Annotated in this window: 108 protein-coding genes, 1 tRNA gene and 1 other RNA gene (2 of these 110 only partly in view); 46 read left to right on the top strand and 64 right to left on the bottom strand. The window is 71.6% G+C overall.

Annotated elements, in window-relative coordinates; all coding sequences use genetic code 11:
• The 8 genes from AB9M23_RS00540 to ftsE form a co-directional block, all read right to left on the bottom strand.
• Window positions 1-799, bottom strand: partial view of a PfkB family carbohydrate kinase gene (locus tag AB9M23_RS00540; protein WP_372421598.1) — the 5' portion only. Its footprint begins 20 nt before the window's first position; 799 of the gene's 819 nt are visible here — the first part of the coding sequence; its start codon is at window positions 797-799; the stop codon falls past the left edge of the window.
• 2 nt (window positions 800-801) lie between these two features.
• Window positions 802-1,644 (bottom strand): carbohydrate ABC transporter permease, encoded by an 843-nt coding sequence (locus tag AB9M23_RS00545; RefSeq protein WP_372421599.1) that lies wholly within the window; start codon window positions 1,642-1,644, stop codon window positions 802-804.
• On the bottom strand, window positions 1,637-2,524 hold the full coding sequence (locus AB9M23_RS00550) for a carbohydrate ABC transporter permease (RefSeq protein WP_372421601.1): 888 nt from the start codon (window positions 2,522-2,524) through the stop codon (window positions 1,637-1,639). Before AB9M23_RS00550 ends, AB9M23_RS00545 begins: the two co-directional genes overlap by 8 nt.
• Window positions 2,524-3,786 carry an extracellular solute-binding protein gene (locus tag AB9M23_RS00555; RefSeq protein WP_372421602.1) on the bottom strand — a complete coding sequence of 421 codons (1,263 nt, stop codon included), beginning with the start codon at window positions 3,784-3,786 and terminating at the stop codon, window positions 2,524-2,526. The genes AB9M23_RS00550 and AB9M23_RS00555 overlap by 1 nt, the downstream gene beginning before the upstream one ends.
• A gap of 131 nt (window positions 3,787-3,917) precedes the next feature.
• Window positions 3,918-4,709: a lysophospholipid acyltransferase family protein gene (locus AB9M23_RS00560; RefSeq protein WP_372421604.1), complete on the bottom strand. Its 792-nt coding sequence runs from the start codon at window positions 4,707-4,709 to the stop codon at window positions 3,918-3,920.
• A 66-nt stretch (window positions 4,710-4,775) separates the two neighbouring features.
• On the bottom strand, window positions 4,776-5,462 hold the full coding sequence (locus AB9M23_RS00565; RefSeq protein ID WP_372421606.1) for a YdcF family protein: 687 nt from the start codon (window positions 5,460-5,462) through the stop codon (window positions 4,776-4,778).
• Between the two features lie 136 nt (window positions 5,463-5,598).
• Window positions 5,599-6,684 (bottom strand): cell division protein FtsX, encoded by a 1,086-nt coding sequence (locus tag AB9M23_RS00570; protein ID WP_372421608.1) that lies wholly within the window; start codon window positions 6,682-6,684, stop codon window positions 5,599-5,601.
• A gap of 8 nt (window positions 6,685-6,692) precedes the next feature.
• Window positions 6,693-7,358, bottom strand: coding sequence for a cell division ATP-binding protein FtsE (gene ftsE / locus AB9M23_RS00575; protein WP_372422586.1), 666 nt, complete (start codon window positions 7,356-7,358; stop codon window positions 6,693-6,695).
• Window positions 7,359-7,511: 153 nt separating this feature from the next.
• Here ftsE and AB9M23_RS00580 point away from each other — a divergent pair, with 153 nt between their 5' ends.
• Genes AB9M23_RS00580 through AB9M23_RS00590 form a run of 3 tightly spaced genes read left to right on the top strand, consistent with a single transcriptional unit; the run spans window position 7,512 to window position 9,332 of the window.
• On the top strand, window positions 7,512-8,345 hold the full coding sequence (locus AB9M23_RS00580; RefSeq protein ID WP_372421610.1) for a zinc-ribbon domain-containing protein: 834 nt from the start codon (window positions 7,512-7,514) through the stop codon (window positions 8,343-8,345).
• A 45-nt stretch (window positions 8,346-8,390) separates the two neighbouring features.
• Window positions 8,391-8,954 (top strand): hypoxanthine phosphoribosyltransferase, encoded by a 564-nt coding sequence (gene hpt, locus AB9M23_RS00585; RefSeq protein WP_372421612.1) that lies wholly within the window; start codon window positions 8,391-8,393, stop codon window positions 8,952-8,954.
• Window positions 8,955-8,966: 12 nt separating this feature from the next.
• Complete coding sequence (locus AB9M23_RS00590; protein WP_372421614.1) at window positions 8,967-9,332, top strand: response regulator; 366 nt, start codon at window positions 8,967-8,969, stop codon at window positions 9,330-9,332.
• A 182-nt stretch (window positions 9,333-9,514) separates the two neighbouring features.
• Here AB9M23_RS00590 and AB9M23_RS00595 read toward each other — a convergent pair whose 3' ends face one another.
• Both AB9M23_RS00595 and AB9M23_RS00600 read right to left on the bottom strand, forming a co-directional pair.
• Window positions 9,515-9,772: a hypothetical protein gene (locus AB9M23_RS00595; protein WP_372421616.1), complete on the bottom strand. Its 258-nt coding sequence runs from the start codon at window positions 9,770-9,772 to the stop codon at window positions 9,515-9,517.
• 153 nt (window positions 9,773-9,925) lie between these two features.
• Window positions 9,926-11,311 (bottom strand): malonyl-CoA decarboxylase, encoded by a 1,386-nt coding sequence (locus AB9M23_RS00600; protein ID WP_372421618.1) that lies wholly within the window; start codon window positions 11,309-11,311, stop codon window positions 9,926-9,928.
• A gap of 235 nt (window positions 11,312-11,546) precedes the next feature.
• Here AB9M23_RS00600 and AB9M23_RS00605 point away from each other — a divergent pair, with 235 nt between their 5' ends.
• Window positions 11,547-12,593: a lysylphosphatidylglycerol synthase domain-containing protein gene (locus tag AB9M23_RS00605; protein WP_372421620.1), complete on the top strand. Its 1,047-nt coding sequence runs from the start codon at window positions 11,547-11,549 to the stop codon at window positions 12,591-12,593.
• A 47-nt stretch (window positions 12,594-12,640) separates the two neighbouring features.
• On the top strand, window positions 12,641-13,993 hold the full coding sequence (locus AB9M23_RS00610) for an ATP-binding protein (protein ID WP_372422588.1): 1,353 nt from the start codon (window positions 12,641-12,643) through the stop codon (window positions 13,991-13,993).
• Here the strand turns inward: AB9M23_RS00610 and AB9M23_RS00615 are convergent.
• From AB9M23_RS00615 to AB9M23_RS00655, 9 genes are all read right to left on the bottom strand, one after another.
• A complete protein-coding gene (locus AB9M23_RS00615) occupies window positions 13,982-15,091 on the bottom strand; it encodes a zinc-binding metallopeptidase family protein (RefSeq protein ID WP_372421621.1) in 1,110 nt (369 codons plus the stop codon). The genes AB9M23_RS00610 and AB9M23_RS00615 overlap by 12 nt on opposite strands.
• Window positions 15,092-15,146: 55 nt before the next feature.
• Entirely contained in the window at window positions 15,147-16,091 is a 945-nt protein-coding gene (locus AB9M23_RS00620; RefSeq protein ID WP_372421623.1) for a 2-hydroxyacid dehydrogenase, read from the bottom strand.
• A gap of 3 nt (window positions 16,092-16,094) precedes the next feature.
• On the bottom strand, window positions 16,095-17,426 hold the full coding sequence (gene deoA / locus AB9M23_RS00625) for a thymidine phosphorylase (protein ID WP_372421625.1): 1,332 nt from the start codon (window positions 17,424-17,426) through the stop codon (window positions 16,095-16,097).
• 1 nt (window position 17,427) lies between these two features.
• A complete protein-coding gene (gene deoC / locus AB9M23_RS00630; protein ID WP_372421627.1) occupies window positions 17,428-18,237 on the bottom strand; it encodes a deoxyribose-phosphate aldolase in 810 nt (269 codons plus the stop codon).
• Window positions 18,234-19,064, bottom strand: a complete 831-nt coding sequence (locus AB9M23_RS00635; RefSeq protein WP_372422590.1) for a purine-nucleoside phosphorylase — start codon at window positions 19,062-19,064, stop codon at window positions 18,234-18,236. Before AB9M23_RS00635 ends, deoC begins: the two co-directional genes overlap by 4 nt.
• A gap of 23 nt (window positions 19,065-19,087) precedes the next feature.
• Complete coding sequence (locus tag AB9M23_RS00640) at window positions 19,088-19,513, bottom strand: cytidine deaminase (protein ID WP_372421629.1); 426 nt, start codon at window positions 19,511-19,513, stop codon at window positions 19,088-19,090.
• Window positions 19,513-20,454, bottom strand: a complete 942-nt coding sequence (locus tag AB9M23_RS00645; RefSeq protein ID WP_372421632.1) for an ABC transporter permease — start codon at window positions 20,452-20,454, stop codon at window positions 19,513-19,515. The genes AB9M23_RS00640 and AB9M23_RS00645 overlap by 1 nt, the downstream gene beginning before the upstream one ends.
• A 3-nt stretch (window positions 20,455-20,457) precedes the next feature.
• Window positions 20,458-21,570, bottom strand: a complete 1,113-nt coding sequence (locus AB9M23_RS00650; protein WP_372421634.1) for an ABC transporter permease — start codon at window positions 21,568-21,570, stop codon at window positions 20,458-20,460.
• 159 nt (window positions 21,571-21,729) lie between these two features.
• The gene (locus AB9M23_RS00655) at window positions 21,730-23,121 is read right to left on the bottom strand and encodes a leucyl aminopeptidase family protein (RefSeq protein WP_372421636.1); all 1,392 of its coding nucleotides are present in this window, start codon (window positions 23,119-23,121) and stop codon (window positions 21,730-21,732) included.
• 186 nt (window positions 23,122-23,307) lie between these two features.
• On the opposite strand from AB9M23_RS00655, the gene AB9M23_RS00660 reads away from it, so the two are divergent.
• From AB9M23_RS00660 to AB9M23_RS00675, 4 genes are all read left to right on the top strand, one after another.
• A complete protein-coding gene (locus AB9M23_RS00660; protein WP_372421639.1) occupies window positions 23,308-24,123 on the top strand; it encodes a tetratricopeptide repeat protein in 816 nt (271 codons plus the stop codon).
• A gap of 98 nt (window positions 24,124-24,221) precedes the next feature.
• Window positions 24,222-25,415 carry a GNAT family N-acetyltransferase gene (locus AB9M23_RS00665; RefSeq protein WP_372421640.1) on the top strand — a complete coding sequence of 398 codons (1,194 nt, stop codon included), beginning with the start codon at window positions 24,222-24,224 and terminating at the stop codon, window positions 25,413-25,415.
• 149 nt (window positions 25,416-25,564) lie between these two features.
• Window positions 25,565-26,023 (top strand): hypothetical protein, encoded by a 459-nt coding sequence (locus AB9M23_RS00670; protein WP_372421642.1) that lies wholly within the window; start codon window positions 25,565-25,567, stop codon window positions 26,021-26,023.
• Window positions 26,024-26,065: 42 nt separating this feature from the next.
• Window positions 26,066-26,239 carry a DUF1328 domain-containing protein gene (locus tag AB9M23_RS00675; protein WP_372421644.1) on the top strand — a complete coding sequence of 58 codons (174 nt, stop codon included), beginning with the start codon at window positions 26,066-26,068 and terminating at the stop codon, window positions 26,237-26,239.
• 164 nt (window positions 26,240-26,403) lie between these two features.
• Here AB9M23_RS00675 and AB9M23_RS00680 read toward each other — a convergent pair whose 3' ends face one another.
• The 8 genes from AB9M23_RS00680 to AB9M23_RS00715 all read right to left on the bottom strand — a co-directional run bounded on the left by AB9M23_RS00680 (window position 26,404) and on the right by AB9M23_RS00715 (window position 35,831).
• Complete coding sequence (locus AB9M23_RS00680; protein WP_372421646.1) at window positions 26,404-27,405, bottom strand: Hsp33 family molecular chaperone; 1,002 nt, start codon at window positions 27,403-27,405, stop codon at window positions 26,404-26,406.
• The gene (gene argF, locus AB9M23_RS00685; RefSeq protein ID WP_372421647.1) at window positions 27,402-28,352 is read right to left on the bottom strand and encodes an ornithine carbamoyltransferase; all 951 of its coding nucleotides are present in this window, start codon (window positions 28,350-28,352) and stop codon (window positions 27,402-27,404) included. Before argF ends, AB9M23_RS00680 begins: the two co-directional genes overlap by 4 nt.
• Window positions 28,349-29,572 (bottom strand): aspartate aminotransferase family protein, encoded by a 1,224-nt coding sequence (locus AB9M23_RS00690; RefSeq protein WP_372421648.1) that lies wholly within the window; start codon window positions 29,570-29,572, stop codon window positions 28,349-28,351. Before AB9M23_RS00690 ends, argF begins: the two co-directional genes overlap by 4 nt.
• Window positions 29,573-29,861: 289 nt before the next feature.
• The gene (locus AB9M23_RS00695; protein ID WP_372421649.1) at window positions 29,862-30,458 is read right to left on the bottom strand and encodes an HD domain-containing protein; all 597 of its coding nucleotides are present in this window, start codon (window positions 30,456-30,458) and stop codon (window positions 29,862-29,864) included.
• A 60-nt stretch (window positions 30,459-30,518) separates the two neighbouring features.
• Window positions 30,519-32,174: a BCCT family transporter gene (locus AB9M23_RS00700; protein ID WP_372421651.1), complete on the bottom strand. Its 1,656-nt coding sequence runs from the start codon at window positions 32,172-32,174 to the stop codon at window positions 30,519-30,521.
• A 61-nt stretch (window positions 32,175-32,235) separates the two neighbouring features.
• Window positions 32,236-32,649, bottom strand: a complete 414-nt coding sequence (locus tag AB9M23_RS00705) for a universal stress protein (RefSeq protein ID WP_372421653.1) — start codon at window positions 32,647-32,649, stop codon at window positions 32,236-32,238.
• 338 nt (window positions 32,650-32,987) lie between these two features.
• On the bottom strand, window positions 32,988-33,929 hold the full coding sequence (locus AB9M23_RS00710) for a flagellin N-terminal helical domain-containing protein (protein WP_372421655.1): 942 nt from the start codon (window positions 33,927-33,929) through the stop codon (window positions 32,988-32,990).
• Window positions 33,930-34,106: 177 nt separating this feature from the next.
• Window positions 34,107-35,831, bottom strand: coding sequence for an AMP-binding protein (locus AB9M23_RS00715; protein ID WP_372421656.1), 1,725 nt, complete (start codon window positions 35,829-35,831; stop codon window positions 34,107-34,109).
• 193 nt (window positions 35,832-36,024) lie between these two features.
• Here AB9M23_RS00715 and rnr point away from each other — a divergent pair, with 193 nt between their 5' ends.
• Window positions 36,025-38,415 (top strand): ribonuclease R, encoded by a 2,391-nt coding sequence (rnr, locus tag AB9M23_RS00720; RefSeq protein WP_372421657.1) that lies wholly within the window; start codon window positions 36,025-36,027, stop codon window positions 38,413-38,415.
• 11 nt (window positions 38,416-38,426) lie between these two features.
• Here the strand turns inward: rnr and AB9M23_RS00725 are convergent, their stop codons facing one another.
• Window positions 38,427-40,313 (bottom strand): ABC-F family ATP-binding cassette domain-containing protein, encoded by a 1,887-nt coding sequence (locus AB9M23_RS00725; protein ID WP_372421659.1) that lies wholly within the window; start codon window positions 40,311-40,313, stop codon window positions 38,427-38,429.
• A gap of 167 nt (window positions 40,314-40,480) precedes the next feature.
• Between AB9M23_RS00725 and AB9M23_RS00730 the strand changes: the two genes are divergently transcribed.
• The gene (locus AB9M23_RS00730) at window positions 40,481-40,729 is read left to right on the top strand and encodes a hypothetical protein (protein WP_372421661.1); all 249 of its coding nucleotides are present in this window, start codon (window positions 40,481-40,483) and stop codon (window positions 40,727-40,729) included.
• Here the strand turns inward: AB9M23_RS00730 and AB9M23_RS00735 are convergent.
• Window positions 40,707-41,246: a DinB family protein gene (locus tag AB9M23_RS00735; RefSeq protein WP_372421663.1), complete on the bottom strand. Its 540-nt coding sequence runs from the start codon at window positions 41,244-41,246 to the stop codon at window positions 40,707-40,709. The two genes, AB9M23_RS00730 and AB9M23_RS00735, sit on opposite strands and share 23 nt — an antisense overlap.
• 194 nt (window positions 41,247-41,440) lie before the next feature.
• Between AB9M23_RS00735 and AB9M23_RS00740 the strand changes: the two genes are divergently transcribed.
• Together AB9M23_RS00740 and AB9M23_RS00745 are read left to right on the top strand one after the other, a co-directional pair.
• A complete protein-coding gene (locus tag AB9M23_RS00740; RefSeq protein WP_372421664.1) occupies window positions 41,441-42,451 on the top strand; it encodes a Gfo/Idh/MocA family protein in 1,011 nt (336 codons plus the stop codon).
• Window positions 42,452-42,493: 42 nt separating this feature from the next.
• Complete coding sequence (locus tag AB9M23_RS00745; protein WP_372421666.1) at window positions 42,494-43,621, top strand: DegT/DnrJ/EryC1/StrS family aminotransferase; 1,128 nt, start codon at window positions 42,494-42,496, stop codon at window positions 43,619-43,621.
• A 99-nt stretch (window positions 43,622-43,720) separates the two neighbouring features.
• On the opposite strand, the gene AB9M23_RS00750 is transcribed toward AB9M23_RS00745, so the two are convergent.
• The 5 genes from AB9M23_RS00750 to AB9M23_RS00770 all read right to left on the bottom strand — a co-directional run bounded on the left by AB9M23_RS00750 (window position 43,721) and on the right by AB9M23_RS00770 (window position 48,669).
• Window positions 43,721-44,431 (bottom strand): helix-turn-helix domain-containing protein, encoded by a 711-nt coding sequence (locus AB9M23_RS00750; RefSeq protein ID WP_372421668.1) that lies wholly within the window; start codon window positions 44,429-44,431, stop codon window positions 43,721-43,723.
• 201 nt (window positions 44,432-44,632) lie between these two features.
• Window positions 44,633-44,971 (bottom strand): response regulator, encoded by a 339-nt coding sequence (locus AB9M23_RS00755; RefSeq protein ID WP_372421670.1) that lies wholly within the window; start codon window positions 44,969-44,971, stop codon window positions 44,633-44,635.
• Window positions 44,972-45,470: 499 nt separating this feature from the next.
• On the bottom strand, window positions 45,471-46,088 hold the full coding sequence (locus tag AB9M23_RS00760; protein WP_372421672.1) for a response regulator transcription factor: 618 nt from the start codon (window positions 46,086-46,088) through the stop codon (window positions 45,471-45,473).
• 13 nt (window positions 46,089-46,101) lie between these two features.
• Entirely contained in the window at window positions 46,102-47,361 is a 1,260-nt protein-coding gene (locus tag AB9M23_RS00765) for a two-component system sensor histidine kinase NtrB (protein WP_372421674.1), read from the bottom strand.
• A gap of 132 nt (window positions 47,362-47,493) precedes the next feature.
• The gene (locus AB9M23_RS00770) at window positions 47,494-48,669 is read right to left on the bottom strand and encodes a pyridoxal phosphate-dependent aminotransferase (protein WP_372421676.1); all 1,176 of its coding nucleotides are present in this window, start codon (window positions 48,667-48,669) and stop codon (window positions 47,494-47,496) included.
• A 310-nt stretch (window positions 48,670-48,979) separates the two neighbouring features.
• Between AB9M23_RS00770 and AB9M23_RS00775 the strand changes: the two genes are divergently transcribed.
• From AB9M23_RS00775 to AB9M23_RS00805, 7 genes are all read left to right on the top strand, one after another.
• Window positions 48,980-50,011: a thiamine pyrophosphate-dependent dehydrogenase E1 component subunit alpha gene (locus tag AB9M23_RS00775; protein WP_372421677.1), complete on the top strand. Its 1,032-nt coding sequence runs from the start codon at window positions 48,980-48,982 to the stop codon at window positions 50,009-50,011.
• Between the two features lie 17 nt (window positions 50,012-50,028).
• Window positions 50,029-51,021: an alpha-ketoacid dehydrogenase subunit beta gene (locus tag AB9M23_RS00780; RefSeq protein WP_372421679.1), complete on the top strand. Its 993-nt coding sequence runs from the start codon at window positions 50,029-50,031 to the stop codon at window positions 51,019-51,021.
• A 25-nt stretch (window positions 51,022-51,046) separates the two neighbouring features.
• Complete coding sequence (locus tag AB9M23_RS00785) at window positions 51,047-52,075, top strand: DctP family TRAP transporter solute-binding subunit (RefSeq protein ID WP_372421681.1); 1,029 nt, start codon at window positions 51,047-51,049, stop codon at window positions 52,073-52,075.
• 368 nt (window positions 52,076-52,443) lie between these two features.
• Window positions 52,444-52,986 (top strand): TRAP transporter small permease, encoded by a 543-nt coding sequence (locus AB9M23_RS00790; protein WP_372421682.1) that lies wholly within the window; start codon window positions 52,444-52,446, stop codon window positions 52,984-52,986.
• Window positions 52,986-54,284, top strand: coding sequence for a TRAP transporter large permease (locus AB9M23_RS00795; RefSeq protein ID WP_372421684.1), 1,299 nt, complete (start codon window positions 52,986-52,988; stop codon window positions 54,282-54,284). The genes AB9M23_RS00790 and AB9M23_RS00795 overlap by 1 nt, the downstream gene beginning before the upstream one ends.
• A 206-nt stretch (window positions 54,285-54,490) precedes the next feature.
• The gene (locus tag AB9M23_RS00800; protein WP_372421686.1) at window positions 54,491-56,212 is read left to right on the top strand and encodes a thiamine pyrophosphate-binding protein; all 1,722 of its coding nucleotides are present in this window, start codon (window positions 54,491-54,493) and stop codon (window positions 56,210-56,212) included.
• Window positions 56,202-56,999 carry a hypothetical protein gene (locus tag AB9M23_RS00805; RefSeq protein ID WP_372421687.1) on the top strand — a complete coding sequence of 266 codons (798 nt, stop codon included), beginning with the start codon at window positions 56,202-56,204 and terminating at the stop codon, window positions 56,997-56,999. The genes AB9M23_RS00800 and AB9M23_RS00805 overlap by 11 nt, the downstream gene beginning before the upstream one ends.
• Before the next feature lie 21 nt (window positions 57,000-57,020).
• Here AB9M23_RS00805 and AB9M23_RS00810 read toward each other — a convergent pair whose 3' ends face one another.
• The gene (locus tag AB9M23_RS00810; protein WP_372421689.1) at window positions 57,021-57,959 is read right to left on the bottom strand and encodes a LysR family transcriptional regulator; all 939 of its coding nucleotides are present in this window, start codon (window positions 57,957-57,959) and stop codon (window positions 57,021-57,023) included.
• 208 nt (window positions 57,960-58,167) lie between these two features.
• Between AB9M23_RS00810 and AB9M23_RS00815 the strand changes: the two genes are divergently transcribed.
• From AB9M23_RS00815 to AB9M23_RS00845, 7 genes are all read left to right on the top strand, one after another.
• Window positions 58,168-58,524 carry a hypothetical protein gene (locus AB9M23_RS00815; protein ID WP_372421691.1) on the top strand — a complete coding sequence of 119 codons (357 nt, stop codon included), beginning with the start codon at window positions 58,168-58,170 and terminating at the stop codon, window positions 58,522-58,524.
• A gap of 318 nt (window positions 58,525-58,842) precedes the next feature.
• Entirely contained in the window at window positions 58,843-60,168 is a 1,326-nt protein-coding gene (gene proS / locus AB9M23_RS00820; RefSeq protein WP_372421693.1) for a proline--tRNA ligase, read from the top strand.
• A gap of 14 nt (window positions 60,169-60,182) precedes the next feature.
• Window positions 60,183-61,451, top strand: coding sequence for a lipoprotein-releasing ABC transporter permease subunit (locus AB9M23_RS00825; protein ID WP_372421694.1), 1,269 nt, complete (start codon window positions 60,183-60,185; stop codon window positions 61,449-61,451).
• Between the two features lie 5 nt (window positions 61,452-61,456).
• A complete protein-coding gene (locus AB9M23_RS00830) occupies window positions 61,457-62,218 on the top strand; it encodes an ABC transporter ATP-binding protein (RefSeq protein ID WP_372421696.1) in 762 nt (253 codons plus the stop codon).
• A gap of 185 nt (window positions 62,219-62,403) precedes the next feature.
• Window positions 62,404-62,535 carry a hypothetical protein gene (locus AB9M23_RS00835; protein WP_372421697.1) on the top strand — a complete coding sequence of 44 codons (132 nt, stop codon included), beginning with the start codon at window positions 62,404-62,406 and terminating at the stop codon, window positions 62,533-62,535.
• A 119-nt stretch (window positions 62,536-62,654) separates the two neighbouring features.
• Window positions 62,655-62,870, top strand: a complete 216-nt coding sequence (locus tag AB9M23_RS00840) for a hypothetical protein (protein WP_156917677.1) — start codon at window positions 62,655-62,657, stop codon at window positions 62,868-62,870.
• 123 nt (window positions 62,871-62,993) lie between these two features.
• Window positions 62,994-63,069: transfer RNA gene (locus tag AB9M23_RS00845), tRNA-Phe, on the top strand.
• 223 nt (window positions 63,070-63,292) lie between these two features.
• Here the strand turns inward: AB9M23_RS00845 and AB9M23_RS00850 are convergent.
• Entirely contained in the window at window positions 63,293-63,775 is a 483-nt protein-coding gene (locus tag AB9M23_RS00850; RefSeq protein WP_372421699.1) for a cupin domain-containing protein, read from the bottom strand.
• A 68-nt stretch (window positions 63,776-63,843) separates the two neighbouring features.
• Between AB9M23_RS00850 and AB9M23_RS00855 the strand changes: the two genes are divergently transcribed.
• Together AB9M23_RS00855 and ssrA are read left to right on the top strand one after the other, a co-directional pair.
• Window positions 63,844-64,497, top strand: coding sequence for a TetR/AcrR family transcriptional regulator (locus tag AB9M23_RS00855; RefSeq protein WP_372421700.1), 654 nt, complete (start codon window positions 63,844-63,846; stop codon window positions 64,495-64,497).
• Between the two features lie 52 nt (window positions 64,498-64,549).
• Window positions 64,550-64,877, top strand: a transfer-messenger RNA (tmRNA) gene (gene ssrA, locus AB9M23_RS00860).
• Window positions 64,878-64,957: 80 nt separating this feature from the next.
• On the opposite strand, the gene AB9M23_RS00865 is transcribed toward ssrA, so the two are convergent.
• Window positions 64,958-65,389 (bottom strand): organic hydroperoxide resistance protein, encoded by a 432-nt coding sequence (locus AB9M23_RS00865; RefSeq protein WP_372421702.1) that lies wholly within the window; start codon window positions 65,387-65,389, stop codon window positions 64,958-64,960.
• 120 nt (window positions 65,390-65,509) lie between these two features.
• On the opposite strand from AB9M23_RS00865, the gene AB9M23_RS00870 reads away from it, so the two are divergent.
• The gene (locus AB9M23_RS00870; RefSeq protein WP_372421704.1) at window positions 65,510-65,932 is read left to right on the top strand and encodes a MarR family winged helix-turn-helix transcriptional regulator; all 423 of its coding nucleotides are present in this window, start codon (window positions 65,510-65,512) and stop codon (window positions 65,930-65,932) included.
• 19 nt (window positions 65,933-65,951) lie between these two features.
• On the opposite strand, the gene AB9M23_RS00875 is transcribed toward AB9M23_RS00870, so the two are convergent.
• From AB9M23_RS00875 to AB9M23_RS00905, 7 genes are all read right to left on the bottom strand, one after another.
• Window positions 65,952-67,169 (bottom strand): CobW family GTP-binding protein, encoded by a 1,218-nt coding sequence (locus tag AB9M23_RS00875; protein WP_372421706.1) that lies wholly within the window; start codon window positions 67,167-67,169, stop codon window positions 65,952-65,954.
• Between the two features lie 26 nt (window positions 67,170-67,195).
• Window positions 67,196-68,137 carry a prephenate/arogenate dehydrogenase family protein gene (locus AB9M23_RS00880; protein ID WP_372421708.1) on the bottom strand — a complete coding sequence of 314 codons (942 nt, stop codon included), beginning with the start codon at window positions 68,135-68,137 and terminating at the stop codon, window positions 67,196-67,198.
• The gene (gene hisC, locus AB9M23_RS00885; protein ID WP_372421710.1) at window positions 68,130-69,305 is read right to left on the bottom strand and encodes a histidinol-phosphate transaminase; all 1,176 of its coding nucleotides are present in this window, start codon (window positions 69,303-69,305) and stop codon (window positions 68,130-68,132) included. Before hisC ends, AB9M23_RS00880 begins: the two co-directional genes overlap by 8 nt.
• Window positions 69,306-69,398: 93 nt before the next feature.
• The gene (locus tag AB9M23_RS00890) at window positions 69,399-70,277 is read right to left on the bottom strand and encodes a chorismate mutase (protein ID WP_372421712.1); all 879 of its coding nucleotides are present in this window, start codon (window positions 70,275-70,277) and stop codon (window positions 69,399-69,401) included.
• A 99-nt stretch (window positions 70,278-70,376) separates the two neighbouring features.
• Entirely contained in the window at window positions 70,377-71,837 is a 1,461-nt protein-coding gene (locus AB9M23_RS00895) for an ATP-binding protein (RefSeq protein ID WP_372421714.1), read from the bottom strand.
• 144 nt (window positions 71,838-71,981) lie between these two features.
• On the bottom strand, window positions 71,982-73,397 hold the full coding sequence (locus AB9M23_RS00900; RefSeq protein ID WP_372421716.1) for an MATE family efflux transporter: 1,416 nt from the start codon (window positions 73,395-73,397) through the stop codon (window positions 71,982-71,984).
• A gap of 134 nt (window positions 73,398-73,531) precedes the next feature.
• A complete protein-coding gene (locus AB9M23_RS00905) occupies window positions 73,532-74,389 on the bottom strand; it encodes a tetratricopeptide repeat protein (RefSeq protein WP_372421717.1) in 858 nt (285 codons plus the stop codon).
• Window positions 74,390-74,538: 149 nt separating this feature from the next.
• Here AB9M23_RS00905 and AB9M23_RS00910 point away from each other — a divergent pair, with 149 nt between their 5' ends.
• On the top strand, window positions 74,539-75,963 hold the full coding sequence (locus tag AB9M23_RS00910) for a M20 family metallopeptidase (protein ID WP_372421719.1): 1,425 nt from the start codon (window positions 74,539-74,541) through the stop codon (window positions 75,961-75,963).
• Window positions 75,964-76,000: 37 nt separating this feature from the next.
• On the opposite strand, the gene AB9M23_RS00915 is transcribed toward AB9M23_RS00910, so the two are convergent.
• Complete coding sequence (locus AB9M23_RS00915) at window positions 76,001-76,270, bottom strand: hypothetical protein (RefSeq protein WP_372421721.1); 270 nt, start codon at window positions 76,268-76,270, stop codon at window positions 76,001-76,003.
• A 133-nt stretch (window positions 76,271-76,403) separates the two neighbouring features.
• On the opposite strand from AB9M23_RS00915, the gene AB9M23_RS00920 reads away from it, so the two are divergent.
• From AB9M23_RS00920 to AB9M23_RS00935, 4 genes are all read left to right on the top strand, one after another.
• Entirely contained in the window at window positions 76,404-76,733 is a 330-nt protein-coding gene (locus AB9M23_RS00920; protein ID WP_372421723.1) for a helix-turn-helix domain-containing protein, read from the top strand.
• 136 nt (window positions 76,734-76,869) lie between these two features.
• Entirely contained in the window at window positions 76,870-78,495 is a 1,626-nt protein-coding gene (locus tag AB9M23_RS00925; protein ID WP_372421725.1) for a fumarate hydratase, read from the top strand.
• Window positions 78,496-78,506: 11 nt separating this feature from the next.
• Window positions 78,507-78,944 carry an acyl-CoA thioesterase gene (locus tag AB9M23_RS00930; RefSeq protein ID WP_372421727.1) on the top strand — a complete coding sequence of 146 codons (438 nt, stop codon included), beginning with the start codon at window positions 78,507-78,509 and terminating at the stop codon, window positions 78,942-78,944.
• 97 nt (window positions 78,945-79,041) lie between these two features.
• A complete protein-coding gene (locus AB9M23_RS00935; RefSeq protein ID WP_372421729.1) occupies window positions 79,042-79,245 on the top strand; it encodes a hypothetical protein in 204 nt (67 codons plus the stop codon).
• Window positions 79,246-79,296: 51 nt separating this feature from the next.
• Here AB9M23_RS00935 and AB9M23_RS00940 read toward each other — a convergent pair whose 3' ends face one another.
• From AB9M23_RS00940 to AB9M23_RS00950, 3 genes are all read right to left on the bottom strand, one after another.
• Window positions 79,297-80,997 carry an acyl-CoA dehydrogenase family protein gene (locus AB9M23_RS00940; protein ID WP_372422592.1) on the bottom strand — a complete coding sequence of 567 codons (1,701 nt, stop codon included), beginning with the start codon at window positions 80,995-80,997 and terminating at the stop codon, window positions 79,297-79,299.
• 184 nt (window positions 80,998-81,181) lie between these two features.
• Window positions 81,182-81,712, bottom strand: a complete 531-nt coding sequence (locus AB9M23_RS00945) for an L-2-amino-thiazoline-4-carboxylic acid hydrolase (RefSeq protein ID WP_372421731.1) — start codon at window positions 81,710-81,712, stop codon at window positions 81,182-81,184.
• A 131-nt stretch (window positions 81,713-81,843) separates the two neighbouring features.
• On the bottom strand, window positions 81,844-82,176 hold the full coding sequence (locus AB9M23_RS00950) for a phasin family protein (RefSeq protein ID WP_372421733.1): 333 nt from the start codon (window positions 82,174-82,176) through the stop codon (window positions 81,844-81,846).
• Between the two features lie 309 nt (window positions 82,177-82,485).
• Between AB9M23_RS00950 and AB9M23_RS00955 the strand changes: the two genes are divergently transcribed.
• Window positions 82,486-84,108, top strand: a complete 1,623-nt coding sequence (locus AB9M23_RS00955; protein WP_372421735.1) for a serine hydrolase — start codon at window positions 82,486-82,488, stop codon at window positions 84,106-84,108.
• A gap of 126 nt (window positions 84,109-84,234) precedes the next feature.
• Here AB9M23_RS00955 and AB9M23_RS00960 read toward each other — a convergent pair whose 3' ends face one another.
• Both AB9M23_RS00960 and AB9M23_RS00965 read right to left on the bottom strand, forming a co-directional pair.
• Complete coding sequence (locus AB9M23_RS00960) at window positions 84,235-84,960, bottom strand: DnaJ domain-containing protein (RefSeq protein WP_372421737.1); 726 nt, start codon at window positions 84,958-84,960, stop codon at window positions 84,235-84,237.
• 40 nt (window positions 84,961-85,000) lie between these two features.
• Window positions 85,001-85,798, bottom strand: a complete 798-nt coding sequence (locus AB9M23_RS00965; protein WP_372421739.1) for a VWA domain-containing protein — start codon at window positions 85,796-85,798, stop codon at window positions 85,001-85,003.
• A gap of 239 nt (window positions 85,799-86,037) precedes the next feature.
• On the opposite strand from AB9M23_RS00965, the gene AB9M23_RS00970 reads away from it, so the two are divergent.
• The 8 genes from AB9M23_RS00970 (at window position 86,038) to AB9M23_RS01005 (ending at window position 95,879) form a co-directional block, all read left to right on the top strand.
• Window positions 86,038-87,921, top strand: coding sequence for an extracellular solute-binding protein (locus AB9M23_RS00970; protein WP_372421741.1), 1,884 nt, complete (start codon window positions 86,038-86,040; stop codon window positions 87,919-87,921).
• Window positions 87,918-89,840 carry an extracellular solute-binding protein gene (locus tag AB9M23_RS00975; protein WP_372421743.1) on the top strand — a complete coding sequence of 641 codons (1,923 nt, stop codon included), beginning with the start codon at window positions 87,918-87,920 and terminating at the stop codon, window positions 89,838-89,840. The genes AB9M23_RS00970 and AB9M23_RS00975 overlap by 4 nt, the downstream gene beginning before the upstream one ends.
• 82 nt (window positions 89,841-89,922) lie before the next feature.
• Window positions 89,923-91,017, top strand: a complete 1,095-nt coding sequence (locus AB9M23_RS00980; RefSeq protein ID WP_372421745.1) for a microcin C ABC transporter permease YejB — start codon at window positions 89,923-89,925, stop codon at window positions 91,015-91,017.
• Between the two features lies 1 nt (window position 91,018).
• On the top strand, window positions 91,019-92,185 hold the full coding sequence (locus tag AB9M23_RS00985; protein WP_372421747.1) for an ABC transporter permease: 1,167 nt from the start codon (window positions 91,019-91,021) through the stop codon (window positions 92,183-92,185).
• Between the two features lie 34 nt (window positions 92,186-92,219).
• Window positions 92,220-92,441 carry a hypothetical protein gene (locus AB9M23_RS00990; RefSeq protein WP_372421749.1) on the top strand — a complete coding sequence of 74 codons (222 nt, stop codon included), beginning with the start codon at window positions 92,220-92,222 and terminating at the stop codon, window positions 92,439-92,441.
• Window positions 92,431-92,916 (top strand): type II toxin-antitoxin system VapC family toxin, encoded by a 486-nt coding sequence (locus AB9M23_RS00995; protein ID WP_372421751.1) that lies wholly within the window; start codon window positions 92,431-92,433, stop codon window positions 92,914-92,916. The genes AB9M23_RS00990 and AB9M23_RS00995 overlap by 11 nt, the downstream gene beginning before the upstream one ends.
• Window positions 92,913-94,541 carry an ABC transporter ATP-binding protein gene (locus AB9M23_RS01000; RefSeq protein ID WP_372421752.1) on the top strand — a complete coding sequence of 543 codons (1,629 nt, stop codon included), beginning with the start codon at window positions 92,913-92,915 and terminating at the stop codon, window positions 94,539-94,541. Before AB9M23_RS00995 ends, AB9M23_RS01000 begins: the two co-directional genes overlap by 4 nt.
• Window positions 94,542-94,634: 93 nt before the next feature.
• Window positions 94,635-95,879 (top strand): phosphopentomutase, encoded by a 1,245-nt coding sequence (locus tag AB9M23_RS01005; protein WP_372421754.1) that lies wholly within the window; start codon window positions 94,635-94,637, stop codon window positions 95,877-95,879.
• 94 nt (window positions 95,880-95,973) lie between these two features.
• On the opposite strand, the gene AB9M23_RS01010 is transcribed toward AB9M23_RS01005, so the two are convergent.
• From AB9M23_RS01010 to AB9M23_RS01055, 10 genes are all read right to left on the bottom strand, one after another.
• Complete coding sequence (locus tag AB9M23_RS01010) at window positions 95,974-97,026, bottom strand: formate dehydrogenase subunit gamma (RefSeq protein ID WP_372421756.1); 1,053 nt, start codon at window positions 97,024-97,026, stop codon at window positions 95,974-95,976.
• 77 nt (window positions 97,027-97,103) lie between these two features.
• Window positions 97,104-97,700 carry a formate dehydrogenase FDH3 subunit beta gene (gene fdh3B, locus AB9M23_RS01015; protein ID WP_372421758.1) on the bottom strand — a complete coding sequence of 199 codons (597 nt, stop codon included), beginning with the start codon at window positions 97,698-97,700 and terminating at the stop codon, window positions 97,104-97,106.
• 16 nt (window positions 97,701-97,716) lie between these two features.
• Window positions 97,717-100,680, bottom strand: a complete 2,964-nt coding sequence (locus tag AB9M23_RS01020; RefSeq protein ID WP_372421760.1) for a formate dehydrogenase subunit alpha — start codon at window positions 100,678-100,680, stop codon at window positions 97,717-97,719.
• A gap of 13 nt (window positions 100,681-100,693) precedes the next feature.
• Window positions 100,694-100,912, bottom strand: coding sequence for a twin-arginine translocation signal domain-containing protein (locus tag AB9M23_RS01025; RefSeq protein WP_372421762.1), 219 nt, complete (start codon window positions 100,910-100,912; stop codon window positions 100,694-100,696).
• A 47-nt stretch (window positions 100,913-100,959) separates the two neighbouring features.
• A complete protein-coding gene (locus tag AB9M23_RS01030; protein ID WP_372421764.1) occupies window positions 100,960-101,745 on the bottom strand; it encodes a Cro/CI family transcriptional regulator in 786 nt (261 codons plus the stop codon).
• Window positions 101,746-101,854: 109 nt separating this feature from the next.
• Window positions 101,855-102,565, bottom strand: coding sequence for a DUF3306 domain-containing protein (locus tag AB9M23_RS01035; RefSeq protein ID WP_372421766.1), 711 nt, complete (start codon window positions 102,563-102,565; stop codon window positions 101,855-101,857).
• Entirely contained in the window at window positions 102,562-103,074 is a 513-nt protein-coding gene (locus tag AB9M23_RS01040; RefSeq protein ID WP_372421767.1) for a DUF3305 domain-containing protein, read from the bottom strand. The genes AB9M23_RS01035 and AB9M23_RS01040 overlap by 4 nt, the downstream gene beginning before the upstream one ends.
• 517 nt (window positions 103,075-103,591) lie before the next feature.
• Window positions 103,592-104,590, bottom strand: a complete 999-nt coding sequence (locus tag AB9M23_RS01045; protein ID WP_372421768.1) for a DUF6352 family protein — start codon at window positions 104,588-104,590, stop codon at window positions 103,592-103,594.
• Window positions 104,587-105,150, bottom strand: coding sequence for a DUF6505 family protein (locus tag AB9M23_RS01050; RefSeq protein ID WP_372421770.1), 564 nt, complete (start codon window positions 105,148-105,150; stop codon window positions 104,587-104,589). Before AB9M23_RS01050 ends, AB9M23_RS01045 begins: the two co-directional genes overlap by 4 nt.
• Window positions 105,147-105,908 carry a biotin/lipoate--protein ligase family protein gene (locus AB9M23_RS01055; protein WP_372421771.1) on the bottom strand — a complete coding sequence of 254 codons (762 nt, stop codon included), beginning with the start codon at window positions 105,906-105,908 and terminating at the stop codon, window positions 105,147-105,149. The genes AB9M23_RS01050 and AB9M23_RS01055 overlap by 4 nt, the downstream gene beginning before the upstream one ends.
• Window positions 105,909-106,068: 160 nt before the next feature.
• On the opposite strand from AB9M23_RS01055, the gene AB9M23_RS01060 reads away from it, so the two are divergent.
• Window positions 106,069-108,051 (top strand): 4Fe-4S binding protein, encoded by a 1,983-nt coding sequence (locus AB9M23_RS01060; protein ID WP_372421773.1) that lies wholly within the window; start codon window positions 106,069-106,071, stop codon window positions 108,049-108,051.
• A 21-nt stretch (window positions 108,052-108,072) separates the two neighbouring features.
• On the opposite strand, the gene AB9M23_RS22565 is transcribed toward AB9M23_RS01060, so the two are convergent.
• On the bottom strand, window positions 108,073-108,159 hold the full coding sequence (locus AB9M23_RS22565; RefSeq protein WP_443726241.1) for a small membrane protein YohP: 87 nt from the start codon (window positions 108,157-108,159) through the stop codon (window positions 108,073-108,075).
• Between the two features lie 249 nt (window positions 108,160-108,408).
• Between AB9M23_RS22565 and AB9M23_RS01065 the strand changes: the two genes are divergently transcribed.
• A complete protein-coding gene (locus AB9M23_RS01065) occupies window positions 108,409-108,915 on the top strand; it encodes a MarR family winged helix-turn-helix transcriptional regulator (RefSeq protein ID WP_372421774.1) in 507 nt (168 codons plus the stop codon).
• Window positions 108,916-108,939: 24 nt separating this feature from the next.
• Here AB9M23_RS01065 and AB9M23_RS01070 read toward each other — a convergent pair whose 3' ends face one another.
• The 3 genes from AB9M23_RS01070 to AB9M23_RS01080 all read right to left on the bottom strand — a co-directional run.
• On the bottom strand, window positions 108,940-110,199 hold the full coding sequence (locus AB9M23_RS01070) for a TRAP transporter large permease (RefSeq protein ID WP_372421776.1): 1,260 nt from the start codon (window positions 110,197-110,199) through the stop codon (window positions 108,940-108,942).
• A 9-nt stretch (window positions 110,200-110,208) separates the two neighbouring features.
• Complete coding sequence (locus AB9M23_RS01075) at window positions 110,209-110,790, bottom strand: TRAP transporter small permease (RefSeq protein WP_372421778.1); 582 nt, start codon at window positions 110,788-110,790, stop codon at window positions 110,209-110,211.
• Window positions 110,791-110,858: 68 nt separating this feature from the next.
• Window positions 110,859-111,309, bottom strand: the final stretch of a protein-coding gene (locus tag AB9M23_RS01080; RefSeq protein WP_372421779.1) for a TRAP transporter substrate-binding protein. It continues 539 nt past the right edge of the window; 451 of the gene's 990 nt are visible here — the last part of the coding sequence; its start codon lies off the right edge, out of view; it ends in the stop codon at window positions 110,859-110,861.

Raw genomic sequence — 111,309 nt, forward strand, 5'->3', positions numbered from 1 at the left:
GCAGCAGCGACGCCGCGTCGCGGGCGGCTGCTGCGCAGGCGTCGGGCAGGGCGAGACCGGACGCGAGCCGCAGCGCGAGGGCTCCGGCGAAGAAGTCTCCCGCTCCGGTCGTGTCGAGGCCGTCGATCGGCGCGACGGCGATCGTCTCGCGCACCCGGCCGTCCCCCACGATTCGGATCGGGCGCGGCCCGTCCGTCAGGACGAGCCGCTGCGCCCGTCCCGCGGAGACCCGCACCGCGCGCGCCCAGACCTCCGCGAGCCCCAGGTCCGGACGCTCGTCCGCGGAGCAGACGAGCAGGGGCGCGGGATGGGTCCCCTCGCCGACGACCACGGGAACCTGCGCGAGGACCGGCGCGCCCTCGCCGACGAGCGCCGTCGCCCCGCCGGGCATCGCCGCGGCGGTGTTGACGTAGATCGCGTCGAACGGTGCCTGGCGTCCCGGTTCCGGCCAGATCGCCGGCGGCGCGGCCGCGGGCTGGTAGAGGATCGTGCGCTGCCCGTCGGGCTCGACCAGGATCTCGAGCGGCGTCGTCGCCGGATGGGCACGGACGACCGCCGTCGTCTCGATCCCGCGCGCGGCGACGTCCGCGACCAGGCGCGTGCCGCGCTCGTCCGCGGCGATACTCGTGGAGAGCCACGCGCGGCCGCCGAGCCGGGCGATCGCCGCCGCGGCATGGTAGCCGGCGCCGCCGGTGCGCTCTCGGGTCTCGCGGACCGCGAGCCGCCCGCCCGCGTGGAGCGGCTCGTCGAGGAGCCGGACGCGATCGCAATTGACGTTGGCGACGACGAGGATGCGCATGGTCAGCGGCTCGCGAAGGCGCGCTCGATCGAGCGGCGCGCCAGGAGGAAGGCCACGAGGACGGGAAGGATCGCGAGGCAGTTCACCGCCATCAGGGGCCCCCAGAGCGACTGCGCGCCCTCGATGTCCGAGAACAGCGCGACGCCCACCGTGAGCGTCTTCGTCTCGACGCTGCCGAGCGTGAGCTGGCCCCACAGGAAGATGTTCCACGCCCCCAGGAAGGCGAAGGCCGCGAGCGCGGGCACCACGTGCGCGACGTTCGGGAGCGCGATGTCGACGAATTGGCGCAGGAACCCGGCGCCGTCGATGCTGGCCGCCTCGAACATCTCCGAAGGCAGCGCCTTCATCGCCTGGCGGAAGAAGAAGACGTAGAAGCCGATGTAGGGGATCGACGGCACGATCAGCGCCGGCAGCGAATCGAGCGCGCCGAGCCGGACCACGACGAGGTAGGTCGGCACGATCACCATCACCGTCGGGAACGCCATCGTCACGATCACGAAGCCGAACGCGGCGTCGCGCCAGCGGTGGCGCCCCCGGGCGAAGGCGTAGGCGGCCGGCAGCGACAGGGCGAGCTTGCCCGCGGTGACCGCCGCGGCGGCGACGATCGAGTTCCACAGCCACCGCCAGATCGGGTAGGCGTCGGCCGCGGCGGCGAAGTTGGCGAGCGTGGGGCTCTCGGGCCAGAGGCGGAAGGGGCGCGCGAGGATGAGGTCGTTCGGTGTGAAAGCGGCGGCGAGCATCCACACGAGCGGGAAGACGGTCGCCAGGGAGGCGCCGGCGAGCGTCACGTGAACGAGGGCGCGCGCGACCGCCGCGCGGCGCCCGGCATGGGAGGCGTCACGCATAGGTCACCCTGCGCTCGACGAAGCGGAACTGCACCCAGGTGAGGATCGCCACGATCGCGATCGTCACGAGCGCGATCACGCTCGCCTGCCCGAACTGGAAGAACACGAGCCCCCTCTGCCAGAGCAGGTAGGGCAGGTTGGTGGTGCGCTCGAAGGGACCGCCGCCGGTGAGCACGTCGATGATCCCGACGATGTCGTCGAGCGTGGTGAACACGGTCGTCACCAGGATGAAGAAGGCCGTGGGCGAGGCCAGCGGGATGTCGATGTCGCGCACGCGGCGGAAGAATCCCGCCCCGTCGATCCGCGCGGCCTCGATCTGCTCCTTGGGGATCGTCATCAGCGCCGCGTACCAGAGCACGAGGTTGAGTCCGAACGTCTTCCAGAACGCGACGAGGGAGACGACCCAGAGCGCCGCGCGCGCATCCGTGTGCCAGCGCGACGGCGGCAGGCCGAGCGCCGTCAGCATCTCATTGAGGACGCCGTTGATCGGGTTGAGCAGCGGCAGCCACACGGCGCCCGCCACCGAGAAGCTGACGAGGGTCGGCGCGAACAGGCAGGCGTAGTAGACCGGCGCCGTTCGCGAGCCGGCGATCTCGCGCAGCCCCAGCGCCAGCGCCAGCGGCACCAGAACCTGTGCGGGCACGAGCACCAGGCAGTAGACGAGCGTGTTCCAGGCCGCCCGGCCGAAGGCGTCGCCGCCGAGCACGGCGGCGATGTTGGCGAGCCCGGCGAAGCGGAAGGTCTGCGTCGCCGGGTGATAGTCGAGGACCGCGAGCAGGCCCGACGCGGCGATCGGGAGGTAGAGGAAGGCGGCGACCGCGAGGACGGCGGGGGCGACGAGCCCCGCCGTCGAGAGCGCGCGCCGGTCTGCGGCGTCCATCAGGCCGCGATCAGCGCGGCGACCTCGTCCTGCGCCCGCGCCATCGCGACGGGGACCGGATCGACCCGCTCCAGCATGCGCGAGACGGCATTGCGCCAGGCGTTCTGCGCCTCGAACCCGCGCGTGCCGGGCCAGATCGTCTCCGCGGTCAGCCCGTCGGCGAGCTGCGCCTGCGCCGGCGCGATCAGCGGGGTCGGCGCCGCGACGTCGTGAACGGACGAGTTCAGGTAGCCCACGCCCGACCACAGGTCTTGGCCTTCCTGCGAGCCGCAGAACTCGAGGAAGGTCATCGCGGCCTGCGCCTGCTCCGCCTCGCGGGCGTAGACGGCGAGGAAGTTGCCGCCGCTGTTCATCCGCCGGGGGCGGCCGGGCACGCCCGGGAAGCGGGTCGTCGCCACCTCGAAGGGCGCCGCCTGCGGGTAGTTGATCACCCGCGTCGAGCTCGTCGTCACGATCGAGAGCGCGCCCGCGATGAAGGCGGCGTCCTGCTCGCGGCTGCCGACGGGGATCCAGAGCCCCTCGTGCGCCGGGACGCAGAACAGCTCCATGCCGGCGATCGATTCCGGCCGGGCGAGGCCGACCGCGCCGGCCTCGTCGATGACGGCGCCGCCGGCGTTCTGGACGAAGGACTGGCTCGTCCACTCGTTGTTGGAGAGGGCGAGCGGCGAGCGGAAGCTCGGATGCGCCCCACCGCCGAGCGCGGCCTGGAGCGCGCGGGCGCGCTCGTAGAGCCAGTCGGTGTCGATCTCCTCGGGGATCGCCTCGTCGAGACCGGCGGCGCGCCAATGCTCCATGTTGATGAACGTGATCGGCGTCGACATCGCCCACGGTACGCCGATCAGCGCATCGTCGACCGTGACCAGCGTGTGGACCGACGGCACGAAGTTGCCGATCAGCGCTTCGGCGCGGGCGGCGTCGATCTCGCGCAGGTCGCGGGCGCCGAGCGTGCGCTTCGCGTAGTAGCCGAACTTCCAGCCGGTGGTCATCAGGGCCGGAGGCCGGCCGGCGGAGACCGCCGCGAGGGTCTTGGCGGTCGCTTCCTCGTAGTTCCCGTCGAAGCGGTTCTCCACCGCGACGCCGAGGCCCTTCGCGTTGAACGCGTCGACGACGGCCTGGAAGGCGGTCTCGGGGCCGAAGTTGCTGGAGACGACGATGCGGGCGTCGCTGGCGCGAGCGCCGGTGGCCCTCAGCACCGCCGGGGCGGCGACGCCGGCGGCGAGCCCGGCGAGGAGCGTGCGGCGGGAAAGGCGCGTGCAAGGCATGGCGGGGACCTCCATTCGTGCGGGACCCCGCCGCCACTAGCCCGCGTCGGCGACAATGCTATGACATGAGATTATAGTTGGCTCACGACCCAATTATTCTTGCGCACCCGCGCGGGCGCCGCAGCCGCGGGTCAACCCTGGTGTCGGCCGTCGAGCGGAGCGCCCGGCCGCTCGTCGGCCGGCTGGGGCATGCCCTCCCGCACGAGCGCGCCGCGGCCTTCCGCCAGGAGACGGTTCGAGGCCGTCTCGATCGCCTCCTGCAGCTCGGCGAAGAACGCCTCCTTCGGCTTGCCCGGCGGGATCGGCGGCAACACCTCCACGACGATGGTGCCCGGGCGGCGCAGGAACTTGCGGCGCGGCCAGTAGACACCCGAATTGAGTGCGATCGGCAGGACCGGCACGTTCAGCCGGTCGTAGAGGTGGACGATCCCCCACTTGTAGGCCGGTTCCGCGCCGGGCGCGCGACGGGTGCCCTCGGGAAACAGGATCACCTGCCGCCCGGACGCGATCGCCTGCTCGGCCTTGATCGCGAGGTCGGCGAGGGCCGCCGAACGCCCCTTCCGGTTCACCGGCACGGAGCGCGCCTTCCAGGCGTACCAGCCGAAGAACGGGATCCACATCAGCTCGCGCTTGAGCACGTAGGCCGGGTCGTCGAGGATGGTGAGGAGCGCGAAGGTCTCCCACAGCGACTGGTGCTTCGACGCGACGAGGAGCCCGCCCGGCGGGACGTTCTGGAGCCCGCGCCAGGAGACCCGCGTCCCCGCCACCACGCGCAGGAGCCAGAGCGACGAGCGTGCCCATACCTTCGCCACGTCGCGGAACACGCTGCGCGGCATCGCCAGCGTCGGCAGTGCGACGATCATGCAGACGATGAGGTTCGTGTAGTAGAGCGTGTTGAAGGCGAGCGAGCGCAGGACGAGCATGGGGGCTTTCGGCGGCGAGCGGCGAGCGGCGTGTGTCGCGCCCTTCTAGCGACTGGCGCCGCCGAATCAAATCGCCGCGGCGAGCGCCGGCGCGACCGGCCGCTGGAAGCCGCTCATCATGTGCGCCGCCGGCGAACGCTCGGGGTCGCCCTCCACCGCCGTGCGCAGCCACACCGCCAGGAACTTGAGGTACTCGACCGCCAGCAGCCGCGCGGCGTTGGGCTCGTACCACCAAGCGGACGTGTCGAGGTTGGCGGGCGCGACCGCGTAGGGGGTCACGTCCAGGTCCGGCGAGGCGTTCGCGAGCTCGAGCAGCGTGCGCGGCATATGGTAGTTGGAGGTGACGACGATGAGTGAGCCGACCCCGCGCTCAGCCGCCCAGCGACGCGTCTCGATCGCGTTGCCGATCGTGTTGCGGGCGCGATGGTCGAGGTCGACGCAGCAGGAGAGGAGGCGCGCGTGGTCCGGGTTGAGCCGCGCGATCTCGTCGAGGGTGGTCGTCTCGTGCACGCCGGAGATCAGGAGCCGGTCGCCCTTGCCGCGGGCCAAGAGGTCGAGGGCGTCCGTGACGCGCTGCGAGCCGCCCGTGAGGGCGACGATGGCGTCCGCGGGGGCGGGCTCGACCATGTGGCGCTCGAGGGTCGCGACGAAGACGAGGAAGCCGAGCGCCGCCGCGACGGTCGCGAGGACGCCGGCGCAAAGCAGCGTCCCGGCCACGCGGCGAGCGAGCGAGCGGCGGCGAGGAGGCGTCATCGGAACCGCCTCCCTCCCGTCGAAGCCTGCGGGTGCGACGCCCGCCTCTGCCATGCGCGCCTGCCGAGCCATGTCGAGGCCCCAGCATAGCGCGGATTGCGGCGACCCGGTGACGGCGGAGCCGATTGGTGCGCGCTCATTCCGAATCGCCCGACAGGATGCGCCGCACGGCGACGCCGGACACGAGCGCGGTCACGCCGGCGACGCCGAGCGCGATGACGACGATCACCGCCGCCCCGCGCCAGCCCACTTCGAAGCCGCCGAACAGGGCCTCGATCTGGTCCCCGGCGGGGGAGGCGCGCCAACGCTCCGAGAGCCAGCCGAACAGCGCGAACAGCACCACCGCGAGCCCGCCGCCCACGGCTCCGCCCTTCAGCCCCATGCGCAGGAAGCGGTTCTGGAACTCGCGGGCGATGAAGGCGTCGTCGGCGCCGACGTAGTGGAGCACCTCGACGATGTCGCGGTTGCCCGCCATGGCGCCGCGGGTGGCGAAGGTGACGGCGAGGCCGGCGGCGGCGAGGACGAGAACGACGAGCGCGACGCCGACCGCCACCACGGTGTTCGCCATCGCCGAGAGCCGGGCGATCCATTGCCCGTGATCGTCGAGGCTCGCGCCGGGGATGTCGGCGAGCGATGCGCGCAGCGCGGTGAAGTCCGGGTCGGCGCCGGGCTCGAGCCGCACCACGACGAGGCGCGGCACGGGCAGCTCCCCGAGATCGAGCCCGGCGCCGAGCCACGGCTCGAGCAGCTGCGCCGAGCGCTCGGCGGAATAGGGCTCGGCATTCGCGACACCGGGCGTGGCGCGCGCCAGCGCCGCCGCCTGCGCGACCAGCGCCTCGACGTCGATCTGCGGGCGTGGGCGGATCTGGATCGTCGCCTCGCGCGCCACGCTCGCCCGCCAGGCGGCGGAATTGGCGGCGACGATCTCGGCGGCGCCGGCGCAGAGCGCGGCGAGGAAGGTGAGGATGGCGATCACGGCCATCAGCGCCCGGCTCGCGGCGGAATCGACCGGCACGAGCGGCGCGTCCCGGGTGAGCGACGGGGCGGCGACCGAGGAGGGCTCGAGCACCGTCGCCCGCGGCGCGCCGTGCCCGATCGCCAGCGGGGCGGGCTCCCCGAACCGATCGCCCGCGAAGCGATCGTCCCCGAACGGATCGTGGCCGCCGGGATCGTCGTCGCGCGGATCGGGCTCGAACGGGTCGGGGCGATGCGGGGGGCGCATGCGGCGTCCTACTCGTCGATGTGCAGATGGCCGTCGCCGAGCACCAGGCGGCGCGCGTCGACGAGATCCATCAGGGAGAGGTCGTGGGTGGCGATGACGACGGAGGTGCCGAGCCGGTTGAGCTCGATGAACAGGCGCAGCAGCCGGCGGGCGAGCCCGGGATCGACGTTGCCGGTGGGCTCGTCGGCGAGCAGCAGCTCGGGGCGGGTGATCAGTGCGCGCGCGATCGCCGCGCGCTGTTTCTCGCCGCCCGAGAGCACGGGGGGCATCACGTGCATGCGCCGGCCGAGGCCGACCCAGTCGAGGAGTTCCGTGACCTCGGCGCGGTAGGTCGCGTCCTCGCGGCCCTGGACGCGCAGCGGCAGCGCGACGTTCTCGTAGAGGGTGAGGTGGTCGAGCAGGCGGAAGTCCTGGAAGACGACGCCCATGCGCCGGCGCAGCTCGGTCAGGCGATCCTTGTCGATGCGGCTCACCTCCTCGCCGAAGATGGTGACGAGCCCGCGCGTGGGCGCGACCGACATCAGCATCAGCCGAAGGAGCGTCGTCTTGCCCGCGCCCGAGGGTCCGGTGAGGAACTGGAACGAGCGCGGGCCGATCGAGAAGGTGAGGTCGCGCAGGACCTCGGACCCGAGCCCGTAGCGCACGCCCACGTTCTCGAAATGCACGACGGGGATGTCCTCCGCGTCGGCGTCGAGCGCCGGCGGCGGGGCATCGTCGTCCTCGTCCTCGGGGTGGTCGAATTCGCCCTTCACGCGCCCTTAACCGAAACCTTCGCCAATGGGGAACCGCTTCCGCGTCCCGCCGGAGCGGGCGCCACCTGATTCGCCATGCTGATCACCTGTCCGTCCTGCGCAAGCGAATACGTCATCGACCCGGCGCATTTGAGGCCGACCGGGCGGACGGTGCGTTGCGCCTCGTGCAAGGCGACCTTCTTCGCCGAGGCCGAGCCGGAGACGGACGAGCTGATCTACGACGCCCCGCCACAGGAGGCTCTCCCGGCCGAGCCGGGGCTCGGGGGCCAGGACGACGTCGACGCCGCCTTCGCCATGGCCGGGGGATTCGACGACCGCGACCCGGAGGAGGGCGACGACGCCGGGGCCGAGCGCGATCTCGTCGTGGACGCCCAGTCGCGCCGGACGCGGCCCTCCGCCGCCGCGGCGCGCACGGCGCTCCGCGAGCGCGGCGCGCATCTCCTCGGCGGTCTCGGCCGCCGGCTCGCGAGCGCGCCGGTCCTCGCGCTCCTCGCCGTCGCGCTGCTCGTCGGGGCGATCCTCGCGCGCGAGAGCGTGGTGCGCGCCGTGCCCGACACGGCCGGGCTCTACCGCATCGTCGGGCTCGAGGTGAACCTGCGCGGGGTCGCGATCGGCGAGGTCGTCTCGCGGCGCTTCGAGGAGAACGGGGAGCGCGTGCTCGAGGTCGAGGGCATGCTCACCAACGTCGCCGGCGGGCGCCGCGACGTCCCGCCGCTCGCCATCTCGCTGCGCGACGAGACGCACACGGCGCTCTATTCCTGGACCATCGAGCCGCCCCGCGGGGATCTCGCGCCGGGCGAGACGACGCCCTTTCGCGCGAGGCTCGTTGCGCCGCCGGCCGAAGCGCGGCAAGTATTGGTCCGATTTGCGCCCGCTTCGGGCGCGACGATGGCCGGCGCGAGCCCCTGACGGGCGCGTTCCCGAAGAGCGAGCCCCTGGAGAGAAGGTCCCGACATGCCCGAATCACGCGTGCGCGTGCTGTTCGACGAGACGACGATCGCCAGGCGCTGCGAGGAGCTCGCTGCCGACATCGTCGCCGCCGCGCCCAAGGACCTGCTCGTCGTGGCGGTCCTCAAGGGCAGCTTCATGTTCGCCGCCGACCTGATCCGGGCGCTGCACCGGGCCGGGCTCGCGCCGCAGGTCGAGTTCATGCACCTGTCGAGCTATCGCACGGGGACGGTGTCGTCGGGCCAGGTGGCGATCCTGCGCGACGTCGAGAGCGCGATCGAGGGACGCGACGTGCTGCTCGTCGACGACATCCTCGAGTCGGGCCGCACGCTCGTCTTCGCCAAGGACCTCCTCGCCGCGCGCGGCGCCAAGCGCGTGCTCAGCGCCGTGCTGCTGGAGAAGCCCGGCAAGCGCGCCGTGCACATCGACGCGGACTTCGTCGGCTTCCGCTGCCCGGACATGTTCGTCGTGGGCTACGGCATGGACATCGCCCACTCCTATCGCCAATTGCCCTTCGTCGGCGTGATCGACACCGCCTCGACCGCGCCGGACCTGTTCGAGCCGACCTGAGGGAGGCCCGCGATGGCGAAGATCCTGCTCGTGGACGACGAGGAGCCCGTACGCGGCTTCCTCGCCCGCGGCCTCGCGCTCGACGGCCACGCCGTCGACACCGCCGAGAACGGCGCGGACGCGCTGGAGATGCTGACGGAGGAGGGCGCGGCCTACGACCTCCTGCTCACCGACATCCGCATGCCGATCATGGACGGCATCGCGCTCGCGCTCTCGGCCAAGCGCGAGAAGCCGGACCTCGTCGTCCTGCTGATGACCGGCTACGCGGAGCAGCGCGAGCGCGCCCGCAACCTCGAGGCCATCGTCACGGACGTCCTGACGAAGCCGTTCTCGCTCCAGGACGTCCGCGACGCGGTGGCGAAGGCTCTGGCGGGGTGAGGGCGGGCGTGGCGGCTCCCGCCCCATCGGGGCGGGGAAGATCCGCGCAGCGGATCAGGGGCGGGGTTCCTCGGCTCGACGCCGGCGGAGATTTCGGCTTCGCCGAAGCGCCTTTCGGCGCACCCCCTCCGTCTCGTCGGCTTCGCCGCCGATCCACCTCCCCCGATGGGGGAGGAGTGTCCTCAATGCCGCAGCGCGGTCGAGAACCCTCCCGAGCGGATGCGGTCGACCAGGCTCTCGGCGTAGGCGGCCGCCGCGTCCTCGCCGTAGGTGGAGACCAGCTCCTCGAAGCCCGAGAAGATCGCCGCGTGGGCGAGGCAGTCCGGGTCGAGGCCCTCGATCCGCCCCTCCGCGAACGCCTCCGCGAGCAGATCGAGCGCGTAGCGCTTCTCCGCCGCGGCGAGTTCGTCCTGTTCGTCGTGTCGTGGTTGCTGGTTCATCGCCCGTCCGGTCCCGCCGCCCGTCGTCGCGGCATGGGGCAGGACCCTATGAGATTCGCCGCGCCCCGGACAGGGAGCGTTTACGAAAGGGTTAACGGAATCGCGGCGATGCGTGGAAAACCCGCGCGGCGCGCCGGAGACGGCTCTCCTCCCTCATCCCGGCGGCTGCGTCGCCTCGCGCCGGGCGTGGGCGTCGAGGAGGCGCGCGGGCTTGGCGAGACGCCGCACCTCGCCCGAAACCGCGACCTCGCCGCGCTCGGCGTAGGCCTCGTGGTTCCGCTCGATGGAATCGAGGTCGTAGAGGTAGTTCACCATCGTGCCGGCGGCCTGGGCGAGGCCGCGCGGGGAGAGGTCGGCGAAGGCGTGCACCCGCTCGAGCCGGGCGCCGTTGCCGAGATGGAAGCGCGCCACCGGGTCGAGCGGCTTGCCGGAGGAGCCGCGCACGCGGGCGAGATAGGTGGCGCAGGCGGCGCGCAGCGGCTCGCGCAGGGCCTCGCGGGCGTCCTCGTCCGCCTCGAAGCCCTCGCGCCAGCGCTCCGCGAGGACGGCGCGCTCCTCCTTCGTCAGCGCCGGGTCCGCCCCGTCGGCGATCCGCCCGCGCAGCCAGGCGGCGAACCCGGGCACGGGCGAGAGCGTCGCGAAGGTACGCAGGGACGGCAGGTCGCGCCGGAGTTCCTCCACCACCTGCTTGATCAGGAAGGAGCCGAAGGTGACCCCGGCGAGCCCCGTCTGGCAATTCGAGATGGCGTAGAAGGCCGCGGTCGTCGCGGCGTCGGCGGGCAGCGGCGTGCGCCCGGCCGCCAGGATCGAGCCGATCGCACCCGGGATCTCGCGGCAGAGCGCCACCTCGACGAAGATCAGCGGCTCGTCGGCGAGCGCGGGGTGGAAGAAGGCGTAGAGCCGCCGGTCGGAGGGGGCGAGACGGCCCTTCAGGTCCTCCAGGTTCTCGATCCGGTGGACCGCCTCGTAGGCGACGATCTTCTCGAGCACGTTGGCCGGGCTCGTCCAGTCGATCCGGCGCAGGGTCAGGAAGCCGCGGTTGAACCAGGAGGCGAACAGATGCCGGAAGTCCGCGTCGACGTCCGCCAGCGCCGGCTCCTCGGGCATGGCGGCGAGCACGTCCTCGCGCATGCGCACGAGCGCGAGCGTGCCGCCGGGGGCGCGGTTGAGCTTGCGGAACAGGTCCTGCCGACGCGGCTCGGCGGCGAGGTGGAGCGCCATCGCCGTGCGCGGCCCGGGCGCCTGGGCGTACGCCTCGATGGCGTGCGCGATGCGCGCCTCCACGGGGCCGAAGCCGCTCGCCAGCAGCGCGAGGAAGCCGCGGCGCACCGCGAGCGGCGCCGCCGCGTAGGCCGCGAGCAGGTCCCCCGCGCGCGCCACGCTCGTCGCCTCGCCCGCCCCCGAGAGCAGCTCCTCGGCCAGCGCCGCGAGCGCCGGGGCGCTGCGCGGCTCCGCGCGACCGCCCGAGACGAGCGAGCGCCCGCGCTCGGCGATGCCCTGGAGCATGTCGGTGAAGAACGAGATCGTGCCGCCGGCCATCGGCCTCTCCGTCGTCCCAGCCGCCCGGGGTGAGGATAGGGGAGAGCGTGCGCCGCCGCCACGGGGCCGACCGGGAGGCGCTTCCTCGATTCGGACGACACGAGACCGGCGCGCGCCGCGTCGGGAGCCGGGCGGATTGCAAGCCGCCCGCGCCCGGCCTATGTCTCGCCCGAGGCCATCCTCCGGCGTCGCGATCGCCCGCGTCGGACGGCGAGAGACGAGCGCCCGGACGCGAATGAGCGACGAGACCCACCCCGACGACCGGCACGACGGGCCGGCCGCGACGGCCGTCGCGGGCGCGGTGAACCGCATGCCGCAGGGCTCGCGCCGCTTCGCCTGGATCGGCACGGCGCTCGGGCTCCTGCTGTTCGCGGGCTCGCTCGCCTTCCTGTGGCACGTCGTCTCGGATCTCGACTGGGCCGAGCTCAAGCGCGCCTTCGTCGCCGCGAGCGCCGAGCAGCTCTGGGCGGCGATCGGCTTCGCGACGCTGAGCTACCTGCTCCTGACCTGCTACGACGCGCTGGCGCTCAAGCAGCTGCGGCTGCGCGTGCCCTACCGCACGACGGCGCTCGCCTCCTTCGCGAGCTACGCCGTGAGCTTCAACCTGGGCTTCCCGCTGCTCACCGGCGGGACCGTGCGCTACTGGATCTACGCGCCCAAGGGCCTGCGGGCGAGCCGGGTGGCGAGCCTCACCGTCATCGCCGGGATCACCTTCTGGCTCGGCATGGGCCTCGTCCTCACCTGGACGCTGCTCGCCGAGGCGGGCGCGGTGGCGGCCCTGACGCGGGTGGGGCTCGCGCTCGTGAACCTCGTGGGCATCGGCGTCGGCGTCGCGCTCGTCGCGTACATGATCTTCGTCTCGCTCAAGCGGCGGGCGGTGACGATCCAGGGCTGGCGGCTCGAGCTGCCCGGCTTCCGGCTCTCGCTCGGGCAATCGATGATCGGCGCGGCCGAGGTCTGCGCGGCGAGCGCGGTGCTCTACGTGCTGCTGCCGGCGGGGCACGGGATCGATTTCGAGCTGTTCCTCGCGATCTACGTCGTCGCGGTGATGCTGGGCATCGCCTCGCACGCGCCGGGCGGGCTCGGCGTGTTCGAGGCGACGATGCTGCTGGCGCTCTCCGCGCTGCCGCGCGAGCAGGTCCTCGGCGCGCTCCTGCTCTTCCGAATCTGCTACTACTTCCTACCTTTCGTGGTGGCGCTGGCCCTGCTCGGCGCCTACGAGATCACCCGGCGGGCGAAGGCCCTGCGCAGCGTCCTCGAGCCCGAGGAGCCGCTGGCGTGACGCCCCCTTCGACGCCGCCCGACGGCACGATCGGCGACGAGGCTGCCATGGAGCGCCACGGCGAGGACGGGGACGAGGCCGGCGGCGCGCGCGAGCGTGCCTCTCGGCGGGCGGTCGCGTCCGGCGCGCTCATCGCCACGGGGCTCCTGTTCCTCGTCGCCGCCGCCACCGAGGGCGTCAACTTCTGGCTCGTGGTCGCGATCCCCGTCGCCGTGGCGGCGGCGGCGATCGCGGTGGGGGAACGCGTCCAGGCGCGGCGCGTGAAGAAGCTCGTCGCGGCCGGCCGGCGCCTCGCCGTCGTCGAGGCGCTGCTCGCCAACATTCCGGATCCCGTCGTCATGGTCGACCGGCGCGTCGTCGTGCGCGAGGTGAACGGCGCCGCCCGCGAGCTGCTGCCGGGGCTTCGGCTCGGCCATCCGCTCTCCTTCGCCCTGCGCGCGCCGCAGGTGCTCGACGGGGTCGAGGAGGCGCTGCGCACCGGCGAGCGGGTGCGGGTCGAGTACGCCGAGCGCGTGCCGACGGAGCGCGTCTTCGAGGTGCTGATCGGCCCGCTCGATCTCGAGGCGGACAGGCCCGGAGGCGACGCCGTCGACGTCGCCCCGCCGCCGCCGCGCCAGCAGAGCCTCGTGCTCTACTTCCGCGACCTCACCTCGGCGCGCCGGCTCGAGACCATGCGCGTCGACTTCGTCGCGAACGTCAGCCACGAGCTGCGTACGCCGCTCTCCTCGCTGCTCGGCTTCGTCGAGACGCTGCAGGGACCCGCGAAGAACGACGCCGCGGCGCGCGAGCGCTTCCTGGAGATCATGCGCGTGCAGGCGCAGCGGATGAGGCGGCTGATCGACGACCTGCTCTCGCTCTCGCGGATCGAGCTGCGCGCCCACGTCGCCCCGCAGACGCCGCTGGACGTCGCCGCCGCCACCCGCCAGATGCTCGACACGCTCGCGCCCCTGGCCCGCGAGCGTGGCGTCGAGCTCGCCTTCTCGGGGCCGGCCGAGGCCGCGCTCATCGCCGGCGAGCGCGACGAGCTGCTGCGCGTCGTCGAGAACCTCGTCGAGAACGCGGTCAAGTACGGCGACGGGGGCGGTCGCGTCGAGGTCGACGTCTCGCGCCGTGCCGCGGAGGCCGGCGAGACCGTGCGGCTCGCGGTGCGCGACCACGGACCCGGCATCGCCCCCGAGCACCTGCCGCGCCTCACCGAGCGGTTCTACCGCGTCGACGTCGCGGCGAGCCGCGAGAAGGGCGGGACCGGGCTCGGGCTCGCCATCGTCAAGCACATCGTGGCGCGCCACCGGGGACGGCTGACGATCGAGAGCACGCCGGGGGAGGGGGCGCTGTTCGCCGTCGACTTCCCGGCGCTGGCCGTGGAGGCGGTACGCACGCCGGCCGTCTCAGCCGAGTGAGGCGGCGTCCGCGCCGGAGCCGGCTCCGACCGCGCGCACGCGGGCGTGCACGAAGCCGAGCTTCTCCACCGCCGCCGGGGCGAGGATGAAGGGGTAGAGGTCGCTCTGACCCATCGAGCGGTTGAGTGCGTTGACGGCGAAGGTGAGCGGACCCCAGGCGTCGACGAGCCGCGCGAGCGAGCCCTCCCGATGCGGATCGAACGCGACCGTGGTCGAGAGGTCCTCCGCGAGCGTCTCCCCGCCGGACGCCCGGGGGCGCAGCCGCAGGCCGAAGGCGGAGGCGGTCTCCAGCGTGTCGACCATGTGCAGATAGTGCGCGAAGGTCTCCGCCCAGTCCTCCCACGGATGCGCCGTCGCATAGGCGCTGACGTGCCGCTCGGCCCAGTCCGGCGGCGGACCCTCCGAGTAGTGGCGCTGGAGCGCCGCGCCGTAGTCGGTCCGCTCGTCGCCGAACAGGGTGCGGAAGCCGTCGAGGGCGTTCGGCTCCTCGACGAGCTTCGTCCAGTAGTAGTGCCCCACCTCGTGGCGCAGGTGGCCGAGCAGCGTGCGGTAGGGCTCGCCCATGGCGCTGCGGCGCGCCTCGCGCTCGCTGTCGTCGGCCTCCGCGATGGCGATCGTGACGAGACCGTCGGCGTGGCCGGTCATCACGCCGGCCGCGCCGGTGGCGGGTTGGTCGGCCAGGAAGTCGAAGGCGAGCCCGGCGGGATCGTCCGGGCGCAGGGTCAGCGGCAGGTCGAGGCTCATCAGCGTGTAGAACAGGCGCTTCTTGGCCGCCTCCAGCTTGCGCCAGCGGGCGAGGTTCTGGTCCTGCGTCAGGTCGGGGATGGTGCGGTTGTGGCGGCAGGCGGTGCAGAAGCGGCTCGCTTCCGGATCCGGGGTCTCCGCGACGAGCCAGGTGCAGGCGCCGTAGGCGGCGTTGGCGCAGAAGCGGTAGCGCGCGCCCGCCTCGCCCACCGGCGACCAGCCCTCGTCCGCGAGGCGCACCGCGACGAGCCGGCGCTCCCGCGTCAGGAACCCGAGCCGGGCGTTGCAGCTGGGGCAGGCGGCGTCCTCGAACTGGAGCGGCGCGCCGCAGACGGTGCAGGCGAAGAGCTTCATGAGGGTTCGTTCCCGTGGGCCGCGGACGGGATCGTCCGGGCGCGCGCAGACAACCCTAGTACCCCGCGCCCGGGTCCACCACGTTCGTCAGCGCGCCGCCGGCCTCGACGCGGCGGATCTGATCGGCGATGAGCCGGGAGATCGTGTCGGGATGGCTCATGGCGGCGTTGTGGGGCGTGACGATCACCCGCGGATGCGCCCAGAGCGGGCTGTCGGCCGGCAGGGGCTCCGTCTCGAACACGTCGAGGGAGGCCGACTTCAGCACGCCGGATTCGAGAGCGGCGAGGATGTCGCCCTCGACCTGGAGCCCGCCGCGCCCGGCGTTGATCAGCACCGGGCCGCCGAGCGCGCCGTCCTGCGCGAGCTTGCCGAAGAGGTCGAGATTCAGGATGCCGCGGGTCGCGTCGGTGAGCGGGAGGAGCACGACGAGGATGTCGGTGCGCGCGAGAAAGGCGTCGAGCCCCGCCTCGCCGGCGAAGGTCTCGACACCGTCGACGGCGCGCCCGCTCCGGGACCAGCCGGCGACCGGAAAGCCCATCACCAGCAGCTTCGCCGCCGCGTCGCGGCCGAGCTCGCCGAGCCCCATCACGCCCACCCGCACGTCCCGCGCGGCGGGCTGGACGCGGTCGTCCTCCCATGTGCCCGCGCGCTGCTGCGCCAGGTAGCGCGGCAGCTGCCGCAGGTGGGCCAGCGCGTGGAGCACCACGTACTCGCTCATGCGGGTGGTGAGGTCCTCGTCGACGACGCGCACCACCGGTGCGTCCGGCAGGCGCGGGTCGCTCACGATGTGGTCGACGCCGGCGCCGAGCGAGAACACCGCGGCGAGGTTCGGCAGGCCCGAGAGTGCGCCGTGCGGGTGCTTCCAGGAGACGACGTAGTGCACCTCGCGGCGGTCGAAGGGTTCGTCGAGGGTGACGACCTTGCGCTCCGGGAAGAGGCCCTGGAAGCGCTCCACCCAGGAGGCGACGTCCCAGCCCTCGATGGCGACGAGGATCGACATGGATCAGCGCTCCACCTGCTCCGAGACCACCCGCTCGACGATCGGTTCGTTGCCCGCCGCGGGACCATCGCCGACATGGTAGGCCGCGCGCACCGCCCGGGCCGCCGCCTCGGCGGAGGCCGCGTCGCGGGCATGGACGAGGGCGAGCGGGCGGCTCGGGTCGACGGCGTCGCCGACGGCCGCCAGCCCCGTCAGGCCCACCGCGGGGTCGATCGTGTCCTCGGCGCGCGCGCGCCCGCCGCCGAGCGCGACCACGGCCATGCCGACCGCGCGGGTCTCGATGCGCGTCACCGTGCCGGAGGTCTCGGCGTGGACCGGGATCGTCACCGCGCTCGCCGCGAGATGCGCCTGCGGCCGCTCCAGGATGTCCGCCGGGCCGCCGAGCGCCGCGACCATCTTCGCGAAGGCTTCCGCCGCGCGGCCGGAGGAGACCGCCTCCTCCATCATCGCCGCCCCGGCCTCGCGGCCGGCGGCGAGGCCGCCGATGAGCAGCATCTCCGCGCCGAGCGCGACGGTGACCGCGTGGAAGCGCGGCTCGCGGCGCCGGCCGGTGAGGTAGTCGATGCAATAGGAGACCTCGACCGCGTTTCCGGCGGCCGACGCCAGCGGCTGGTCCATGTCGGTGAGGATCGCGTGGGTCTTCAGGCCCGCTCCGTTCGCCACCGCGACGAGACTTTCGGCGAGCGCGCGGGCGTCCTCCCGCGCCACCATGAAGGCGCCCGAGCCCACCTTCACGTCCATCGCCAGGCCCTGGAGGCCGGCGGCGAGCTTCTTGGAGAGGATGGAGGCGGTGATGAGGTCGAGGCTCTCCACCGTCGCCGTCACGTCGCGGATGGCGTAGAGGCGCTTGTCGGCGGGGGCGAGGTCGGCGGTCTGGCCGATGATGGCGCAGCCCGTCTCGCGCACCACGCGCCGGAAGGTCTCGATGTCGGGCTGCGTACGGTAGCCGGGCACGGAATCGAGCTTGTCGAGCGTGCCGCCGGTGTGGCCGAGCCCGCGGCCCGAGATCATCGGAACGAAGCCGCCGCAGGCGGCGACCGCCGGGCCGAGCGGCAGCGAGACGCAATCGCCGACGCCGCCGGTGGAATGCTTGTCGAGCACCGGCCCGGGCAGGTCCCAGCTCAGCACCTCGCCCGACGCCATCATGGCGCGGGTGAGCGCCACCCGCTCGTCGAGCGAGAGCCCGTTGAAGTAGATCGCCATGGCGAGCGCCGCCGCCTGGCCCTCGCCGACGCGCCCGTCGACGAGGCCGGCGACGAAGGCCTCGATGTCGGCGGCCGGCAGGGTGCCGCCGTCGCGCTTGACGCGGATGATCTCTTGCGGAAGCAGCGTCATCTCAGTAGCTCCCGCCCTGGGGCGCGGGCGCCCCGCCGGATCCGTCGAGCGCGGCGACGAGGGCGCCGTGCAGCCCGCTCGCGCCGAAGCGGAACGTCTCGGGGGTCGCCCAGCCCGCGCCCATGATCTCGTCGGCGAGATCGAGATAGGCCCGCGCCTGCTCGAGCGTGCGGATGCCGCCCGAGGGCTTGAGGCCCACGCGCCTCCCGCCGGGCGCGGCGGCGATCGTCTCCAGCATGATCCGCGCGGCCTTCGGCGTCGCCGAGACCGCGGTCTTGCCGGTGGAGGTCTTCACGAAGTCTGCGCCCTCGGCGATGGCGAGCCCGCTCGCGCGGCGGATGGCTCTTTCGTCCTTCAGCGCGCCGGTCTCGAGGATCACCTTGAGCACGCGCTCCCTCGGCACGCGCTCGCGCACGGCGACGAGCATGCCGCGCGCCGCGTCCTCGTCGCCGGCGAGGAACGCCTCGTAGGGGAGCACGAGGTCGATCTCATCGGCCCCGTCGCGCAGGGCCTCGCGGGTCTGCTCGACCACGCGCTCGACGTCCTCGGCGCCGGTCGGGAAGTTGACGACGGTCGCGACCCGCACGCCGCTGCCGCGCAGCGCCGCCTTGGCGCGACCGATGAATTGCGGCCAGACGCACACGGCGGCGACCGGCGGGACGGCGTCGCCGCCTCTCGCCGGATCGCCCTTCGCCTTGGCGCAGAGCGCGTCGATCGCGCCCTCGGTGCAGGCGTCGTCCAGGTTCGTCAGGTCGGTGAGGGCGATCGCGCGCCGCGCGAAGTCCGCATCCGAGGAGGTCGTGTCGCTCATGATCCGTCGCCTGGTCGGTCGAGGAGGGAGACGTAGGCGCGCACGAGGCGCTCCAGCATCGGGCCGGCCTCGCCGCCGACCTCCTTCGTCTCCGCGTGACTCGGGTTGGCCCCCTCCAGCCCCGCCGCGAGGTTGGTCACGGTGGAGAGCCCCGCGACACGAAGCCCGTAGAAGCGCGCGAGGATGGTTTCGGGAACGGTGGACATGCCCACGAGATCCGCCCCCAGCGTCTGCGCCATGCGGATCTCGGCGGGCGTCTCGAAGGCCGGGCCGGGCGCCCAGAGATAGACGCCCTCGTGCAGCCCGACGCCCGCCTTCGCCGCGGCGCGCGCGAGCGTCTCGCGCAGAGCCGGGTCGTAGGCGTCGGTCATCGGCACGAAGCGCGCGTCGTCGCTCTCGCCGACGAGGGGGTTCACGCCGAACAGGCTGATGTGGTCGGAGATGGCGACGAGCGCCGGCGGGCGGATGTCGAGGCGCGTCGAGCCGGCGGCGTTGGTGAGCAGCAGCGGGGGCGCGCCGAGCCGCGTGATCGCGCCGATGGCGACGCGCATCACCGCGGGGTCGCCGTGCTCGTAGTAATGCGCGCGCCCCTGCAGCGCGAGCACGCGCCGGCCCTCGAGCAGCCCCGCCACGAGTCGGCCCTTGTGGCCGGAGACGCCGCTCCTCGGGAAGTGGGGGATGTCGCCGAAGGGGATCGCGACCGCATCCTCGAGCTTGTCGGCGAGCGGGCCGAGGCCCGTGCCCAGCACCATGGCGCAGGCGAAGGGGCCTGCGGCATCGCCGTCGTCGATGCCGCCCGCGCGGATCGCCGCCACCGCCTCGGCGATGCGCTGGTCGTAGGGAGCGGTGATCACGCGGCGTCTCCGGCGCTGTCGAGGTTGTCGGGCCCGAAGGAAGCGGGCAGCAGGTCGTCGAGGGTGAAGGTGCGCCGCACGCCTTCGGGGCCGGCGACGTGCACCGGCGTGTCGGGCCGGGAGAACTCGCGGATGCGCTGGCGGCAGCCGCCGCAGGGCGTGCAGAGCATGTCGCCGGGGCCGATCACCAGGATCTCGGCGATGCGCCGCCCGCCCTCCGCCACCATGCGCGAGATCGCGCCCGCTTCCGCGCAGGCGCCCTGCGGGTAGGCGGCGTTCTCGACGTTGCAGCCGGCATGGATGCGCCCCGCCTCGTCCCGGATCGCTGCGCCCACCGGAAAGCGCGAGTAGGGCACGTGCGCGCGGGCCTGCACGGCCTTCGCGGCGGCGAAGAGGTCGTCGAGCCGGGCGTGCGTTCCCATCAACGCTCCTTCACGTAGGGCTGACCGGCGGCGCGGGGCGGGATGGCGCGGCCGACGAAGCCCGCGAGCAGGATCACGGTCATGGCGTAGGGCAGGGCCTGGATCGCCTGGACCGGCATCTCGCCGAGCCCGGGGATGTCGACGCCCTGGAGGCGGATCGAGAGCGCCTCGAGGAAGCCGAACAACAGGCACGCGCCGAGCGCCGGCCAGGCCCGCCATTTGGCGAAGATCAGGGCGGCGAGCGCGATGAAGCCCTTGCCCGCGGTCATGCCCGGCAGGAAGCCGGCGGACAACGCGGTGCCGATGAAGGCGCCGCCGATGCCGCAGAACACGCCCGCGATGATCACCGCGGAGTAGCGCAGGCCGGTCACCGAGATGCCGGCCGTGTCCACCGCCGCCGGCTTCTCGCCCACCGCGCGCAGGCGCAATCCGAACCGCGTCTTCGCCAGGACGTACCAGGTCAGCGGCACGAGAAGGAGGGCGAGGTAGACCAGGAAGGACTGGCCGAACAGCACCTGCACGATCCGCGATTGGTCGGAGACGTCGAAGAGCGCGAGGAAGCGCTGGTCGCCCTCGAGCGGCGGCGTGCGCCCGCCCTGGCCGTACCAGGCGTTGCCGATCACGGCGGTGAGGCCGGCGGCCAGCATGTTGATGGCCACGCCCGAGACGATCTGGTTGCCCCGCTGCGAGATCGAGGCGAAGCCGTGCACCAGCGCGAACAGCGTCGAGGCGCCGATGCCGGCGAGGAGGCCCCAATAGGCCGACCCGGTGGCATAGCTCGCGGCCGCGGCGGCGAAGGCCGCGATCAGGAGCTTGCCCTCGAGCCCGATGTCGATGACGCCCGAGCGCTCCGACCAGAGGCCGGCGAGGCAGGCGCAGAGCAGCGGGATCGTCAGCCGCAGCGTGGATTCGCCGAGCGCGAGGAGGCCCATCGCGTCCATGGCTCAGGCCTCCTTCGCCACCGGCTGGACCGCGCGCCCGGCGAAGGCGGCGGCGACGAGGCGCTTGAACAGGCCGTCGAGCGCGCCGGCGAAGAGGATCAGCACGCCGCCGATCACCACGATCATGTCTCGCGTGATGGCGGGCACCTCGAAGGCGAGCTCGGCGCCACCCTGGTAGAGCATGCCGAAGAGGAGGGAGGCGAGGATGATCCCCACCGGATGCCCGCGCCCCATCAGCGCCACCGCGATGCCGACGAAGCCGTAGCCCGAGGTGAACTCCAGGATCAGCCGGTGCTGGTAGCCCATCAGCTCGTTGACGGCCAGACCGGCGGCGAGCGCGCCCGAGATCGCCATGGCGACGACGGTCACCGCCTGCGGCGAGATGCCGGCGTAGACGGCGGCAGAGGGGTTCGCGCCCACCGTGCGGATGGCGTAGCCGAGCCGCGAGCGGAAGATCAGCAGCCAGACGAGCCACGCCGCGATCAGCGCCAGGAACAGCGAGGCGTTGAGCTGGGAGCGCGGCAGCTCGAGGCCGACCGCGGCGCCCAGCTCGTGCATCGCGGGGATGAACGACGCCTGTGGGAAGAGCGGCGTCTCCGGGTTCATCGACGTCGGCGGGCGCAGGACGTTGACGAGGAGGTAGACCGACAGGATCGAGGCGAGCCAGTTGAACATGATCGTCGTGATGACGATGTGGCTGCCGCGATAGGCCTGGAGGTAGCCGGGCACGACGCCCCAGAAGGCGCCGAAGGCAGCGGCCGCGAGGATGCCGAGCGGGATCGCCAGGAAGGCGGGGACGGGCAGGAAGAGCAGCGCCAGTGCGAGCCCGATGCCGCCGAGGATCGCCTGCCCCTCGCCGCCGATGTTGAACAGGCCGGCGTGGAAGGCCACCGCGACGGCGAGCCCGGTGAAGATGAAGTTCGTGGCGTAGAACAGCGTGAAGCCGAGGCTGTAGCCCGTCCCCAGCGAGCCGTAGATCAGCACGCGGGTGACGGTCAGTGGATCTTCGCCGATGAAGAGCACCACGAGGCCGGCGACGAGGAAGGCGGCGACGACGCTCACCGCCGGGACGAGGGCGACGTCCGCCCAGCGCGGGAGCTTCAGCGGCGCGGCCATCGCCCGCCCTCCCGCTGCGTCCCGATCGATCCCCGCGTCATCCCGCTCCTCCGCGCCGGCTCCGTTTCGCTACACAAGCAGCCTTGCGCGCGTCCCGCCAGTGGCTTCGCGCAGGTTCGCGGCACAAATCCACCGGTCCCGTCGCCGCACCGGCGGCCCTCAGCCGCGGCCTCCCCCGAAGCGCTCGGCGACGAGCGCGTGGACGAGGCGTCCCGCCTGCACCTCTCCGCCCTCCGGGCGCCCGGGCTTCGTGCTCGGGTTCCAGGCGAAGAGGTCGAGATGCGCATGGGCCTTCGCCTTGGAGACGAAGCGGCGCAGGAAGAGGCCGGCCGTGATCGCCCCCGCGTGCGGGCCGCCGGAGATGTGGTTGACGTCGGCGATCTTCGAGTCGAGCAGCTTGTCGTAGGGCTTCCACAGCGGCAGGCGCCAGACGGGATCGTGCACGGCGTCCGACAGCCGCGCCAGGTCGGCGGCGAGCCCCTCGTCGTCGGTCATCAGCGCGGGGAGGTCCGGCCCGAGCGCGACGCGCGCCGCGCCGGTGAGGGTGGCGAAGTCGACGAGGAGATCGGGCGCCTCCTCGTCGGCGAGCGCCAGCGCGTCGGCGAGGATGAGGCGCCCTTCCGCGTCCGTGTTGCCGATCTCGACGGTGAGCCCCTTGCGGCTCGCGAGCACGTCCCCGGGCCGGAAGCTGTCGCCGGCGATCGAGTTCTCCACCGCGGGGACGAGCAGGCGCAGCCGCACCGGCAGGTTCGCCGCCATGATCATCGCCGCGGTGGCGATGGCCGCGGCGGCCCCGCCCATGTCCTTCTTCATCAGGGCCATGGCGGAGGACGGCTTGATGTCGAGCCCGCCGGTGTCGAAGGCGACGCCCTTGCCCACCAGCGTCACCTTCGGCGCGTCGGCGGCGCCCCAGGTCAGGTCCGCGAGCCGCGGCGCGCGGGAGGCGGCGCGGCCGACCGCGTGGATCATCGGGAAGCCGCGTTCGAGCAGCGCCTCGCCCTCGATCACCGAGACGTCGGCGCCGTGGCGCTCGGCGAGCGCGACGACGGCCGCGGCGAGGCCGTCCGGCCCGAGATCGTTCGCCGGCGTGTTGACGAGGTCGCGGCCGAGGCACACCGCCTCGGCGACGCGCAGGACCGCGCCCCCGTCGACGCCGTCGGGCACGACGAGGCGGGCGCGCGGCGCCTCGTCCTTCGCGCCGCGCTTGTAGCGGTCGAACCGGTAGGCGCCGAGCGCGAAGGCGAGCGCGGCGAGCTCGGCGTTCGCCGGCGCGGGATCGAGCCGCCAGGTGCCCGCGGGCAGGGCCGTCGCGAGCCGGCCCACCGCGAAGGGATCGTGCGGATCGAGGCAGGCGAGCGCCCGCGCGATGCCGCCCTCGGCGTCGGGCAGGACGACGAGCCGGCCCGGCTTCGGGGCGAAGCCCTGCGCCTGCGCGAAGCGCCGCTCCCGCGGATCGAGCGTCTCGGCGAGCGCCGGCCAGCTCCCCTCGTCGACGAGATGGACCCCGACCGCAGCGGCGGCCGGATCGGTTTCGAGCGCGCGGTGCGGCATGACCCCTCCGGAATGAACGCGTCCGGTTATCGGGCGCGCCTCGCGCGATGGCAAGCGGGCCGGCTCCGCCGCGGCGGCGCGTTAACGCCGCGGTAAGGTTAAAAGAGTATGGACGTCAACAGCTTGCAATTGGTTCGCCGGGCGCCGGGAGGCGCGATCGGAGAGCGCGATTCGAAGGAGCCGGGGATGACGACGACACGCGTGCCGAACGGGGGAGGTGCCCGCCTGCGGCGGCTGCCGGCGCTCGTCCTCGTCGCGGGGCTCGCCCTCTCGACGGCCGGCTGCCTCTCCTCGCGCGGGCCCGCCACGACGGGATCGATCGATCCCGCACGGCTGGCGGCGGCGTCCGATACCGACCTGCGCGGCGCCTCCGACACGCTGGCGCGCCGCAACGCGGCCGATCCCGGCAACGCCCAGGTCGCGATGGCCTACGCCCAGGTCCTGCGCCGGCTCGACCAGCGCGCCCAGGCGGTGGCGGTGCTCCAGCAGGCCTCGCTGCGCAACGCCGACGACAAGGCCCTCGCCGGCGCCTACGGCCGTGCGCTCGCGGACGCGGGACGCCTGCAGGAAGCGCAGGAGGTGCTCGCCCGCGCGCATTCCCCGCAGAACCCGGACTGGCGCGTCCTCTCCGCCCAGGGCGCCGTCGCCGACCAGCTCGGCGATCCGGCGCGCGCCCAGCGCTTCTACCAGGCGGCGCTCAACCTCGTGCCGGGGGAGCCGACGGTGCTCTCCAACTACGGCCTCTCGCTCGCGCTCTCCGACCAGCTGCCGCGGGCGGAGGTCATGCTCCGGCAGGCGGCGGCGCATCCGGACGCGGATGCGCGCGTGCGGCAGAATCTCGCCCTCGTGCTCGGCCTCCAGGGCAAGATGGACGATGCCGAGACGGTGCTCGCCCGCGACCTCCCGCCCGCCGCGGTGGCCGCCAACCTCGACGCGATCCGCACGATGGTCGCCCAGCCCAATTCCTGGGAGCGCCTGCGCCGCGCGGAAGACCAGGGTTGACGGGACCAGGGCCGAACCGACCCCGCTCTCACCGTAACCCGCCCTTAGGGCACGCCTGCTAGTCCTGCCCCTCGCGAACCAGCGGGAGGGCGGCCGCGATGGGCGGATGGCGCGACAGGACGACGGCCGCGCGTGCGGCGCGCGGCGCCGTGCGGCCCCTCGCCGAGATCGCCGCCGATCCGGCCCTGCGCGCCGCCTGGGCGCGCCTCGCCGGCGGCGCCGCGACCGCCAACCCGTTCTTCGGGCCGGACTTCCTCGTGCCGCTGATGCGCGGGCGACACGTCCCCTGCGCGATCGTCCTCGCCGAGGACCGGGCCGGCGGACCGCGCGTCGTCGCCCTGCTGCCGCTCGTCCGCAGGGCCGGCGTGCCCGGCCTCCTGCCGCCCCGTCTCGCGGGCCTGCGCCACCCGATGATCGTCGACACGACCCCGCTCCTCGACGCTGCCGACCCGCGGGGCGCGGCAGCTGCGCTCGTCGAGACTCTCGCGGCCCACGCGCCGGGCGCGGTGCTGCGATTGCCGCTGTGCGTCGCGGGCGCGAGCGCAGCCGCGCTCGAGGCCGCCGCCGGCGAGGCCGGTCTCGCGACGGCGCGGGTCGGCGGCTTCGTCCGTGCGGCGATCTCCGGGGGGGAGACGACGGAGCCGTCGTCGCGCAAGCGCAAGGAGCTGCGGCGCGCGGTGGGCACGCTCGCGCGGATGGGGACGGCGACCTGCGAGACGCTCGCGGGGGCCGACGTCGCCTTGGGCGTGGACGCCTTCCTCGCGCTCGAGCGCGCGGGCTGGAAGGGGCGGGCCGGGACCGCGCTCGCGTGCGCGTCCGGCACGCGCGCCTTCGCGCAGGCGGCCCTCGCGCCGGCGTCGCGCGCCCCGCGGGTCGTCGTCGACCTCATGCGCGTCGACGGCGTGCCGGTGGCGGCATCCGTTCACGTCCTCGCGGGGGATCGCGGCGGCACCTTCAAGTGCGCCTACGACGAGCGCTTCGCCAAGGCCTCGCCCGGCCAGCTGCTCGACGCCTGGACCGCCGAGCGGGTGCGCGCCGGGGAGCATCCGGCGCGGGCGCTCGATTCCTGCGCGGCGCCGGGCCATCCGATCGAGTCGCTGTGGACCGATCGCCTCGCGGTCGACGACCGCCTGCTCGCGCTCTCGCCGTCCTGCGACGCCCCCCGCCTCGCCCGCGTCGCGGATCGCCTGCTGCGTATCGACGAGGCCGTCCTCCGGGCCAAGGCGTGGGCGCGACGCCGGCTCGGCCGCCGCGAGACCGCGCTGCGCGCGCCGCCTGCGCAGGACGGCTGATCGCCGCCACGAACCCCCGGAGCGACCATCCGCCGGCGCGCGCGGCACGCCCGATCCGCGCGCCTGCGCGGCATCCGGGATCGTTTTGCGCGGCTCGGGCGTTCCCGGGACGACGACACGCCCCGGAGCTTCGCGAGAGGAGCCGCGAGATGATCAGCGACACGGCGACCCGCGTTCGCCGCCATTCCAGCGACGAGGCGAACGCCCGGATCGACCATGCGATCAATGCGAGCGTGCGCTGGCACGCCCGCCGTCCCGACCGCATCGACGCCCGCCTGCGCGCGCTCGACGCGGAATGGGACGTCGAGCGCGTGCTCGAGGCCAACGCCGCGACGCTCGCGCTCTCGGGGACTCTGCTCGGCATCTTCGCCGACCGCAGGTTCCTGGCGCTGCCGATCGCCGTCACGGCATTCCTGCTCCAGCACGCCGTGCAGGGCTGGTGCCCGCCGGTACCCGTCCTGCGCTCCCTCGACGTCCGCACGGCGCGGGAGATCGACACCGAACGCCACGCGCTCAAGGCGCTGCGCGGCGACTACGGGCCGATCGGCCCGGGGCCACGGCAGCGCGACGACCGCGTCGCGCACGCCCTCCAGGCCGCCCGCCTCTAGGGGCCGACGTCCCCCACCCCCTCACGACCGGAGAGAACCACCATGCTCGAATGGGCCCTCATCTTCCTCGTCATCGCCCTCGTCGCCGGCGCGCTCGGCTTCACCGGCGTCGCCGCGGGTGCCGCTCAGATCGCCAAGATCCTGTTCTTCATCTTCATCGCGATCTTCGTGATCCTGCTGCTGCTCGCGGTGCTGGGGATCGGCGCGGTCGCGTAGGTGCGCGATTTAAAGTAGTATACAGATACCGTATGACACGATGAGATGTCGCCGGCCCGATCGGCGGCGCCTCCGAACGAGCACCGTTCGGGGGCGTATGCTCGATGGAGTCCGTCCGGACGACAGGAAAGCGGCGAGCGACCCGATCGAGGCTCCGGTTCCGCCTATTCCCGCGCCGCCGTCTCCTCGATCTCGCTCGGCTCGAAGGCGTACCTGCGCGAGCAGAACTCGCAGGTGACCTGGATCGAGCCGTCGTCGGCCACCATCTCGCGCCGCTCCTCCTCGGGGAAGCGGGTCAGGACGTCGACGACGCGCTCGCGCGAGCAGCGGCAGGCTTCGCGGATGCCCTGCGCCTCGAAGACGCGCACGCCGCGCTCGTGGAAGAGGCGGAACAGGAGCCGCTCGCTCGATACCGACGGGTCGATCAGCTCGTGATCCTGGATCGTGTCGACGAGCGACTTCGCCTCGATCCAGGCGTCGTCCTCCGCCGGCTCGGCGCGATCGTGCGCCGGATGCCCCTCCGGCACGTCGCCCGGCGGCAGCTCGGCCTGGCGCCTGCGGTCGCTGGAGGAGGGGAGGAACTGCACCATCATGCCGCCGGCGCGGTAGGCGCGCGCCTCCCCGCCGGTCAGCTCCTCGGCGACGGCGAGGCGGATGCGGGTCGGGATCTGCTCAGACTGGCGGAAATACTGGTGCGCCGCCTCCTCGAGGCCCTGGCCCTCGAGCGGCACCACGCCCTGGTAGCGCCGCAGCTCCGGCCCCTGGTCGATCGTCATGGCGAGGTGGCCGTGCCCGAGCAGGCGGCCGACCTCGGCCCCGCGCAGGGGCTCGCCCGCGCCCGTGGTCTGCGCGACCTTGCCGGCGTCGAAGCGCGCGAAGGCGCGCAGCCGGTCGGGCGCGTCGTAGTCGACGACGATCATCTCGATCGGCCCGTCGGTCTTGGTCTGAAGCTGGAAGCGCCCGTCGAACTTGAGCGAGGCGCCGAGCAGCGCGGTAAGCGCCGCCGCCTCGCCGACGACGCGCGCCACCGCGTCCGGATAGCCGTGGCGCGCCACCAGGGTGTCCACGGCCTCGCCGAGCCGCACCACCCGTCCGCGCACGTCGAGCGCCTCGACCGCGAAGGGGAGGACGACGTCGTCCGCGCCCTCGAAATGCGTCTGCGTCATACCTCTATCCCGAAGCACCAGGCGAGAACTCCCTTCTGCGCATGCAGCCGGTTCTCCGCCTCGTCGAACACCACCGAATGCGGCCCGTCCATGACCGCGTCCGTCACCTCCTCGCCGCGGTGGGCGGGAAGGCAATGCATGAATATGGCGTCCGATTTGGCTTTCGCCATGAGGGCTTCGTTCACCTGGTAGGGGGCGAGCAGATTGTGGCGTCGCCCCTCGTCCTCGTCGCCCATCGACACCCAGCAATCGGTGACGACGGCGTCGGCGCCCGCGACCGCGGCCTGCGCGTCCGTGCCGACGACGACGTCGGCGCCCGCGGTGCGGGCCCAGGCGAGCAATTCCCCGGGCGGCGTGAGCTCGGGAGGCGTCGCGACCTGCAGGCGGAAGCCGAAACGCGCGGCCGCGTGCACCCAGGAGGCGAGGACGTTGTTCGAATCGCCCACCCAGGCCACGGTCCGGCCGGCGATCGGCCCGCGATGCTCCTCGAAGGTCATCACGTCGGCCATGATCTGGCAGGGGTGCGAGAGCTTGGTGAGGGCGTTGATCACCGGCACCGTGGCGTTGGCCGCGAGCTCGAGCAGCGTCTCGTGCTCGAGCGTGCGGATTACGATCACGTCGACGTAGCGCGAGAGCACGCGCGCGGTGTCCGCCACCGTCTCGCCGCGGCCGAGCTGCATCTCCTTGCCGGTGAGCATGATCGACTCGCCGCCGAGCTCGCGCATGCCGACGTCGAAGGAGACGCGGGTGCGGGTCGACGGCTTGTCGAAGATCATCGCCAGCGTCTTGCCCTCGAGCGGGCGGTCGGCCTGGCGCTCGCCGCGGCGGCGCGCGGCCTTGATCCGCACGCCGATGTCGAGGATGCGCCGCAACTCCTCGCCGGACAGCGTCGTCAGGTCGGTGAAGTGGCGGGTGGCGGCGGCGGGCTTCGGGATGGGCGCGTTCATCGGCGTGCTCCCGCGGCCGCGGCCGGGGCCGCCTCGGCCGACGCCCGCTCGATCGCGACGCACGCCGCCTCGAGCCGGCGCAGCGCCTCCGACGTCTCCGCGTCGCGCACGATGAGCGGCGGCAGCAGGCGCACGACGTTGTCGCCTGCGGCGATGCCGATCATCTTCTCCTCGCGCATGGCGGAGACGAGGTCGCCGTTGGGCACGCGGCAGCGCAGGCCGATCATCAGCCCCTCGCCGCGGACCTCCTCGATCACGTCCGGATGCCGGTCGCGCAGCGCCGCGAGCCCCTGCTTGAGGAGCAGGCCCGTGCGGCGCACCTCCTCCAGGAAGCCGTCGGCGAGCACGACGTCGAGCACGGCGTTGCCGACCGCCATGGCGAGCGGGTTGCCGCCGAAGGTCGTGCCGTGCGTTCCCGCCGCGAGCGCCCGTCCCGCGTCCTCGGTGCACAGGATCGCGGCCATGGGGAAGCCGCCGCCGATGCCCTTGGCGACCGTCATGACGTCGGGGCGCGCCTCGGGGCCGGCCCATTCGTGGGCGAAGAGCTTGCCGGTGCGGCCGACGCCGGTCTGCACCTCGTCGTAGATCAGGAGGAGTCCGGCCTCGTCGCACAGCGCGCGCAGGCCGCGCAGGCACTGGTGCGGCACCGGCCTGATGCCGCCCTCGCCCTGGATCGGCTCGACGAGGATCGCCGCCGTCTCCGGCCCGATCGCCGCGCGCATGGCCTCGTGGTCGCCGAAGGGCACCTGGTCGAAGCCCTCCACCTTGGGGCCGAAGCCCTCGAGGTACTTCTTCTGGCCGCCGGCGGCGATGGTCGCGAGCGTGCGCCCGTGGAAGGCGCCCTCGAAGGTGAGGATGCGGTAGCGTTCCGGCCGGCCGTTCACGTGCTGCCAGCGGCGCGCCATCTTGATCGCGCCCTCGTTGGCCTCCGCGCCGGAATTGGTGAAGAACACCCGGTCGGCGAAGGTGGCGTCGACGAGCCGCTGCGCCAGGCGCTCGCCCTCGGGGATCTCGAACAGGTTCGAGGTGTGCCAGAGCCTGCCCGCCTGTTCGACGAGCGCGGCGACGACGTGCGGGTGCGCGTGGCCCACCGAGTTGACCGCGATGCCCGCGCCGAAGTCGAGCCAGCGCTCGCCGCGTCGCGACACGAGCCAGGCCCCTTCGCCCCTCTCGAAGGCCACGTCGGCGCGTGCGTAGGTCGGCAGGATCGCAGAGGTCACGGGCTCCATCCTCTTCGCGGGAGGGGGCGCGCGTCCGGCGCGCCCACAAATGAAAGCGCCGCCCGAGAAGGGCGGCAGCAGGCGAATTCTATGGGAAGGCCGCGGCGTGTCAACGAAAACACGCGCGGGCGGGAGGCCCACGGGCGCGCGCTCAACGCTTCTCGCGCCTGAGCTTCCAGACCTCCCAGGCGGCGAAGCCGAGGACCGCCACGAGGAGCGAGAATTCGCCGATGACGATGAGGGCGCTCTGCGACACGGCCGGGTCCCGAATTTAATCTGAACTCCAGAGCTAGCGCGGCCGCGGCGGCGGGGAAGGGGCGTCGCCCGTCTGCGACCGAGCGCGGGTCTCCTCGTCGAGCATCGCCCGCAGACGCACCGTGAGGGGGTCGGCGTCCGTGCGGGCGCGGGCGTAGCCGAGGTTGAAGCCGTGGTCGAAGTCGGGGCCGTTGTCGCCCTGCAGGTGCTGGAGGATGGTCTCGATCTTGTCGAGCGCCTTGGCGAGGACCGCCTCGCGGGTCGCGCCGGCGTCGTACTCGTCGTGGCGCGCGAGCAGCCTCTCGCGAAGGGCCGCGGGCAGCGGCGCGCACAGGGTCTCGAGATCCGCCCGCTCTCGGGCGGCGCGGCCGTCGTCCGGTCGCTGATGGATGGCCGGCACGTCCCCGGATATGGCCTCGCCGAGGTCGTGCAGCACGCACAGCTCGAGGAGCCGCAGCCGGTCGTGCTCCCCGAGCGCGTCGCCGAGAACGATCGCCGCCAGCGCGAGGCGCCAGGAATGCGCGGCGATGCTCTCGGGCGCGCCGTCGGACGTGTGGCCCGAGCGGTGGCGCACCTTCAGCGCCTCGGCGGCGCGCAGGAAGGCGAGGATTCCGGGCAGGGGGTCGCTCATCGTTTCATCATGACGCGCCGCGCCCGCCTCGGCTACCCGCATGCACGCCGGCGCGCCCTCTCAGCGCGGCTCGCTCATCAGCCCCTTGACGATGGCGAAGCAGCCGAGCAGCAGCACGATCGTGAACGGGAAGCCCGTCGAAACCGCCATCGCCTGCAGCGCCGCCAGGCCGCCCCCGAGGAGGAGCGCGATGGCGATCAGGCCCTCGAACACCGCCCAGAACATGCGCTGGGGCACCGGCGCGTTGACCTTGCCGCCGGCGGTGATCGTGTCGATGACGAGCGAGCCGGAATCCGACGAGGTCACGAAGAAGACGATCACGAGCACGATGCCGACGAAGGAGGTGATCTGCGTCAGCGGCAGGCCCTGGAGCATCTCGAAGAGCTTGAGTTCCAGCGGCGCGTCCTGCACGGCGGTGATGCCTCGGCTCACGATCTGGTCGATCGCCGTGCCGCCGAAGGCCGTCATCCACAGCACCGAGACGAGCGAGGGGATGATCAGCACGCAGGTGAGGAACTCGCGCACCGTACGCCCGCGCGAGACCCTCGCGATGAACATGCCCACGAAGGGCGACCAGGAGATCCACCAGGCCCAGTAGAACGCCGTCCAGCCCTGGGAGAAGTTCGCGTCCTCGCGCCCGACGGGGTTCGACAGCGCGGGCAGGTACGCGACGTAGGCCCACAGGTTCTGGAAGAAGCCGCCGAGGATCAGCATGGTCGGCCCGACCAGGACGACGAATCCGAGCAGCACCGCCGCGAGCACCATGTTGACCTCGGAGAGCCGCTTCACGCCGGCGTCGAGGCCGGCCGCGACCGAGATCAGCGCGACGCCCGTGATGGCGAGGATCAGCACCACCTTCGATCCGTCGGTGTCCGGCAGGCCGAAGAGGAAGGCGAGGCCGGCGCTCGCCTGCTCGGCACCGAAGCCGAGCGAGGTGGCGAGCCCGAACAGGGTCGCGAACACGGCGAGCACGTCGATGACGTGGCCGGTCCAGCCCCAGACCCGCTCCCCGAAGACGGGATAGAAGATCGAGCGGATCGTGAGCGGCAGGCCCTTGTTGTAGGAGAACAGCGCGAGCGCGAGCGCCACGATGGCGTAGATCGCCCAGGGGTGGAGTGCCCAGTGGAAGATCGTGGCGGCCATGCCCAGCCGCGCGGCCTCCGCCTGGTCTCCCGCCGCGCCGCCGAGCGGCGCCCAGTCGGTGCGCACGCCGCCCTCGGAGGCGATTCCGCCGATCGCGGTGGAATAGTGCGAGATGGGCTCGGAAACGCCGTAGAACATCAGCCCGATGCCCATCCCGGCGGCGAACAGCATGGCGAACCAGCCGATGTACGAATAGTCGGGCGTCGCCTCCCTGCCGCCGAGCCTCACCTTGCCGAGCGGGCTCGCGATCAGCACGAGGCACAGGACGACGAAGACGTTGGCGGCGCCCAGGAAGAACCAGTCGAGCGTCGAGGTCAGGAAGTCGCGCAGCCCCGCGAACAGCGGCTCGACGCTGTTCTGGAAGGCGAGGGTGAGAACCACGAAGGCGACGACGGTGAGCCCGGAGATCAGGAAGACCGGGTTGTGGATGTCGAGACCGAACGGGCCGACCTGGAGTTCGACGTTGTCCTGGCCGATCGTGTAGTCGGTGTCGATCGGCGTGGTCGCGCCCTCCGGCGCCGGGATGGCGTCGATCCCGGACGGGTCGGGTGCGCGCGTCGGGTCGTCGTTCATGGAATTTCCCCCCTTGGCTGCTCGTGCTTCCGCCGCTCGGCGTCGCGCCCGCCCCGCGCGCTCAGCGCACGAGGAAGACCGAGATCGCGGCGTGGCTCGCGAGACGCCCGCCGTGCGAGGGCACCAGCGCGTCGCCCACGGTCGGCGCGTGCGAGGCCATCACGACGAGGTCCGCACCGGTGTCCGCGACGGCCTTCAGGATCGTGTCGTCGATCTGCGTCGCCGGATCGTGGGCGGTGTAGGTGCGTGCCTCGACCGCGACGCCGGTGGCCCGCGCCGTCTCCTCGGCGACGGCGGCGAGCTCGCGTGCGTATTCCTGCGGATTGCGTGCGACCGCGCTCGGCGCGGCCTCCGTCACGCCCACGAGCACGACGGGAATCCCCCAGTGGCGCGCGAGGTCGACCGCCGTGTCGACGGCCTTGGCGAGCCGCTCGCGATGCGCCAGATCGACGGGCGTCAGGATCTTGCTATACACTTCGGCCCCTCCCCCAGGCTGCGATGCCGTGCCGACGGCCCTGCGGTGGCGCCCGCCAGCAACGGACGTCGTGCGGACCGCCCCGTCCGGGGGAAAGCTACGGCAGATACGGGATCACTACAATCTCGTTTCCGGGCTTTCATTCCCCGGCTCGGCGCAATAGCCTCGCGAGCGCGCGCGAAGCGAGGACTTGTGCGAAATCGACGCGTCTCCGTCGCGAATCTTCACGCCGCGGCCGCCTCCTCCCCGGCCGGGGAACGAGAGAACCCCGCTCCCGGAGGAGCGGGGTTCGCGGGTCCCCGTGAGGGGACCGGTTCCCGAGACGCGGGATCGCCCGATCAGCGGAACAGCGAGAGGATGTTCTGGCTGTTCGAGTTGGCGATCGAGAGCGCCTGGATGCCCAGCTGCTGCTGCACCTGGAGCGCCTGGAGGCGCGTCGACTCCGCGTTCATGTCGGCGTCCACGAGCTGGCCCACGCCGCGATCGATCGAGTCCTTGAGGCCCTTCACGAAGTCCTGCTGGAGACCGATGCGGTTCTTGATGGCGCCGAGGTTCGTGGCCGCGTCCGTGATGTCGGACAGGGCCGCGTCGACGAGGCCGATCAGCTGCTGCATGTCGGCCGCGGTATTGGCGTCCGCCACCGCCGCGTTCACGTTCAGATCCATCACGCTGGTGCCGGTGACCGACGCGCCCGTGAGGGCGAAGGCGGCCGAGCGATCCTGGTCGAGGATGCCCGTGTTGGCGGCGTTCGTGTCGATCAGGAGCGTGTTCGTGACGACGACGGTCGTCGTCTCCAGGCTCACCGCGCCCGTGGCCGTGCGGGTGAAGGAGCTGACGATCTCCTTGTCGGTGGCCGCCGCCGAGGTGCTGTCGAAGGACAGCCAGTTCTCGCCGTTGAACACCGCGGAGTTGGAGATCGACTGCAGCTGGTTCTGGAGCTCGGCGATCTCGCTCTGGATCTTGCCGCGATCGACGCCCGGCTGAGCCGCGGCGGTGATCTTGGCCTTGATCTCGGAGACCACCTCGACGGTGGAGTTCAGCGCGGTGTACATGACGTCCACGGTGGCGGCGCCGAGGCCGAGGGCGTCCTGCACGGCGCTGAGCGCCTTGTTGTCCGAGCGCATCGTGGTCGCGATGGACCAGTACGCCGCGTTGTCGGCAGCGGTGGAGACCCGCTGGCCGGTGGAGATGCGGTTCTGCGTGACCTCCATCTTCTTGTTGGTGGCGGTCAGCGTCTGCAGCGCCGTCATCGCGGCGGAGTTGGTCAGAAGGCTCGACATGGTGATGTCCCTTTCGAGTGCGATTGGAAGAGGGACATCCCGGGCTTTCACCGGGATGACGGAGCGGCGTCATGCCTCGGAGCCATCGGGTTCGGCTTCCGTCCGTCATGGGAGTGAGCCTCGCGCGGGGACCTTGCGCGAGGCTTGCAGCGTCGTCGCACGGGTCGCGAGAGCGCCTCAGCGGCCCGCCTTCCTCTCTGCGAGTACCTCGTCGCGCAGGGCCCGGCGCAGCATCTTGCCGACGTTGGTCTTGGGCAGCGCCTCGCGGAAGTGGAAGTGGCGGGGCACCTTGTAGCCGGTGAGGTTCGCCTTGCAGTAGGCGCGCAGCTCCTCCGCGCCGAGGCTCTCGTCGCGCTTGACCACGTAGGCCGCCGGGACCTCGCCCGAGTGCGAATCCGGCACGCCGATGACCGCGGCCTCGAGCACCTTCGGGTGGGAGGCGAGCACGTCCTCGACCTCGTTGGGATAGACGTTGAAGCCGGAGACGAGGATCATGTCCTTGATGCGGTCGACGATGCGCACCTGCCCGTCGGGCTGGAGCACGGCGATGTCGCCGGTGCGGAAGAAGCCGTCGGGCGTCATCACCTCGGCGGTCTCGTCGGGCCGGTTCCAGTAGCCGGCCATGACCTGCGGGCCGCGCACCGCGAGCTCGCCGGTCTCGCCGTACGGCAGGCGCTCGCCGTCCGGCGACAGGACCTGGACGTCCGTCGAGGGCAGCGGCAGGCCGATCGTCCCGGTGAACTCCTCGATGTCGAGCCGATTGACGCACACGACCGGCGAGGTCTCCGAGAGGCCGTAGCCCTCCACGATCGGCTTGCCGGTGAGCGTCTTCCAGCGCTTGGCGACGGCGGCCTGCGTCGCCATGCCCCCCGAGATGCAGAAGGCGAGGCTCGAGAAGTCCACCTCCTCGATGCCCTTGGCGTTGGCGAGCGCGTTGTAGAGCGTGTTCACCAGCACCATCATGGTGAAGCGCCTGCCCTTCAGCGTCTCGACGAAGCCGGGGATGTCGCGCGGGTTGGCGACGAGGATCTGCTTCGCCCCGAGCCGCACCATGAACAGGCCGCAGGCGGTGAGCGCGAGGATGTGGTAGAGCGGCAGCGCGGTGACCATCACGTGGTCGTCGCGATCGCCCGCGTAGGGCCTCAGCCAGGCCTCGGCCTGGAGCACGTTGGCGACGACGTTGCGATGGAGCAGCGTCGCGCCCTTGGCGACGCCGGTCGTGCCGCCGGTGTATTGCAGGAAGGCGACGTCGTCGAGGCCGACGTCGACGGGAGCCGGCGCACGGGCGCCGCCCTCCTTCATCACCTGGGCGAAGCGCACCGCGCGCGGCAGGGAATACGGCTTCACCGCCTTCTTCACCCTGCGCGAGACGAAGTTGATCAGGTGGCCCTTGAGCCCGAGCAGGTCGCCCGGCGCGACGACGACGACGGTCTCGAGCGCCGCGAGCGCGGGCGCCGACTCCTGCACCGTGTGGCCGAAGTTCTCGAGCACGAACAAAGCCTTGGCGCCCGAGTCGGCGAGCTGGTGCGTCAGCTCGCGGGCGGTGTAGAGCGGGTTGACGTTCACCACCGTGAAACCGCCGGTGAGGATGCCGAACAGCACCGCCGGGTAGGCCATGACGTTGGGCATCATGATCGCGACGCGGTCGCCCTTCTCGAGCCCACGGGACTGCAGCCAGGAGGCGACGGCGGCGGCGGCGCGGCCGAGCTCGGCATAGGTCATCTCCTTGCCGAAGCTCTCCAGCGCCGGGCGCGCGGCGAAGCGCGCGACGCCGTCGCGGAACAGGTCCGCCAGCGTACCGGCGGCCTCGACGTCGATCGAGGGCGCCACGGTTGCCGGGTAGTGGGCGTGCCACGGGCGCCCTTCGTCGAAATGGGGAAGGGGTGCGGTGCTCGATGCCACGGGCGTCCTCCTGAGGCTCGCGATCCTTCGGATCGGCTGTTTTTAAATGTGCGCAATCTCTTTAGTGCCACAACTTTTCGATTTGTCGAGGCGGCGCGTCGAAAATCCCCGCGGCTTCGTTTATACACAGCAGGAACCTGTTCTCAGGCGCCGTGGACACGGCGCGCCCCCGCCTCGAAGTGGATATTCAAGGTTGCCCAGGCGCAAGGATCGAATCGAGCCCACGGACGCCCCCGGCCTCCCGTCGCGGGAGGCGGTCGTCGCCTTCGTGCGCTCCCAGCCCGGCAAGGTCGGCAAGCGCGAGATCGCGCGCGCCTTCGGCATCGGCGGCGCCGACAAGATCCTGCTCAAGCAGATGATCCGCGACCTCGAGGACGACGGCGTCCTCGAGCGCCGCCGCAGGAACCTGCTCCAGGCCGGCGCCCTGCCGTCGATGACGCTCGCGGACGTCGTCGGCCGCGACGCCGACGGCGAGCTCATCGCCGTGCCCGCGGAATGGGACGCGGACACGCTCGGGCCGGCGCCGCGGATCCTCGTCGAGGCGTCGCGGCGCCCGCGACCGGGTCAGCCGGCGCCGGGGCTCAACGACCGGGTGCTGCTGCGCGTGCAGGAGAGCGGGGACGGGGAGGGGCCGCCCTGGGTGGGGCGCGTCGTCAAGGTCCTCGAGAAGAGCCGCGCCCAGGTGCTCGGCATCTTCCGGCCGCTGCCCGGCGGCGGCGGGCGGCTCGTGCCCGTCGACAAGAAGGGCCAGGGCCGCGAGATCGCGATCCGACCCGGCGACGAGGGGGACGCCCGCGAGGGCGATCTCGTCTCGGCGACGCTCACCTCGAGCCCGCGCGCGATCGTGCCGCTCGCCCGGGTGCGCGAGCGGCTCGGCTCGGTGACGTCCGAGAAGGCGGTGAGCCTCATCGCGCTCGTCGCCCACGGCATTCCCCACGTCTTCCCCAAGGGCGTGCTCGACGAGGCGGCGGGGATGGAGCCCGTGCGGCTCGACGTTGACGGTCGGGAGGACACCCGCGAGGACTGGCGCGACCTGCCCCTCGTCACGATCGACCCGCCGGACGCCAAGGACCACGACGACGCCGTCCACGCGCGTCGCGACGACGACCCGGCCAACGAAGGCGGTCACGTCCTCACCATCGCCATCGCCGACGTCGCCGCCTACGTGCGCCCCGGCTCGGCGATGGATCGCGAGGCGCAGGTGCGCGGCAACTCGGTCTACTTCCCCGATCGGGTCGTGCCGATGCTGCCCGAGCGCATCTCGAACGACCTGTGCAGCCTTCGCCCGCACGAGGACCGCCCGGCGCTCGCCGTGCGGATCACGGTCGGCCGTGACGGGCGCAAGCTCCGCCACTCCTTCCACCGCATCGCCATGCGCTCGGCCGCGCGCCTCGCCTACGCCCAGGCGCAGGCCGCGATCGACGGTGCGCCCGACGAGACCACCGGCCCGCTGCTCGAGCCCGTCCTGCGGCCGCTGTGGGAGGCCTATGCCTGCGTCCTGAAGGCGCGCGAGGCGCGCGATCCGCTGGCGCTCGACCTGCCCGAGCGCAAGATCGTGCTCAAGGCGGACGGCACCGTCGACCGGGTGCTCACCCCCGAGCGGCTCGATGCGCACAAGCTCATCGAGGAGTTCATGATCCTCGCCAACGTCGCGGCGGCGGAGGCTCTGGAGAAGGCGAAGGTACCCTTCGTCTACCGCGCGCACGACGAGCCCTCGCTCGAGAAGATGCACGCGCTCGGCGAGGTGCTCGCCTCCATCGCGATGAAGCTGCCGAAGTCCGGCCCCGTGCGCGCGACGCTGTTCAACCGCGTGCTGAAGGCGGTCGACGGCATGGAGCACGAGACCTTCATCAACGAGGTGATCCTGCGCACGCAGGCCCAGGCCGAGTACACGGCCGAGAACTACGGCCATTTCGGCCTCAACCTGCGCCGCTACGCGCATTTCACCTCGCCGATTCGGCGCTACGCCGACCTGATCGTCCACCGCGCCCTGATCCGTGCCCACGGCTTCGGGCCGGGCGGCCTCCCGGCGGAGACCGACGCCGGCGCCCTCGCCGAGATCGCCGCGCAGATCTCGGCGGCCGAGCGCCGCGCCATGGTGGCCGAGCGCGAGACGATCGACCGGTTGATCGCCCACCACATGGCCGAGCACGTCGGCGAGACCTTCACGGGCCGCATCTCCGGCGTGACCAAGGCGGGGCTCTTCGTGAAGCTCGCGCACACGGGGGCCGACGGGTTCGTGCCCGCCGCGACCATCGGCGCGGACTTCTACCGCTACGACGAGGGCACGCACGCCCTCGTCGGCGCGCGCACGGGGGAGACCTGGCGCCTCGGCGACACCGTCGAGGTGAAGCTCGTCGAGGCCGCGCCGATCGCCGGCGCGCTGCGCTTCGAGATGCTGTCGGAGGGCGGTGCCGGCACGCCGTCGGGCCCGGGGCCGCGCGGGCGCAGCGGCCTGCGCGACGGCGGCCCGCGCCGCTCGAAGGGGCCGAAGCAGAAGGGGTTCCGGGATGGGCCGAAGGGTGGGGCGAGGGGTGGGCCGAGGGGTGCGTCGAGCAGGGTGAAGGTGAAGCGCGAACGGTGAGCGCCGTCCGCTCACCCCCCCGCCGCCTCCAGCTCTCCCGACACCGCGAGCCACTCCTCCTCCACCCGCGCGAGCGCATCGGCGGCCTCGGCGCGCTTGCGGGCGAGGTCGCTCGCCTTGGTGGGGTCCTTCTGGAAGGCGGTGCCGTCGGCCAGCGCGGCGTCGATCTTGCCGATGAGCATGCCGAGCGTCTCCATCTTGCCCTCGAGCGCGTCGCGCTGCTTGCGCAGGGGGCCGAGGGCGACGCGCTTCTCGGCGGCGGCGCGCCGGGCGCCCGCCTTCTCGCCGCCGGTCTCCGGCGCCTTGCCCGCGGCCTTCGCGTCCTTGGCGGGATCGAGCCCGCCCGACAGCACGAGCCGGCGGTAGTCGTCCATGTCCCCGTCGAAGGGCGCCACCGTGCCGTCGGACACGAGCCAGAGCCGGTCCGCGCAGGCCTCGATGAGGAAGCGGTCGTGGCTGACGATGACGACCGCGCCCTCGTAGGCGTTGATCGCCTCCACCAGCGCCTGCCGCGATTCGATGTCGAGGTGGTTCGTCGGCTCGTCGAGGATGAGGAGATGCGGCCCGTCGAAGGCCGCGAGCCCCATCAAGAGGCGCGCCTTCTCGCCGCCCGAGAGCTTCGAGACCGGCGTGTCCGCCTTCGGTCCCGAGAAGCCGAAGCGGGCGCAGCGGGCGCGGATCCGCGCCTCCGGCGCGTCCTTCATGCGCTGCGCGACATGACCGTAAGGCGTGTCGGCGAGGCGCAGCTCGTCGAGCTGGTGCTGGGCGAAATACGCGACGTCGAGCTTGGGCGAGGCGACGACCTCGCCCGTGAGCGGGTCGAGCCTCCGCCCGATCAGCTTGCAGAACGTGGACTTGCCGTTGCCGTTGGCGCCCAGCAGCGCGATGCGGTCGTCGGGCAGGAGGGTCAGGTCGAGGCGCTTGAGGACCGTGCGCTCGCCGTAGCCGGCGCTGGCACGGTCGACCCGCACCAGCGGCGGGGAGAGCGCGCGGCCGGGGCTCGGCAGGTCGAAGGGCAGCGTCTCGTCCTCGACGACGTTCGCGATCGGCGTCATCTTCTCGAGCCGCTTGAGGCGCGACTGCGCCTGACGCGCCTTGGAGGCCTTCGCGCGGAAGCGGTCGACGAAGGCCTGCAGGTGCCTTGCCTCCTCCTCCTGCTTGGCCTTCGCCTTCATCTGCAGCATCGCCTTCTCGGCGCGCTGGCGCGCGAAGCTCGTGTAGCCGCCGCGGTAGATCGTCAGTTTCCCGCGGTCGAGATGGAGGATGTGGTCCACCGCCTCGTCGAGGAGCTCGCGGTCGTGGCTGATGACGAGGACCGTGTGCGGATAGCGGGCGAGGTAGTCGTAGAGCCAGAGCGTCCCCTCGAGGTCGAGGTAGTTCGTCGGCTCGTCGAGCAGCAGCAGGTCCGGCTCGGTGAAGAGCACGGCGGCGAGCGCCACGCGCATGCGCCAGCCGCCGGAAAAGTCCGAGCAGGGGCGTGCCTGCGCGGCGGCGTCGAAGCCGAGGCCGTGCAGGATCGTCGCCGCCCGCGCGGGCGCGGCGTGCGCGCCGATGTCGGTGAGCCGCGTCTCGATCTCCGCCCGGCGCATGCCGTCCGCGTGCTCGGCCTCCGCGAGGAGGCGTGCGCGCTCGGTGTCGGCGGCGAGGACGACCTCGATCAGGCTCTCCGGCCCGCCCGGCGCCTCTTGCGCCACGGTGCCGATGCGCACGCCCCTGGGCATTCCGATGGTGCCCCCCTCGGGTGCGATCTCGCCCATCAGGATGCGGAAGAGCGTGGTCTTGCCGGCGCCGTTGCGCCCGACGATGCCCACCCGCGCCCCGTCAGGCACGGCGAAGGAGGCGTGATCGATGAGGACGCGCTCGCCCAGGCGGTAGGTGAGGTCGTTGACGTGCAGCATGCGCCCTATCTCCCCCACGCGCCGGCCGTTGACAAGCGCTGTGGAAAGCGGGGAGCGGCGGGGGTGCGTCCGGAGGACGTCATGGTCTCGCCGCATTCACGCCTTCGCGGCGACGCGATGGCGGGGCGGAATGGAACTCGACCCAGGTGATTCGCGTTCTTCCCGCCATGTCAGAGACAGCGCACCGCTTCTGCACGCATGCCACGATCGTCGCCGTGATCACCTTGATCGCGGGGATCGCCGTCGCGCTCGATGCGATCGGCGACGCCCGCGGCTGCCCGCCCTCGGCGGAGATCGCGCGCATGTGCGGGCCGGACATGCTCTCCGGCCGCGTCTTCGCGCCGGAGGCTCGGCCGGAAGCGGCACGCATGCCGCAGCCGGGCGAGATCCAGCTCAGGCGAGGCCGAGCGGCGTGATCACGGCGCCTCCGCGCCCGCTCTCGCGCTGGAAGTTGATCAGGTCGAAGGAGGGCGCCGTGCCCGAGAGTCGCGTGAGCAGCGCGTGCGCCTGGCCTCTGTGATGGGTCTGATGATTGAAGAAGTGGTCGAGCGCGGGTGCCAACGGCTGGGTCACGAGGCTCGGGTTGAGGATCGTGCGGTACGAGAACCCGCCGGCGAGCGCGGCTTCGTCGAGCCCCTCGACGAAGGCGACTATGCGCGCGTCCATCGCCTCGCGTGCGGCGCGCAGGGCCGCCGCGTCGTCGTGGAGGACCGCGTCGAGCGCCGGCAGCGGCGTGTCCTCTCCGGTGAACCGCGCCATCCAGATCGTGTCGCCGACGAGGATGTGGTTCATCGTGCGATGGAGCGAGCCGAAGAAGGCGCCTTCCTCGGAGCGGTAGGCCGCATCGGGGAGCGCGGCGGCGGCGTCGTAGAGGCGGCGGTTGGCCCAGGCGTTGTAGGCCGCGAGGTCGCGATAACGGTCTTCGATCTTCATTGTCTTCACCCTTGCTCCCGATGATTGCCGATCCGCGCGCCATGCTGCGGCGAGGGGTCGCCGACGTCATGCGTGACCCGACCCGCAGCGGCTCGCGGAGCGTATGGCACCTCGGGCCAAGATGCGCTACACGCGGGGACGATCACGTGCGGGCCCCGCCCACCCGAGCGGGGCGCGCGGCTGGAAAGGACTTCATGGACGCGCAGAACCAGAAACCGCGTATCGCCGTCATCGGCTGCGGTGCGTGGGGACGCAACATCGCGCGCTGCTTCGCCGGCCTCGGCGTGCTGGAGGCGGTGGTCGATCCGAACCCGCAGACGGTGGAGTCGCTGACGGCGCTGTTCGGCTGCCGCGGCGCGACGCTGGGCGAGGTGATCGCCGATCCCGGCATCGGCGCGCTCGCCATCGCGACGCCGCCCTCGCTCCACCGCGAGGTGGCGCTCGCCGCGATCGCGGCGGGCAAGCACGTCTACATCGAGAAGCCGCTGACGCTGAACTACCCGGACGCCGCGGCGGTCGTGGAAGCGGCGCGGGCGTCCGGCCGGATCATGATGACCGGCCACATCCTCCAATTCCACAACGGCTTTCGCGCGCTCAGGCACCTCGTCTCGTCGGGGCGGCTCGGCGAGGTCAGGCGCGTCCACGCCAACCGGCTGAACCTCGGCGCCGTGCGCAAGGAGGAGGACGCGCTGTGGTGCCTCGCACCGCACGACGTGTCGATGACGCTGGCGCTGATGGGCGGTCGCCCCGAGACGGTGGAGGCCTTCGGCGAGGGGCACCTGCGCAAGGACACCGCGGACGCGGTGACGATGCGGCTGGGCTTCCCCGGCGGCGCGCAGGCGATGATCCACGTCTCCTGGCTGCACCCGTTCAAGGAGCATCGCCTCTCCGTCATCGGCTCGCAGGCCATGGCGGTGTTCGACGATTGCCTGCCCTGGGACAAGAAGGTGCAGATCTACCCGCACCAGATCTCTCTGGACAACGGCTCGCCGACCGTCGTGCGCGCCGATCCGGTGCCGGTCGCGATCGAGCAGTCCGAGCCGCTGATGGCGGAGTGCGCGCACTTCCTCGAGTGCTGCGGCTCCGGCGTCGAGCCGATCACCGGTGCGACGGAGGCGCTCGCGGTCATGGACGTGCTCCACCGCGCCGCCCTTTCGATGACCGATCACCAGGCCCACGCCGCCCCCGCGCGCGCGAGCGCCTGAGCGCCCCTTCCCGAGCCGCATCCCGTCCGAGCCGCATCCCAGATGACCAAACCCATCCCCTTCATCGACCTGCCGGCTCAGCGCCGGCGGCTCGGGCCCGCGCTCGACGAGGCGGTCCTTCGCGTCATGGATCATTGCGGCTTCATCCTCGGGCGCGAGGTCGAGGCCTTCGAGGAGGCGCTGCGCGCCTTCACCGGCGCGCGCTTCGCGATCGGCGTGGGCAGCGGCACCGACGCCCTCGCCCTCGTGCTGATGGCCAGGGGCGTGCGCCCGGGCGACGCGATCCTGGTGCCCGCCTTCACCTTCGCCGCGACCGCCGAGGTCGTGGTCTGGCTCGGGGCGACCCCGATCTTCTGCGACGTGGAGGAGGAGAGCTTCAACCTCTCCCCCGACAGCCTCGAGCGCGGCATCGAGACGGCGCGCGCGCTGAAGCTGCGGCCGGTGGGCGTGATCTCGGTCGACCTCTACGGCCGCCCGGCGGACTACGACCGCCTCGAGCCGATCGCCGCGCGCGAGGGGCTGTGGCTCCTGTCCGACGCCGCGCAGAGCTTCGGCACGAGCTACAAGGGTCGCACGGTCGGCACGATCGGGCTCGCGACGGCGACGAGCTTCTTCCCCTCCAAGCCCTTCGGCGCCTACGGCGACGCCGGCGCCGTCTTCACCGAGGACGCGGATCTCGCTCGCACCATCTCCTCCATGCGCATGCACGGCATGGGTGCGGCCGCCTACGACCACGTCGAGATCGGCATGAACGGGCGCATCGACGCGATGCAGGCGGCGATCCTCGTCGAGAAGCTCAAGATCTTCCCCGACGAGGTCGAGGCCCGCCGGCGCATCGCGGCGCGCTACAACGCGGCGCTCGGCGACGTCGCGCGCACGCCGGCGATCTCGGAGGCGGAGCCGTCCGTCTGGGCGCAGTACACGCTCAGGCTCGACCCCGCACGCCGCGACGCCTTCCGCACGGCGCTGCAGGAGCGCGGCATTCCCACCGCCATCCACTATCCCAAGCCCTTGAACCAGCAGCCCGCCTACGCACGCTACCCGAGCGCGGGCAACGGCGTGCCGGTCTCCGAGCGGCTTTCCCGCGAGGTGGTGAGCCTGCCGATGCACGCCTATCTCGACGAGCCGACGCAGGATCGCATCGTCGACGCCGTGCGCGCGGCGCTCTGACGCCGGCGCGAACGAAGAAAGGCCGCCTCTCGCGAGACGGCCTTGGAGGCGGGGAAGGGCGTCGGCGCTTCCCTGGGAGGAACTGGGTGCGGCGCGCGCTCAGTGCGAGCCGGTGAGCCGGCACAGGCGGCAGACGTCGCCGATGTCGACGCGATCCTGCCGGTCGTAGGCGATGACGCCCGAGCGGCGCAGCGCCGAGAAGGCGCGGCTCACGGTCTCGATCGTCAGGCCCAGGTAATCCGCGATCTCCTGGCGCGTCATCGCGAGATCGACGCGGGTATCGCCGTCGCCGGGCTTCGGGCCGGCGCAGGCGAAGCCGCCACGGTTGGGCACGAGGCGCATGATGAAGGTCGCGACGCGCTCCTGCGCCGACTTGCGGCCGAGCAGCAGGGCGTGATCGTGCAGCGCGCACATCTGCTGGCGCAGCCGGGCGAAGAGCCGGTCGCGCAGCGTCGCGTCGGAGTCGATGGCGCGCTTGTCGTAGGCCACGAGGCGCACGTCAGTCAGCGCCTCGGCCGCGACGTCCGACACGTCCGTCGCCGAGAGGCCGAAGACGTCGCCGACGCCCAGCACCTCGATGATCTGGCGGCGCCCGTCGGGCAGGAGCTTGAACAGGATCACGCCGCCCTCGAGCACCTCGTAGACCGAGGTGGCGGTGTCGCCCTCGTCGAGGATGAGCGCGCGGTGATGGTAGGCGTAGACCTTGCCCTTCTCCGGCTTCTCCGCCGCCCGGTCGGCGACGAAGCGCAGGCTCCAGCCGGAATCGAACTTCGTGTTGGAGAAATCGGAGCGGTCGGGGCGCGCATCCATGTGACAGATCCTGTGAGAGGGTGCCCGGGGGAACGGAGCGTCGTCGATGGGCCGAGGATTACGGCGCGCGCCTTATCTGCGCATCGGGACATGTGCTTAAGCACGATGCCGTCGGGAAAAGCACGCGTGCGCGTTTCGCCGCAGGGACGGGGGTCGGTTCGCCGTTCGTTCGGCCCGCTCGCCGCGAAGGCGCCCGGCATCTCAGAGATAGGCGGCGATCGCGTCCGCCTCGAGGGGCTTGCGCAGGAGCGGCGTCGTCGGCAGCTCGCGCAGCATGGCGTCGATGTCCGCCCGCGGCTTGCCGGAGATCGCGACGACGCGGGGTGCGCGCGACTGGGTGGAGAGCCAGCGAATCACGTCCGAGCCCGAGATGCCGGGGAGCCCGAGGTCGACGAAGACGACGTCGCCGGGACCCGGGGGGCCCGCGCGCAGGAAGCTCTCGCCGTCCGCATAGGCGCGGGCGGCGAAGCCGAAGGCGGACACGAGCTCGGTGAGCGCGTCGCGTACGCCGAAGTCGTCTTCGACGATGTGGATCCTCACAGTAGGCCTCTCGCCTTCGGGCGGCATGCCACGCAACGTCCCAGTTCGAGTACCCGCTTCATGTCGAAATCGCCTTGATCGGTATCAAGTAAGCAGTTTCCCGCCGCGGCGGCGGGTGACGGCCGGGATACCGTGAGATCATGCGCACCCGCACGCCGCGGTCTCAACCGCGCACAAGCACGTACACGCGCGTGTTCCGCAGAGGAAGGCGGGGAGTTCTACGCTTCTCGATTGCTCGACGAGATATGGTCGCATCCAGCGAATGCGGCTTCCGGAGGCGCTGCGGGAGCGCAGCACGGGTGTCGGCGCGACGAGCGGAACGCAGGCGCCGCGTCTCGCTGCACCTCCTCCTCCACCTGCAGCCGAGCCGAGCCGAGACGGGTCTCCTTCCCCGTGAAGACGGGGAGCATCGGGCAATGCGATCTCGGATCGGGATCCGTGTTCCCGATGGAACGTCGCCTCCGAATCCGCCGTCGGCGGCGGGCGCGCGACGGCCTGCTCAGCCCCCGGCGCCCTCGGTGAAGACGATGCGCACCAGGTCGGCCGTGTTGCGCGCGCCGAGCTTCTCCATGATGCGGGCACGGTGGACCTCGATCGTCCGCGGGCTGATGCCGAGTTCGCGCCCCGCCTCCTTGTTGGAGGCGCCGTGGGCGATCTGCTCCAGCACGTCGCGCTCGCGCGGGGTGAGCAGCTCGGCGCCGTTGAAGCGGATGCCGAGCTTCGAGCCCGCCTCCGCCGCCTTGCGCCGCTTGGCCACGGCCTCGCGCACGCGGGCGATCACCTCGTCGGCGTCGAAGGGCTTCTCCAGGAAGTCGTGCGCGCCCGCCTTGATGGCGGTCACGGCCATTGGGATGTCGCCCTGGCCGGAGATGACGAAGATCGGCGCGGCGTAGTTGTGGCCGCCGAGCGCCTCCAGAACCTCCAGCCCGGAGCGCCCTGGCATGTGGACGTCGAGCAGGAGGCAGTCCAGGCGGCCGCGCTTGGCGTCGGCGAGGAAGGCGTCCCCGTCCGAATAGGCGCGCACGCGCCAGCCCTCGAGATCGAAGATCGTCACCAGCGAATCACGCACCGCGGGGTCGTCGTCCACCACGGCGATCTCGAGTGTCTCGTCGCTCATCTCTGCCCCACTCCTAGTCGGCCCGGGTCGTGCCGGGCTCGTCTTCCTCGGTGCGTTCCTCGTCCTGCGGACGGAGCGGGAGGCGCACCACGAAGCGGGCGCCGCGTCCGTCCCCGCCGGGATCGACCGAGAGGTCTCCCCCGTGATTCTGCGCGATCGTGCGGGAGATCGCGAGGCCCAGGCCCATGCCGCTGCGCTTGCCGGTCTTGAAGGCCTGGAACAGGTCGGTGAGGACCTCGCGCGGGATGCCCGGCCCGCTGTCCTCGATGGCGACGAGCGCGTGCCGCTCGTCCTGCGTGGTCGACACCACGATGCGGCCGCCGCGCCGGCCCTTCACCGCCTCGTAGGCGTTGCGCACGAGGTTGACGACCACCTGCTGAACCTGCACCGGGTCGATCCGCAGGGTCGGCAGGCCGGCCTGGTAGTCCCGTACGATCGTGACGTTGCGGTCCTGGCCGATGATCGTGAGGTCGACGGCGTCGTCGACGATCGTGTTGAGATCGACCTCCTTGCGCTCCGGCGCACGCTTCTCGACGAGCGAGCGGATGCGCTGGATGATCGAGCCCGCGCGATGCGCCTCGCGCCGTGCCTTCTCGAGGATCGCGTCGGCGCGCGCGTCGGCCTCCGCCGTGTGGCCCATCTCCTTCGCGCGCCCGAACTCGCGGCCGACCGCCTGGAGGTAGAGCATGATCGCGGTGAGCGGCTGGTTGAGCTCGTGGGCGAGGGCCGAGCCCATCTCGTCGAGCGCCGAGACGCGGGCGAGGCGGATGAGGTCCGCTTGCAGCTCGTTGAGCCGCCGCTCGGCGTCCTTGCGCGAGGTCAGGTCGCGCAGGATGCCGACGAACTGGCGCCCGTCCGGCGTCTGCGCCTCGCCGACCGAGAGGTCGATCGGGAACAGCGTGCCGTCGCGGTGGCGGGCGCGCACCTCGCGCCCGATGCCGATGATCCGCCGGTGGCCGGTGCGCACGTAGCCCTCGACGTAGGCGTCGTGGTCGGACGCGTGCTCCGGCGGCATCAGCATGGCGACGTTGCGGCCGACGACCTCCTCCGCCGCGAAGCCGAACATGCGCTCGCAGGCCCGGTTGAAGATCATGATCCGGCCCTGCTCGTCGATGACGACGATGCCGTCGACGGCGGTGTTCAGGATGCTCGCCCAGCGCGCGTCGGAAACCGAGCCGAGGCCCGGATGGTGCCCGGCGGGATGGACGTCTGCGCGTGCGCTGGGTTGCTCTCCGGCCTGGCCTTCACCGCCACCGGTCGTGCTCTGGTGCATGGCCTCCCCCGGTTGGCCCCTGCCCCGGGCCTCTCGGTGTATGCAGTAGGGTGAAGGTAACGGCTGGACCGGCCCGGATGCAAGACAATCCTCCGGAATAATGCGTACCGGCTGGGGACGGCCGGCCGCCGCCTAGCCGCGCAACACCGGCACGAGCCGCTCCATGGCCGTGACGAGATCGGTATCCTTGCGTGCGAAGCACAGCCGCAGGCCGCCCTCGCCGCCCGCGCCGAAGGCGTTGCCCGGGGCGAGGCCGACGTTCGCCTCGTCGATCACCCTGCGCGCCAACGCCGCGGATTCGGCGCCGGGCACGGCGAAGAAGGCGTAGAACGCACCCGGCGGCGGTGCGAAGCGCACGGCGTTGAGGGGGGCGAGCGCGTCGGCCACGATCTCGCGCCCGCGCTTCGCCCGCGCGATCTGGTGGGCGACGAAGCCCTCGCCGTGGTCCAGCGCGGCGATCGCCCCCCGCTGCACGAAGACCGGCGAGCCGGACGAGGAGAACTGGATGAGGTTCTCGATCGTGCGGGCGAGTTCGGGGGGCGCCTCCAGCCAGCCGATTCGCCAGCCGGTCATGGCGTAGTTCTTCGACAGCGTCTGCACGAACAGGATCTTCTCGTCCGCGCGCATCACGTCGTGGAACGAGGCCGCCCGCGTGCCGACCGCGACCCGCTCGTCCCAGACGAAGCGCTGGTAGATCTCGTCGGCGACGATCCACAGGTCGCGGGCGCGGGCGATCTCGAGGATGGCGGCGAGTTCCGCGCGGGTCGCGGTCCAGCCGGTCGGGTTCGCCGGCGAGTTGACGACGAGCGCCGTCGTCCGCGGGCCGATCGCCGCCTCGAGGGCGCCGAGGTCGAGCGAGAAGCCGGTCTCGCTCGGCGCGAGCGCGACCTCGACGACGCTGGCGCCGTTGGCCGTGAGCGCGCCGCGGAAGTTCGGCCAGGCCGGGGTGGGGACGATCACCTCGTCGCCCGTGCCGGCGACGAGCCGCATGGCGATCTCGACGGCGTGCATGCCGCCCGCGGTGACGAAGAAGCGCTCGAACGAGAGCTCCTTGCCGAGGATCGCGCCCTGGCGCCGGGCGATCGCCTCGCGCAGTTCCGGGATGCCGCGCTGGTGGGTGTAGAAGGTCTCGCCCGCGGCGAGCGAGCGCGTCGCCGCCTCCGCGATGAACGGCGGCGTCGGCAGGTCGCCCTCGCCGACCCACAGCGGGATCAGGCCCGGCCTGCCGCGGCCGTAGTTGACGGTGTCGACGATGCCGCTCGCGGGGGTGGCCCCGGCCTCCGGGCGGATCCAGTAGTGCTTCGTCATCGGGTGTCCGTGGCTGTTCGGGATGCGCGCGCAGGCTATCCTACAGGATCGCGCGCGCGTCGGGGATGCAATTTCTCGCAGACGGCGGAAGGCCTTGCCCGCCGCGCACGAACAGCGCTACGCTCGCCGCACGTCGCCCGCAAGAGGCGATCGCGGAGCGCCCGCCACGCGCGGTGCGCCCGACGAGAAACGGGAGGAACGGCATGGGCGGGGCGACGCGGGTCGCCGGGCCGCGCGGCGCTCGCCGCCCGGCCCGAGCCGAGGGTGCGACCCGAGGATCGGTGCCGGAAGCGGCCGCGGGAGCGGGCGCGTGAGCCCCGTCCCGGGCGAGGCGCGCGAGCCCGTGCGCAACCTCGCGAGCAACCTGGACAGCGAGCGGCTCGTCGCGCATCTCGACACGATGTGGCGCATCCGCGCCTTCGAGGAGGCGGCCCTGCGCGGGCTCGCCGAGGGGCTGGTGCGCGGGGCGATCCATCCCTCGATCGGCCAGGAGGCGGTCGCCGCCGCGGTGTGCCTGAACCTCGCGCGTGGCGATCTCATCCTGTCCACCCATCGCGGCCACGGCCACACGCTGGCCAAGGGCGCGGACGCGCGCGCCATGATGCGCGAGCTGCTCGGCCGCGCCGGAGGCACCTGCGGCGGGAAGGGCGGGTCCATGCACATCGCCGACTTCTCGGTGGGCATGCTCGGCGCGAACGGGGTCGTGGGCGCGAACATCCCCATCGCGGTGGGCGCGGCGCATGCGGTGGCGCTGCGCGGCGGGCGAGAGATCGTCGCCTGCTTCTTCGGCGACGGCGCCATCAATCGCGGCCCGTTCCTGGAAGGGCTGAACTGGGCCAGGATCTTCCGCCTGCCCGTCCTGTTCGTCTGCGAGGACAACGCCTGGTCGGCCACGACCCGCACGGCGGACCTCACGGCGGGGGAGGGGGCGGCGGCGCGGGCGCTGAGCCTCGGCATCCCGGCGGAGATCCACGACGGCAACGACGCGATCGCGCTCGACGCCGCCGCCCGCGACGCCATCGCCGCGGTGCGGGCCGGGGAGGGGCCGCGGCTGATGCACGTGCGCACCTACCGCATGACCGGTCACACGGCGGCGGACGCCGCCGCCTACCGCGATCCCGCCGAGGTGGAGGCCTGGCGCGGACGCGACCCGATCGCGCGGCTCGCCGCGGCGCTCGCGGAGGCGGGCGTCGATCCCGCGCGGCTCGAGGCGGCACGGACACGGGCGCAGGCGGAGATGGCGGACGTGCTCGACGACGCCCGCGCGGCGCCCTGGCCCGACCTCGCCGCCGCCTTCGCCGACGTGCAGGACGTCGGCGACCCCGCCGTGCGGGCGTATTGAGAGGAGGACGGGCCGGGATGGGGACGACAAGCTACCTCGCGGCCTCGACCCGCGCCCTCGCCGAGGAGATGGCGCGCGACCCAGCCGTCTGGGCGCTCGGGGAGGATCTCGGCCGCGGCGGCGTGTTCGGGCAGTACAAGGGCCTCCAGGAGCGCTTCGGGCCGGCCCGCATCGCCGACACGCCCATCTCCGAGGCCTGCATCATGGGCGCCGCGGTGGGCGCGGCGATGGCCGGCACGCGGCCCGTGGTCGAGATGCGCTTCTCGGATTTCGCGCTGTGCGCCACCGACGAGCTGATCAACCAGGCGGCCAAGGCGCGCTTCATGTTCGGCGGGCAGGCCAAGGTGCCGCTCGTCGCGCGCCAGCCGATCGGCATGTGGCGCTCCTCCGCCGCGCAGCATTCGCAGTCGCTGGAGGCGTGGTACGCCCACGTGCCCGGGCTCGTCGTGGTGGCGCCGGGCACGCCCGCGGACAATCTCGGCCTCCTCAAGAGCGCGATCCGCGTCGACGATCCGGTCGTCTACCTCGAGCACAAGGACCTGTGGGCCGCGGAGGCGGACGTGCCCGACGCGGAGCATCTCGTGCCTCTCGGCGTCGCCGACGTGGCGCGGGTGGGGCGCGACGTGACGGTCGTCACCTGGTCGGCCATGCGCCGCACCTGCCTCGCCGCCGCGCAGGCGCTCGCGGGGGAGGGGATCGAGGCGGAGGTGATCGACCTGCGCACGCTCTGGCCGTGGGACCGCGACGCCGTGCTCGCCTCCGTGGAGCGCACGGGGCGCCTCCTGGTCGTGCACGAGGCGGTCACGGTCGCGGGATTCGGCGCCGAGATCGCGGCCTTCGTCGCCGAGCACATGCATCATCGTCTTCTCGCGCCGGTGCGCCGCCTCGGCGCGCCGCGCATCCCCATCGCCTACGCGCCGCCGCTCGAGAATGCGGCGCGGGTGACGCCCGACGCGATCGCGGCGGCGGTGCGAGCCATGCTCGCCCCCGCCGCCGCGCGCGCATCCTGAGGAAACGACAACGGGAGGAACGACAATGCGCATCTGGAAGCCCTTCGCTGTCCTCGCGGCCGCAGCCGCGCTCGTCCTGCCGCTCGCCGGCGGCGCGAGCGCGCAGGACTACAAGGACGAATACCGCGTCTCCACCGTGGTGCCGCCACCCTTCCCGTGGGGCATCGCGGCGCAGCGCTGGGCCGACCTCGTGGGCGAGCGCACCGACGGGCGCATCGTGATGAAGCTCTACCCGGGCGCTCAGCTCGTCCAGGGCGAGCAGACCCGCGAATTCACGGCCATGCGCCGGGGCATCATCGACATGGCGGTGGGCTCGACCATCAACTGGTCGCCGCAGATCCCGCAGATGAACGTCTTCGCGCTGCCCTTCCTGATGCCGGACTACGCCGCCCTCGACGCGCTGACGCAGGGACCCGTGGGCGAGCGCATCTTCGAGCTCGTCGAGGAGAACGGCGTCGTGCCCCTCGCCTGGGCGGAGAACGGCTTTCGCGAGGTGACGAACTCCCAGCGCGCGATCCGCACGCCCGCCGACATGGACGGGCTGAAGATGCGCGTCGTCGGCTCGCCGATCTTCAACGACATCTTCACCGCGCTCGGCGCCAACCCGACGCAGATGTCCTGGGCCGACGCCCAGCCGGCGCTCACCACCGGGGCCGTCGACGGGCAGGAGAACCCGCTGACCATCTACACCGTGCTGAAGATGCACGAACTCGGCCAGACCAACGTCACGCTCTGGCGCTACGTCGCCGACCCGCTGATCTTCGCGGTCAACCAGGAGGTCTGGGACAGCTTCACCGAGGAGGACCGGGAGATCGTCCGCCAGGCGGCGATCGACGCCGGCGCCCACGGCGTCGAGGTCGCGCGCGCCGGCCTCGTCGGCGAGGACCAGAGCCTCGTCACGACGATCGAAGGCTACGGCGTCGACGTCGTGCGACTCACCGAGGAGGAGCGCGCCGCCTTCGTCGAGGCGACGCGCCCGGTCTACGAGAAGTGGCGCGAGACGATCGGCGCCGACCTCGTGACGATGGCCGAGGAGTCGATCGCCAATCGGTGATCGGCCGGGGCGATGACGGATGGAGCGCACCTCGCGGTGCAATCGACGCCACCGAAGCCGGTGCGCTCCATCAAACTCGTCATGGCGATGTCCCGCCAGGTCGATGCCGGCGATCTTCCTTCCCTGTAGTGGAAGGTGGCACCGGCCGAGCCGGTGACGGATGGTGCGCGGCGCGAAAGCGACGCGTTCCGCGAAGCGGAAACACCCCGGTATCCAGCGGTCTCGCCCTGCTTTCGGCTTCGCCGAACGCGCTTCGCGCGCCCCATCCGTCTCGGCTTCGCCGAGCCACCTTCCCCTACAGGGAAGGAGAGGGGCGTTCGTATGGGAAGCACCGAATGCCATCAAGAGCGGACGATGACGAGCCGACCATGAGCGCTGACGAAGACCCCCTCGTCGACCCCCGCGACACGACCCGCACCGAGGCGCCCGAGAACCTCGCGCCGCACGCGCGCGTGCCGGTGAAGATCGAGGAGGCGCTGGGCGCGCTGGCCATGGCGCTGATCGTCGTGATCTCGTTCGGGAACGTGCTGGCGCGCTACTTCACCAACGTCTCCTTCGCCTTCACGGAGGAGTTCTCGATCTTCCTGCTCGTGTTCATGACCTTCGTCGGCGCCTCCGCCGCCTTCGCCACCAACGAGCACATCCGCATCGGCTTCTTCCTCGGCCTGATGGGACCGCGGACCCGCCTCCTCGCCGAGGCCGTGACGCTTCTCGCCACGACGGCGATGTTCGCGCTGATCGTCTACTACGGGGCGCAGGTGACCTTCGACGAGTGGTATTGGGGGGAGACCTCGCCGGGCCTCGGCTACCCGGCCTGGATCTACACGATCTGGCTCCCGCTGCTCTCGCTGGCCATCCTCGGCCGCGTGATCGGCCGCGCGGTCGCCTCCGTGCGTGGGCGGGCGCGCTGATGGATCCGAACCTGATCCTGCTCCTCGCCTTCGCCGCGCTGCTCGTCGTCGGCACGCCGATCGCCGTGGCTCTCGGGGTCGCCGGCGCCATCGGCATCGTGGTCGGGCTCGACCTCACCGCGCTCGCGATGGTGGGGACGAACACCTACAACGCGGTGGCGAAGTACCCGCTCATCGCCATTCCGCTCTTCATCCTCACGGGCATGGTGTTCGAGCGCTCCGGCGTCGCGACGCGCCTCGTCGTGTTCGCGCAGGCGATCGTGGGGCCGCGTCGGGGCGGGCTCGCGCTCGTGGCGATCCTGGTCTGCCTGATCATGGGCGGCATGTCGGGCTCCGGCGTCGCCGACGCCGCCGCGGTGGCGACCGTGATGGTGCCCTCCATGCTCAAGGCGGGCTACCCCAGGCCCTTCTCGGCCTCGGTCATCGCCGCCTCGGCGGCCACCGCGATCCTGATCCCGCCCTCGATCGCGCTCATCGTCTACGCGATCATGGTGCCGGGCGTGGACCTGCGCGCGCTCTTCGCGGCGGGGCTCTTCCCCGGGCTCCTGGTGGGCCTCGCCATCGCGGTGCCCACGATGATCCTGTCGCGCAGGCACGATTTCGGCGCCGACGAAGGCTTCGTGCGCCCGCCCTTCTGGGCGAGCCTCTACCGCGCGCTGCCTGGCCTGATGGCGCCCGTGATCATCCTCGGCGGCCTGCGCTCGGGGCTGTTCACGCCCACCGAGACGGCGGTCGTCGCCGCCGTCTACGGGCTCCTCGTCGGCACGCTCTTCTACCGCACGATGGGGTTCGCGGACGTCTACCGCTGCTTCGTCGACGCGGCGAAGATCTCGGGCGTGCTGATGCTGATCATCTCGCTCGCGGGGCTGTTCGCCTGGGCGGGCTCCACCATGGGCGCCTTCCGCGCCGCGGCGGACCTGATCATCGGCCTCTCCGACTCGCAATGGATCACGCTCGCCGTGATCATGGTCCTGCTGCTGCTCGCCGGCATGGTGCTCGACGGCGTCTCGATCTTCCTCATCACGCTGCCGCTGCTCACGCCGGTGATGCAGAGCTTCGGCTGGTCGCAGGTCTGGTTCGGCGTCGTCATGGCCATCAACATCGCCATCGGCCAGGTGACGCCGCCGGTGGCGGTGAACCTGATGGTGACGGCGAAGGTCGCGAACGTGCCGATGGAGGCCACCTTCCGCTGGGTGTTCTGGCTCGTCGGCGCGATGGTGGTCGCGCTCGTGCTGGTGATCGTCTTCCCCGAGATCGCGCTGTGGCTCCCGCGTGTCCTCGGGTATCGGGTGAGCTGATTCTCCCCTCTCCCCGGTGGAGAGGGGCCGGGGGTGTGGGGCGTCGGGTGAAGGGCGAGACGCTCGTGCCGGCGGACGGCATCCGCGGTGTCGCACGTCCTGCCCGCCCCACACCCCCCACCCCTCTCCACGAGGGAGAGGGGAGCGCGTCGGGCCCGTGACGGGGCGATGCGCGAGCTGATCGAGAAAGAGCGAAGGACGGGACGATGGTGAACGAGATGACCGGCGGCGAGGTGCTCGCGCGGATGCTGCAGGCGCACGGGGCGGGGCCGATCTTCGGCATGGGAGGGTTCCAGCTCCTGCCCTTCTACGACGCCTGCCGGCGGCTCGGGCTGGCGCATTCGCTGATCAACGACGAGCGCTGCGGCGCCTTCGCGGCGGACGCCTACGCCAAGGTGTCGGGCCGCGTCGGCCTCGTCGACGCGACGCTGGGGCCGGGTGCGACGAACCTCGTCACCGGCCTCGTGGAGGCGCTCAACGCCGGCTCTCCGATCGTCGCCATCGTGGGCGACACGCACCGCGCCCATTCCTGGAAGAACATGACCCAGGAGGCGCGCCAGGCCGAGATCCTGCGCCCGGCGGTGAAGGAGCTGATTCGCGTCGAGGTGACGGCGCGCCTGCCCGAACTCGTACGCCGCGCCTTCGCGGTTGCGACGACCGGCCGGCCGGGGCCCGTCGCGCTGATCGTGCCCGAGGACGTCTGCCACGACACGATCGCGATCGACCCGGAGAGCCTCGTCGCGAATCCCCGCTACCGGACGGCGCCGGCGCTGCGCGCGCGTCCCGATGCGCACGCGCTCGCGGAAGCCGCCGCGCTGCTCGCCAAGGCCGAGCGACCGCTGATCCTGGCCGGCGGCGGCGTGCACATCTCGCGCGCGGCCGACGCGCTCCAGGCCTTCGCCGAGCGCTTCGGCATCCCGGTCGCGCACACGATGTCCGGCAAGGGCGCGATCGCCTGCGCCTCGCCGCTCTCGGCGGGCCTGTTCGGACGCTACGACCGCATCGCCAACGGCATGATCGCGGAAGCCGACGTGCTGCTCGCGATCGGCTGCAAGCTCGGGGAGATCGCCACCAAGCGCTACACCGTGCCGGCGCCGGGCAAGACCTTGATCCATCTCGACATCGTGGCCGAGGAGATCGACCGCACCTATCCCGCGGCGGTCGCATTGTGGGGAGACGCCAAGGCGGGGATCAACGCGTTGAACGACGCGCTCGCCGGAAAGGCTCCGCCGCAGGCGCGCTCCGCCTGGGCCGACCAGGTGGTCACCCGCATGGCGGCCTGGCGCGAGAGCGCCCGCGAGCGGCTGGAGAGCGAGGAGGTGCCGGTCTCCATGGGCCGGCTGATGGGCGAGCTGAACCGGCTCCTCCCGGGCGACGCCGTCCTCGTCGCCGACGGTGGCTTCGCCGCGCATTGGGGCGGGCTGCTCTTCGACCAGAGGCAGGCGGGCCGCGGCTTCCTGCCCGATCGCGGCTTCGCCTCGATCGGCTACGGGTTGCCCGGCGCCATCGGTGCGAAGCTCGCCGCGCCCGAGCGGCCGGTGCTGGCGATCACCGGCGACGGCGGCTTCAACATGGTGCTGGGCGAGCTCGAGACGGCGCGGCGCATGGGGCTCGCGGTGACCATCATCGTCGTCAACAACGCGGCCTCGGGCTACGTGAAGGCGCTCCAGCACCTGATGTACGGCGAGGGCGCCTACCAATCCTCCGATCTCGCGGAAACGAACTACGCCCGCGTCGCCGAGGCCATGGGTTGCGCGGGCGTGCGGGTCGAGACGCCGGACGCGCTCGCGCCGGCCCTGAAGCAGGCCCTGGCGCACCGGGACGGCCCCTTCGTGATCGACCTCGTCGTCACCCGCGATCCGGCGAAGATGTTGCCGGCCGCCGACAGCCGCGCGGTCCAGCCGAAGAAGGGCGACCGTGTCGCGTGATCCCATCCTCGCCGACACGATCACCCGCCTGCCGGAGGGCGCGGGCGGGGCGGTCGTCGTCAGCGGCTCGCACGGGGGCGTCTATGCGGCCTACGTCGCCCGGCGCGACGGTGTGCGTGCCGTGATCCTCAACGACGCGGGCGTTGGCAAGGACGAGGCCGGCATCGGCGGCCTCGCCTGGCTCGCCGCCGCCGGCATGGCGGCGGCGACGGTGTCCGCCGCCTCCGCCGACATCGGCGACGCCGCCGACATGCTCGTGCGCGGGATCGTCTCGCACGCCAACGCCCGCGCGGCGGCGCTCGGCGTGCGGCCCGGGCAGGCCTGCCGCGAGGCGGCCGAGCGGCTCGCCGTCGCGCGGATGCCGGACGGGCCGTTCGCCCCGCTCGACGAGACGCGTCGCGTCGAGACGCCGCCCGGCGCGCGCCGGTCCCTCGTCCTCGTCGACAGTGCGGCCCTGGTGCGCGCCGGCGAGGATGCAGGCGCCGTGGTGGTGACGGGCTCGCACGGGGCGCTGTTCGGCGGCGATCCGAGGAACGCGCTCGAGGCCGACGCGGCGCTCGCGCTCTTCAACGACGCCGGCGGCGGCGTCGGCACGACGCGGCTGCCGGCGCTCGCGGCGCGCGGCATCGCCGCCGCCACCGTCGCCGCCGCGAGCGCGCGGATCGGCGATGCGCGCTCGACGCACGACGACGGCGTCGTGTCGGCGCTCAACGCGCGGGCGGCGGCGCTCGGCGGGCGGGTGGGCATGCGCGCGCGCGATCTCGTCGCGCTGGCGCTGGAGGCGTGAGCCGCCTCGGTACGCGAGGGCTCAATGCGCCAGGAGCGCCTGCGCGGCGATCTCCGGCGGCGCAGGCTGCGGCAGGGTGGGACCGGAGCGGAAGGCTTCCCACAGCTCGACCACGAGCGCGTCGAGCCCCTGCGCCGAGCGCGGACGCCAGCTCGGTCGGCGGCGCAGGGAGACCGCGATGCCCGGAAGCGCGGGCAGGCCGACGACGTCGCCGAGCGGCCGGATGCCGGCATAGGCCTGGAAGTTCGGCAGGACGGTGAGCCCGAGATCGACGCGCACCGCCGCGCGCAGCGCCGAGAGGTCCTCGCTCTCGTGGACGCAGCGCCACGGCACCGCCTCGCGCTCCAGCGCCGCGACCGCCAACTGCCGGATGCCGCAGGGCGCCCGGAAGAGGACGAGCCGCAGATCCCGCTCGACGGCACCGCCGGCGGTCCCCCCGGCCTCCGCACCGAACCAGGCGAGCGGAGCGACGTGCAGGCGCGTCGTGCCCGGCCCCTCCAGCGGCTCGCCGACGAGGAGCGCGAGATGCAGGCGCCCGTCTTCGACCTGCTCGGCGAGCGCCTGGCTGCGCCCCACCTTCACGACGAGCTGGACGTTCGGGTAGCGCTCGTGCACGGCCGCGATGACGAGCGGGAGCAGCGCCTCGGAGAAGTGCTCGGGCATGCCGAGGTTGACGATCTCGCGCGGCTCGTCCTCGGCGAAGCGGCGGTAGAGGTCGTCGTTTAGCTCGAGCATGCGCCGCGCGTAGCCGAGCAGCAGCTCGCCCGGCGCGGTGAGGACGAGGCTGCGCCCCTCGCGCCGGAAGAGCGGCCGCCCGAGCATCTCCTCGAGGCGCTTCATCTGCTGGCTCATGGCCGGCTGCGTGATCGCCAGCGTGTCGGCGGCGCGGGCGAAGCCCCCGGTCTCGACGACGGCGACGAAGCTGCGCAGGAGCTGCGCGTCGATGTTCACCCGACGCATGGTCTCCGCCTCCGGAGCGTTTCAACGGAAGGTTTTGCCGTCAAGCGCGATACATGAACACCGCACGGCCGTGCGCAATGGGTGAAAGCGCGTACGCGCTCCGGGCGGGCACCGATAAGCACGATGCAAGTACGGAATAGGGAGAACTCGTTTTCGCTTTCGCGTCGTCGGGCGCAGGCTCCACGCATCCGAAAACGGGAGACGAGCCGTGAACACTCAATCGACCTCGAGCATCGCCTCGATCCAGGCCTCCTCCTTGCCGATGATCTTCATCGTGCTGTGGAGCTCGGGCTACATCGGCGGCGCCATCGGCATCCTCTACGCCGAGCCCTTCACCATGACCTTCCTGCGCTTCGCGCTGGCCATCACGCGAGCGGACGCGCTCGAGATCCCCCGGCCTCTCCCCGAACGATCGGGCGACAGGTTTCGAGACCCGAGCCGGACAGATCGGTCCAAGACTATCCAACGGACCCACCAAAAGAAAAAAGCAAGGCTCGCGCCTTGCTCGGGAGGTTCTCTCGTTTTCGAGATGTTGGCCGGTCTCTCACGAACCGACGCCCGGTAGCGGCTTTGCGCCGGCGGGCTTGTGCCTCGTTTCCTCCCAGACTTGGGCCGCACCCCTCGAACACGTCGAAGACAGCGTGTCTTGGTGCGGGCTTCTTAGCGCGTCGTTACGCGCTTGTCACGTCCTTGTGCATCGTGTGCCCTCGCTTTTCGCATATGGGCATTCCCGCGGCAGCGGTCATGGAACCGCCATGGATGCGGCGGAGACACGAAAAGCGCCCGCCGGCCTTGTCATCGGGCGCGCATCCGTATTGTGTGCGACACGCGCGGCGGTGCGGAACCCCGCCCGTCGCGCGCCGCGCCCACGCCCGAGGACGACATGCGTCTTTCCCGCTATTTCCTGCCCACCCTCAAGGAGACGCCGCGCGAGGCGGAGATCGTCTCCCACCGCCTGATGCTGCGCGCCGGCCTGATCCGCCAGCAATCCGCCGGGATCTTCTCCTGGCTGCCGATCGGCACGCGGGTGCTCGACCGCATCAGCGCCGTCGTGCGCGAGGAGCAGGACCGGGCGGGCGCGATCGAGATCCTGATGCCGACGATCCAATCGGCCGACCTCTGGCGCGAGAGCGGGCGCTACGACGCCTACGGCGCGGAGATGCTGCGCATCCGGGACCGGCACGAGCGCGACATGCTCTACGGGCCGACGAACGAGGAGATGGTCACCGACATCTTCCGCTCGTACGTGCGCTCCTACAAGGACCTGCCGCTGAACCTCTACCATATCCAGTGGAAGTTCCGCGACGAGATCCGCCCGCGCTTCGGCACGATGCGCTCGCGTGAGTTCCTGATGAAGGACGCCTATTCCTTCGATCTCGACGAGGCGTCGGCGCGGCACGCCTACAATCGCATGTTCGTGGCCTACCTGCGCACCTTCGCGCGGCTGGGGCTCAAGTCGATCCCGATGCAGGCGGACACCGGCCCGATCGGCGGCAATCTCTCCCACGAGTTCATCATCCTCGCCGAGACCGGCGAGAGCGAGGTGTTCTGCCACGCGGACTATCTGGGCTTCGACACCCCGCCGGCGGACACCGACTTCGAGGACGCGGCCGGCCTCCAGGCTATCGTCGACCGCTGGACCTCGCTCTACGCCTCCACCGACGAGAAGCACGACGAGGCCGCCTGGGCGCAGGTGCCCGAGGGCAAGCGGGTCGCCGCGCGCGGCATCGAGGTCGGGCACATCTTCTACTTCGGCACGAAGTACTCCGAGCCGATGCGGGCCGTCGTCACCGGGCCGGACGGGCGCGAACACCCGGTCCACATGGGCTCCTACGGCGTCGGGCCCTCCCGCGTCGCCGCCGCCGCCATCGAGGCGGGCCACGACGAGGCGGGCATCGTCTGGCCGGATGCGATCGCGCCCTTCGACGCGGCGCTCCTGAGCCTCAAGGCGGGCGACTCGGCGGTGGACGCGGCCTGCGAGGGCCTCTACCACGATCTCCAGGCGGCGGGCCTCTCGGTGCTCTACGACGACCGGGACGATCGTCCGGGCGCCAAGTTCGCCACCGCCGACCTGATCGGCCTGCCCTGGCAGGTGATCGTCGGCCCCAAGAGCCTCGCCGAGGGCAAGGTCGAGCTCAAGCGCCGGCGCACCGGCGAGCGCGAACTCCTCGCGATCGCCGACGTGATCCCGCGGCTCACCGGGCGTTGAGGGCGGAGCGGGCGATGGCGCATGCCGGCGGGACGCGACCCTTCTCGGGATTCGAGTGGATGCTCGCCGGGCGCTACCTGCGCACCCGGCGGCGGGAGGGCTTCGTCTCGGTCATCGCCGGCTTCTCGTTCATCGGCATCATGCTCGGCGTCGCGACGCTGATCATCGTGCTCTCGGTGATGAACGGGTTCCGCAACGAGCTGCTCTCGAAGATCGTGGGCATGAACGGCCACGTCTTCATCGCGCCCATCGACCGGCCGCTGACGGACTTCGCCGAGGTCGCCGCGACGGTCGAGGCCCTGCCCGGCGTGGTGCGCGCCGTGCCGACCGTCGAGGGCCAGGCCTTCGCCTCCTCGACGGTGCAGGGAGGCGGGGTTCTCGTGCGCGGCGTGCGCCCGCCCGACCTCGCGGGGCTCGACCAGATCGCCGGCAAGATCGTCGGCGGCTCGCTCGAGACCTTCGCCGAGGGGGAGGGCGTCGCGGTCGGCGCGCGGCTGGCGAGCTCGCTCGGCCTCCTGCCGGGCGACACGATCACGCTGATCTCGCCGCGCGGGGCTGCGACGCCCTTCGGCACCGCGCCGCGGATCAAGGCCTATCCGATCGCGGCGATCTACGAGGTCGGCATGACGGAGTTCGACTCGGCCTTCGTCTACATGCCGCTCGAGGAGGCGCAGGCCTACTTCAACAGGGCGGGAGACGTCACCGTCGTCGAGGTCTTCCTCGACGACGCGGAGCGCGTCGGCGCCGCGCGGGCGGCGATCGAGGCGGCGGTGGAGCGGCCGATCTTCCTCACCGACTGGACCCAGCGCAACGCGAGCTTCTTCTCGGCGCTCCAGGTCGAACGCAACGTCATGTTCATCATCCTGACGCTGATCGTGCTTGTGGCGGCGCTCAACATCGTGTCGGGCCTGATCATGCTCGTGAAGGACAAGTCCGCCGACATCGCCATCCTGCGCACGATGGGCGCGACGCGCGGCTCCGTCATGCGGGTGTTCCTGATCACCGGCGCCTCGATCGGCATCGTCGGCACCCTCGCCGGGCTCGCGCTCGGCGTCGTGTTCACGCTCAATATCCAGGCGATCCAGGACGTGATCGCGCGCATCACCAACCAGACCCTCTGGGACCCGACCGTGCGCTTCCTCTCGGAGATCCCAGCCGAGATCGACTGGGCCGAGGTCGGCGCGGTGCTCGCCATGGCGATGGGGCTGTCGCTGCTCGCGACGCTCTACCCCTCCTGGCGCGCGGCCCGCCTCGACCCCGTCGAAGCCCTGCGCTACGGATGAGCCCCATGGACGCGGACCAGAAGGCGCAGACGACGGGGGAGAGCGGGACCACGCAGGAGGCGCCCGCCGAGACGCCGGCGGTGTTCCTCAGCCGCGTGGCGCGCTGGTATCCCCAGACGCAGGGCCGGCTCGAGATCTTGAAGAGCGTCGACTTCGCCGTCTGGCCCGGCGAGATCGTCGCTCTCGTCGCGCCGTCGGGCACCGGCAAGTCGACGCTGCTCCACGTCGCGGGCCTGCTCGAGCGCCCCGACGACGGCGAGGTCTACGTCGGCGGCGAGCCGACGGCGCACATGGACGATGCCGGGCGCACACGGCTGCGGCGCGAGGAGATCGGCTTCGTCTACCAGTTCCACCACCTTCTGCCCGAGTTCTCGGCGCTCGAGAACGTGGTCATGCCGCAGATCATCCGCGGCCTTCCGAAGGCGGAGGCGCGCGCGCGCGCCGGCGAGCTCCTCGCCTTCCTCGGGCTCGCGGACCGGCTGTCGCACCGTCCGGCGGAGCTGTCGGGCGGCGAGCAGCAGCGCGTCGCCATCGCGCGTGCCGTCGCCAACGCCCCGCGCGTCCTCCTCGCCGACGAGCCCACGGGCAACCTCGACCCGCAGACCTCGGCGCACGTCTTCCAGACGCTCGTCTCCCTCGTGCGCGCCTCGGGCCTGGCGGCGGTGATCGCGACCCACAATCACGAGCTCGCGCGGCGCATGGACCGCTGCGTCTCCATCCGCGACGGACGCGTGGTCGAGCTGGCGCTGCCGGGCCGCGAGGCGTAGGCGGCGTGATCGACGCTCGCCCAATGTTCGGGGCTCGACGGACCGGCGCGGTTCGATCCGTCCATTAACCTTGACGGCAAGGCGTACGAAGAGAGAACTTTCGTTTCGAACGAATATGGAACAGAATGGAACGGTCGAAGCGCGGCCGGGAACGCCCGCCGCGCCCCCAGCCCAGGGAGGCCGTCATGTCCCGTCTCGTGATCCTCACCCGCCGCGCCCGTTCGCCGCTGCGCGCCACCGCCGAGACCGCAATGGAGGTCGTCTCCCTCGCGCTGTTCGTCGCGATGGTGGCCGCCTGGGCCAGCATCGGCGCGTGAGCGGCGGGAAGCTCCGAGGTTCTCGCCCGCTCGACGAGCCGTGCTGAAACGCGAAGCGCCCTCCGTGCGTTACCGGGTCGCGGCCAGCGACGCCGCGGCCGATCACGAGGGAGGGTGCGGTGAGATCCTGGGGCGACGTCAACAGGGTGCTGAACGGCATGGTGCGCGAGGGCCGCATCGCGTCCTTCCGCTCCAACGCGGCGGAGGCGCGCCAGACGGGGTCGCTCGAGATCGCGATCGTCCCCGCCGACGGCGGCGACAAGGAAGCGGCACGCCGCGAGGCGCTGCGCGAGCTCGCCCGCCTGGGCATCACCGCGCAGGTGCACGCGGAATAGGACGCTCGCGGAGCAGGGGCAGCCGAGGAATCGGGAATTCGTTTCGTCACCGAAAAACCGGTTGCGCCCCGCGGCGCCTCTGGCTATACCCCCTCCACCAACACGGACGTCCCCGTCCGGAGCGCCCAGGTAGCTCAGTTGGTAGAGCATGCGACTGAAAATCGCAGTGTCGGTGGTTCGATTCCGCCCCTGGGCACCATCCTCTAAAACGCCTCTGAAATAATTGGGCTTTTCGCCCGAAAGGCCCCACCGGAACGGGCTCTGCGCTCGTGGTGGGACCCGGATCGTGCTCGTTCCCGTCCAGGCGGATGAGGTGCATGGCGGCGCCGGCGAGGCGCTTGCGGGCGGCGCCGCGGGTGCAAGGGGCTCCGTCGGCGCGGCGGAGCCCCGGTGGTCGCGGCGGCTCGCGGCGGGGCGTACGGTCACTGCGGCTGGGGCGGCAGCAATTCGATTCCCGACGCCTGCGCCGCCGCCGCGACGGCCGCCAGGTCCGGCGCCTTCGGTGCCGGGAAGCCGGTCGTGCCCGGGGCGACGGGTTCCCCGAGCGCGCGGAAGAAGCGCTCGTGGTGATCGGCCGGCCAGTTCAGGATCAGCATCCGCGCCGGAGCCTCCCCGGCATTGGCGAAGGCGTGCGGGGTCCCGCGCGCGACGTGGACCACGGACCCCGGCCCGCGCAGGACCGTCTTCCCGTCGATGGTGAAGGCGTAGGTGCCTTCGAGCACGTAGAAGGCCTCCTCGTCGTCGCGGTGCAGGTGCGGCGGCGATCCGGCACCGGGCGCGGTAAGCGCTTCGACCATCGAGAAGCGCTGCTGCGTCTGCGCACCCGTGACGAGGAAGGTGATCAGGTTGCCCAGCACGTGCACCGTCTCGGCGCTGCCTTCCGCGTGGACCTTGATTTGCTGCACGATCGACTCCATTTTGATATTTAGATCTCGTTTTGAGACTTACGTCTCATAAATCCGCTGGAGGACCGATGCAAGCGAAAAAGTCCGTATCCGCGCAGGGTGGGCTCAGCCCGCTGCGTAGGCGAAACCGGCAGGCGCTGATCGATGCTGCGCAGGCCTTCCTCGCGGAGGGACGGACGCCGACCCTCTCCGAGGCCGCCGATCGCGCGGAAATCTCGCGTGCCACCGCATACCGCTACTTCTCCACGTCCGAGCAGCTCCAGAACGAGGCGGCGCTCGATGCCGTCGCCAAGGCGATCCCCCACGGGATCCAGACCGGCGGCGGGCGAGGACGAGGTGAGCGGCAGGGTGACGGCGTCGGAGCCGTGCTCGCGCTCGTCGACCGGATCGAGGCCATGGTGCGCGTGCACGAGCCGGCCTTCCGCACGATGCTCCGGCTCTCGCTCGAGGCCGAGACCGGCTCGCGCGCGGGTCGGCGCGTCGGCTGGATCGACGCGTGCCTCGACGGATCGCCCGTGCCGGAGCCGGTGCGTGCTCGGCTCATACCGGCACTCGCGCTCCTGTGCGGGATCGAGGCCCGCATCGTGATGAAGGACGTCTGCGGGCTGGACGACGAGGCCGCGCGCGAGACGATTCTCTGGGCGACGCAGGCGCTCCTCGCGCACGCGTTCCCGGGCGGGGTCGACGATCGAGCGGCCGACGATCCGGTGGCCGCGGAGTGAACGGCCGCAGCCGAGCGCGCGGGCGCGCGCCTCGCACGGAGATCCTGGACGGGCACTTGCGCGCCGGCTCCCGGGCGCCTATTTCAGGCCTGTCGGGGCAACCCGGCTATGGTCGTAGAGGCAGAGTGGAATAGGCGTTCAAGACTCGGGTGCGACTCCCGACGCCTCCACCAGGAACGCACGTGACGCCCGCCGGGCCGCGTGCGTTGCCGATGGGGGCGAACCAGGATCGATTGGGCGCGGTAAAGGCTAGGCTGCGACTAGGCTGAGCTACGGCCTTGATAGTGCAAAACCACAAGTGCCAACGACAACGTTGCCACTTCCGAGGTGCGCCTCGCGGCGTGACTTCGATGCGCTAGGGTAAGCGTGGAAACAGAACCGGGGGCCTCGGCCCCCGGACCCGTTTCCAGCCGAGGCTTCGGCCCCCGGACCCGTTTTCAACGGCGCGCGACGTCGGCGATCACGCGATCGTCGTGGTGACCGCGATGTTGCCCTTCGTCGCATGCGAGTAGGGGCAGATGCCGTGCCCGGCCTCGGCGACGCGCGCGGCCTCCGCGCGATCGACCCCCGGCAGGCTCACCACCAGGTCCACCGTCAGCCCGAAGCCCTTGTCGCTGCGCGGCCCGATCCCCACCGTCGCGGTGACGGTGGCGTCGTCGGGGACGCGCTCGAGGCTCTTGTCCTGGCTCGTCGCGAAGCGCATGGCGCCGAGATAGCAGGCGGCGTAGCCGGCAGCGAAGAGCTGCTCGGGGTTCTTGCCCGTGCCCGAGCCGCCGAGCGCCTCGGGCGGCGTGAGGTCGAGATCGAGCGCGCCGTCCTCTGTGCGCACCCGGCCCTGGCGCCCGCCGCCGGTCGCCGTCGCGGAAATCCGGTACTTGGTCTCGATGGACATGACGTCTCCTTCTCATCGCTTGCGATTGGATCGTGTACGATACATATCGATTGCAGAGCCATGACGCAAGGGCTTGCGACAAGATCGTGCGCGATATAAATGCCGTGGAGGAGGGTGACGATGCGCACCGAGCACATGCTGTGCCTGAGCTTGCACGCCGCCTCGCGGGCGATGACGCGCGCCTACCAGCCGCTGCTCGACGCGCTCGGCCTCACCTACCCGCAATACGTCGTTCTGACGACGCTCTGGGACGAGGACGCCCAACCCGTCGGGGCCATCGGCCGACGGCTGCTGCTCGACACCAACACTCTCACCCCCATGCTCAAGCGCATGGAGGCGGCGGGCCTCGTGCGCCGCAGCCGCAGCGCGCAGGACGAGCGGCAGGTGATCGTCTCTCTCACCGAGGCGGGCCTCGCGATGGAGGCGCGCGCCGCGCACGTGCCGGCGCGCATCGTCGCCGCGACGGGGCTCTCCCCCGAGGCGCTGCGCGATCTCAACGCGCGGGTGACGGCGCTCAAGGACAGCCTGGGGCGCGAGGCGTAGAGGGGATGCTCCACCGGGCTCACCGGCCGGGCCGCATCCCCGGCAGGAGGCCGAGCGGGTTCTCGGAGAGCGCCTGCCGGTCGGGCGTGTCGATCGCCGGCTGCGAGCGGAAGGCGGCCCAGAGGCTCTCGACGTAGCTCTTCTCCAGGTCCTTCACGATCAGCACGATGCGCGTGCGCCGGTCGGCGCTCGGCCAGGCGTCGAGCACGGCGGGCACGTGGAGGACGTGCTGGACGCCGTGGATGACGACGGGCTTCTCCGGGCTCTCGGCGAGCGCGACGATGCCCTTCATGCGCAGGAGCTTGGGCCCCTGCGTCGCGCGCAGCATGTCGAGGAACAGGTCGAGCGCGCGCTGCGGCACCGGCTCGTCCGCCGTCAGGCAGAAGGCGCGGATCGCGGCGTCGTGGCGGTTGGGGTCGTGGGCGTGGTGATGGTGGCCGTCGCCGTGGCCGTGGCCATGGTCGTGGCCGCGGTCGTGATCGTGGTCACCATGACCATGGCCATGGTGGTGACGATCGTCCCCGTGCTGCGCCGCGTGCGCCTTCGCCTCGGCCGCGGCGACACCCTCCGCCGAGAGCCAGGCGACGACGTTCCCGGGCTTCGCCGCGAGGTCGAACAGGCCGCGGCCGACGATCTCCCGCGCGGGAATCGCGCCGCCGACGGCCTCGTGTAGGCGCGCACCCGGGGCGAGCGCCGCGAGGCGGGTGCGGAGCGCGGCCTTGGTCTCGGCGTCGGCGAGGTCGCCCTTGGTGAGGACGATCTCGTCCGCCACGGCGGCCTGGCGCACCGCCTCCTCGTGCGCATCGAGCGTTGCCGCACCGTTCACGGCGTCGACGAGCGTGACGACGCCCTCGACCACGTAGCGCAGCGACAAGTAGGGGTGGTAGAGCACCGCGTGCAGGATCGGCGCGGGATCGGCGAGGCCGGTCGTCTCGATGATCACCCGCCCGAACGGCTGGATGCGGCCGTTGTCGCGCTTTCGCAGCAGGTCCTCGAGCGTGGCGACGAGGTCCCCGCGGATCGTGCAGCACAGGCACCCCGCCGAGAGCAGCACCATGCCCTCGTCCACGGTCTCGACGAAGAGGTGGTCGAGCCCGACCTCGCCGAACTCGTTGACGATCACCACCGTGTCCGCGAGGTCGGGGTCCTGCAGCAGCCGGTTGAGCAGCGTCGTCTTGCCGGCGCCGAGGAAGCCGGTGAGGACGGTGAGGGCGACGGGGTCGGGGCGGCGGGTCATGGGGGCCTCGTTTCAGGGCGAGGGGATCACTCCCGCGGCCGGCCGAAGTCCGGCGCCGGGGCGTCCTGGCCCTCGGAGACGATGCCGCGGCGGATGGTGCGGGTGCGGCTGAAGAGGGCGTGGAGCGTCTCGCCGTCGTCCCAGCGGATGGCGCGGGCCAGCGCCGAGAGGTCCTCGTTGAAGCGCCCGAGCATCTCCAGCACGGCGTCCTTGTTGTTGAGGAAGACGTCGCGCCACATCGTCGGGTCCGAGGCGGCGATGCGGGTGAAGTCGCGGAAGCCACCGGCTGAGAACTTGATCACCTCGGATTGCGTCACCTGCTCGAGATCCGCCGCCGTGCCGACGATGTTGTAGGCGATCAGATGGGGCACGTGGCTCGTGATGGCGAGGACGAGGTCGTGGTGCGGCGCCGACATGATCTCGACTGCCGAGCCCATCCCCTCCCACAGCGCGCGGGTGCGCGCGATCGCCTCCGGATCGGTGCCGTCGGCGGGCGTGAGGATCGCCCAGCGGTTGACGAAGAGCGTGGCGAAGCCCGCCTCCGGGCCCGATTGCTCTGTGCCCGCGACGGGGTGCGCCGGCACGAAGTGAACCCCCACCGGCAGGTGCGGCGCGACCGCGGCCATCACAGCGCCCTTCACCGAGCCGACGTCGGAGACGATCGCGCCGGGCTCGAGCACCGGGCCGATCGCGGCTGCGACCGCGCCGCAGGCGCCGACCGGGACGCACAGCACGACGCAGTCCGCCCCGAGTGCGGCCTCGGCTGCGTCCGCGTGCACCGCGTCGGCGAGGCCGAGCGCCTGGGCGCGGGCGCGGACGCCGGCATCGGCGTCGGCGGCGACGATCGAGCCGGCGAGGTTCTGCCGGCGCGCCGCGTGCGCGATCGAGGAGCCGATCAGCCCGAGCCCGACGAGGGCGAGACGGGAAAACAGCGGTGTCTCGCGGGGCGGGCCCAGCCGCTCAGGCATCCCGGCTCTCCGGGGCTCGTCCCGCCAGGAAGTCGCGCAGCGCGGCGATCACGAGCCGGTTCGCCGCCTCCGTGCCGATGGACAGGCGCAGGGCGTCGGGCAGGCCGTAGCCGTCGATGCGCCGCAGCACCAGCCCGCGCGCGGTGAGGAAGGCGTCCGCCTCCCGCGCCGTGCGCCCGGGCGTCTGCGGGAAGTGGATCATCAGGAAGTTGCCGACGCTCGGCGTCACCGCGAGCCCGAGCGCCTCGATCTCCCGCACCAGGATCTCCGCCCACGCCTCGTTGTGGGCGACCGAGGCGGCGACGAAGGCCTCGTCCTCGATCGCGGCGGCGCCGGCCGCGAGCGCGGCGGAATTCACGTTGAACGGCGGCCGGATGCGCTCGAGCGCGTCGATCACGTGGGCGGGGCCGACCATCCAGCCGAGGCGCAGGGCCGCCAGCCCGTAGACCTTCGAGAACGTGCGCGTCATCACCACGTTCTCCGCGGTCAGCGCCAGCTCGAGACCCGAGCCGTAGTCGTTGCGCCGCACGTACTCGGCATAGGCCGCGTCGAGCACGAGCAGCACGCAGGGCGGCAGCGCCGCGTGCAGGCGGCGGATCTCGTCGAAGGGCAGGTAGGTGCCCGTGGGGTTGTTGGGGTTGGCCAGGAACACGATCCTGGTGCGCGGGGTCACGCGCTCCAGGATGGCGTCGACGTCCGTGGTGAAGTCGCGCTCGGGAGCGACGACCGGCGTGCCGCCGGCGCCGAGGATGGCGATGCGGTAGACGAGGAAGCCGTGCGCGCTGAAGATCCCCTCGTCGCCCGGCCCGATATAGGCCTTCGAGAGCATCTCGAGCAGCTCGTCCGAGCCGTTGCCGACCACGATGCGCCGGGCGTCGAGCCCATACCTGCGGGCGATCGCGGTGCGCAGCTTGGTCGCCGCACCGTCCGGATAGAGCGCCGGCTTCTCGAGCGCCGCGCGCGCGGCCTCGACCGCCTTGGGCGAGGCGCCGAACGGGTTCTCGTTCGAGGAGAGCTTGTAGGGCGTGACGCCCGGAGGCACCGCACTCTTGCCCGGCACGTAGGCCTCGATCGCGAGCACGCCGGGCCGGGGTTCCGGCCGGGCGAGCGCGCGCGGGGGCTCCGGGGTTGCGAGGGTATCGGCGGGAAATTCGACGGGGGAGGGCATTTCTGGGCCTCGTGTGGCCTCGCGACGGCGTGCGGGCTCCCGGCGGGGCGCCGGGCCGCCCGTCCTAGCGCATCGCGGCCACGATTTCACGTGCTAAGATATCGCGGCTCGGGATGCCGCCGCGGTGCGGGCGGCGGCGTCGCCGACGTGCAGGCGCGCCGCATGGCTGCCGACCTCGACGATCTCGGAAACCGGCGCGCGGCTCGCCTCCAGCGCCGCGACGAGATCGGACGCCTCGACCCGGCCCGGCACCGCGACGAGCGTCGAGAGCTCTCCGTCGAGCCCGGTCGTGCAGACGATCTCGCCGCCGAGCGTCGCGATCCCCTCCGCGGCGGCGTCGCGCCAGCGCTCGACGCGCACGGCGTAGAGCACCACCTCACGCACGGCGGCGTCGGCGAGCGGCTTCGAGATCACGAAGACCGGCGTGCCCGCGGGATGGCCGGGACGCTCGATGAAGGGCAGGCGCGCGATGATCTTGGGCGCGTCGGGGGCCGCGAGCCGCCGCCACCAGGCGCCGGCGGACGCGCCCTGGTCGATGCGGAAGATCCCGAGATCGCCGCGCGAGGCCTCGACGGCGGCGATCACCTCCGGCGCGCCCTCGTGCGGCACGTACGGCACGGTGAAGCCGAAGTGGAAACGCGCGGAATCGCGCATCGGCGCGTCTCCCCCGGACACGTCCGCGTGCACGGCGTAGGGCGCCTGCACGAAGGTGAAGGTGCCGATGATCACACGCCAGATCGACTCGACCGTGTCGAGCGGCAGGATGCCCCGGTGGCGCTCCGCGATCGCCTTCATCACCGCGCTCTCGCGCCCGGGCCGGAAGGCGGAGCCGGATTCGCTCGTCTTCTTGACGGCGATCAGCTCCTCGATGATCGCCCCGCGCTGGATGAGGAGCGCGTGCATCTCGGCGTCGATCCGATCGATCTCCCCGCGCAGGGTCGCGAGATCGAGGGGGGCGGGGGCGTCGGGCATGAGGGAGCGGGTCTCCGTGTGGCCGGGGGACTATGGGCGGGGCTCAGGGGCACGCGCAAGGGCGCTGACGGAGACGGCTCACGCCTGCGCGACGGCCCGTCAGCCGCTGGCCGCCCAATAGGGAACGTAGCGCGCATTGCGTCTGCCCTGGGCAGGATCCGCCGGCGCGATGCGCCCCATTCTGATCGCCTCCGAGATGACCGCCGAGACTGCTTGATAGTCCTTGTCGGGTAACGAGAAACGCTCGCGGAGAGAGGCATTGCTCATGTAGTCGTGGGTGAGCCATCGGAGGACACCATGATAAAAGCATGCGCGTAGCCGATCGGCCTTCGATAGGTCCGAAAAGGCGCGTGGGCCGAATAGGACGACACGGAACGAGTTCTCGGACGCTATGAATTCTGGCGCCGGCAGGTGCTGGGCTTCGATCTCCAGAAACGTCTTGTCGAGTCCGCCTCCACGCTCCTCGCAGAGGCCGAGCTCACGCATGGCCGATGCGAGCTTCTCGTTTCGCGAGCGGCGTTCGTCGAGGATGCGATCGGGGTCGATCAACGAGTCGCCAGCGTTGGTCACCTCGACGCGATCCTCGTAGATCTCTACGATCGGACCCGATCCCGTGACCGTGAAATCCTGATGGATCAGGGCATTCGCGACGATCTCACGCACGGCCGTTTCCGGGTAGAGCGCTACGTTCCTGCGTATCCCGTCGATGTACCGCTCCTCGCTCGGAAGGCGCTCGAGCAGGTAACGCATCATTCCGGCAAAGCCGACCGCGTATCCCCTCCGCCCCTCGGTCTCCGAGAGAGAGCGTCGCTTGTCGCGCCCCGCATACTGAACGACGCGCACCGAACGTCCTGCGATGGAGGGAAACTCCCGAATGTCTCGCGCGAGCAGGATGGCGCCGAGGTTGGTCACGTCGTAGCGACCATCCATTGTATCGTTCAAGAAGCGATCACCAACCAAGCTGCGTATCACTTCCGCCGTGTTTCGCGGTTGCGGGCGGTCTCGCAGGGTATAGGCGACGCGGGCATCCAGCTTGAGGAGCACGTCGTGCTCGGTCTGCCCCGTAAGGGCGATTGCGTCCTCGAAGCGACGGCGCCCCGTCGCCAGCCAGATTGCTCGCTCGTGCTCTGGGAAGTCGCTGAGGCGTCGCTTATTTTCGCCGATACGGACATACTCTACGCCTTTGAAGCTGACCGGGCGCTCGTACGACGGCTCGATGACGACGATGGCGAAATGCAGGCCTTCGCATTCGAAGTCTAGACACTCGATCATCAGGCGCGGCTGCAACAGCCTTCCGAGCCAGTTCAGCAGGTTTTCGCCGCCTTTCTTGGAGTCGCCGAGCCTGACGGTAGTGCCGATCGGCTGCGACCCGGCATCGTCGACACCGAACACGAGAAAGGCGCGATCGCGTCCGGAGAGCATCGCCCCGTTTGCCAACGCCGAGATGTACTCTCCGATTGTATCCGGATCGCCGTTGTTGCCCTTGAACTCGAGCCAAGAACTCTCGCGAGCCTCACCGAGGAGGCGTTCCAGCAGCGCACACGGGTCATGAACGGCCATCACGTCCTCGCTCGTTTTATCCCCCTTATATCGCAGCCTTCCCGAAAAGCGAGGGCCCGAGATCTCGGGGCGAGCAATTTGTCTTTCCATCAGAACGAGTTACGGCTAGGCGGGCAGACCCCTCTTTTGTAGGCGATCGCGTACTCAGCCCCGCCCCGCCGGCAGCAGCCCCAGCCGCTCGCGCCCCACCCACCGCCACACCAGCAGCACGGCGGTGAGCGCGAGCCCGCCGGCGAGGCCGAACCAGATGCCGATGCCCTCGAGCCCCGCCCAGAAGCCGAGACCGACGGCGAGCGGCATGCCGAAGAGCCAGTAGCCCGTGAGCGCCATCAGCATCGGCACGCGCGTGTCGTGCAGGCCGCGCAGCATGCCAGCCGTCACCGCCTGGGCGCCGTCCACCACCTGGAACAGGGCGGCCATCGCGAGGTAGGACACGGCGAGCGAGACCACGACGGCGTTCGCCGGATCGTCCACGTCGAGGAAGGCGGAGATCAGCAGGCGCGGCGCGCCGATCATCACGAGGCCCATGCACGCCATGAAGCCGACGCCCATGGCGAAGGCGATCCAGCCGGCGCGCGCGATCGCCGCGTGGTCGCCCGCGCCGTAGGCGAGGCCCACCCGCACCGTCGCCGCCATCGAGATGCCGAGCGGCACCATGAAGGAGAGCGAGGCGATCTGGATCGCGATCTGGTGGGCGGCGAGCGCCTCGGTCGAGATCAGCCCCATCAGGAAGACGGCGGCGGAGAAGATCGTCACCTCGAACAGCACGATCGCGGCGATCGGCAGGCCGAGCCGCCAGAGCTGGACGAAGCGCGGCCAGTCGGCGCGCCAGAAGCGGCCGAAGACCCGGTAGCGCCGCGCCCGACGGTCGACGAGCACGAGGAGCGCCAGCGCGCCGAACAGGAAGACGTTGGTGATCGTGGTGGCCCAGCCGGCGCCTTCGAGGCCGAGCGCGGGCGCGCCCCAATTGCCGAAGATCAGCGCCCAGTTGAGCGCGATGTTCACCCCGACCGCCACGAGGCCGACGACGAGCGCCAGCAGCGGGCGCTCCAGCGCGGCGACGAAGTTGCGCAAGGTGAGATAGAGGTAGGCCGGGAGCAGGCACCACATCACGGCGCGCGCGTAGCCAGCCGCCATCTCGGCGAGGATCGGGTCCTGCCCGAGCCAGCCGAGCACGGTGCGGGCGTTCCACAGCATCAGCCAGGCGGGCACGACGAGGAGCGCGCTCGCCCAGAAGCCCTGGCGCACGGTGCGGCGCACCTCGCGCACGGCATGGCGCTTGCGCCCGCGCTCGGCGGCGATCATCGCCGAGACGGCGCTGAACAGGCCGACCCCCGCGATGAAGCACACGAACATCAGGTTCGAGCCCAGCGCGCCCGCGGCGAGCGCCTCCGACGACAGCCAGGCGAGCATGACGACGTCGGTCGCCTGGAGGGCGGTCTGCGCGACGTTGGTGAGGATCAGCGGCCAGGAGAGCGTCAGCGTCGCGACGATCTCGCGCCGCCAGGCCCCCTGGCCCGTGGGCGGCGCGGCGTCGAGCGCGTCGGTGGCGGGCTGCATGGCGGGTCTTTCGCGTTGGACCCGCCTTGTAGGGGAGCGATCGCGGCGCGGCTATGGCCGCGAGGACACGGGAGGGTGCCCGCGCGTGCATGGCCGGCGTGTCGCGCTGCGCGTCGGGAGGCCGGTCCGTGGCGTCACGATCGGCGAAGCTGCCCGCGCGCCGACATCACCCGACGGTATGCGCCGATCCGCCCGTCATCCCTCACCAAGCCTTCGGCTCGATCGATGTCCCGGCGCGCGCCCTCGAACTCCGACATTTCCATCAAGGCGAAAGCCCGTCCGAGCAGCGCGTCCGCCATGCGCCGACGGTCGGCGGTTGCGGCGAGCCCGAGCGCGTGGCCGAAGGCGTCACGTGCGCTCGGCCAATCGTCGTGCGACAGATGCACTTCTCCGGCGATCACGTAGTCCTCGAACGCCCCTCGCAGATCGCGATTGCTGCGCTGGCGGAGCGCGGCGCGCTGCTCGTATGCGGACGCATTGTCCGGGTTGGCGGCGATGCGCCGGGTGGCCTCGGTGATGTCGTCCCCGACGACGGGCGACCACGGTTGCTGCGGTGGCGGCGGGGGAGGGGTGGCGCGCCGGTCGTGGTCGAGGCCGCCTGGTCCGGGTGGGCGGGGCAGAGCCGGCGTATCCGACCGGTCGGGGCCCGGCACCCCGACGACGACCGTCGGCTCGCTCCGGCTGGACCACGACGTCCAGCTCTCCAGCAGCCCATCGTTCGTCGCCCCGATCACGGCGACGAACGCACCCAGGCCGGCGGTGCGATAGACGAAATCCCAGAACCCGCGCATCTGCGACGAACCGGCGACGCGCTCCAGGATGGTGTTGAGGCTGAGGAAGAGCAGGATGATGCCCGCGACGCCGGTGGCCCAGGGCATCCATGCCTCGGTGACACTCATCGGCTCGATGCCTTGCGGCAGCCGCATCTCGATCGACTGCGCGATGAGCACGACCCCGCCCACCAACAGGATTGCGCCAACGGCGGGCCTCATGACACCTCTCCCGAAGTGTGAGCTATTCTGAGCTTAGCATTGGACGTGAGCTTTGCAAAACCGGGGCGGGCCTTTCGCCCATCGGCAGCGCCTGCGATCGCGATCCCGCCCCGCTCCCCTTCGTCCGCGCGGCCGGCTAGCGTGTCGCCATGACCATCGACAACACGCCCGAATCCGGCCGCCCCGACGCCATCGCCCGCGCCACTGCGCATCACGACGGCGGCGCCTTCGCCGCGACCCTCGCGCGGCTCGTCGAGATGCCGACCGAGAGCCAGAACCCCGCGCGTGGGGAGATGCTCCAGGCCTATCTCGCCGACGCGCTCGCCCCCGCCTTCCTGGCGATGGGCTTCGAGACGGAGATCGTGCGCCATCCGGCGGGACCGGCACCCTTCCTGATCGCGCGCCGGCGGGAGGGCGATGACCTGCCGACGGTGCTGGGCTACGGCCACGGCGACGTGGTCCGTGGCCAGGACGCGCAGTGGCGCGAGGGACTGTCGCCCTGGGTCCTGGTGGAGCGCGACGGGGCGTACTGGGGCCGCGGCACGACCGACAACAAGGGCCAGCACGCGATCGGCATGGCCGCGCTCGCCGCGGTGCTCGAGACCCGCGGCCGGCTCGGCTTCAACGCCACCGTCCTGATCGAGATGGGCGAGGAGATCGGCTCGCCCGGCCTGCGCGAGGTCGCGCGCGAGCGGGCGGACGCGCTCGCCGCCGACCTCCTCGTTGCGTCGGACGGGCCGCGGCTCTCGAAGGACCGCCCGACGCTCTTCCTGGGCGCACGTGGCGGCTACCCGATCGACTTCGTGGTGGAGGCGCGCGAGGGGGCGCATCACTCGGGGAACTTCGGCGGGCTCCTCGCCAACCCGGCGATCGAGCTCGCCCACGCCCTCGCCTCGATCACGGGCCCGACGGGGGCGATCCGTATCCCGGACTGGACGCCGGGCGCCGTGCCCGAGGCGGTGCGCCGCGCGCTCGCCGACATCGTGCCGGCGCAGCAGCCCGGCGGGCCGGCGCTCGATGCGTGGTGGGGCGAGCCGGGGCTCACCCCGGCGGAGCGGGTGTTCGCCTGGTCGTCCTTCGAGATCCTCGCGCTCCACGCCGGCGTGCCGGAGGCGCCGGTGAACGCGATCCCCGGCCGCGCCTGGGCGCGGGGGCAGCTGCGCTTCCCCGTGGGCGTCGATCCCGACGCGGTGATCCCGGCGCTGCGCCGCCATCTCGACGCGCACGGCTTCTCGCGCGTCGCGGTCTCGCGGGCCCGCGAGGAGGTGTTCCCGGCGACCCGCACCGACCCGGATCATCCGGCGGTCGCGTTCTGCGCGGGAAGCCTCGCACGAACGAGCGGCGCGCCGCCGGCGATCCTGCCCAACCTCGGCGGCTCGCTTCCCAACGACGTCTTCGCCGATCTCCTCGGCATGCCGACCGTCTGGGTACCCCATTCCTATCCCGGCTGTTCGCAGCACGCGCCGAACGAGCACCTGCCGGTCTCCATCGCCCGCGAGGGGCTCGCGCTGATGGCCGGGCTCTACTGGGACCTCGGCGAGCCGGACGCCCGCGCACGGCTCGGGATCGGGTAGGGCGCGACCGGACCCGATCCCGGCGGGTCACAGGGCTCTAGCCCCGCCACTCCCGCGCGAGCCGCCGCCGCACCCGGCGCCAGACGCCCTGCTCGCGGGCGTCGCCGCGGGACCAGGCGGCGGATTCCCTGGCGGCGGCGATCTCCAGCGCGCGCGGGCCGTGGTCGGCGCGCAGCGCCGCGGCGCGCGCGTCGATCTCCGCACGGGGCACGAGCGCCGCGCGGATCTCGTGGTCCCACAGGCTCCATGCCAGGGTTCCGAGCGGGAGCGCCAGCACGGCCAACCAGAAGATGAATTCCATGGACATGTGGCGCAACCGTATAGCGAAACCGCAATATTCCTGAATTATACTACGGTTCATGGTCCATCGGCAATCCAGCTCTGTTCTGCCACCGCTGCGCGGGCGCGACTGTGCGCATGTCGCAACGGAGTGTCGTCTGGTGCCCCTCGCGGAGCTGTTCGGAGCCAACCTCAGGCACATCCGCAAGGCAAAAGGCCTGACGCAAAGCGTTCTCGCGGAGCGAATCGAGGTCTCCTCCGACATGATTTCCAAGATGGAGCGGGGTGCAGCGGCCCCGTCGTTCGATACGATCGAGCGTCTGTGCGCCGTACTGGAAGTGCAACCCACGTCCTTCTTCGGCATCGGTCTCGCCCCCGGGCCGATGGGTGCGCGGGGCATTCTCGTCCAGCGCATCCACGCCACGCTCTCGAAGGCGAGCGAGGACCAGCTGGCGCGCGCCTCCAAGATCGTGCAGGCGCTCGTCGACTAGCGCGTCGTCGGTCCGCGGGCGCCGCGAGGGCGGCTCCGGCTTGGAATCGCGCCGGGCAGGCTCTATGACGCGACTGCGACGAGACGCGGCCGGCCCGGCCGCGGGGCGCACGCCAGAGCCGAGAACACGCACGACCATGGCCGCACAGACCGCTTCCCGCAACACGCTGTTCCCGCTCGGCCCCGACGAGACGCCCTACCGCAGGCTGACCGACGAGGGCGTGCGCGTCGAGCGGATGGGCGATCGCGAGATCCTCGTCGTCGAGGCCGACGCCATCCGGCGCCTCGCCGAGGAGGCCTTCATGGACATCAACCACCTGCTCCGGCCCGGCCACCTGAAGCAGCTCGCCGCCATCCTCGAGGACCCGGAGGCGACGGCGAACGACCGCTTCGTCGCCTACGACCTCCTCAAGAACGCCAACATCGCGGCGGGCGGCGTGCTGCCGATGTGCCAGGACACCGGCACCGCCATCGTCATGGGCAAGAAGGGCCGCCTCGTCTGGACCGAGGGCGCCGACGAGGACGCCATCGCGGAGGGCGTGCTCGGCGCCTACGAGAAGAAGAACCTGCGCTATTCGCAGCTCGCGCCGCTGTCGATGTTCGAGGAGCGCAACACCAAGAACAATCTCCCGGCGCAGATCGACATCTACGCCGCGGGCGAGGACGCCTACGAGTTCCTCTTCGTCGCCAAGGGCGGCGGCTCGGCCAACAAGACCTTCCTCTACCAGGGAACGCCCTCGCTGCTCACGAAGGATCGGCTGATGGCCTTCCTGAAGGAGAAGATCCTCACGCTCGGCACCGCCGCCTGCCCGCCCTACCACCTCGCGGTCGTGATCGGCGGCACCAGCGCCGAGCAGACGCTCAAGACCGTCAAGCTCGCCTCGACGCGCTATCTCGACGGCCTGCCGACGGAGGGCTCGGAGGCCGGCCACGCCTTCCGCGATCTCGCGATGGAGGCCGAGATCCACGCCATGACGCAGCAATTGGGCGTCGGCGCGCAGTTCGGCGGCAAGTACTTCTGCCACGACGTGCGGGTGATCCGCCTGCCGCGCCACGGCGCCTCGCTCCCGATCGGGCTCGGCGTGTCGTGCTCCGCGGACCGCCAGGCGCTGGGCAAGATCACCCGCGACGGCGTCTTCCTCGAGCAGCTCGAGACGAATCCCGCCCGGTGGATGCCCGAGGTCGACGAGGCGAGCCTCGGCGGAGACGTGGTCGAGATCGACCTGACGCGGCCGATGCCGGAGATCCTGGCGGCGCTCGGCCGCCACCCGATCCGCACGCGCCTGTCGCTCACGGGACCCATCGTGGTCGCCCGCGACCTCGCCCATTCGAAGATCCGCGAGCGGCTCGAGGCCGGCGAGCCGATGCCGGCCTACCTGAAGGACCACCCGGTCTACTACGCGGGCCCGGCGAAGACGCCCGACGGCTTCGCCTCGGGCTCCTTCGGCCCCACCACCGCGGGGCGGATGGATTCGTACGTCGACCAGTTCCAGGCGGCGGGCGGGTCGATGGTGATGCTCGCCAAGGGCAACCGCTCCTCCCAGGTCCGCGAGGCCTGCCAGAAGCACGGCGGCTTCTATCTCGGCTCGATCGGCGGCCCGGCCGCGCGGCTGGCGCAGGACTGCATCAAGAAGGTCGAGGTGCTGGAATACGCCGAGCTCGGCATGGAGGCGATCTGGAGGATCGAGGTGGAGAACTTCCCCGCCTTCATCGTCATCGACGACAAGGGCAACGACTTCTTCCGCGAGCTGAACCTGGGCTGAGGCGATCCGCGATGGCCGACGGGCCCGACCTCGCGGCGCTGGCCGCCGACCCGCGCGTCGCGATCGCCCGCGACGTGCTGCGATTCTCCGACTGCGACTCGCTCGGCCACGTCAACAACGTGGTCTACGCCACACTGTGCGAATCCGGGCGCGTCACGTACCTGCGCGAGCGCCTGCCGCAGGCGGAGCGGGCGGGGGTCGCCTTCGTCATCGTCAAGCTCGAGATCGCCTTCGAGGCCGAGCTGCACTACCCCGGCACGGTCGAGACGGCGACCTGGCTCTCGCGCATCGGCCGCACCTCGTTCACGCTCTCCCAGGCGATCTTCTCGGGCGGTCGCCGTGCGGCGACCGCCGCCGGCGTGTGCGTGGCGATCGATGCGGGCACCCGCCGGCCGGTGGCGTTCGAGGGAGCAACGCGGGCGGCGATGGAGCGGCTGGTCGTGGGGTGACGCGCGCCGCGCGCCTGCGCTCGCACGATCGTGCGAAACCGCGACCGGGGCCTCGTGCGTTGACGGTGCATCTCGTCACCCGCGAAAGGGGCAGACCATGAGCGACCCGCAGAAGACCAAGGCCACCGACGACCCTACGAAGCCCGAGGGCGTGCCCACGCCCGAGCGCGAGCAGGCGGGCCTCACGCCGGAGCCGCACACCCGCGAGGAGCAGGAGGAGATGATCGACGAGGCGCTGGAGGACAGCTTCCCCGCGTCCGACCCTCCGTCCTTCACGCGCACCACCAAGGGTTCGGACTGACCGCTGGGCGAGCTCCCCTCTCCACGAGGGAGAGGGGAGAACCGCGACGGCTCACTCCGCCGCGTCGACCAGCCGGCGGGCGATGACCTGGGCCTGGATCTCCGCGGCGCCCTCGAAGATCGAGAGGATGCGGGCGTCGCAGAGGATGCGGCTGACCGGGTACTCCAGCGCGAAGCCGTTGCCGCCGTGGATCTGCAGCGCGTTGTCCGCCGCCGACCAGGCGACGCGGGCGCCCAGCAGCTTCGCCATGCCCGCCTCCAGGTCGCAGCGCTTGTCCTCGTCCTTGGTGCGGGCCGAGAAGTAGGTGACCTGGCGCGCCGCGTGGATCTCGGCGGCCATCAGCGCGATCTTGTCGGCGACGCGCGGGAAGGCGATCAGCGGCTTGCCGAACTGGACGCGATCCTCGGCGTAGCGCAACGCCACGTCCATCGCCGCCTGGGCGACGCCCACCGCGCGCGCCGCGGTCTGGATACGGGCCGATTCGAAGGTCGCCATAAGCTGCTTGAAGCCCTGGCCTTCGACGCCGCCGAGCAGGTTCTGCGCCGGCACGGCGAAGTCGGAGAAGGCGAGCTCGTACTCCTTCATGCCGCGATAGCCGAGCACCTCGATCTCGCCGCCGGACAGGCCCTCGTCCGGGAAGGGGGTCTCGTCGCTGCCGCGGCTCTTCTCGCCGATGAGGATCGAGAGGCCGCGGTGGCCGGGCTCCTCGGGCTTCGTGCGCACGAGCATCGTCATGATGTCGGCGCGGACCGGGTGCGTGATCCAGGTCTTGTTGCCGTTCACCCGCCAGACCTCCCCGTCGAGGGTCGCCTTGGTGCGCAGCGAGGCGAGGTCCGAGCCGACGTTCGGCTCCGTGAAGACGGCGGTGGGCAGGATCTCGCCCGACGCGATGCCCGGCAGGAAGCGGCGCTTCTGCTCGTCCGTCCCGCCGCCGAGGATCAGCTCGGCGGCGATCTCCGAGCGGGTGCCGAGCGAGCCGACGCCGATGTAGCCGCGCGAGAGCTCCTCGGAGACGACGCACATCGACACCTTGGAGAGACCGAGCCCGCCGTACTCCTCCGGGATGGTGAGCCCGAAGACGCCGAGCTCGGCCATCTTCGAGACGACTTCGTAGGGGATGTAGGCGTTGGCGAGGTGCCATTCGTGCGCGTGCGGCTCGACCTCCGCCTGCGAGAAGCGGCGCATCTCGCTGCGGATCGCCTCGAGCGTCTCGTCGAGGCCGGCATCGCCGACGGTGGCGGAGCCCTGGCCTTCGCGCACGAGCGTCACGAGCCGGGCGCGGGCCTGCGGCGTGTTGCCGCCCTCCACGAGCCGCTCCAGCGCGGGCGTGACGAACGTCGCAACGTCCTTCGCCGAGAGGCCGAGCGCGGAGAGCCGCACGATCTCGCTCTGGCTCATCGGGATGCCGGTCAGCACCTGCGCGCAGTACTCGCCCGCGGCGACGCGGCTCACCAGCGCCTCGACCTCGCCGAAGCGCCCGTCCTCGGAGAGCCGCTCGGCATAGGCGGCGATCTCGCGGATCGCCTGGGCGTAAGTGGCGAGCCAGGCGAGGCCGTGGGTGGCGTGCTGCTCGGCCTCCATCCTGGCCGCCGAGACCTTGCCGTTCTCGATCACCCGCGCGCGCACGCGCCGCGTCGCCTCCGCGAGGATGGCGTCGACCGCCGTTGCGGCGCCGCGCAGCAGCGCGGGGAGGTCGGCGGCGGCGTCGGAGCCGAGCGTCTCTGCGCCGTGCGTCTCGGCGATGGCGGGCATGGCGTTCATCGGCACCTCCTCGAAGGCGTCAGGGTATCGGGCTCGGCAGGGCGCCGTGATCTCTCGCGATGCAGCATAACGCGTGCGTCCACGTCTGTGATCCGCACTTTGGTCGGAGGCGGGGGGGTGCCAAGCGCGGCGCAGGGTCACGCGACGAAGGGAGGAGGTCGCTCGGTGCCGCCGCTCAGCCGCCCGCGTCCGCCTCGTCGGCCTCCACCCAGCTGTAGCGGAAGGTGCAGCGGGGCGCGCCCTGCATGATCGTGGTCTCGCGCTCCATGCGGATGCGCGGGTCGTAGCCCTGGCAGAAGGTGCCGTCGCGGTTGCACGAGAGCAGGTGGCCCACGGCGCCGAGCCCCATCTCCCTGTAGGTCTCGGCGTAGCGGCAGCGCACGACGTCGAAGTCGAAGCGCGTGTCGCTCGCCTCGAGCACCTCGACCTCGAGCGCGCCGCCGCGGGTCCAGTTCTCGTAGAGGGCGATGAAGTCCGCCATCGAGGTGCCGCCGCGCTCGCGCTCCGCCGCCTCGGCGAAGCGCCGCCCTTCCGCGATCGCCGCCTTCCGGATCGCCGAGTCGAGGATGGCCGAGGCCTGTTCCTCGCCGAGCGCGGCGACCATCTCTGCGAAGATCGGCCCGATCACCTCGGCCTGGAGACGGCGCTTGACGAGGACGGGGATGGTGGCTGGGTCGGTGGCGGCGTCTCTCGTGTCGTCCGGCATGCCTGGCTCCGTCGTGCTGCGGCGCGGAGCCTATCGGATGGCGCGGAAAACGCGAAACGCCCGGCCGCGGGGCCGGGCGTCTCGACGATGGCGGGACGGCCCGGGCGCGCGTCGCGCCCGGGCCCGTCGGATCACTTGGCGGGCTTCGCCATCATCGCCTCGACGGGCTTCATCGCGTCCTTCATGAGGTTCGCGTAGAGCTCGCCCATCTTGCTGGACTGGGCGACCATCGACTCGTAGGCCGACTTGACGTAGTCGGTCTGGATCTCGATCGCCTTGTCGAGCGTCTTGGCGCCGACGAGCTTCTCGAGCGTCGCGGTCGAGTGCTCGAAGGACTTCTTGGCGAAGTCGGTCGACTCGACGGCGATCTGCTGGGCGCCCATGGAGAACGCGCCGAGCGCCTTCATCGTGGCGTCCATGTTCTCCTTGCCGAGCTTCTGGAAATCGTCGAACTGGTTCATCATGGTCGTGTTCCTCCGGCGCATTGCGCGCCGCGTCTGGCATGTCCCCGATCGAGCGCCGCCCCGTCACCCGGGGGCGAGGGCGGCCCCGCGCCGCGGACCGATCCGCGACGAGGATTGATATGTGCACTGCAACATCGATGTCAAGTTTATTGTGCGGTGCAACATATCCGCGGAATTCCCGATCGTGGGCTTAACCCCTCCGTAACCGCGGTTGCCTCATGATTGACATCGTGGCGCGCCAGTCACGCGCCGGGGATGGGCTGACCGACAACGTTCGAGTTCACGACCGAGATACGGGGACGGTCTTCGATGGTAAAGCGTAGCGTTTTCGCCGAGCGCGGGCTCCTGCTCGCGACGATGCTCCTGTGCGGGCTCGCGGCTCTCCTGGTCCACGTTCCCCGGGCCGAGGCCGCCTACAACCCGCCCTACGCCGCGTTCGTGATGGACGTGAAGACCGGCGAGGTGCTCCACGCGGAGAACGCCGACGCGCGGCGGTACCCCGCGTCGCTCACCAAGGTCATGACGCTCTACATGCTGTTCGAGCAGCTGGAATCCGGGCGCCTGCAGCTCGATTCCCCCCTGCGCGTCTCGGCCCGCGCGGCCGCGGAGCCACCCTCGAAGATCGGCGTGCGTGCGGGCTCGACCATCCAGGTCGAGGCTGCGATCCTCGCCCTCGTGACGAAGTCTGCCAACGACGTCGCCGCGGTCGTCGCCGAGAACCTCGGCGGCTCGGTCGAGAACTTCGCACGGCAGATGACCGAGCGCGCCCGTCAGCTCGGCATGTCCAACACCACCTTCCGCAATCCGCACGGCCTGCCCAACAGCGGGCAGGTGACGACGGCGCGCGACATGGCGACCCTCGCGGTGGCCATCCAGGACCGCTTCCCCCGCTACTACGGCTACTTCCAGCGCCGCAGCTTCGCCTTCGCCGGCACGACCCATCGCAATCACAACCGCCTGCTCGGGCGGGTCGAGGGCGTCGACGGCATCAAGACCGGCTTCATCCGCGCCTCCGGCTTCAACCTGATGACGAACGCCAAGGCGAACGGCCGCCACATCGTGACGATCGTCATGGGCGGCCGGTCGGGCGCGCACCGCGACGGCATCGTCGGGCGCCTCGTCGAGCGCTGGCTGCCGCGCGCCTATGCGGGTGCCCGCCGCACTCCGATGATGCTCGGGCCGAACGGCACGGTCGTCGCCGCGGTGCCGCCGCGCCGCCCCGCCGACATCGATCCGCCGGTCCTCGTCGCCTCGGCGGCTCCCGGCCAGCCCCTCGACCTCACCCGCATGCGCCCCGCGGTCGCGACGGCGGCGGGCGACACGACGGTGACCCCCGGATCGCTGCGTGCCGACGGCGGCGTGGTCCCCGCCTCCGCGAGCGCCTTCGCCGCCGTGCGCGAGCCCGGGCCGGCCGGCGTGCCGCTGCCGCCCGCGCCGATCCCCGACGTGCGCGAGACCGCCTCCGTCTCCGATGTGGTCCCCGCATCGGTCGCCGTGGCAGCCGCGTCGACGATCGCCGCGCCGCTCCCGCCGATGCCGGCGCGCGACGAGGCGCCCGTCGCGGCGAACGCGCCCGTCGGCGACACCGAGCCGCAAGCCGTCACCGAGGAGATCGTCGTGGCCTCCGCCGACGCGACGATCCCCCTGCCCGAGGCGGCGACGCCGCCCGCGCGCACCTACGCCCTCACCGAGTGGGTGATCCAGATCGCCGCGACGCCGACCGAGGACGCCGCCTTCGATCTCCTCCAGCGCGCCCAGTCGCGCGCCGGGAGCCCGCTGCGCGCCGCCGCGCCCTTCACCGAGGCGGTGCAGTCGAACGGCGCCACGCTCTATCGCGCCCGTTTCACCGGCTTCGAGGACCAGCAGACCGCGCGCGACGCCTGCCGGCTGCTGGAGAGCAAGGGCTTCGACTGCTTCGCCGTGCGCGGCTGACGCGCACCTTCCCGGGAGCGTCCCGCCGCCCCGTCGGCGGCGGGCGACCTCCTCCCCGAAACTCGTCCGCTCGCCGAAAGGACGTCTTCGCGTTCACCCGTCTTCAGGTTCATCGCGCGTGGAGTATCAGCGATGTCTGCTCAGAAGGACTTCCTTGGCCTCGTTCACCCGGGCCGCGAGATAGGTCGAGCCCCCCTGGTCGGGGTGGAGCTTCATCATCAGGCTCCGATGCGCGCGGCGAACGGCCTCGGCATCCGCCCCCGGCTCAAGCCCCAGGATCTGGTGGGCCTCCTCTTCCGTCATCGTTCCCGGCTTCGTCTCGCGAGCCGCCCCCGCGTCGGCGTCTCCCTGCGCGTGTTCACGCCATCCGGGAAACCGGCGGTCGAAATACGCCTGTAGCAGGCGCACGCCGTCCGGGTCCGAGGCCACGGCCTCGCGGTAGAGCGTCTGGAGCGCGGCCTCGTCGAGCCGCGAGAGGCGCTCTCCGGCGAGGGAGCCGGCGAGGACGGTGCCGTCCATGTCGCCGGTGTCGTGGGAGAGCTCCATCTCGACGAGCGCCGAGCGTACCCGCGACACCTGGCCGGACGACTTGCTCCCACCCCCGCCGCCGAGCCCCGGGATGCCGCGCGCCCAGGGCAGGCTCCAGCCGAGCAGCCAGGCGCCGAAGCCGCTGACGAGGATCGCCATCTCGAAGCGCCCGCGGGCCGCGAGGAGGAGCGACACGGCCATGAGCACGCCGCCGCCCACGCGCTTGACCAGGCGCGAGAGGTCCTTGGGGTTCGACCTGGCGAAGGCGCGCATCAGCCACCAGAAGGCGAGCACGGCGCCGAGCCCGTAAATGAGGTTGATCATCGCTGCGTCCCGCGGCCTCCGTCCTCGACGCCCCGTCTCGTCACGCTCCGCCTCCCGAGGCGCCTCCCGAAGGGCCTCCCGAAGGGCCTCCCGAAGGGCCTCCCATGTCGGCGAGGAGGCGGCGCGCCTGCGGCTCGCGGGCGGCGAGCCGCGCGAGGCCGTCGCGTCCGCCGCTCGCATAGGCCGCGGCCGCGCGCAAGAGGCCGGCCAGCGTGCCGGGCGCCGCCGCGTCGAAGCGCGCATAGGCCCCGCCGGTCAGCCGGGCGATCTCGCGGAAGGCGCGCTCGGCGCCCGGATCTCCGCCCTCCTGGAAGACGAATCCCTTGACGCCGAGGAGACCGAGCTCGCCGGCGCGGGCGCAGACCGCGTCGATCTCGTCTTCGAAGGCGTCCCCCACGTAGACGAAGGCGTCGACGCGGCCGGCCTCGCCCTCCTTGCGCACGTGCCCCAGCGCGCGGGCGATCTGCGTCTGGCCGCCGCGGACCTCGATGCCGCTCATCAGCCCGGTGAGCGCCTTGGGCTCGCCCACCCAGCGCGAGGCGCGGCACTCGCCGAAGCCGCGGAAATACAGGAGCTGCACGTCGAGCCCGCCGATCGCGGAGGCCGTCTCGAACATCTGCACCTGCAGGCCGCAGGCGAGGTCCCAGGTCGGCTGGCGGCTCATCGTGGCGTCGAGGGCGAAGACGAGCCGCCCGCGGCCCTCCCGCGGCGGCGCCGGCGCGAGGGCGCGGGCGTCGTCGAGGAAGGCGTCGATCGCGCCGGGGCGCGCGGCGGCGCCGGGGCGCGTCTCGCCGCGCCCGGTCACGGCTCCACCCTTCTTCGTCTCGCCGGTGCTCATGGCGTCCCTCCCCGTCGCGCCGCAGGCTGGATGCGGTCCAGCCCGAGATTTGGCGAGCGCGACCGCGGATGCAATCGCGGCGGCGGCCGCCGCGGGCGAGATCCGGGCGGAACGCGGGTCTCGCGCGGGCCGCGCCCCGCTCTCCCCGCGGGGTGCGACGATTTCGAGCACCATGCGAAACGGCGACGTCCCGAATGTGGACAGCATCCCATGCTCTCACCATACTCGCATCCACGCCCATGCCAGCCGTGAGGAATCGCTTGACGAGACGCCTCCTGACCGCCGCCGTTCTCGCGCTCGGCCTCTGCGCACCCCTCGCGCCGCAGGCCCAGACCTCCGACGGCAGCGCCGCCGACGCCGGCGCGTGGCGCCACGCCGCGACCCTCATCGGGGAGCCGAAATACGAACCCGGCTTCGCGCATTTCGACTACGTGAACCCGGACGCCCCGAAGGGCGGCCTCGCGCGGCTGGCCGCGATGGGCACGTTCGACAACTTCAACTTCATCCTGGCGGGCGTGCGCGGCACTCTCGGGGCCGGCCTCGGGCTCGTCTACGAGACCCTGATGACGCCCTCGATGGACGAGCCGCTGACCGACTACGGCCTGATCGCCGAGGCGATGCGCTTTCCCGAGGACTATTCGAGCGTCACCTTCCGGCTCGATCCGAACGCGCGCTGGCACGACGGCGTGCCGATCACGGTCGCGGACGTGATCTGGTCCTTCGAGACGCTGAAGGCGTCGAGCCCGATGATGAGGAGCTACTACGCCGACGTCGTCGGGGCGGAGGAGACCGCGGAGGGCGAGGTGACCTTCCGCTTCTCGACCGCCGGGAACAAGGAGCTGCCGAAGATCATGGGCCAGCTCCCGGTGCTGCCGGAGCACTGGTGGACCGATCCGTCCCGGTCCGCGGACCGCACCAGCCTCGAGCCGCCGCTCGGCTCGGGCCCCTACCGGCTCGCGGACTACAGCCCCGGGCGCAGCATCACCTACGAGCGCGTGCCGGACGCCTGGGCGGTCGATCATCCGACGAACGTCGGCAAGTACAACTTCGACACGATCCGCTACGAGTACTTCCGCGACGAGACGGTGATGCTCGAGGCGTTCAAGGGCGACGCGTACGACTTTCGCACCGAGGTCTCGGCGCGGGACTGGGCGCAGGGCTACGACTTCCCGGCGCGCGGGCGCGGCGCCGTCGTGCTCGAGACGTTCCCGATGCTCGCCTCGGGCCGCATGCAGGCCTTCGTGCCGAACCTGCGCCAGGAGCGCTTCCGCGACGAGCGGGTGCGCCGGGCGCTGAACTACGCCTTCGACTTCGAGGACATCAACCGCACGATCTTCTTCGGCGCCTACGAGCGCATCGATTCGTTCTTCGAGGGCACCGATCTGGCGTCCTCGGGCCTGCCGGAGGGGCGCGAGCTCGAGATCCTGGAGGAGTACCGCGGCCGCATCCCCGACGCCGTCTTCACCGAGGTCTGGACCAACCCCACGAGCGGCGACGCCACGGCGCGGCGCGACAACCTGCGCGAGGCCGATCGCCTGCTGCGCGAGGCCGGCTGGGTCGTCGAGGGCGGCCGGCGGGTGAATGCCGAGACGGGCGAGCCCCTCGACATCGAGCTCCTGCTCGACCTGCCCTCGCACGAGCGCTACGCGCTACCCTACGCGCAGGCGCTCGGGCGCCTCGGAATCCGGCTCGACGTGCGCATCGTCGACAGCGCGCAGTACCAGAACCGCCTGCGCGGCTTCGACTTCGACATCGTGACGCACCTTTGGGGGCAGTCGCTCTCGCCCGGCAACGAGCAGCGCGACATGTGGGGCTCGCGGGCCGCTGGCGTCGCGGGGTCGGACAACATCGCGGGGATCGAGAACCCGGTCATCGACGAGCTGATCGAGCGGCTGGTGCGGGCGCAGACGCGCGAGGAGCTCGTCGCCACGACGCGGGCGCTCGACCGCGTGCTCCTGCACAACGACTACGTCATTCCCCACTGGTATCTCGGGGAGCAGCGCACGGCGCGGTGGAACCGCTTCTCCCACCCGGAGACGATGCCGCGCTACGCGGGCGCGGCCTTCCCGACGGTGTGGTGGTACGACGCCGAGATGGCGCGCGAGACGAGGGCTGCTCGATGAGGCACGGTACGGCGCTGGGTGGCGGGATCACCCGCCGCGGGCTCTTCCAGGGCGTCGCGGCGGTCGCCGGGACGCTCGCGCTTCCCGGCGTCGCGGGTGCGGCGTGGGAGGCGGTGAGCGCGGTCGGGGAGGCCGAGGAGGACTTCGTCGAGCGCCACGGCATGTCGCTCTTCGGCGACCTCGCCATGCCGCCGGACTTCCCGCACTTTCCCTACGTGAACCCCGACGCGCCGAAGGGCGGCGAGGCGTCGGGTCTTGTCCCGACGCGAAGTTACAATCAGGGCGAGAACACGTTCGACACCTTGAACATCTACGTCGACCGCGGCATCGGCGCCACCGGCGTCGAATCGACCTTCGACAGCCTGATGGCCGGGTCGGGCGACGAGCCCACCGCGGTCTACGGCCTGCTCGCCCAGAGCGTCGCGCGTTCGCGCGACGGGCTCGCCTTCCGTTTCCGGCTGCGCCCGCAGGCGCGCTTCCACGACGGAACGCCCGTGACGGCGCAGGACGTCGCCTTCTCGATCACGACGTTGAAGGAGCAGGGCCACAACATCCTGCGGCTCGTCCTCGCCGAGATCGAGGGCGCCGAGGCACTGGAGGACCGTCTCGTCGAGGTGCGCTTCGCGCCGGGCCGCTCACGCAACATACCCTTCTTCGTCGCCGGGCTGCCCGTCTTCTCGCGCGCCTGGTTCGAGGGGCGCGACTTCCAGGCCTCGACCCTCGAGCCGATCCTCGGCTCGGGCCCCTACCGGATCGGCGACTTCCGGCAGGGCAGCTTCGTCACGATCGAGCGCGTGCCGGACTATTGGGGCGCGGACCTGCCTGTCAACCGTGGGGTGAACAACTTCGACCGGGTGACTTATCGTTACTACCGCGACCGCGACGTGGGCTTCCAGGGCTTCAGCGCCGGGGAGTACACGTTCCGCGTCGAGTCGACCTCGCGCATCTGGGCCAACGACTACGCCTTCCCGGCCGTGCGCGAGGGGCGCGTCGTCAAGGCGGAGGTGCCGCACGAGCGACCCGGCGGCGTCCAGGTTCTGAACTTCAACCTGCGGCGCGCCAAGTTCGCCGATCCGCGCATCCGCGAGGCCCTGATGCAGGCCTTCGACTTCGAGTCGATCAACCGCGACATCATGTACTCGTTCTACGAGAGGCAGGATTCCTACTTCAAGTTCAGCCCGTCCGAGGCGAAGGGCCTGCCGACGCCCGAGGAGCTCGCGCTGCTCGAGCCCTGGCGCGACTCGCTCCCGCCCGAGGTGTTCGGCGAGCCGGTCGTGCCGCCGGTGTCCGACGGCTCGGGCCGCGACCGGGAGCAGCTGCGCCGCGCCGGCGCGCTGCTGGCAGAGGCGGGCTGCACGCGGCGGGGGACCGATCTCCTGCTGCCGACGGGCGAGCCGTTCGGCATCGAGTTCATGATCGGCACCGCGCTCTTCCAGCCGCACTTCCAGCGCTACGTCTCGACGCTGCGCCTGCTCGGGATCGCGGGCGCGATCGTCCTGCCGGAGGCCGCGCAGTACCAGCGACGGCTGCTCGACTTCGACTTCGATGCCGTCGTCTCGGCCTTCACCGGCGGGCTCTATCCGAGCGAGAGCCTCCTGTCACTGTACGGCTCGCAGGCGGCCGACCAGCCCGGTAGCCGCAACTACGCGGGGATCGCGCATCCTGCGATCGATGCGCTCATCGCCATCGGCGCGCGGGCGCAGAACCCCGAGGACGCGAGCGCCGCGGGGCGCGCCCTCGACCGCATCCTGCGCGCGGGGCGCTACACCATGCCGATGTGGTACAATCCCGTCGACTGGATCGCCTACTGGGACGAGTTCGGTCGGCCCGAGCGCCCGCCGCGCTACGCGCAGGCCGGCTTCGGCACCTGGTGGTTCGACCCGGAGCGGGCGGCGCGCGCGAACCGGCGGCGTGGATGACGGCGGATCGGCGCGCCTTTCGCCGCCGGCGTGCCTGACGTAACGTCGTGCTCCGGCGCGACCCTTCCAGTGAACGGATCAGATGCTCGCCTACATCCTGAGACGCCTGCTCCTGATGATCCCGACCCTGTTCGGGATCATGCTCATCTCGTTCGTCATCATCCAGTTCGCCCCCGGCGGGCCCGTGGAGCGCATCATCGCGCAGATCCAGGGAACCGACGTCGGTGCGACCGCGCGCTTCTCCGGCGGGGGCGGCGACACGATGGGCGGCGGCGCCGGGGCCGATACGACCTCCACCTATCGCGGCGCGCAGGGGCTCGACCCGCAGTTCATCGCCGAGCTCGAGGCGCAGTTCGGCTTCGACAAGCCGGCGCACGAGCGCTTCGGCTTGATGATCTGGAACTACATCCGCTTCGACTTCGGTGAGAGCTATTTCCGCGACGTGACGGTAATCGACCTGATCGTCGAGAAGCTGCCGGTCTCGATCACGCTCGGGCTGTGGATGACGATCCTGTCCTACGCGATCTCGATCCCGCTCGGGATCAAGAAGGCGGTGCGGGACGGCACGCCCTTCGACTGGTGGACCTCGGCGATCGTCATCGTCGGCTACGCGATTCCCGGCTTCCTGTTCGCGATTCTGCTGATCGTGCTCTTCGCCGGCGGCTCGTTCTGGCAGATCTTCCCGCTGAGGGGGCTCACCTCCGACAACTGGAGCGAACTCTCCCTCGTCGGCAAGGTGCTCGACTACCTCTGGCACATCGCCCTGCCGATCACGGCCATGGCGCTCGGCGCGTTCGCCACCGCGACCTTGCTCACCAAGAACTCGTTCCTCGACGAGATCCGCAAGCAGTACGTGATGACCGCGCGCATGAAGGGGCTCTCGGAGCGGCAGGTGCTGTACGGCCACGTCTTCCGCAACGCGATGCTGATCGTCATCGCCGGCTTCCCCGGCGCCTTCATCGGCGCCTTCTTCGCCGGCTCGCTCCTGATCGAGACGATCTTCTCGCTCGACGGGCTCGGCCTCCTGTCCTTCGAGGCGATCGTCAACCGCGACTACCCGGTCGTGTTCGCGACGCTCTACATCTTCTCGCTCCTGGGCCTCGTGGTGAACCTGATCTCGGACCTGACCTACGTCTGGATCGACCCGCGCATCGACTTCGAGACGCGGGAGGTGTGAGATGAACGTCGCCGTCGATCTCAGGAAGCCGCTCGAAGGGGAACGCCTCGCCCCGCCCGTGACCAGCAAGGGGCTGTTCAACCTCACGCCCATCAACCGGCGACGCCTCGAGAATTTCCAGGCGAACAAGCGCGGGCTGTGGTCGTTCTGGATCTTCATGGTCCTGTTCGTCGTCACGCTGTTCGCCGAGTTCATCGCCAACGACAAGCCGATCCTCGCCATGTACAAGGGCGAGCTGCTCTACCCCATCCTCGTCGACTACCCGGAGGAGAAGTTCGGCGGCTTCCTCGCGGTCGCCGACTATCGGGACCCGTTCATCGCCGAGGAGATCGAGGCGAACGGCTGGATGGTTTGGCCGCCGATCCGGTTCCACTACACGACGCACAATCTCAACCTGCCCGTCCCCGCACCGGCCCCGCCGACCTGGATGCTCGACGACGCGCAATGCGCCCAGGCCGTCGAGCGCATCGGCGTCGAGACCTGCGACGAGCTGGAGACCAACTGGCTCGGGACCGACGACCAGGGCCGGGACGTGCTGGCGCGGCTGATCTACGGCTTTCGCATCTCGGTCCTGTTCGGGCTCATCCTCGCAATAGCCTCCTCCGTCATCGGCGTGATGGCGGGCGCGGTGCAGGGCTATTTCGGAGGCTGGGTGGACTTGGTCTTCCAGCGCGTCATCGAGATCTGGACGGCCATCCCGTCGCTCTACCTCCTGATCATCATCGCCTCGGTGATCACCCCGACGTTCTGGGTGCTGCTGTTCATCCTGCTCCTGTTCTCGTGGGTCTCCCTGGTGGGCGTCGTGCGCGCGGAGTTCCTGCGCGCGCGAAACTTCGAATACGTCCGCGCCGCGCGCGCCCTCGGCGTCTCGGACGCCAGGATCATGTGGAAGCACGTGCTGCCCAACGCCATGGTGGCGACGCTCACCTTCCTGCCCTTCATCCTCAACGGCTCGATCACGACGCTCACCTCCCTCGACTTCCTCGGCTTCGGCCTGCCGCCGGGCTCGCCCTCGCTCGGCGAGCTCCTCGCCCAGGGCAAGGCGAACCTGCAGGCGCCCTGGCTCGGCCTCACCGGCTTCTTCGTCATCGCCTTGATGCTCTCGCTGCTGATCTTCGTCGGCGAGGCGGTGCGCGACGCCTTCGACCCGAGGAAGACGTTCACGTGAGGCCGGTGTAGGGTGGCGCTTGGAGGAGCGAGAGATGAACAAGGTCGTGAAACAGCATATTCCAGTCGCCGAACTCCCGCAGCACCTGCGCGAGGGGCTCGATCCCGACGCGCTCGTGACTCTCGAACTCACCGTGGAGCCCCGCCCCACGCTGAAGGACATTCTGGCTCGGCGGCAGAACAATTACGCCTCTTCCGACGAGATCGATGAGCATGTGCGGTCCCTGCGTGCCGAATGGTCCGGCCGTGAGCTTTGATCGACGGCGCCTCTACGTCGACACGAACGTCTTCATCGAGCTGATCGCGCGAGAAGGCGAGACCTCGGATGCGCTGGGTCGTCTGTTCGACGCAGTCGAAGCGAAGCGGCTCTCGGCCTGCACGAGCGAATTGACCCTCGCGGAGATCCTGGTTCGTCCAAAGCGCGAAGGTGATGTCGCACTCTCGAGAACCTACCTCGATCTTCTGGTCTTCTCACGGCTGGTGGAGCTTCTACCGGTCGACCGCGCCGTTCTGATGGAGACGGCCGACTATCGAGCCGCCGCAAAGCAGGAGGCTGTCGCTGCGCCGGATCGCCGAAATTTTCTTCCGGACGCAATTCATGTCGTCACCGCCATTCGCGCCGGCTGCGGAACCTTCCTCGCGCGGGATGGCCGCATCCGGCTGCCGGTCGGCATCGACGGATTGCGACCTGACCCACCGGCGCTCGCATCATTCCTGACCGAGACACCATGACCACCACCCCCCTCCTCTCCGTGCGCGACCTCTCCGTCGCCTTCACCCAGGCCGGGCGCACCACGCTCGCGGTCGACCGCGTCTCCTTCGACATCGCCGAGGGCGAGACGGTGGCGCTCGTCGGCGAGTCCGGGTCGGGCAAGTCGGTGACCGCGCTGTCGATCCTCAAGCTGCTGCAATACCCCACGGCCTCGCATCCCTCGGGCGAGATCCTGTTCAAGGGGAAGGACCTGCTCGCCGCCTCCGAAATGGACATCATGAAGGTGCGCGGGGCGGACATCACCATGGTGTTCCAGGAGCCGATGACGTCGCTCAACCCGCTGCACGTCATCTCGCGGCAGATCGGCGAGATCCTGCGGATCCACCGGCAGCTGTCCGAGAAGGACGCCCGCGCCCGGACGCTGGAGCTGCTCGAGCGGGTGGGCATCCGCGAAGCCGCGTCCCGTCTCGACGCCTATCCGCACCAGCTCTCCGGCGGACAGCGCCAGCGCGTGATGATCGCCATGGCGCTCGCCAACGACCCCGACCTCCTCGTCGCCGACGAGCCGACCACCGCGCTCGACGTCACCGTCCAGGCGCAGATCCTGACGCTGCTCGCCGAGCTCAAGCGCGACCTCGGCATGGCGATGCTGTTCATCACCCACGATCTCGGCATCGTGCGCAAGGTGGCGGATCGGGTCTGCGTCATGCTCCAGGGGAAGATCGTCGAGCACGGCCCGGTGGCCGAGGTCTTCGACGACCCGCAGCACGAGTACACCCGCCGACTGCTGGCCGCCGAGCCGAGGGGGCGGCCCGACCCGGTGCCGGCCGACGCCGAGACGCTGGTTGAGGCCGGGCCGATCAAGGTGCATTTCCCGATCAAGCGCGGCTTCCTCGGCCGCACGGTGGGGCACGTCAAGGCCGTCGACGGGGTCAGCGTTCGTGTGCGTGCCGGCGAGACCGTGGGCGTGGTGGGCGAATCCGGCTCCGGCAAGACCACGCTCGGCCTCGCCATGCTGCGGCTGATCTCCTCGGAGGGGCCCGTCGTCTTCCTGGGCGACCGGCTCGACGGGCTGAAGTCCAATCGCGTGCGCCCCTACCGCAAGGACATGCAGATCGTCTTCCAGGACCCCTACGGCTCGCTCTCGCCGCGCCTCTCGGTGGCGCAGATCGTCGAGGAGGGGCTCCTCGTCATGAACAGCCGGCTGTCGCTGGAGGAGCGTCGCGAGATCGTCGCCCGCGCGCTCGTCGACGTCGGCCTCGACCCGGCGGCGATGGACCGCTATCCGCACGAGTTCTCCGGCGGCCAGCGCCAGCGCATCGCCATCGCCCGCGCCATGGCGCTCGAGCCCCGCTTCGTCGTGCTCGACGAGCCGACCTCGGCGCTCGACATGTCGGTGCAGTCGCAGATCGTCGATCTGCTGCGCGATCTGCAGAAGAAGCGCAAGCTCGCCTACATGTTCATCTCCCACGACCTCAAGGTGGTCCGCGCGCTCGCCAACCACGTCGTCGTCATGCAGAACGGCGTCGTGGTGGAGGAGGGGCCCGCCGACCGCGTCTTCGACGCCCCGGAGACCGCCTACACGCGCGCGCTCTTCGCCGCCGCCTTCGCGCTGGAGGCGCGGCCGGACGTCGTGCGGGAGTGAGGCGGGTTCCTCGCCCTGCACGAGAGGGCGTTCGACGCGCACGACGAGACGCCGCCGGCCGCGTCGGCCTCCCATGAAGAAGGAAACGCCAGGATGCCCCGCGCGCTCGTCATCGTCCTCGATTCCGTCGGCATCGGCGGCGCGCTGGACGCGCACGCCTACGGCGACGAGACTTCGGATGCCGGCTCGGACACGCTCGGCCACATCGTCGTCGCCTGCCGGGACGGGCGGGGCGATCGCGCGGGCCTGCGCGAGGGGCGGCTGCGCGTCCCCAATCTCGCCCGGCTGGGCATCGGCCTCGCGCACGCCGCCTCCACCCGGCTGGCCGATTCGCTGCCGGATCTCGCACCGCCGCCCGGAGGGCCGGCGGGCGCCTTCGGCTACGCGGTGGAGACCTCCGCCGGCAAGGACACCCCGTCGGGGCACTACGAGATCATGGGCTGCCCGGTGCCCTTCGCCTGGGGCACCTTCCCGCGCACCGAGCCGACCTTCCCGACGGCGCTCACCGATGCCCTGATCGCGCGGGCGGGGCTGCCGGGCATCCTGGGCGACAAGCATGCGAACGGCATGGCGATCATCGAGGAACATGCCGCCGAGCACATCCGCACCGGCGCGCCGATCTGCTACACGTCCGCGGATTCGGTCTTCCAGATCGCCGCGCACGAGGCGCATTTCGGGCTCGAGCGGCTCTACGACACCTGCGCGATCGCCCGGGAGCTGTGCACCCCCTACAAGGTCGGGCGCGTCATCGCCCGGCCTTTCGTCGGCACGCCTGAGAGCGGCTGGACGCGCACCGGCAACCGCAAGGACTACGCCCTGCCGCCGCCGGCGGACACGCTCCTCGACGTGCTCGCGCGGGCAGGGCGTGCCGTCGTCTCGGTCGGCAAGATCGGCGACATCTTCGCCCACCGCGCCACGGGCGAGGAGGTGAAGGGCCACGGCAACGCGGCGAATCTCGACGCGGCGCTCGCCGCCCTCGCGCGTCTGCCCGACGGCGGGCTCGTCTTCGCCAACCTCGTCGACTTCGACCAGGAGTTCGGCCATCGCCGCGACGTGCCCGGCTACGCCGCCTGCCTCGAGGCCTTCGACGCGCGCGTTCCGGAGATCGAGGCGGCGCTCGCGCCCGGCGATCTCGTGGTGCTCACCGCCGACCACGGCAACGATCCGACCTGGACCGGCTCGGACCACACCCGAGAGCACGTGCCCGTGCTGGCCTTCGGGCCGGGGATCGCGCCCCGCGAGCTCGGCCGGCGGGAGAGCTTCGCCGACATCGGCGCCGCCGTGGCGCGCCGGCTCGGCGTTCCCGGGACCGGCGCGGGCACGCCGTTCGCGCTCTGACCCGCGGGCCCGATCCCGAGCATGCGAAGGCCCGCCGCGGTCCCCCGCGCCGGGCCTTCTCGTCTCGACCGCGGCCCGCGGGGCCGCGGATGCGTCATTCGGCCGGCTGCGGGGCCGGGTGCGCGCCGGGCGTTCCCGGGGAGGCGCCGCCCTGCGCACGGCGCGCCTCTTCCGCCCAGAGCGAATGGTGCTCGCGCGCCCAGTTGTAGTCCACCTCGCCGGAGCCCATGGCGTCGAAGGCGCCCTGCATGCCCACCGAGCCGATGTAGATGTGCCCGACCATGATCGCGACGAGAACCGCCGCCACGATGCCGTGGATGATCTGGACGAGCTGCCAATCGGCGTAACCGCCTGCGAGGTAGGGGAAGAGCAGCAGCACGCCGGTGACGGAGAGCGCCGCGCCGCCGATGATGACGGACCAGAAGATGCCCTTCTGGCCGGCATTGAACTTCTTCGCGTCCGGGTGCACGCCCTTCTTCAGGAGCCCGCCGCCGGCCTTGAGCCAGGCGACGTCCGTGCGATCGGGGATGTTGTCCTTGATCCACACGGCGAGCATGAAGACGAGGCCGGCCATGAAGGGCCAGGCGAGGTAGTTGTGCGCGTACTTGCCGATCTGCGTGGCCGTGGCGAAGGCTTCCGCGCCGAACAGCGGCATGAGCACGAAGCGGCCGAGCACGAGGTTGAGCCCCGTCAGCGCGAGGATGAGGAACGAGCCGGCGGTGAGCCAGTGCACGAAGCGCTCGAAGGCGTTGAACCGCAGGATCTTCATGCCGGAAAGGCCGGAATCGATCGTGATCTTCCCGCGCACGGCGTAGAAGGCCAGGACGATCGCGACCATGCCGAGCAGCGCCACCGTGGTGATCCAGAACATCGCCCCCTGGTGGAAGGCGCGCCAGTCCTGGCCGCCGGGCTTGATCAGGCCCGTCGCCTTCTGGTCGGGGATCGACACGCGCCCGGCGATCTCGCCGCCGGGCCGGAGCGCCTGGAGCAGCTGCTCCTCGGTGACGGCCGAGGCGGTGGGATTGACGGACTGGGCCTGCGCCAGCGCGTCGCTCGGCAGGAGCACGACGGCGAGGCCGAGGAGCGCGAATGCGGCGAGCGCGGTGCGGGCGCCCTTCGCGATGGAGGTGAGGCTCGCGCGGAGCATGGGACGTTCCTTCCCTAACCTGTGAAAACGAGGCGGTCCGGCGGCGGGGCGCGCCCCGCCGCACGTCGAGCCGCGCCTCAGATCGCGACCGTCTCCTTGTAGGCCGTCTGCCAGCCCCAGGCGCCCGAGCCGTAGCCGCGCGTGACCACGCGCTCGCGGTAGATCTCGGCGATGATCTCGCCGTCACCGGCGAGCAGCGCCTTGGTCGAGCACATCTCCGCGCAGATCGGCAGCTTGCCCTCGGCGAGACGGTTGGCGCCGTACTTCTCGTACTCCGCCATGGTGATGTCGGCCTCGGGGCCGCCCGCGCAGTAGGTGCACTTGTCCATCTTGCCGCGCGAGCCGAAATTGCCGACACGCGGGTATTGCGGCGCGCCGAACGGGCAGGCGTAGAAGCAGTAGCCGCAGCCGATGCACAGGTCCTTCGAGTGCAACACGACGGCGTCGACCGTCGTGTAGAAGCAGTCGACCGGGCACACGGCGGCGCAGGGCGCGTCCGTGCAGTGCATGCAGGCCATCGAGATCGAGCGCTCGCCGGGCAGGCCGTCGTTGATCGTGACGACGCGCCGGCGGTTGATGCCCCACGGCACCTCGTGCTCGTTCTTGCAGGCGGTGACGCAGGCGTTGCACTCGATGCACCGGTCCGCGTCGCAGAGGAACTTCATCCGAGCCATTGTCGCTATCCCTCGTTCACGCGGCCGCGATCTGGCACAGGGTGACCTTGGTCTCCTGCATGCCGGTCACGGGGTCGTAGCCGTAGGTGGTCACGGTGTTGACGGACTCGCCGAGCACGATCGGGTCCGTGCCCTGCGGGTACTTGGAGCGCTGGTCGACGCCCTGGAACCAGCCGGCGAAGTGGAACGGCATGAAGGCCACGCCGCGGCCCACGCGCTCGGTGACGAGCGCCTTGACCCGCGTCCTCGAGCCGCCCTCCGGGCCGGTGACCCACACGAGCTGCCCCTCGCCGATGCCCCGCTCCGCCGCGTCCGCCGGGTTGATCTCGACGAACATGTCCTGCTGGAGCTCGGCGAGCCAGGGGTTGGAGCGCGTCTCCTCGCCGCCGCCCTCGTACTCGACCAGACGGCCGGAGGTGAGGATGATCGGGAAGTCGCGGGCGATGCTCTTCTCGATCGCCGTCTTCTGCACGGTGTGGCCGATGTTCGGCACGCGCTGCTGGCGGAAGTCGTCACGGGTCGGGTACTGCGCCACGAGGTCGGGGCGCGCGGTGTAGATCGGCTCGCGATGGACCGGCACCGGGTCGGGCAGGTTCCAGGCCATGGCCCGGGCCTTGCCGTTGCCGAAGGGGATCGCGCCGCGCTCGAGGCAGACTCGCTGGATGCCGCCCGAGAGGTCGGTCGACCAGGAGACCGCATCGGCGTTCTCGCCGCCCTGGCGCTCGATGCGTGCGCGTTCCGCGGGCGTGAGGTCGCCGTCCCAGCCCAGCGTCTTGAGGACGCCGTAGGTGAACTCGGGATGCCCGTCCGTCAGCTCCGAGCCGACCGGCGCCGAGCCCTCGGCCAGCAGCGTCACGCCCTCGCGCTCCACGCCGAAGCGGGCGCGGAAGGCGCCGCCGCCGTCCTTCACGTGCAGGTTCGTGTTGTAGAGGATGTGCGTGCCGGGATGGCGGATCTCCGGCGTGCCCCAGCACGGCCAGGGCAGGCCGTAATAGTCGCCGCCGACGTCCGCCACGTCGCGCGGCGCGCGCAGGGTGACGAGATCGAAGGCGCCCTGGTTGGCCATGTGCGCCTTGAGACGCTCCGGGGACTGGCCGCAATAGCCGGTCGACCAGCCGCCGCGGTTGATCTCGGAGAGGACGCTCTCGGGCTGCGGCTCGGGGCCGAACTTGCCCTCCACCATCTCGATGTTCTTGAACATCCGGTCGGCGAAGCCGAGCTTCTTGGCGAGCTCGTAGATCACCCAGTAGTCGTTCGCCGATTCGAAGATCGGCTCGACCACCTTCTCGCCCCACTGGATCGAGCGGTTCGAGGCCGTGCGCGAGCCCGAGCACTCGAACTGGGTGCAGATCGGCAGGAGGTAGGTGTTCTCGGTCCGCTCGCCGAGCACCGCGAAGGTGGTCGGGTGCGGGTCGGCGACGACGAGGAGGTCGAGGCGCTTCAAGCCCTCGGCGACCTCCGGCATGCGGGTGACGGTGTTGCCGCCGTGGCCGAACACCATCATCGCCTTGACGTTGTCGCGCTGGTCGACCTCGTCGGGGTTCATCATCACCGCGTCGAACCAGCGGGTGGTGGTGATCCCGGGGGTCTCCATGTTGGCCTTGCGGTCGCGCGCGTCGCGGCCACCCTTGGCGGGGACCTCGTCGAAGCGCGCCTGCAGCCAGTCGTACTCGACCTCCCAGACCCGCGCCCAGTGCCGCCAGCCGCCCTCGCCGAGGCCGTAGTAGAGCGGCAGCGAGGTGACGTCGAGGCCCAGATCCGTCGCGCCCTGCACGTTGCAGTGGCCGCGGAAGATGTTGGCGCCCGTACCTTCCGAGCCGACGTTGCCGGTGGCGAGCAGCAGGTTGCAGTAGGCGCGCACGTTGGCGGTGCCGACCGTCTTCTGCGTGGCGCCCATGCACCAGATCAGCGTCGAGGGCTTCTGCGTCGCGAACAGCTCGGCGACGCGCTTCAATTGCTCGCCGGGCACGCCGGAGACGCGCTCGACCTCCTCGGGTGTCCAACGGGCGACTTCCTTGCGCACCTCGTCCATGCCGTAGACGCGCTTGGCGATGAAGTCCTCGTCCTCCCAGCCGTTCTCGAAGATGTGCCACATCATGCCCCAGATCACCGGGATGTCGGTGCCGGGACGGATGCGGACGTACTCGGTGGCGTGGGCGGCGGTGCGCGTGAAGCGCGGATCGATGACGATCATGTTCGCCTGGTTCAGCTCCTTGCCCGAGAGCACGTGCTGGAGCGAGACCGGATGCGCCTCCGCGGGGTTCCCGCCCATGATGATCATGGTCTTGGAATTGCGGATGTCGTTGTAGGAGTTCGTCTGGGCGCCGTAGCCCCAGGTGTTGGCGACGCCCGCGACCGTGGTCGAGTGGCAGATGCGCGCCTGGTGGTCGACCGAGTTCGTGCCCCAGAAGGCGGCGAGCTTGCGGTAGAGATACGCGCCCTCGTTGGAGAACTTCGCCGAGCCGAGCCAGAACACCGAATCGGCGCCGGACTGCTCGCGGATGGTGCCGAGCTTGGCGGAGATCTCGGTGAGCGCCTCGTCCCAGGTGGTGCGGACCCACTGCCCGCCGACCATCTTCATCGGGTACTTGAGGCGGCGGTCGCCGTGGACCAGCTCGCGGACGGACGCGCCCTTGGCGCAGTGCGTGCCGCGGTTGATCGGGCTCTCCCAGGCCGGCTCCTGGCCGACCCAGACGCCGTTCTGGACCTCCGCGATCACCGTGCAGCCCACCGAGCAGTGGGTGCAGATGTTCTTCCTGGTCTCGATGGCGACGCCCTCGACCATCGGGCCGGCCTCGGCCTTGCGCACCGCGCCGAGCGAGAGCGAGCCCGCGGCGGCCAGCCCGCCGACGGCGAGGCCGGAGCGGCGCAGGAAGGTGCGGCGATCGATCGCCTGATTGACGAGCCCCGCGACGATGGCGGGATGGCGGGCGCGGCGGCCCTCGCCGGACGTGGCGTGTGTCTTGCGCTTGACGAGCATCGAACCCGCCTCCTCAGTAGCGGTTGGTGCGGTAGAAGGCCTGGACGTGCGCCGTTTCCTGGTAGCGCGCCTTGATCTTCTCGTCGGCCGTCTCCGACGCCTCCGCTTCGCCTACGGCGAGCGGCGACACGACGACGGCGGCAGCCACGCTGCCGGCTCCGCCGACGGCTCTCAGGAAGCCGCGCCGATCGAGCGCCTCGGGGGCGCCCTCGTCCTTGGGGGCCTTGCGCATACCCTCTCCTCCACCTTGGACCCGTCGGGGCGGGTCCGTTCGACAGGTCAGTCCCCGATTTCGAAGGCTTCCGCCTCGATCTCGAGGAAGGTCCGGCCCACCACGCCGACGGCCCTGTACAGCCGCGACGAGGGGGCGATCTCCAGATCCGCGAAGAAGCGCGGGGCCCACGGCTTCAGGTGCCGCTCGAAGAAGCCGCGCTCGGCGCCGTCCTGCGCGTCGAAGCGACGCCCGGCGAGGCCGGCCATCACGTCGCAGAGGATGGCGATGTGGTCCTCCGGGTCCTTCAGCCCACCCTCGCGCTCGAGCCCGAGCGACTCGAGGTCGGCGCGCACCGCGGCGAGCGGCCGCTCGTGCAGGAACCCCGTGAGGTAGAACGAAGCGTAGGGCAGCAGCTCCCCGCGCCCGAGCCCTATGAAGAGATCGAAGTACTCCCGGCTCGCCGCCTCCGGCCCGATCCGCGACGCCGCGTCGGCGAGCGCGAGATGCGCCATGCCGAGCGGGCTCGAATCGCCCCGTAGGCCGCGCAGCGCCTCCAGCGTCTCGGCGGTGGGGGCCTTCCCGAGCAGGTGAGCGATGAGATCGTACTCGCGGGCACGCAGCAGGTCGATCTCGTCGACCGCGCCGTCGGCGTCCGCCTCGCCGCCCTGCGGGTAGAGGTCCGGCCGCAGCCGCGTGCGGGAGACGCCCGTGGCGGTCTCGACCGCGAGCACGCGCTCCGCCGGGATCCGGTTCCAGTTGGAGACGGAGGGCTGGGAGATGCCGAGCGTACGCGCGAGTGCGCCGACGCCGCCGGCGGCACGGATCGCCAGATCGAGCCCTTCGTCCCGCATGCGCTTCCCCGGTCCGTCTTCTGGTCCTGCCGCCTTCTCGGGACGGCCTCATTCGAACGGTTCCATAGTACGTGGCTATGGACGACTGGCAAGCTTCTTTCGAACGACTTCAGACGGGGGCGGCGCCGCCGTGGCGTCGCGGACGCGGGCGCGTGTCCGCGGCGTTCGGACGCGGTCCCGCCGCCACGGTGTCCGCAGCCGGCTCGCGAAACTCATGCGCGGCCGTGCTTTCCGTCGCAGGAGGCGTGTCCCTCGTCGGGATCTCCACGGATTCCTCGTGATTTGTGTCCCTATTGTGTTGCGCATTCTGCGCAGGCGATGTTGGCGTCTCACCCATGCCGGCATCCGCCTGCGCGCCCGCTTCCGGCGCCGGGCTCGCCTCGGCGAGCTCCGTCTCGCGCTTGCCGAAGAGCCGATCCGCCACCGCCCTGGCGTCGAATCCCGGCCCGAGCGGACCGTCGCCCGGGACGCCGCCGGGGACGTTCCAGTCGTAGGCGTACTCGCGGGCGGGATCGAGGTAGTCCCGGATCGCGGGGTTGGTCGCCCAGGCGCGGCGCAGCGCGGCGTTCTTCAGGGCGGCGGGGACGCCCTTGCGCAGGAAGCCCGTGATGTCGGTGGTCGTGTCGATGGTCTCGATCGGCGGAAGCGCGGCGAGTTCCTCCTCCGGGAGGAGCGGCTCCGGCTCCGGCTCGGGCGCGGGCTCCGGCGCCGGGGCGGGGAGGGCGCTCGCCGCCGATGCGGGCGGCGCCTCGGGCGCTTCCTCGCGAAGCTCCTCCCTCTTCCGACGCGACCAGCGCGAGAGGAAGCCTTCCCCGCTCATCGCCCGTCCTCCTCGTCGGGATCGAGGCCGAGCACCCGCGGCGGGCGGCGGGCGAGCGCGTTCGGGTCGGCGGGCCTGCGCTTGCGCTTGTAGAACTCCCGCTCGACGTGGAACGCGGCCACGAAGGCCGCGACCAGAGCCTCGACCTCGGCGGGCATCGGCAGCGCCTCCAGGACGAGCGCCTCGTCGCCGGCGAGCGCCTCCCCCTCGTAGGGATCGACGCTGACCGCGGCGACCCCGAGTCGCTCGCCGTCGCGCCGCAGCGCCACCCACACCGACGGGCGGCCCGAGCCGAGATTGTCGCGATAGTGCGCCGTTTCGCCGGGATGCAGGTCGAGCGAGGCCGGCCCGACGTACCAGGTCTCCTGTGTCCCCTCCGCGGCGAGCCGCGTCCAGGGCGCGGTCTCCGGCGCGGCGGGCAGCACGGCGGACGGCGCCCAGGACACGGGGGCCCAGCGATTGCCCGTCTCGCGGCGGCGCGCGACGATACCGAGGGTGAGGTGGGTCATGGGGCCGTCGCTCCGCCGTGTGATTCCGGGTTCCAGTGGAGCGTCGGTGCATCCATGCGAGCACCGTAAGGGGCAAGGCCAGCATTCCCTGATGCAGTCCGCCGACGGTCTCCCCTCACCTCGTGGCTAGTCGATGCACACGTTTGCGGGACGTCACGGCGAACATCGGACCCCGCGACGCAGATACAGGCCTTCTCCTTCCCTGTAGGGGAAGGTGGCGCCGGCGCAGCCGGTGACGGATGGGGCGCGGCGCGAAGCGACGCGTTCCGCGACGCGGAAGCCCCGGTTTCCGCTGCCGCCGTCGCACTTCGGCTTCGCCGAACGCGCGTCCCGCGCGCCCCATCCGTCTCGTCGCCTTCGGCGCCGATCCACCTTCCCCTACAGGGAAGGACAGGGTCGCCGACATCCTTCGGCCGTCTTCCCGGCACAGGTCGTCCAGAGCCGAGACCGGTGCAGGAGATGCGTGAATCGGCGAGCCACGAGGGAGAGGGGAGAGCCTGCATCGGCGCCGCGTCCATCATCCCCTCCCCACCAGCGGCAGGCCCGTCACCAGGTTCTGCGGCTTCACGCGCACCACCTTGTCCTCGTTCATGGCGAGGATGAGCCAGATCGGCGCGCCCGCCGCACGGGGCGCGACCGGCGCGTCCCCGCCGAGATCGAGGCGCAGCAGGCACAGGATCCGCGCGTGGTCGTCGTATCCCACCGGCTCGCCGCGCCAGAGGCGGTTGCCGATGGCGGTCGCCTCCGCGTCGAGGCCCACGAACCAGCGCCAGGAGGGGTCCTCGATGCGCTCGACGGGCGTCACCGTGCAGGACACGCCGTGCATGTGCGACACGAAGGCCTCGATCGCCCGGGCGAGACCGTCGCGGGCCTTGGGCGCGGAGCCGAGGGGGAGCGCCATCGTGTGGGCGTCCGAGCGGCTCCAGTAGGTCCAGGAATTGCCGTCGTCGAGGACGTCGAGCTCGTCCGTGAGCGACTTGCCGAGCATGGAGACCAGCGGCGAGGCGGGCCCCTTCGCTTCGAACTCCTCGATCAGCTCGAGGTCGGCGAGCAGCGTCGAGCCCTCCCGGGTCGAGACCTTCTGCGGGCGAAAGAACAGCTCCGCGGCGCGCAGCGTGTAGGGGTCCCCGCAGCCGTCGAGCGCATTGCGCAGGATCAGGTGCACCATCTGCGACAGGAACAGCGGCGGCACGACGGCGCCCTCCCGCACGATGCGGGCGTAGGCCGCCTCGATCGTGCCGGCCGAAACGAGGCGGTCGCGGAAGCCCGCGAGGAACTCCCAGTTCTCCCGCGCGTCCGGATCGGCGAGCGCCGCGATCTCGGCGGGCGCGATCGACCGACGCGGATCGCGCATGAGGGCGGCGTGGAGCGCTCGCTCGGCGCCGCAGGCCTCCTCCGGCGGCAGGATCTCGGGCCGGGCGAGATAGGCCAGCAGCAGCTCGTCGGTCACCGCGAGCGCACCCTCCGGCGTGCGGCGGGTGAGGTGGTGGCCGCTCGAGACCCAGAACTCCCTCATGGCGCGCGGCCCTTCATCATGTCGACGAGATCGACCCGTTCCTCGGGCGCCTCCTCGTCCTCGCTCTCGACGACGATGAACGCCTTCGCGTGGCTGTGCAGGCGGTCGGCGCCGGGCGCGCCGGCGTCGCGGTGGCGCAGGGTGCGGAACTGCTCGACGAGCCGGCCGTCCCGGATCGTCCGATGGAGCGCGATCAGCGTACCCTCCGCGTGCTCCGCGCAGAGCGAGGCGGCGTAGGCGATCTCCTCGGCCGCCGCGGCGCGGGCGTGGTCCATCGTCGGTGCCGAGAAGCGGGCGGCGATCTGCATCGCCAGCGCCTCGGTCGCCGCGTCGCGCTCCTCGGCGGTCGCCGGCGAGACCACGACGAGCGTCGAGAAGCCGAGCGCCTCGACGTCGGCGAAGCCGGCGCGGAAGGCGGCGCGCTCCTTGCCCGTCATCGTCTCGGGGTCGGCGTCGAGGAAGAGGAAGGAGCCGGTCACCGCGAAGCGCCCCGGCTCCGCCGGCGTGGCGAAGACGAAGGTGTCGGACGGATCGAGCCGGATTGTGCGCGGGAGCTTCACGGGCGCGGCCCCCTCAGTCGAGGTCCCTTGCGGCTCGGATCGTACCAGGCGCAGGCCGCGAGGCCCGGCAGCAGCGCGCGGCGCTCGGCGCCCGTCACGCCGTGACGGTGGACGAGCAGATCGCCGTTTCCGTCGATTCCGCGCCGCTCGCCGGCCTTCTCCTTCTTCAGCCGCGCCAGATACGGGTCGGCCACCCTGCGGAAGCCGCGGTTCGTCCAGGCGTCGACGTGGAGCATGAGATGGCGTGCGAAGCTGCCCATCAGGGAGTGCGGATCCGCGAAGCCCTCTTCCTCGAGGGAGGTCGAATCGGGGGCGAGCCCGGCCTCGCCGACCATCAGCCGCGCGGCGATGAGCTGGGCGCCGAAGACGAGCCAGGCGGGCTCCTCGGCCTCGGCGCACCCGTCCGGCCAGGCGAGCCGGCCGCCGCCGATCAGCGCCCCGTCGTAGAGGATCGTGCCGGGCCAGACGAACTCCACCGCCTTCTCCGGCGGGCAATGCGCCGCGATGGCGTCCGCCAGCGCGGCCATGCCGGCGAAGAAGGCGCGCCGCGCCGAGGCGAGGGGCTCCTCGGGCTCGAGCACGACGGCGAACTCGACGAGATCGTAGCGCCCGACATGCACGAAGGTGCCGGCGCCGGCCTCGGCGGCGATCGCGCGGGCATGGGCGAAGGCGTCGCCGGATTCGCGCAGGCGCACGGGGGTGAACAGGGGGGGAAGGTCGAGCCCGGGGGCGGCTGCGACCACGTGGGGCGACGGCACGCTGCGTTTCCTCGTCTGGGCGGCTTTCCAAGCGCCCTTCCTTGGGTCTATTCCAATATAAACCGGTTCACGGCAAGAGCATCACCCAACGCTCGCGAAGGTCCGCCGCGTCATGTCACAGCCCGATCGCATCGTCTTCGCCTGTTCCTGCGAGCGGAGCATGCCGCTCGATACCGAGGCCCTGGCGAAAGGCTGCGGCGGGCGGCTCGAGACGGCGACGCAGCTCTGCCGGGCCGAGATCGGCCGCCTCGAGGCCGCCTTCGCGAGCGGCGCGCCGGTGACGATCGGCTGCACCCAGGAGGAGGGCGCCTTCGCCGATGCGGCGGACGCCGCGGGCGACGTCGCGCCCTACGCGCTCGCCAACGTCCGCGAGACCGGCGGCTGGTCGTCCGACGCCGCGGCGGCGGGGCCTAAGATGGCGGCGCTCCTCGCCATGGCGAGCGTGCCGGTGTCCGACGCCGCCCTCGTCACGCTGGAGAGCGAGGGCGTCGCCCTGGTGCTCGGCCGCGACGAGGTCGCGATCGAGGCGGCCCGGCGCCTGGCCGACCACCTCGACGTCACCGTGCTGCTCGACCGCCCCGTCGCGATCGTGCCCCCGCGCAAGGCGGACTTTCCCGTCCTGAAGGGGCGCGTTCGCAACGCCTCCGGCCATCTCGGTGCCTTCGAGCTGACGATCGACGACTACGCCGCCCCCTCGCCGGCCTCGCGTGCGCGCCTCGACTTCGGCCCCGCCCGCGACGGCGCGACGTCCGCCTGCGACGTCGTGATCGACCTCACCGGCGGGACCCCTCTCTTCCCCGCCCACGACCTGCGCCCCGGCTACCTTCGCGCCGACCCGCGCGACCCGGTCGCCGTCGAGCGGGTGCTGTTCGAGGCGGCGAACCTCGTCGGCACCTTCGACAAGCCGCGCTACGTGAACTTCGACGCGGGCCTGTGCGCGCATTCCCGCTCGAAGATCGTCGGCTGCACGCGCTGCCTCGACCTGTGCCCCACGGGCGCCATCTCGCCCGCCGGCGATCACGTCGCGATCGACCCGGCCGTGTGCGCCGGCTGCGGGCAGTGCGCCGCCGCCTGTCCGACGGGCGCGGCCTCCTACGCGCTCCCGGCCGTCGGCGATCTCGTGGCGCGGCTGCGGGTGATGATGCGCGCCTTCCGCGAGGCGGGCGGGCGCGACGCGGTGGTGCTCTTCCACGACGCGGAGCACGGCGAGCCGCTCGTCGACGCGCTCGCGCGCTTCGGCGACGGGCTGCCGGCGAGCGTGATCCCCGTCGCCGTCAACGAGATCGGGCAGGTCGGCCCGGAGACGCTGGCCGCGCTCTTCGCCTACGGCGCGGCGGGCGCGCTGTTCCTGGCACGGGAGAAGCCCAAGCACCCGCTCGACGGCCTCGCGCGCACGGTGGAGACGGTGAACACCATCCTGACGGCGCTGGGCTTCGGCGAGAACCCGGTCGCCGTGATCGAGACCGACGATCCCGATGCGCTCGGCGCGGCCGCGCATGCGGCGGCGCGGGCGCGGGAAGGGGCGGGTGCGGCGGTGCCGGCCGCCTTCCTCGCCCAGCCGAAGAAGCGCCAATTGCTCGAGATCGCCTTCCGCGAACTCCACCGCGTCGCGCCGACCCCGGTGCCGGTGGTGCCGCTCGCGGCGGGCGCGCCCTTCGGAGGGATCGTGGTCGACGTCGAGGGCTGCACCTTGTGCCTCTCGTGCGTCTCCGCCTGCCCGGCGGACGCGCTCTCCGACAATTCCGAGCGCCCGATGCTGCGCTTCACCGAGAGCCTGTGCGTGCAGTGCGGCCTGTGCGCCGCCACCTGCCCGGAGGGCGTCATCACGCTCGAGCCCCGTCTCGACTTCGCCGCCTGGGACGCGCCCAGGCGCGTGATCAAGGAGGAGGAGCCCTTCTGTTGCGTGGAATGCGGCAAGGCCTTCGGCACGCGCTCCACGATCGAGCGCGTGATGGAGAAGCTCGGCGGGCGCCACTGGATGTTCGCCGGCGCGGACGGCGAGCGCCGCCTGCGCGTCCTGCAGATGTGCGAGGACTGCCGCGTCCAGGCGGTGGTGAACGAGAGCTTCGACCCGCACGCGACCGAGCGTCCCCGTCCACGCACGAGCGAGGACTACATCCGCGAGCGTGGAAAGCTCTCCTGACCGAGATGGAAGACCCCGGGATCAGAAGATCAGGGCGAGGAGGCCGATCACGACGAGAAGGCCGATCAGGAAGACGATTCCGATCGTGCCGCCGATGAACTTCAGCATGACGTGCTCCCCAGGGGTGTGGACATGCGCCGGGCTCCGCGAGGCGACGGGCTCCGCGAGGCGACCGTTTCGGGTGGTTCGCGGTCGGGAACGTCGAGGCGGGCGGGTCCGTTCCGCGGGGCCGTCCGCTCGGGCGCTCGTCGCCGGCGCGACGGGGCCCGTGAGTTTTCCTTGCGCCGCCGGGCGTGTATTGCGGGTGAGCCCGCGTGCCGCGCGGGCGGTCCGATCGAGCCTCTGGAAGGGATGGGGATGGCGACGCGCGCGAGGAAGACGCCGGCCGGCGCGGATGCGCCGCCCGCGCCGACGGTGGAGGCGCCCGACGCCGCCGCCAAGCCGGTGCGCAAGCGCGCTTACGTGCTCGACGCGCAGATCGGCTTTCTCATCCGCAAGGCCCACCAGCGCCACCTGAGCATCTTCGCCGCGCACATGCCCGAGAGCCTCACGGCGCAGCAATTCGCGGTGATGGCGAAGCTCAACGAGGTCGGCCCCGCCTCGCAGAACTCGCTGGGGCGCCAGACGGCGATGGACAATTCCACGATCAACGGCGTCGTCGTGCGGCTCGTCGAGCGCGGCCTCGTCGAGAAGGTGCCCGCGCCCGAGGATCGCCGCATGCACCTCGTCCAGCTCACCGCGGAGGGTCGGCGCACGATCGGCCGTGTGCTGCCGATGGCGAGCGAGATCACCCGCATGACGCTGGCGCCGTTGTCGCGGACGGAGCAGGCGACGCTGGTGCGCCTGCTCAAGCGGCTGGGCTAGCCGTATCGGATCGGTGGGGCGCCATCACAGCAGCGCCAGCGACAGCCACGGAAACAACGCGAGCAGCACGAGCGCCACGCAGCTCACGAGGAAGAACGGGATCGTCACGGCGAAGACGCGCATGGCGCTCACGCCCGAGACGCTCGCCGCGACGTAGAGCCCGATGCCGACGGGGGGCGAGAGCAGGCCGAGGATGAGGTTGACCGAGACGAAGACGCCGAAATGCAGCGGATCGATGCCGTAGACGCCGGTCGCGATCGGCAGGAGGATCGGGACGACCATGATCAGCCCGGGAATGCCGTCGATCACGGTGCCGACGAGCAAGAGCGCGACGAGCACCAGCAGCATGAAGGCGGTGGGCGTCGTCGCGATCTGTTGGATGTACGCGGCCGCCGTCTGCGGCACCTGGCCGAAGACGAGCACCCAGGAGAACACGCCCGCCGCGGCGACGAGGAAGAGCACGAGCGCGGTGTTGAGCCCCGTGCGCACCAGGATCTTCGGGAAGTCGGCGAAGCGCAGCTTGCGCGTGTAGACGAGGCCGATCAGCGTCGCCAGTACCGCGCCGATGGCGGCGCTCTCCGTGGGCGAGGCGACGCCGCCGACGATGGTGCCGACGATGACGCCGGGGATCGCGAGCATCGGCAGCGCCTCGAGCACCGCCCGCAGCCGCGCGCTCCAGGGCAGCGTCTCGCCGCGCGGATAGGCGTACTTGCGGCCCAGGAACGCGATCGTCCCGAGAAAGAGGCCCGACAGCATCAGGCCGGGGATGATGCCCGCCACCAGCATGTCGCGCACGGCGACCTGCGCCAGGACCGCGTAGACCACGAAGACGATGGAGGGCGGGATGATCGGCCCGAGCAGGCCGCCGAAGGCGGTGATGCCGACCGCGAGGCCCTTGTCGTAGCCCGCCTTCTCCATTTCCGGGACCATCACCTGGCTCATCATGGCGATCTGCGCCGTGGCGGAGCCGAGGATCGAGGCGACCAGCATGTTGGCCAGCAGGTTGACGTAGGCGAGCCCGCCCTTCACCGCGCCGATGAAGGCGGCGGCGAGGCGCACGAGCCGGGTCGTGATGCCCGCGGCATTCATGATCTCGCCGATCAGGATGAAGAGCGGGATGGCGAGCAGCCCGAAATTGTCGAGACTCTGGAACAGCTGCAGCGGGTAGGAGTCGAGCAGGACGGCGTTCCCCGAGCCGTAGATGAAGGCCACCGCCGACCAGCACAGGACGAGGCCGATCGGCACGCCGAGGACGAGGAGGACGAGGAAGACGCCAGCGGTCATGGGGGTCTTTCAGCCTTCGCCGACGATCGCGTCGTCGCCGCCGACGAGCGGCTCGACGAGGCCGAGCTCCTCGAGCAGGTTCGTCGCGGCATGGACGGTCGCGGTGAGCGCGAACCAGGGGACGACGAGGAAGAACGCGGCCTTGCGCAGGCCGAGCACCGGCGTCACCTCGGTGTAGATGAAATTGAAGCTCGCACCCTCGAAGGCGCGGACGTCGAAGCCCACGGCCGCGAGGCGCGGCAGGTCGAACCAGCGCCAGCAGGTCCAGAACAGGAAGAGGCCGAAGGCGAAGGCGACGATCGCGACGACGATGCGCAGAACGCGCGCGATCCCCGGCGAGACCACCTCCTGGAGGAGGTTCACCGACGGATCGCTGCGCGCCCGCAGCATCAGCGAGGCGCCGACGAAGCCGGTCATGATCATCATGTAGACGGCGATCTCGTCGGCCCAGGCGAGGATGACGCCGCCCAGGCGCAGGGCCACGTTCGCGGAGACGAGGAGCGCCATGCCCGCGACGAGGCAGATCAGGAACAGCCTGTCGATGCGCGCCAGGAGATCGGACAGGCGGCGCACGGCGGTCGCGATCGGCACGGGGGCGCTCCTCCTCGGCAGCGAGGCGATCGCCCGCCGCCAGGCGGGCGATCGGGCTACATCGGGGCTCAGAGCCCGGCGGCGAACTCGCGCAGGGTCGCGACGTAGGGCGTCTGCTCCGCCCACATCGCGTCCCACCGCGCGACGACGTCGCCGAAGAACTCCGGCCCGACGTCCTCGACGATGGTCAGGCCGTCGACCTCCTTCAGGCGCGCGAGCTTGCCGTCCTCCTCGGCGACGAAGCGATCGATGATCGCGTCGCAATGCGTCTGCACCGCCTCGCGCACGATCGCCTGATCGTCGGCCGGGAGGCCGGCCCAGACGCGGCCGGAGACGAGGGCCACCATGCCGAACATGTGGTGGTTCGTCACCATCATGTTCGGGGCGTGCTCGTAGTAGCGGAAGTTGATGATCGACTCGAAATCCATGTCGATCGCGTCGATCTGGCCGTTGGCGAGCGCGTCGTAGACCTGGGTGAGCGGCATCGGCGCGGGCGCGGCGCCGAGCATCTCGAAGAAG

It is taken from the genome of Salinarimonas chemoclinalis (assembly GCF_041514305.1).
GTDB classification, from domain to species: Bacteria; Pseudomonadota; Alphaproteobacteria; order Rhizobiales; family Beijerinckiaceae; genus Salinarimonas; species Salinarimonas chemoclinalis.

Coding starts and splice junctions, on each gene's coding strand:
- AB9M23_RS00730 (WP_372421661.1), top strand. CDS start 40,481: ATGTCAGAGACAGCGCACCGCTTCTGCACGCATGCCACGATCGTCGCC.
- proS (WP_372421693.1), top strand. CDS start 58,843: ATGCGTCTTTCCCGCTATTTCCTGCCCACCCTCAAGGAGACGCCGCGC.
- AB9M23_RS01030 (WP_372421764.1), bottom strand. CDS start 101,745: ATGCGGGACGAAGGGCTCGATCTGGCGATCCGTGCCGCCGGCGGCGTC.
- AB9M23_RS00795 (WP_372421684.1), top strand. CDS start 52,986: ATGGATCCGAACCTGATCCTGCTCCTCGCCTTCGCCGCGCTGCTCGTC.
- argF (WP_372421647.1), bottom strand. CDS start 28,352: ATGAACGCGCCCATCCCGAAGCCCGCCGCCGCCACCCGCCACTTCACC.
- AB9M23_RS00555 (WP_372421602.1), bottom strand. CDS start 3,786: ATGCCTTGCACGCGCCTTTCCCGCCGCACGCTCCTCGCCGGGCTCGCC.
- AB9M23_RS01060 (WP_372421773.1), top strand. CDS start 106,069: ATGCCGCTCGATACCGAGGCCCTGGCGAAAGGCTGCGGCGGGCGGCTC.
- AB9M23_RS00910 (WP_372421719.1), top strand. CDS start 74,539: ATGACCATCGACAACACGCCCGAATCCGGCCGCCCCGACGCCATCGCC.
- AB9M23_RS00570 (WP_372421608.1), bottom strand. CDS start 6,684: ATGCGCCCCCCGCATCGCCCCGACCCGTTCGAGCCCGATCCGCGCGAC.
- AB9M23_RS00880 (WP_372421708.1), bottom strand. CDS start 68,137: ATGCCTGAGCGGCTGGGCCCGCCCCGCGAGACACCGCTGTTTTCCCGT.
- AB9M23_RS00810 (WP_372421689.1), bottom strand. CDS start 57,959: ATGCGTCGGGTGAACATCGACGCGCAGCTCCTGCGCAGCTTCGTCGCC.
- AB9M23_RS00900 (WP_372421716.1), bottom strand. CDS start 73,397: ATGCAGCCCGCCACCGACGCGCTCGACGCCGCGCCGCCCACGGGCCAG.
- AB9M23_RS01045 (WP_372421768.1), bottom strand. CDS start 104,590: ATGAGGGAGTTCTGGGTCTCGAGCGGCCACCACCTCACCCGCCGCACG.
- hisC (WP_372421710.1), bottom strand. CDS start 69,305: ATGCCCTCCCCCGTCGAATTTCCCGCCGATACCCTCGCAACCCCGGAG.
- AB9M23_RS00700 (WP_372421651.1), bottom strand. CDS start 32,174: ATGAACGACGACCCGACGCGCGCACCCGACCCGTCCGGGATCGACGCC.
- AB9M23_RS00760 (WP_372421672.1), bottom strand. CDS start 46,088: ATGAGCGACGAGACACTCGAGATCGCCGTGGTGGACGACGACCCCGCG.
- AB9M23_RS00985 (WP_372421747.1), top strand. CDS start 91,019: ATGAACGTCGCCGTCGATCTCAGGAAGCCGCTCGAAGGGGAACGCCTC.
- AB9M23_RS00930 (WP_372421727.1), top strand. CDS start 78,507: ATGGCCGACGGGCCCGACCTCGCGGCGCTGGCCGCCGACCCGCGCGTC.
- AB9M23_RS00780 (WP_372421679.1), top strand. CDS start 50,029: ATGGGGACGACAAGCTACCTCGCGGCCTCGACCCGCGCCCTCGCCGAG.
- AB9M23_RS00610 (WP_372422588.1), top strand. CDS start 12,641: ATGGAGCGCCACGGCGAGGACGGGGACGAGGCCGGCGGCGCGCGCGAG.
- AB9M23_RS00745 (WP_372421666.1), top strand. CDS start 42,494: ATGACCAAACCCATCCCCTTCATCGACCTGCCGGCTCAGCGCCGGCGG.
- AB9M23_RS00620 (WP_372421623.1), bottom strand. CDS start 16,091: ATGTCGATCCTCGTCGCCATCGAGGGCTGGGACGTCGCCTCCTGGGTG.
- deoC (WP_372421627.1), bottom strand. CDS start 18,237: ATGAGCGACACGACCTCCTCGGATGCGGACTTCGCGCGGCGCGCGATC.
- AB9M23_RS00895 (WP_372421714.1), bottom strand. CDS start 71,837: ATGGCCGTTCATGACCCGTGTGCGCTGCTGGAACGCCTCCTCGGTGAG.
- AB9M23_RS00665 (WP_372421640.1), top strand. CDS start 24,222: ATGGGCGGATGGCGCGACAGGACGACGGCCGCGCGTGCGGCGCGCGGC.
- AB9M23_RS00750 (WP_372421668.1), bottom strand. CDS start 44,431: ATGGATGCGCGCCCCGACCGCTCCGATTTCTCCAACACGAAGTTCGAT.
- AB9M23_RS00600 (WP_372421618.1), bottom strand. CDS start 11,311: ATGGCCGGCGGCACGATCTCGTTCTTCACCGACATGCTCCAGGGCATC.
- AB9M23_RS00605 (WP_372421620.1), top strand. CDS start 11,547: ATGAGCGACGAGACCCACCCCGACGACCGGCACGACGGGCCGGCCGCG.
- AB9M23_RS00875 (WP_372421706.1), bottom strand. CDS start 67,169: ATGACCCGCCGCCCCGACCCCGTCGCCCTCACCGTCCTCACCGGCTTC.
- AB9M23_RS00640 (WP_372421629.1), bottom strand. CDS start 19,513: ATGGGAACGCACGCCCGGCTCGACGACCTCTTCGCCGCCGCGAAGGCC.
- AB9M23_RS00825 (WP_372421694.1), top strand. CDS start 60,183: ATGGCGCATGCCGGCGGGACGCGACCCTTCTCGGGATTCGAGTGGATG.
- AB9M23_RS00960 (WP_372421737.1), bottom strand. CDS start 84,960: ATGATCAACCTCATTTACGGGCTCGGCGCCGTGCTCGCCTTCTGGTGG.
- AB9M23_RS00925 (WP_372421725.1), top strand. CDS start 76,870: ATGGCCGCACAGACCGCTTCCCGCAACACGCTGTTCCCGCTCGGCCCC.
- AB9M23_RS00980 (WP_372421745.1), top strand. CDS start 89,923: ATGCTCGCCTACATCCTGAGACGCCTGCTCCTGATGATCCCGACCCTG.
- AB9M23_RS00790 (WP_372421682.1), top strand. CDS start 52,444: ATGAGCGCTGACGAAGACCCCCTCGTCGACCCCCGCGACACGACCCGC.
- hpt (WP_372421612.1), top strand. CDS start 8,391: ATGCCCGAATCACGCGTGCGCGTGCTGTTCGACGAGACGACGATCGCC.
- AB9M23_RS00785 (WP_372421681.1), top strand. CDS start 51,047: ATGCGCATCTGGAAGCCCTTCGCTGTCCTCGCGGCCGCAGCCGCGCTC.
- AB9M23_RS00695 (WP_372421649.1), bottom strand. CDS start 30,458: ATGAGCGACCCCCTGCCCGGAATCCTCGCCTTCCTGCGCGCCGCCGAG.
- AB9M23_RS00740 (WP_372421664.1), top strand. CDS start 41,441: ATGGACGCGCAGAACCAGAAACCGCGTATCGCCGTCATCGGCTGCGGT.
- AB9M23_RS00675 (WP_372421644.1), top strand. CDS start 26,066: ATGCTCGAATGGGCCCTCATCTTCCTCGTCATCGCCCTCGTCGCCGGC.
- AB9M23_RS00990 (WP_372421749.1), top strand. CDS start 92,220: ATGAACAAGGTCGTGAAACAGCATATTCCAGTCGCCGAACTCCCGCAG.
- AB9M23_RS00710 (WP_372421655.1), bottom strand. CDS start 33,929: ATGTCGAGCCTTCTGACCAACTCCGCCGCGATGACGGCGCTGCAGACG.
- AB9M23_RS00905 (WP_372421717.1), bottom strand. CDS start 74,389: ATGAGGCCCGCCGTTGGCGCAATCCTGTTGGTGGGCGGGGTCGTGCTC.
- AB9M23_RS00870 (WP_372421704.1), top strand. CDS start 65,510: ATGCGCACCGAGCACATGCTGTGCCTGAGCTTGCACGCCGCCTCGCGG.
- AB9M23_RS00765 (WP_372421674.1), bottom strand. CDS start 47,361: ATGCACCAGAGCACGACCGGTGGCGGTGAAGGCCAGGCCGGAGAGCAA.
- deoA (WP_372421625.1), bottom strand. CDS start 17,426: ATGACGCTGCTTCCGCAAGAGATCATCCGCGTCAAGCGCGACGGCGGC.
- AB9M23_RS00865 (WP_372421702.1), bottom strand. CDS start 65,389: ATGTCCATCGAGACCAAGTACCGGATTTCCGCGACGGCGACCGGCGGC.
- AB9M23_RS00940 (WP_372422592.1), bottom strand. CDS start 80,997: ATGCCCGCCATCGCCGAGACGCACGGCGCAGAGACGCTCGGCTCCGAC.
- AB9M23_RS01005 (WP_372421754.1), top strand. CDS start 94,635: ATGCCCCGCGCGCTCGTCATCGTCCTCGATTCCGTCGGCATCGGCGGC.
- AB9M23_RS00680 (WP_372421646.1), bottom strand. CDS start 27,405: ATGACGCAGACGCATTTCGAGGGCGCGGACGACGTCGTCCTCCCCTTC.
- AB9M23_RS00950 (WP_372421733.1), bottom strand. CDS start 82,176: ATGATGAACCAGTTCGACGATTTCCAGAAGCTCGGCAAGGAGAACATG.
- AB9M23_RS00595 (WP_372421616.1), bottom strand. CDS start 9,772: ATGAACCAGCAACCACGACACGACGAACAGGACGAACTCGCCGCGGCG.
- AB9M23_RS01070 (WP_372421776.1), bottom strand. CDS start 110,199: ATGACCGCTGGCGTCTTCCTCGTCCTCCTCGTCCTCGGCGTGCCGATC.
- AB9M23_RS00975 (WP_372421743.1), top strand. CDS start 87,918: ATGAGGCACGGTACGGCGCTGGGTGGCGGGATCACCCGCCGCGGGCTC.
- fdh3B (WP_372421758.1), bottom strand. CDS start 97,700: ATGGCTCGGATGAAGTTCCTCTGCGACGCGGACCGGTGCATCGAGTGC.
- AB9M23_RS00955 (WP_372421735.1), top strand. CDS start 82,486: ATGGTAAAGCGTAGCGTTTTCGCCGAGCGCGGGCTCCTGCTCGCGACG.
- AB9M23_RS00580 (WP_372421610.1), top strand. CDS start 7,512: ATGCTGATCACCTGTCCGTCCTGCGCAAGCGAATACGTCATCGACCCG.
- AB9M23_RS00855 (WP_372421700.1), top strand. CDS start 63,844: ATGCAAGCGAAAAAGTCCGTATCCGCGCAGGGTGGGCTCAGCCCGCTG.
- AB9M23_RS01025 (WP_372421762.1), bottom strand. CDS start 100,912: ATGCGCAAGGCCCCCAAGGACGAGGGCGCCCCCGAGGCGCTCGATCGG.
- AB9M23_RS00970 (WP_372421741.1), top strand. CDS start 86,038: ATGCCAGCCGTGAGGAATCGCTTGACGAGACGCCTCCTGACCGCCGCC.
- AB9M23_RS00550 (WP_372421601.1), bottom strand. CDS start 2,524: ATGGACGCCGCAGACCGGCGCGCGCTCTCGACGGCGGGGCTCGTCGCC.
- AB9M23_RS00915 (WP_372421721.1), bottom strand. CDS start 76,270: ATGTCCATGGAATTCATCTTCTGGTTGGCCGTGCTGGCGCTCCCGCTC.
- AB9M23_RS00935 (WP_372421729.1), top strand. CDS start 79,042: ATGAGCGACCCGCAGAAGACCAAGGCCACCGACGACCCTACGAAGCCC.
- AB9M23_RS01040 (WP_372421767.1), bottom strand. CDS start 103,074: ATGACCCACCTCACCCTCGGTATCGTCGCGCGCCGCCGCGAGACGGGC.
- AB9M23_RS00615 (WP_372421621.1), bottom strand. CDS start 15,091: ATGAAGCTCTTCGCCTGCACCGTCTGCGGCGCGCCGCTCCAGTTCGAG.
- AB9M23_RS00655 (WP_372421636.1), bottom strand. CDS start 23,121: ATGCCGCACCGCGCGCTCGAAACCGATCCGGCCGCCGCTGCGGTCGGG.
- AB9M23_RS01035 (WP_372421766.1), bottom strand. CDS start 102,565: ATGAGCGGGGAAGGCTTCCTCTCGCGCTGGTCGCGTCGGAAGAGGGAG.
- AB9M23_RS22565 (WP_443726241.1), bottom strand. CDS start 108,159: ATGCTGAAGTTCATCGGCGGCACGATCGGAATCGTCTTCCTGATCGGC.
- AB9M23_RS00725 (WP_372421659.1), bottom strand. CDS start 40,313: ATGCTGCACGTCAACGACCTCACCTACCGCCTGGGCGAGCGCGTCCTC.
- AB9M23_RS00590 (WP_372421614.1), top strand. CDS start 8,967: ATGGCGAAGATCCTGCTCGTGGACGACGAGGAGCCCGTACGCGGCTTC.
- AB9M23_RS00565 (WP_372421606.1), bottom strand. CDS start 5,462: ATGACGCCTCCTCGCCGCCGCTCGCTCGCTCGCCGCGTGGCCGGGACG.
- AB9M23_RS00660 (WP_372421639.1), top strand. CDS start 23,308: ATGACGACGACACGCGTGCCGAACGGGGGAGGTGCCCGCCTGCGGCGG.
- AB9M23_RS00670 (WP_372421642.1), top strand. CDS start 25,565: ATGATCAGCGACACGGCGACCCGCGTTCGCCGCCATTCCAGCGACGAG.
- AB9M23_RS00945 (WP_372421731.1), bottom strand. CDS start 81,712: ATGCCGGACGACACGAGAGACGCCGCCACCGACCCAGCCACCATCCCC.
- AB9M23_RS00890 (WP_372421712.1), bottom strand. CDS start 70,277: ATGCCCGACGCCCCCGCCCCCCTCGATCTCGCGACCCTGCGCGGGGAG.
- AB9M23_RS01020 (WP_372421760.1), bottom strand. CDS start 100,680: ATGCTCGTCAAGCGCAAGACACACGCCACGTCCGGCGAGGGCCGCCGC.
- AB9M23_RS00545 (WP_372421599.1), bottom strand. CDS start 1,644: ATGCGTGACGCCTCCCATGCCGGGCGCCGCGCGGCGGTCGCGCGCGCC.
- AB9M23_RS01000 (WP_372421752.1), top strand. CDS start 92,913: ATGACCACCACCCCCCTCCTCTCCGTGCGCGACCTCTCCGTCGCCTTC.
- AB9M23_RS00770 (WP_372421676.1), bottom strand. CDS start 48,669: ATGACGAAGCACTACTGGATCCGCCCGGAGGCCGGGGCCACCCCCGCG.
- AB9M23_RS00830 (WP_372421696.1), top strand. CDS start 61,457: ATGGACGCGGACCAGAAGGCGCAGACGACGGGGGAGAGCGGGACCACG.
- AB9M23_RS00835 (WP_372421697.1), top strand. CDS start 62,404: ATGTCCCGTCTCGTGATCCTCACCCGCCGCGCCCGTTCGCCGCTGCGC.
- AB9M23_RS00800 (WP_372421686.1), top strand. CDS start 54,491: ATGGTGAACGAGATGACCGGCGGCGAGGTGCTCGCGCGGATGCTGCAG.
- AB9M23_RS00965 (WP_372421739.1), bottom strand. CDS start 85,798: ATGAGCACCGGCGAGACGAAGAAGGGTGGAGCCGTGACCGGGCGCGGC.
- AB9M23_RS01065 (WP_372421774.1), top strand. CDS start 108,409: ATGGCGACGCGCGCGAGGAAGACGCCGGCCGGCGCGGATGCGCCGCCC.
- AB9M23_RS00735 (WP_372421663.1), bottom strand. CDS start 41,246: ATGAAGATCGAAGACCGTTATCGCGACCTCGCGGCCTACAACGCCTGG.
- AB9M23_RS00650 (WP_372421634.1), bottom strand. CDS start 21,570: ATGGCCGCGCCGCTGAAGCTCCCGCGCTGGGCGGACGTCGCCCTCGTC.
- AB9M23_RS00560 (WP_372421604.1), bottom strand. CDS start 4,709: ATGCTCGTCCTGCGCTCGCTCGCCTTCAACACGCTCTACTACACGAAC.
- AB9M23_RS00645 (WP_372421632.1), bottom strand. CDS start 20,454: ATGGACGCGATGGGCCTCCTCGCGCTCGGCGAATCCACGCTGCGGCTG.
- AB9M23_RS01010 (WP_372421756.1), bottom strand. CDS start 97,026: ATGCTCCGCGCGAGCCTCACCTCCATCGCGAAGGGCGCCCGCACCGCG.